Consider the following 115343-nt stretch of genomic DNA (forward strand, 5'->3'; position numbering starts at 1 on the left):
TAAGAGACAGCGCCGAACCCGACCAATGCCCCCGCCCATTCCGAGCAGCCGGCACCCACCACCGCGGCGCCGGCCCCTCAGACTCCGGGGGAGAACTGCAGGAAGGCGGACTGATGTCCGCACCGGCACCGCCGTCCGCTGGAGCGTTCCCCAGTCCACCGGGCGGGTTCGCTCCCGCGCCGCCGCCCTCGACCCGCCGCAACGTCGAACTGCTGCTGCTGGGTTTCGCGGTGGTCATCACCACGGTTGCGCTGGTGCTGGTGGAGGCCAGTCAGGATCAGGAAATAACCTGGGATCTGGCCAAATTGGGTTTCGCCTATCTGGCGCTGTTCGGTGTCGCCCATCTGGCGGTGCGGCGGTTCACCCCGTTCGCCGACCCGCTGCTGTTACCGATCGCAGCGCTGCTCAACGGACTCGGGCTGGTGTTGATCCATCGCCTCGATCTCGCCGACGAGCAGACCGCGATCCACAATTCGTGGTCGATCCCCTCCCCCGACGCCAATCAACAGGTGCTGTGGACAGCGCTGGGGATCACGCTGTTCATCGCGGTGCTGGTGCTGCTGCGCGACTACCGCACCCTGGCCCGCTACGGCTATACGCTCGGCCTGCTCGGCCTGGTGGCGCTGATGATTCCCGCGTTGCTGCCCGGGAAGTTCTCCGAGACCAACGGCGCCAAGATCTGGATCCGCTTGCCGGGTTTCAGCGTGCAGCCCGGTGAGTTCGCGAAAATTCTGCTGATCATCTTCTTCGCCTCGGTACTGGTCGCCAAGCGGGATCTGTTCACCGCGGCCGGGCGCCACGTCCTCGGGATGGAGTTGCCGCGACCGCGCGACCTGGGCCCGATTCTGCTGGTGTGGGCCGCCTGCCTGGTCGTGCTGTTCTTCGAGAAGGACCTCGGCACCTCGCTGCTGATCTTCGCGACCGTGCTGGCCATGCTCTACATCGCGACCGAACGGGTGGGCTGGCTGATCGTCGGCGCCGGACTGCTCGCGCTCGGATTCTTCCTCGCCTACAACGCCTTCGGCCACGTGCGGGTGCGGGTGTCGACGTGGCTGCACCCGTTCGACGACTACAACAACACCGGGTACCAGATCTCGCAATCGCTGTTCGGGCTCGCGACCGGCGGCCTGGCCGGAACCGGACTCGGCAGCGGACGGCCCTCGCAGGTGCCGTTCGCCAAGACCGACTTCATCGTCGCCACCATCGGTGAGGAGCTGGGCCTGATCGGGCTCACCGCGATGCTGATGCTGTTCGCCGTCTTCGTGGTGCGCGGTTTGCGCACGGCACTGGCGGTGCGCGACAGTTTCGGCAAGCTGCTCGCCGCCGGATTGGCGTTCACCATCGCCATTCAGGTATTCGTGGTGGTGGGTGGAGTCACCAAACTGATTCCCCTGACCGGACTCACCACCCCCTTCGTGTCCTACGGCGGCTCGTCGCTGCTCGCGAACTACGCCCTGCTGGCATTGCTGGTCAAGATCTCCGACGCCGCTCGCGCGCCGGCGCCGGCTCGCCGCCGGGAAGCCGCGCCGATCGCCGAAGCACAGACCGAGATGATCCGCGCCGAGACGCCCCGACCCGAGAAGGGAGAGCCGGCATGAACACCCCGCTCCGCCGGGTCGCGATGGCCGTCATGGTGATGATCGTCGCGCTGCTGGTCAACGCGACCTACGTCCAGGTGATCAAGGCCGACAGCCTGCGCAACGATCCGCGCAACTCCCGGGTCCTGCTCGACGAGTACAGCCGCCAGCGCGGTCAGATCTCGGCCGGCGGCACGGTGCTCGCCAGTTCGGTGGCCACCGACGACCGCTACAAGTATCTGCGCACCTATCCGACCGATCCTTCCGCCTACGCCCCGGTGACCGGCTTCTATTCGATGCAGTATGGCAGCACCGGTTTGGAGCGTTCCGAGGATTCCGTGCTCAACGGGTCCGACAGCGCGCTGTTCGGCCGCCGCCTGATCGATATGATCTCCGGGCGCGATCCGCGGGGCGGCAATGTGGTGACCACCATCAATCCGATGATGCAGAAGGTCGCCTACGACCAGCTGACCAGCAAGGGTTACACCGGTTCGGTGGTGGCCATCGAACCGAGTACCGGCCGCATCCTGACCATGGTCTCGACACCGAGCTACGACCCCAACCAGCTGTCCACGCACGACGGCGCGCGTGCCACCCAGGCCTGGGAATCGCTGAGCGCGGATCCGAGTCAGCCGATGTTGAATCGTGCGGTGTCGCAGACGTATCCGCCCGGTTCGACATTCAAGGTCGTCGTCGCGGCGGCCGCGCTGTCGATGGGGATCAAGCCGGAGGACGCGTTCACCGCGGCGCCGAACATTACCCTGCCCGGTACGAACACCACGCTGGAGAATTACAACGGCACGCCGTGTGGCGGCGGTGCGACGGCGACCATGCACGATGCGTTCCGGCTCTCGTGCAACACCGCCTTCGCCGAGATCGGCATGAAGGTGGGTGCGGCCAAACTCAAGGACGAGGCCGCGGCCTTCGGCATCGGCCCGCATTCGGGCATCCCGATTCCGGTGGCCGACAGCACGGTCGGGCCGATTCCGGACAACGCGGCGCTCGCGCAGACCAGCATCGGACAACGAGACGTGGCTCTCACCCCGCTCGACGATGCGGTGATCGCGGCTACCGTAGCCAATGGCGGTGTGCGGATGGAACCGCATCTGGTCGACCGGACCCAGGGTCCCGACCTGCGTGATCTGTCCACCACCAAACCGGTGTCGGTCGGGCAGGCGATCAGCGCCCCGGTGGCCAGCCAGCTGACCGGGCTGATGATCGATTCGGAGAAGGCCACGGCCGGGGGCACCCAGCCGCGGCCGTACCAGATCGCTTCCAAGACGGGCACCGCCGAACACGGCAGCGACCCGCGCAACACCCCGCCGCACGCCTGGTACATCGCGTTCGCGCCGGCGCAGAACCCGAAGATCGCGATCGCGGTCATCGTGGAGAACGGTGGCGACCGTGCTCTGGCGGCGACCGGTGGGTCGGTGGCGGCGCCGGTGGCACGGGCGGTGCTGGATGCCGGATTGCAGGGGGGCTGAGGACAATGAGTAAGCGAGGACCAGGACCCCAGGTGGATATGCAACAACGTCGCGATCGGCGAACCTACCGACGGGGGCGGCCATGCTGAACAACGGTGCCCTGATCGCCGATCGGTATCGGCTGCAACGTCTGATCGCCACGGGCGGTATGGGCCAGGTGTGGGAGGCGTTGGACACCCGTCTGGACCGCCGGGTCGCGGTGAAGGTCCTCAAGGCCGAATTCTCCGCGGATCCGACCTTCCGGCATCGGTTCAAGACCGAGGCCAAGACCACCGCGCAGCTCAACCATCCCGGTATCGCAGGCGTTTACGACTACGGCGAGACCTACGACGCGCAGGGTGGTGAAACCGCCTATCTGGTGATGGAGTTGGTCCAGGGCGAACCGCTGAACGCGGTGCTGAACCGGCTCGGCCGGCTCTCGGTCGGCCAGGGTCTCGACATGCTGGAACAGACCAGCCGCGCCCTCGAGGTCGCGCATGCCGCGGGCGTCGTCCACCGCGACGTGAAACCCGGCAATATCCTGGTCACCCCCACCGGCCAGGTAAAGATCACCGACTTCGGCATCGCGAAGGCGGTCGACGCCTCACCGGTGACCAAGACCGGCATGGTGATGGGCACCGCCCAGTACATCGCTCCCGAGCAGGCCACGGGCGAGGATGCCACCTCGGCCAGCGATGTGTACTCGCTCGGCGTCGTCGGCTACGAGGCGTTGTCGGGCCATCGGCCGTTCACCGGCGACGGTGCCCTGACGGTGGCGATGAAGCATGTGCGCGAGGCGCCCCCGCCGATGCCGGCCGATCTGCCGCCGAACGTGCGCGAGCTGATCGACATCACGATGACCAAGGATCCGACGCGGCGCTACCACAGCGGCGGCGAGTTCGCCGATGCCGTGGCCGCGGTCCGGGCCGGTCGACGCCCACCGCCGCCGCGCGGAGGTGCGGTCCCGCAGACCGGTGCGACTCGCGTCCTCCCGCCCGGCCCGACCGCGGTGATCCCGCGCGGAGACTACGACGGCGCGACCGTCCGCTACCCGGCCGCCGAACCGGCCCGGGTGGGCGCGGCGGCGGGTTCGACGGCCATGATGCCGGGGCCCGGCGGCCCGGACGACAACGCCGAGAAGTCGGGATTCACCACCGGTCACAAGGTGATGGCCGGGCTCGGCGCCGGCGCGGTGCTGCTCGGCGGCCTGGCTGCCTGGGTGCTGCTCAGCGGTAAGGCGCCGGATTCGACGGTGTCGCCGGTGAAGTCGACCACCTCCGTCGTCGCACCCCCGCCGCCGACCACGGTGTGGACCACGACCGAGGAGCCGACGACCACCACCCAACCGGCCCCGCCGCCGGTGGTAACGACAACTCCCGAGCCAACCACCACGACGACCACACCCCCGCCGACCACGACCACCACGGCACCGCCGACGACCACCACCACCCGGGAGCGGCCGACCCGCACCACGCGCCCCACAACACGCCCGTCCTACCCCTCGCTCGACCTACCATTGCCGGGGGCCGGCGATTCACTACCGGGGGTCGGCGGTACGCACGAAGCCGACAGCAGTAGATACCCTGAAACCTCCTCACAAGGAATGCCATGACGACCCCGAAGAATCTGTCTTCTCGCTACGAACTGGGCGAGATCATCGGATTCGGTGGTATGTCGGAGGTACACAAGGCTCGTGACCTGCGGCTGGGTCGCGACGTGGCGATCAAGGTGCTGCGCGCCGACCTCGCTCGCGACCCCACGTTCTATCTGCGGTTCAAGCGCGAGGCGCAGAATGCGGCGGCGTTGAACCATCCGGCGATCGTCGCGGTGTACGACACCGGCGAGGCCGAGGTCGACGGCGGCCCGCTGCCCTACATCGTGATGGAGTACGTCGACGGCGAGACGCTGCGCGATATCGTGCGTGGCAAGGGTCCGCTGCCGCCGCGGCGGGCGATGGAGATCATCGCCGATGTCTGTGCCGCACTGGATTTCAGCCACAAGAACGGCATCGTGCATCGCGACATGAAGCCGGCCAACATCATGATCAACCGCCAGGGTGCGGTGAAGGTGATGGACTTCGGCATCGCGCGCGCCATCGCGGACAGCTCGAATCCGATGACCCAGACCGCCGCGGTGATCGGCACCGCGCAGTATCTGTCACCGGAACAGGCCCGCGGCGAGCAGGTCGACGCCCGGTCCGATGTGTACTCCGTCGGCTGTGTGCTGTACGAAATCCTCACGGGGCAGCCACCTTTCACGGGCGATTCGCCGGTCGCGGTCGCCTACCAGCATGTCCGCGAGGATCCGAAGCTGCCGTCGCTGGTTCATCCCGGCGTGCCGCGCGAACTCGATTCGGTCATCCTCAAGGCGATGAGCAAGAATCCGGCCAACCGGTATCAGTCCGCGGCCGAGATGCGCGCCGATCTGATCCGGGTGCTGGGCGGTCAGAAACCGCAGGCCCCGACGGTGATGACCGAGGAGGACCGCACCACCTTCCTCGGCAGTGTGGATCCCGAACCGCGCAGCTACCGCACGGTCGAACGCAACGACGGCGACGACGACCCGGAACCCGAATCCGACGGGTCCAGACGCAAGTTGTGGATCGGCATCGGCGCGGCCGCGATGGTCGCGGTGCTGGTCGCGCTGTTCTGGGTGTTGATCGGTCCGGGCAGCCGACCCGATCAGGTCGCGATCCCCGATCTGGCCAACAAACCCGCTCAGGAAGCCCAGAGCGATCTGGAGAAGCTGGGCTTCGACGTCGCCATCCAGCAAAAACCCGACGGCAAGGTCGCCAGCGGCAATGTGGTCGCGACGCAGCCGCTGGGCGGCGCCCGCGTGGACAAGGGGTCCACGGTGACCCTGCAGATTTCGACCGGACCGCAGCAGGTGCCGGTGCCACAACTGACGAAACTCACTCAGCAGCAGGCCGAGCAGAATTTGAACGCGGCCGGGCTGTTGCTGGATCCACAGATCCAGCGGGGCGCCTCCAGTCCGGAGGACAAGGACAAGGTGATCGCCGAATCCCCCGCCGCCGGCACCAAAATCGATGCCGGTTCCAAGGTGACGATCACCCTCGGCAAGGGTCCGGACCAGGTTCGCGTGCCCGATGTGGTGGGTCAGTCGATCGATGTGGCCGAACCGAATCTGGCCGACAGCGCGGGATTCAAGGTCGTGATCCAGAAGGTCAGCTCGTCGCGGCCCGCCGGTGAGGTGCTGTCCACCGATCCGGCCGGCGGTGCGATGGCCGACAAGGGTTCAACCATCACGGTCCAGGTGTCCAGCGACCAGATCACCATGCCGTCACTGACCGGCCTCACCCCCTCGCAAGCCGTGGACAAACTGCGTTCGGTGGGCTGGACCGGCGGTGTGGGCCAGATCAGCCAGAGCACCCAGGGCACATTCGACGCGAGCAATGTCGGCCGGGTGATCGATCAGCAGCCCCGGCCGGGCTCTTCGGTGGCGCGCAATGCGACCATCACGATCGTCACAGGAGTGCTCGGACCGCCCTGATCCCGGTCGGCGATCATAGTGCGAGGTGGCGGTTCATCGACATGGCTTCTTCGGCCAGATCGGGCAGTTCGACCACCTCGACGCCGTGGTCGCGCAGATTCTCCACGCCGACACAGTTCTCCACGAAGGTGCGCGGTTCCCGCCATGCGATGACGACGCGCGGAATTCCGGCGGCCAGGATGCGGTCGGCACACGGCGCGCGGCCGACCGAGGCCCGGGTGGAACACGGTTCGAGCGTGCTGTAGATGGTGGCCTGAGGGAGCCGGGGGTCGGCACCGAGTTTGTTCAGCGCCGATTCCTCGGCGTGCACTTTCGCGTCGGTCTCGCGGGAGTAGCCGTGCGCGAGTTCGACGCCGTCCGGGCCGACGATCACCGCGCCGACCGAAAAGGCGGTGGCACTGGGCGGGCACAGCCGGGCCAGGCCGATCGCGTGATGCATCCAGAACCGGTGCGCCCCCGGCCGGCCGGGGACACGGCTGGCCGACTCGACCGACTCCCACGCATCGGATTCGGTTGTCACTGGAGATGTTCCATCGTCGGCGAACTCCCATCGGACGGTGTCTGCTTCGGCAGATAACGCAGGACTGCGATATCTCCGAGACGAGTCATATCCACCAAAGCCATTCTGCGCCGAGAACCGCCGGGAAAGTCGGCAGGATGCAGAAATTTCGGGGCCCCGCTGTCACCGACCAGCACCGGGGCGACCGCCATCAGCAGTTCGTCGGCCAGATCCGCCGCGAGGAAGGCGGTGTGGATGCGGCCGCCGCCCTCGACCATCAGGCGGGCGATCCCGCGCTCGCCCAGATCGTCGAGCAACGCGCCGAAATCGACGGAGCTGCCGAGGGCGACGACCTCGGCGCGGCCGGCGAGCCGATCGCCCAGCCGCGCACTCCCGGCCGTGGTCGTATAGACCAGCCGCTCCCCGCCCTGTTTCCACAACCGCTGCCCGGGATCGAGCTCACCGCTCGCGGTGACGATGACGCGCACCGGGAATTCGGATTTTCCCGCCGCGATCCGAGCCTCGCGCCGCCGCTCACTGCTCAGCGACAGCCGGGGATCATCGCGCCGCAAGGTCTCGGCGCCGATCAGAATGGCGTCCGCCTCGGCACGCACCTGATCGACGCGATCGAAATCCTCCGTATTGGACAGCAGCAGTCGTTGCGGACCGGCGTCGTCGATATATCCGTCGACGCTCGTGGCCACCGACAGCACGACGTAGGGCCGGGCCATCAGCGCCGCCGGGGCACGACGACCGCACCGGGCTCATGCATACGCAAACTCCTTGTCACGGTACGGCTTTCGCTTGCGGCGCTACGACCCCCTCAGACCAGCGCGGCGACCTCGGCTTCGAGCGTCTCGACCAGGCCCTCGGCCGGCCGCTCGCCGCACACCTCGAGCCAGTTCGCCAGCATCCGGTGCCCGCCCTGGGTGAGCACCGATTCAGGATGGAATTGCACACCGTGAATGGGCAGGTCGCGATGCCGCATGGCCATCACGATGCCACTCTCGGTCCGCCCGATCACCTCGATATCGCCGGGCAAGGTGTCCTCGAGCACGGTGAGCGAGTGATAGCGGGTGGCGGTGAACGGGTCGGGCAGCCCGGCCAGCACTCCGGAACCGATGTGGAAGACCGAACTCGTCTTGCCGTGCAGCAGCTCGGGGGCGCGAGTCACGGTCGCGCCGAACGCCTCTCCGATCGCCTGATGTCCCAGGCACACCCCGAGCAGCGGAGTCCGGTTCCGGGCGCACGCGCGGACCAGTTCGATACTCGCGCCGGCCCGGTCCGGGGTGCCCGGGCCCGGGCTGATCAACAGGCCGTCGAAATCGGCGGCCACGGCATCGGTGTCCTGCAGCCGGGAGTCGTCGTTGCGCCAGACGGTCGCCTCGGCACCCAGTTGGCCCAGATATTGGACCAAGTTGAATACGAAGCTGTCGTAATTGTCGACGACCAGAACACGCATGGTTCGAGAGTACGTGGCGCCACCACCGATACGCAGCTGAGATAGCCTTTAGGCAGACCTGCACGCCGAATACGAGGACGTCATGCCCAAGTCGAAGGTCCGCAAGAAGACCGACTACACGATCAACCCGACCAGCCGCACCCCGGTGAAGGTGAAGGGCGGTCCGTCGCCGGTCTGGTATGTGGCGATCATGCTCGGCTTCATGCTGGCCGGTCTGGCATGGTTGCTGGTCTACTACCTGGGCGCCGATCACATCCAGTGGATGAGCGATCTGAACGCCTGGAACTTCCTCATCGGCTTCGGGCTGATGGTGATCGGCCTGATCATGACGATGCGGTGGCGTTGATCGTGCTGTCGCACGGGTGGCGTTGATCGTGCTGTCGCACGGGTGGCGTTGATCCTTATTACACACGTGTGATTCATGCACACCTGTGGATGAATCTGTGGACAACTCGAGGAGCAATTGGGGACCGTGAGCACACCGCCCGAACACCCCGAGTCCGACCGCTCCGGATCCACCCCGGAATTCGGCAGTTCCGAGCCGGCGCCCCGGCTCGAGTGGTCCACACCCGCGCCCGCTCTGGTCGCGGTCACTCTCGGCGGAGTGGCGCTGGCCGTGGCCGCCGCGTTCGCCTCCGACGCACCGAGTCGCCTGTTGATCGGATTGGGTGCGGTACTGCTGCTGTGCCTGGCCGGACTGGGCTTCCGTCAGCGCCCGCGCCTGACCGTCGTGCCCGGGAAACCGGCCCACCTGGTGGTTCGTGGCCTGTTCGGCCCGGTCAGCTACGGGCCCGAGCAGATTGTGCGGGCACGGGTGGTCGGTTTCCGGCGGCTGGGCCGGAGCATCCCCAATCTGGAACTCGATGTCGACCACAAGGGTGAGGAACGGCTGGTGATCTTCGGCCGCTGGGACCTCGGCACCCATCCTCAGGACGTCCTGGATGTGCTGACCGTGCACGGTCTCGTTCCCGTCGATCCCCGCAGCAGCTGACAACAGGACCGGCCGCGAACCGAATCAGGCGGAAACCGAATTCAGGCGAGAACCGCCGCACCCGCCCCGATCAGTGCGAGCGCCAGCACCGCGAGTCCGGCTACCGCACCCCATCCGATCCATCGGATCGAATCCCGCGTCCGCGCCCGCAGCCATTCCGGCAGGAAGAGAATTCCGGCGGCGGCGAGCGTGCCCGCGACCAATCCACCGAGATGGCCCCACAGCGAGATGCCAGGCAGGGACACGCTGATGAGCAGGTTGATCGCGATCAACACCAGCATCTGCACCGGACTCTGCCGCAGCCGCAGCAGAATCACGGTCGTCGCGCCGAACAGACCGTAGATGGCGCCGGAGGCACCGGCCGTGGCGGAATCGGTCGCCAGCCACATGACCGCCGCCGATCCGCCGAGCAATGAAACCAGATAGATCGCGAGGAAGCGCGAACGTCCCAGCACGAGTTCGGTATCGCGGCCGAGGATGTAGAGCGCGAACATGTTGACCACGAGATGCAGCGGCCCGTAGTGCAGAAATCCGGAACCGAGGACACGAATCCACTGCCCCTGGGCGACCCACTGCGGTGCGAGCACCCAGTCGTAGAACAACCGCGACACATGATTGTCGGTGACACTGTGCGCTTGGCTGGCGGTGACGGCGAAGACCGCGACGTTGATCGCGATCAGCGCATAGGTGACATACGGCGTGCGGCGAGCGGTGGCGAACGGACCGCCGACGGTCGGCTGTACGGGCCGAATATCGGTGCGGCCCTGCGCGACACACTCCGCACAATGCTGTCCGACCGCGGCCGGTTGCAGACATTGGGGGCACGCCGGCCGCCCGCACCGCGTACATGCCAGTCCGGTGGTTCGATCGGGATGGCGGTAGCAGGTCGGTGCGGGCGGGTGCGGATTCACGAAACTCCGATGGGTCAGTTCAGGGTGATGTTCGAGATGACGACCGGCTCCTTCGGCCGGTCGTTGCGGTCGGTCGCGGTGGTCGCGATGGCGTCGACGACCTTGCGCGAATCGGCGTCCACCACTTCGCCGAAGATGGTGTGGCGACGGTTCAGATGCGGCTGCGGACCGACGGTGATGAAGAACTGCGAACCGTTGGTGCCGGGTCCGGCGTTGGCCATGGCCAGCAGGTAGCCACGGTCGAAGCGCAGTTCGGGGTGGAATTCGTCGGCGAATTCGTATCCCGGCCCACCCCGGCCGGTACCCGTCGGGTCACCGCCCTGAATCATGAAGCCATCGATCACACGGTGGAATACGCTGCCGTCGTAGAACGGCCCGGAGGTGCCGCCGCCGGCGTTCTTCGTCGTGTAGGCCGCGCTGCCGTCGGCCAGGCCGACGAAGTTGCGCACCGTCTTCGGGGCGTGGTTACCGAAGAGCGAGATCTTGATGTCGCCGAGGTTGGTGTGCAGAACGGCCACGGCGGTCTGATTCGGTGAGGTCACGCCGAATATCGTGCCATGTCGGCTGTCCGTACTCGCAGGGCGCGCCTAGCCGGCGTGCGCCGCGTCGTTGGTGGAGGCCGCCGTCTCGGGTGCGGTGGCTCCGCCCGCATATCCCAGCCGCGGCGGTTCGGCGGCCGGCTCCGGAAGCTGCGGGCGACGCGAGGCGGCCATCCATGCGGCACCGCCCGCGGCGGCGGCAACGCCCGCCGCGATGAGCCGATTGCGCAACCGACCGGATTTCCGGGAACTCCCCAACTGCATGGCACCATGCTGTCACAGCCCCGAGCCGCTCGCAGTAGGGCCAGGTGAGAGGGCTCACCGGCTGACGGACCGCTTGAACTGATGCAGCGCCAACGGCACGAAGATCACCAGAATCGCCACCACCCAGATCAAGGTCGTCGCCACCGGATGCTGCAGGGACCACACATCCGGCGTCGGATTGGTCGGACTCGTGTTGCCGAACAGATCGCGCGTCGCCTGCGTCACCGCCGAGACCGGATTCCATTCCGCGACGACACGCAGCGGCGTCGGCAGCACCTCGCTGGGCACGAAAGTGTTGGCGATAAACGTCAGCGGGAAGATCACCATGAAACTGGCGTTGTTGAACACTTCCGGCGCACGCACGAGCAAACCGACCACGGCCATGATCCAGGAAATCGCATAGGCGAACAGCAACAGCAGGACATAGGCGAGCACGGCCTCGAGGAAGGATCCGTGAATGCGCCAGCCGACGAGCAGACCGGTCACCGACATGACGACCAGGCTCACCACGTTGATGGCGACGTCGGCCACGGTGCGTCCGATCAGCACCGCCGACGGTGCCATCGGCAGTGAGCGGAACCGGTCGATGATTCCGCGCTGCATGTCCTCGGCCAGGCTGGTGCCGGTGAACGTGGCGCCGAAGACCGAGGTCTGGGCGAAGATGCCGGCGATCAGGAATTCGCGGTACGAGGTGCCCTGCACGGTGATCGCCGATCCGAAGATGTAGGCGAACAACAGGACGAACATGATCGGCGACAGCGTCGAGAAGATCAGGACGTCGGGCACTCGTTTGATCTTGATGACATTGCGCTTGGCAATGGTCAGGCTGTCTCCGGCCACGATGGCCGCGCGTTCGGCCAGGGTCGGTCTGCGGGTGTCGGCCGCGGCGGTGATCATCTGCTCCGTCCTTCCGTGGCCTGTTCGAGGGTCTGCGCGGCATCGGCCGGATCGACGGAGTCGGCGGCCTCGTGCCCGGTCAGGCTGAGGAAGACATCGTCGAGCGAGGGCCGCCGTAGGCCGACGTCCTGGATGCGCACCCGGTGCGCGGACAGCCGCTCGATGGTGTCGACCAGCGCCTGCGAGCCGTCGTCGACGGGAATGGTGAGCCGCCGCAATCCCGGTTCGACGTGGATATCGCCGACGGCCAGACCGGCCAGGGCCTGCTGGGCGACGGCGAGGACGTCGGCATGTTCGACGGTCAGCTCGATCCGGTCGCCGCCGACCAGCGTCTTGAGCTCGTCGGCGGTGCCGCGTGCGATGACCGTGCCGTGATCGATCACCGCGATCGCGTCGGCCAGCCGGTCCGCTTCCTCCATGTACTGCGTGGTCAACAGCAGGGTGGTACCACCGGCGACGAGTTCCTCGATCACATCCCACAGATCCAGCCGGGCTCGCGGATCGAGCCCGGTGGTCGGCTCGTCGAGGAACAGCACCGGCGGATTTGCCACCAGGGCGCCCGCCAGATCCAGGCGGCGCCGCATCCCGCCGGAGTACCCCTTCACCGGCCGATCGGCCGCATCGCTGAGCCGGAATCGTTCGAGCAGTTCCCGGGCGCGCTGCTTACTGCGCTGAATGCCCAGGTGGTACAGCCGCCCCACCATCTCCAGATTCTCGAAGCCGGTGAGGTATTCGTCGACGGCCGCGTATTGCCCGGAGGCGCCGATGTGGGCGCGTAACCGCCGCGGTTCGCGCAGCACGTCGATACCCGCGACCGTTGCGCGTCCCGCATCGGGTGTGAGCAGCGTGGTCAGCACCCGGACCGTCGTGGTTTTCCCGGCGCCGTTGGGCCCGAGCAGTGCGGTCACCGTCCCCTCGGGAACCGTGAGGTCGAGTCCATCGAGAGCGACGAGCCGTCCGTACTTCTTGACCAAACCCTCGGCGATGATGGCGTCGGGCATGTTTTCCCCTGCCGTTCGATGTGGATGTGAGGTTCGCTACTGCCGTGCAGTATTGCTCACACCCCCGACAAGTTCATCCGAATAAGCCCTTAACGGACATCGACCGAGCGGGGCGCCTCGACTGGGCAGAGAGCAGAGGTGGTCGCATCCCGAGATCCGGCGGTGCTCGGGGGTGCCGGCGGGATGCGACCGATTCGATACTCCCGCGCCCGGACCCGAAGGTCGCGAGTAGCGGCTACTCGAATACGGCCCGCACGGCTACCTGCCGCGGTGCTGACGGGGCATCGCGGGTGTGAAAACGCCCACCGCTGTGCGCTGCCACACCCACACAGCTACCGAATTCGACGCTCGCGCCGACGCCTCGGCACGGTCGATCGTTTCACGTGGAACACGTTTATTCCTTTGCGTTACAACGTAATTCACGAATGCCTCCCTGCCGACCATCAGCCCTCCGGCAAACCGGACGACGCCCCCCGCAACACACCAGAGAAAAAAATTTCGAAACTAGCGGCCCTCATGCAGACACAAACGAGAATCGTCGCGTAGGATCAGTCACGTCGGCCCCTCCCCCCCGGGCCGACCCTACGCGGGCCTCGGCTAACTCCCCCCCTTCGCCGAGGCCCGCTTCCAATTCCAGGACTTTTCCGGGTGGTGCCTGTGCCGTCTCCACCCTTGTGCGACAGCGTTTTCGGATCAGATGACAGATGCGGTCAGCTACCGTTCCGCCGCAGCACGTGCGAACCCAAACGGTTGATTCCGCGCACCCGCACACTGCGCAGAGGCCGCAGCGTGAACTCGGGTTCGCCCGCCAATTGTGTTGCCGCGCCGTCATCCACCAGTACCGTGCCCGGCCGCGCGATCCGGTCAGCCGCGCCGCGGTATTCACCACCGAACCGTAGAGATCACCGAAACGTTGCAACACTTGCCCGTAGGCCAGTCCCATCCGCAGTTCAGGGGTGGTTCCGGCACTCGTCGTGGCCTCCTGGATCGCCAAGGCGATCCGGGCGGCCGTCACCGCCGAATCGGCCACGAACATCACCTCGTCGCCGACGTTCTTGATGGTCCAGCCGCCGTTCGCGGTGATCGCGCCCGTGGTGACGGATTCGAACGACTCCAACAGATCGTCCAGTTCGTCGGCCTCCAGATGCCGGGTCAGCCGGGTGTAGCCGACCATATCCGCGAATCCGACGGCCAACTCCCGCAACGTTTCTCCGGTGCCGTCACCGGCCAGCGACCGCGTCAGCGCCGCCGCGACAGATCGGCCGGTACGCCCGACAGTTCCGCGACCTCGACCCGGTTGTAGCGGCGAGGTCCCTCCAGCAGATAGGGCTCGACAACCGCCTGAACCAGGTTCGACAGCTCCGGGGAGGTCATAATTCCGACGATACGGATCCCGCCGCGGCCGGGCCGCCCGCTGATGATTCGTCACAGCCCGGCGAAGCGGGAGGGTCAGACGCGGTCCGGACCGGGCTGCCAGGTGGCGACCGCCCAGATGACCACGACATTCAACGCGATCACCAGGATCGACCATGCCGGGTAGTACGGCAGCCACAGGAAGTTCGCGAGAATGGACAACGCCGCCAACGTGATTGCCACGATCCGGCCCCACGTGGTGCCGGCCATCAGGCCGAGGGCGGCGATGACCAGCAGGATCCCCAGCACGATGTGGATCCATCCCCAGGTCGTGGTGTCGAACTGGTAGACGTAGTCAATGCCCACGACGAACAGCTTGTCGTTGGCCACCGCAGAAATTCCTTCCAGAATCGAGAGCACACCGACGGTGATCAGCAGGATCGCCGCGCCGATCGAGGTACCGGCGGCGATGCCCTGACGTACGGGATGCTCCTGCGGGGTTGTGCTCATGGCGGAACTCCTTCCCAGCCGAGGGTCTTCGCCTGACTGTGCCCATTGCGGCGCGCATCGGCTTCACCCGTGGCGGGTGAGTATCGGGCGCCGGCGCCCCCGCAGGACCGGTTCGCGGCCGGATCTCGAGCTCATCCGGGGCGGATGAGGCGACTCCCAGCGGTTGTGCCCGAGCCTGGAGACATGCGTGCATCCCGGCCGAGGAGGTGAGTTGGTCGTTGTCGATCCGCTATCAGTTCGTCATCGATGGTGAATTGTCCGAACGGGCGTTGGCCGCATTTCCGGAATTGAGCCGCAGTGACCATTCCTCGGCGGGGACGACCACACTGTTCGGCACGCTCCCCGACGCCACGGCCATGCGGGGCGTGCTGGCACGCATCGATTCGCTCGGCTTGACGCTGCTGGGAATGGCGCAACTGCCCGACTCCGCCGGCTGATTCTTCGGCTGAGGGCGGTTTGGGGAGTCGGCCGAGGTCACCGCCGCCTACGGTTCCTCGTCCGGATCGGGCGCCCGGTCCTGGATCAGCACGTTGACCCACCGTGTGGTCGGATCGATATCGAGCAGCAGCGCCTTCATCAGCAGCGTCAGCGGAATCGCCAGCAGCGCACCGAGCGCGCCCAGGACCCACGACCAGAACACCAGTGACAGGAACGTCACGGTGACGCTGAGGCCGACGGCATCCCCGACGAATTTGGGCTGAATGATCGATTGGATCACGAAATTGATCACGGAATAGACGACGATCACCCACACCATCAGCATCGGACCGCTGTCCAGCAGCGCCAGTAGCGCTGGCGGAATCAAGCCGATGACGAAGCCGATATTCGGAATGTAGTTGGTGATGAACGAGAGCAGCGCCCACAGCACCGGAAGCGGCACGCCCATCAACCACAGGGCACCGCCGTCGAAGATGGCGACGATCAAGCCGAAGACCGTGGAGACCACCATATATTTGCGGGTGCCGATGGCGAATACACCCAGCGCATAAGCGATTTCGGGCCGCGCCTTGGCCACCACCGCCAATTTTCGATCGATCATCATGCCGTCGATCGCCATGAACAGCAGCAGCGCCAGAACGAAGAACAGATTCGAGAAGATCCCGAGCGCATTGCTCAGTGCGACCGACAGCAGATCGACGACCTTGCCCACATCCAGACCGTTGAGGGCGTTGTGAATCTGCTCGGTGTCCACCCCCAGATCGGCGAGCGTATCCCGCACACCGTTGAGCATGTCGTCGAGTTTGTCGGAGTATTTCGGTAGCTCGGACGCCAATTGCGCGACCGAGAGCACCAGCGCGCCGAGCAGTACGAGCAGAATCAGTACGACCAAGAACAGGGCCGCCACCATCCCGATCCACGGCCGCCAACCGCGCCGCTGCACCCAGGTCTGCACCGGCTGAACGGCCATGGTCAGCATCAGCGCCAGAAAGGTGGGCCCGAGCACGCCGGCGAACGCCTTCATACCCATGACGGCCACCACGGCGCCGGCGACGGAAAGCATCACGATCAGACCGCGCGGTAGCGACCATGTCGCTCCGGAAGCGGGCGGCGGAGCTTGTCGCTCGGCCCGCGGGGGCCGATCTCGTCGCAATTGCATCGGAATTACCTCGCCGCAGCAGACCGGAGTGTCGATTCTCCGACCGACACTACGGCTACGACCGGCCCGTTACGTCTTGCGCCACGGTCGAATTCGAAGGCCCGAGACCGATTCGAAATCATGATGGGACGCATATTTTGACCGAATTCAGCAAATGATTAGTGTACGTTTCAGTTTGGAGAAAGCAGGCTTCACCGACACCGCCTTCGGCAAAGGCACAGCTCCGGGAGGCGAATTGGACGCTTCGCCCAGAACAACGCGATCGCTAGCCGGTAGCTCGAACATTGCTGCCATTCGCAGTGGCCTCCAACTCGGCGTGCCGGAACTCTCCTTCGTACCGCTGTCGCTTCCCGCTGCCCACGCCCGCATCGACGAGGCGGCGAGGACCGGCGCCGGCCAGACCGTATTGATCTGCGCCCCCGCGGGAACCGGCAAGACCGTCCTGGCCGCCGACTGGGTGACGCGACTGGCGACTCGGCAGTCCGCCTGCCGGGTGGGCTGGCTGACCTTCACCGGCCGCCGCGGTGAGTCGGCCGATCTGTGGCGTGCGATCACCGGAGTGCTCGACTTCCCCGTCGGATCACCCGACCGGGACCCCACCGGCCCCCTCGCCGAGCCGGCGACGCTGGTGGACCGGTTGACCGACCGAGCCGAACCGACCGTGCTCGTCCTCGACGACGCCCACCTGCTGACCGATCCCTTGGCCCTGGCGGGATTGGAGTACGTCGTCGACAACGCACCGCCCACACTGACGACCATCATCACCGGCCGGTTCGATCCGCCGCTGCGATGGCACGGCCTCGAGCTGAGTGGCCGGCTCACCCGGCTGACGGCGCGCGAACTCGCGCTCGACGACGAACGCACCGCGGCCCTGCTCGACCAGCACGACCTTCACCTGAACGCGGCCGATATCGCCGGCATTCAACAGCTGACCTGCGGCTGGGCCGCGCTGGTACGGATAGCCGCGATCTATCTGGCCGCGAATCCGCAGGACCGGCCCACCGCCTTGGCGGCGTTGGCTCGCGCACCCCATGCCATCAGCGACTTCCTCGTCGGCGAGCTGCTGGGGGCGTTGCCGGACGATGCGCTGCATTTCCTGCTCGCCACCGCGGTGCCCGAGGAGTTCAGTGCCGCGCTGGCCACGGAGTTGGTCGGCGAATCCGCCCCGGCCACTCTGGAATATCTGCTGCGCAACAATCTGCCGATCACCTGCGTCGCCCGCCACGGCGAACTGTGGCACAGCTACCACCCGATGCTGCGCGCCTACCTGCTCGCCGAAGCCACACGCTCGCTTCCGGACCGGCTGCCGCGCATTCACCGCAGCTGTTCGAAGTGGTTCATCGATGCCCGGATGCCCTCTGCCGCACTGCATCACGTCCTGGCCGTCCCGGGACATCCACAGCTGTCGCGGTTCATCCGCGAACACGGCCCGAGGTTGGTGTTCGGCGGGGACGGGCCTTCCTTCTTCGCCCGATTGGACGACGTCGGCGAACTCGCGGACGATCAATTCGTCCAACTGCTGCGCATCGCCGAGGCCGTGGGCCGCGGAGACGTGGCGGCCGCCACGGCCTACCTGGATCGCCTCGAAGCAGAACCCTGTTCGGCCTCCGCACTGGTGCCCGCGTCCTGGCTGACCGCACTGCGCCGCGCCGTGGTCGCCGATGTCGCGGTGCTGACGGGCGCCGAACCCGTCGCTTCCGATCCGGCGACGCCCACTCCGACCGGCCATGCCGAACTGGACTGCTACATCATCCTGCAGCTGGCGACCGCGCACCTGCACCGCGGCGATGTCGCGCGCGCCGAATCCGGGTTGTGGCAGGCGCTCGCGCTGGCCGAACATGCGGGACTGGGTCGCTTCGTCGTACCGGCGGCGACGCGACTGGCGTTGTGCGGCGATATCGGCGGCCATCTCACGGTGATGTGCAAACGGGCCGAACATGCCGTGGCGCTCGCCGAGAAATACGGACTGCGAACACATTCCGCGATGACGCACGCGCAGGCGATGATCGCGTACACACACTATCTGCGGGGCGATCCGATCGATGTCCACGGCCAGCTCGCGCCCGCCACGACAAGCGGCCTGTCCCCCGCGCCCGCCGCCGACCGGCAGGCGCAGGCGATTCTGCGGCTGATCGAATTCGATTCCGCCACAGATCGTTTCCTGGCCGCCGATACGCTGCGGATTCAGCTGCTCGACATGCTCGCCGATCCGACACCGGCGCGCTCCTCGCGTAATCTTGTCCTGCACACGGTTTCGGCACTGCTGCGGATCCAATCCCGCGTCGGCGCACAGACTCTGATCGAGCGAGCGGTAGCGGTACTGGGCCGTACGCCCGAGGTCGTGCTGGCGCAGGCATGCCTTTCGGAGTATGCGCAGACCTCGTCGACGACACTCGAGTTGCTCCAGCCATTGCTGCGCCGTACCGACGGGCTGCCCCCGCTCACCGCCGTCACGGCCTGGCTCCTGTATGCGTCCGCGTCCGCCCATCTGGACCGCCCGGTCAAGGCCTACGAGGCGATGGCGCAGGCTCTCGGCCACGCCGCCGACGACCGGATCGTGCGACCGTTCCTGGAGGTACCCGGAACCGTTGCGTTACTGGACGGTTCGGTCGGCCGGTTCGGTCACCACGACCGGCTCGTCGATCTGATCCGGTCTCATCCGTCGGCTCACGGCGCGGCGCACAATCCAGGACTGACCGAAACCGAGATGTCGGTGTTACGTCAGTTGCCGTCGGGGATGACGACGCTCACTATCGCCGAGGGCATGGGCGTTTCGATCAATACCGTCAAAACGCACCTGCGCGGAATCTATCACAAATTGGGCAGCGGCTCCCGCGCGGAGGCCATCGCGCGGGCGCGCGAGCTCGGTTTGATCTGACCGGGATTACCGCAGTCGCCGAGGAATTCGCCGATCGCGGGCACAACACGTTCGAACGGGCCGGTGGGAATCGCCCTCACCGGCCGAACCAGCGAGTCAGCGCGGTCGTCAAACCTTCGATGCCGTACGTGGCGGCCCAGGCGACATAGCCGTCCGGACGGACGAGTACGCCGGCCGCGTCGCGGGAGCCGGGCCCGTCCGAGGCGTCCAGCGGCTTCGCCGTGACGATCCGGATCCGGTCCTGCCACGGCGCCGCCGCGGCGCGCAGCTGCGCGGAGTCGGCGAAATCGAACAGCACACCGTGACCGGCGGTGAAGTGCTCGGCCACGCGAGTCCCGTCGGACAGATCGCGATCGGGAGCGATGGTGCCGATCAGCTCATGATCGCCGCCCAGGTGGTAGCGGTGCAGCACACCGGAGATCCGCTTGAACACGGTGGTCGCGCCGTCGCCGGTGGACAACAGTTCCGACATCACCGCCCGCAGCGCCTTGCTGCGCCGGTCCAGGCGCATGAGGGCCACCTGCGCCCGGGTCCATTCCAGCACCCAGGCGCCGATCGGATACCGCTCGGCGGTGTAGGTGTCCAGGAGGCGATCGTCCATCCTGCCGTCGACGACCGCGGCCAGCTTCCAGCCCAGGCAGACCGCATCGCCGATGCCGAGATTCAGGCCCTGCCCGCCGAACGGCGAATGCACATGCGCCGCATCACCGGCGAGCAGCACACGGCCCTTGCGGTAGTCCGGCACCTGACGGGTGTTGTCGGTGAATCGAGTGGCCGAATGCACCGCCGAGACCCGCACGGGCACCCCGGAAACCCGGCGCAGGCTCGCCTCCAGCTCGGCGGCCGTGATCGGCGCGTCACGATCGATCGGCGGTCCGTCGAGTTCGACCGTCAGGAAGCGGCCGGGAGTCGGCCCGTAGACATAGATGCCGTGCTCGGTGTCGCGCCAACCCGGCTGCAGCCCCTCGGTTTCCGACATCTCGACCACCGCCTGCCGGCCGGTGATCTCCGGCCCGATGCCCGGGAAGTCGAAGCCCGCGAGTTTACGGACGGTACTGCGTCCGCCATCGCAACCCACCAGCCACGAGGCGCGTATCTCGTCGCCACCGCAGCTCTCCTCGCCGCCACGGCCCCGGGCGGCCCGGCAGCGCACGGTCACGCCGTCGCCGTGGTCGGTCAAATCGGTCACTTCCACGCCCCGGCGCACCACTACACCGAGTTCCGCGGCGCGCACACCGAGAATCTCCTCGATGCCCTGCTGGCTCACCAGAACGGCCCGGCCCGCGGGCCCCACCCCGGCGAAGGCCGGGTCGTCCGCGTCGATCAGGTCGAACGACAACATGATTCCGGCGAAATGTCCCGCGATCGGTGGCCGGTTCGCGGCCGCCATCCGGATGTCGAACGCCTTCACGTGCTCGATCGCCGCCTGCTGCTGCGCCAGCAACTCGGGCAAGAGTCCGCGCCGATCGAAGGCCTGAGCCGTCGGCACATTGATCGCTCCGGCCTTGATGGTCCGATCGATCTCCGTCAGCCGCTCCACGACCAGCACCTCGACCCCGGCCAGCCGCAGTTCACAGGCCAGCATCAGTCCGACCGGGCCCGCACCGGCGACCACCACATCGAATGTCTCGCTCATGGCTTCGACACTGCCGCCGATCGCTTGCAGCGCCCTTGCACCGCGGATGCGCGGACCGCGCAAGTCTCAGGAGAGCGCCACCGATTCGTGCAAGGTGGTGCCGGTGCGGCGGACCGGTTCCGCACCGCCGAGTACGGTCAGTTCGAAGGTGGATTCGAATCGGAAATATCCCGGATGACCGATCAACCTGTGCGCCAGCGGTTTCAGCAGCCGGGTGCCCACCAGCGGAATATCGTCGAGGAGATCGTGGGCGTGAATCACCCGATCCACGGTCAGCCGCAACTCGACCCGACCGGGCACGCGCAATTCGATCCACTCCGGATAGCCGCGCCCGGCGGTCGCGTCGAAACGCGCCGGGCCCTCGCGCAAGGTCGTCTCGCCGGTCGAGAGAACGATGCGGTCGTGGTGGGCCAGCATGAGCGGCGCGATCTCGTGAGCGCCGCGTCGCTGCTGGGTCAGCACGTCGGCGAACAGCAGCGAATAGTCCTCGACATACAGCCGCCCCCAGTGCCAGCGCTCGATGATCTTGCGCATATCACCGACACCCCAGTTGTGGTCGGCGTACCCGCGACCGGTGACGGACCGCTCGACGCCGTCGATGGTCACGGTGCCACTCACCCGAGCTCGCGGCGCGCCGACGACCCAGCCGAAGGAATCCCCGCCGCCGAAGTGCGTCTCCCCCTTCCCAGGCATCCAGCTGGGCAGTTCGTTGTCGAAGCGCAGGTCGAAAACCACACCGTCCTCGGCCAGTCTCAGGTGGTGCGTCGGCAACCCGTCGGGCCGGAATTCGGTGTAGGCCCGGTTGTTTCCGATTCGCACATCACACGATCGCGCATCGAACGACGCCTGATTGCGGGGGTACTTCCGCGAGACCTGGCGACGCGTGCCGTCCGGGTCGTAGACCATCAACTCGACCCAGGGGCGCGCGTGCGGGAAATCCTCGGGGCGGCGTTTGGACGACGGTATGCCCGCTGTCGAGATGTGCGTCGAAATACCAGTGTTCGAAGGCGAGCGAACTCGCCGCCGGATGAAGTGCGTTGTGCCGTGGTTCGACCGTGGTGAGTTCGCCGTCCCGGCGACCGGGACCGTTCCATGCCTCCACAATGGCTGTATCGTTCATCGCCGCAACGCTCCGCTCGCATCGAATTCCGCTTCCCTGCCCTGCATTTGGGCCCGATACCAGTTCTCCCGGTGCCGGACCATCACCTTCTCGTGCAGCCGCCCGACCGGCGGTATCCGGCGCACGAATTCCATCGCGGTGATCAGCGGAAACCGCAGCACCGGAATCAGCAACCAGGGAAAGGCCGGAGGCATACGGTATTTGCGTCGCGTGCCGGGCGCCATGTACATCGCCGAATACACGGAGTTGATGCGGTAGTTGTAGGCGGCGCGCAGCCGGCTCGCGCCGCGGTGTTCGGGGCGGGGAGCGAAGGCGGCGGGATAGGACTCGATCAATTCCGCGCCGTGCGCACCGGCGTCGTAGGACCGCGAGGCGATGGTCATCGCCAGCACCCGCAACGAGTCGACCACGGTTTCCGGATGCCACTGCAACCGCACACCCAGCAGATAACCCATGTACTTCTGAAAGTGCAGCAGCGCACGGATTTCCGACGGCGTCGTCTGATAGCCCAGCGCCCACAGCCCGAGGCCGGGTGTCACACTGCCCGCGATCAGGGTCAGCAACTGGTAGGTCTGGCTGATCGGCAGTCCCCACTTGTCGATATCCCATTCGGGATGTCCGGCCACCCGCGCCCGCACCGACACGTGCATCACCCGGACCTTCAGCGCGGTGGCGCGCCCGGTCGACCCCGGGGTGAGCAGCGCATGCGGCTGCGAGACGTCCATCCAGAATCGGCAGGTCTCCAAATACCTGCGCAGCGCACTGTTTCCGGCATATCCGCCCGCCAGCGACAGCGGAGTGGCGACCGCCGACTCGGTGTACATCTCCAGTGTTTCCGCACCCGCGAAGCTGAACAGCATGGTGCCCCACCGCCGCCAGATGGCCGCACCCTGTTCGACCAATTCCGGTCGCACCCACTCGGGCACGGTGTCGAATTCGGCGAACAGTTCTCGCATCGAATCCGGTGCCTCCGGAACGGCATCGATTCCCTCGGCCAACGCCCGGTCCAGTAGGGCGCGGCTCTGTGCCGAACCACCGGGACCGTGCATCACCTCGGCGACGAATCGTTCGGCGACCGGATCACCGGCGAACAAATCCTCGGTGAGGGCCCGGGCCTGCTCGTCGGTGGGAAAGAGTTCGGCCCCGGTCATTTTCCGCACGATCGATTCCAAGCGCTGGACGGCGGGCCGTTGCTTCGCCTCCCAATACCGGAAAGCGCTGGGGCATTTCGTGGTTCGCATCCGTGTCGTCATTTCACCGCACCGTTCGGAATCGCAGCATCATGTCGTGGCGCCGTCGACTCGCACCACATCCTTGCGGCCGCTCTCCCACGGCGCCGGCGGCCGCGGCGGCCCCGCCGGGAAGTCTTCCGGATCGGGAGTCCAGCGGGTGCCGATCGCCGGTTGGGGATGAGCGAGTTGGTAATCCACAGTGCGCAGCGGTGTACGCGGTGCGGGATCGACCGTGGCTGTCACCACGCGCCCGGCCACCGCGGCCGGCCGACCTGCGCCGAAACCGCGCACCATCGCACGGCGGCCGATCGGTCGATACATCCCTCGCACCTTCCGAGGTGACTTCGATCGTCACCCGTCGCAGCGACCATACCATTGAGTACAGTGGACGGTACTCGTTTGAACGGTGCCAGTGGTGGGCCGTGCGCATGTCGAAACCGCAGCGGGCCGGCTCCCCTACGATCGGGTTATGGACCTGGGCAACTCGGGCGGTGAGTGGATGACGGCACCGAAGAAGGCCACGGTCACGTCCAAAAAGGCGGTGTCCAAGAAAGCGGTGTCCAAGAAAGCGGAGGCACAACATCGCAACCGCCGTCAGACGACGCGGCTGTCGTACGACGACTGGGTGAACGGCGCGCTGGATCTCCTCGCGCGCGAGGGTGTGACCGCGATCCGGATTCCCCGGCTGTGCGAGGAACTGGGCGTCACCAAGGGCAGTTTCTACTGGCATTTCGACGATCTCGAACAACTGGTGGCCGCGATGGCCGACCGGTGGGGCGACATGCAGAGCGAGGCGGTCCGGGCCCTCGCCGCCTTGGATTCGATTCCGGTCGAGTCCCGCATCGAACAGATGGCGGCCATGCTGGTCGATCCGAAGCACTGGATGGTCGAGGCCTCGGTGCGGGAGTGGTCACGCACCGACGACACCGTTGCGGCGGCGGTCCGGGCGTTGGATCAGCGCATCTTCCGGACCGTGCAGACAGCGATGCTCGATCTGGGTTTCGAGCCGGTACAGGCGCGGCTACGCGCGGGCGCGATGGTGTATCTGGGGATCGGTCTGATCCACGGCCGCGACAATCTGCCGACCCCGACGCCGGAGGAAGTGCAGGCGGTCATCGACCTGCTGGCCCGGCCGTGAGTTTTGTGGAGCTGTGCATTCGGTGGAGCTGTGATTTTTGTGGAGCTGTGATTTTTGTGGAGCCTAGGGGAATCGAACCCCTAACCCCTGCCTTGCAAAGGCAGTGCTCTGCCAATTGAGCTAAGGCCCCGGTGAGCGTGGCGGCTCAGCGCGCGGTCACCTCATGCCACAGATCCGCCTCGCTCCGCTTGCGAACCTTGGTGACGGCGAAAACAACTGCGGCAATGACACCGATCGTCAGAAGAAGTTTCATGCCGTCCACCCTACTGTGCCGCGACCGCCCCGGCAGCCGCGACTTCCGGCACCCGACGAACGCGGCGCCGACGGCGCTGTGTGATGTGGACCGGCCCGACAGGAAGCGGCGAGATATCGATCGGATCCCCCCCGGATCGTGCGAAGAAGAAGTGGAGCCTAGGGGAATCGAACCCCTAACCCCTGCCTTGCAAAGGCAGTGCTCTGCCAATTGAGCTAAGGCCCCCTCGGTCGTCGACGACGACCAGGTATGTGAATGTGGGCCTAGGAGGACTTGAACCTCCGACCTCTTCGTTATCAGCGAAGCGCTCTAACCGCCTGAGCTATAGGCCCGTAATGTTCGTCTCGACTCGAAGTGTTGTCGTGACTGACTCGGTAGAGACTACACAACGCCCCGATCGCTCTCCAAAACGCCTGGTCAAAGCGCCCGTAAAGCACGAACGGCCGGGCCGGTGGAGAACCGGACCGGCCGTTCGTCGCGGTCGTCAGTCCGGATCGGCCAGCGTCACCTGCACGCCGCCCACCAGATCGGTGCACTGGTTGTAGATGAAGACACCCACCGTCGAGAGCGCGGTGAACAGCACCACGTTGATCAGGCCGATGACGGCCGCGTATCCGAATACGCTGCCGGCGTCGATGATCGTTGTCGCCGAGGAGTTGTTGTCGTTCACCATGTCGGTGAAGGTGCTGTTCAGGCGGTCCCACACACCCATGCCGGAGAGCACGATGTAGAGGAATCCGACGGCCAGCATCCACACGAAGAACATGGCGACGCTGATCACCAGCGACACCTTCAACGTCGACCACGGGTCGATATGGCGCACCTGCACGGTCGCGCGCAACGGCTCACCGCTGGTCACCGCCTGGGCGACCGCCGCCTGCGCGGCCGGCGAGACGGTCGGCGCCGCGGTCTTCACCGCCATCGGAACCGACTGTGCCGCACCGGCGTCCGCCTGCGGCAGCGGATGACGCAGATCCGACAGATCGGGCAGATCCTTGATCAGTTCCGGCCGGGCGATGCTGCGGGTCGGTCCGTCGATGCCGACGGATTTCACCATCGCCGCTTCCTTGCGCGCGGCCTTGGCCGCGAGGTCGGTGGTGGTACGGGCGTTTTTCACCCCACCACCGAGTCCGGTCTGCGAGCTCGCCCGGCCCTGCACGGGAGCCTGGCCGGGGCGATTCAGATTCGACTGCGGCTCCCGCTGCGGCAGCTGCGACCAACCCTCCTCGAAGCGAGAACCACCACGACCCTCACCGGCCTCGGCGGCCTCCGGCGCCGAGGCGCCGGATTTCGCGGAATCGCCTTGCGACTCGGGGATTGCGGGCGAACTACCCGAGCCGTTGTCGGCCGACGACCCGGACCGCGGCGCCGGCCGCGGCGGAATCGGTGACGGTGCGATCCGCTCGGTCACACCGTTGGCGTGGTTTCGCTCGTCGTTCGGCTGATTCGGAGTGGTCAATGCAGAATCCTTCGATCCGTCGTGGCGCCGCTGCTTGTGGAGAAATTACCGCTTCCAGAACCTAACGCTAATCCGAGCCTCAGGCCTCTCCTTCACCGGAAACCTGGTCGGGCTCATCAGCGTTACGCGCGATCGCGAGCAAGGTATCGCCCTCGCCGAGGTTCATCAAACGCACGCCCTTGGTCTGCCGGCCCGCCTTGCGTACCTGATTCGCCGCTGTACGGATGACACCGCCGCCGGACGTGATGGCATAGAGCTCGTCATCGTTGTCGACGATGAGCGCTCCTACCAGACTGCCACGCTTCGGGTCGTACTGAATCGTCAATACACCTTTACCGCCGCGGCCCTGCGCGGTGTACTCCTCGATCGCGGTGCGCTTGGAGTATCCGCCCGCGGTCGCCACCAGCAGATAGGTGCCGTCCCGAACCACGTTGAGCGACAACAGCTCATCGTCGGCGTTGAAGCGCATCCCCTGCACGCCCGAGGTCGCGCGTCCCATGGGACGCAGCACCTCGTCGTTGGCGGTGAACCGGATCGACTGTCCGTGCGCGGACACCAGCAGCAGATCGTCGTCGGCCGAACACAGTGCGGCGCCGACCAATTCGTCACCATCGCGCAGATTCACCGCGACGATGCCACCGGTGCGGTTGGAGTCGAAGTCGGTCAGTTTCGACTTCTTCACCAGGCCGTTGCGGGTGGCCAGCACCAGATACGGGGCGTCCTCGTAGGTCTTGATCCGGATGACCTGGGCGATCTTCTCCTCCGGCTGGAACGCCAGGAGGTTGGCCACGTGCTGGCCGCGCGCGGTGCGGTTGGCCTCGGGCAACTCGTAGGCCTTGGCCCGGTAGACCCGGCCGAGGTTGGTGAAGAACAGCAGCCAGTCGTGGGTCGAGGTCACGAAGAAGTGCTTGACCAGATCGTCCTGCTTGAGCCCGGCGCCCTGCACGCCCTTGCCGCCGCGCTTCTGGCTGCGGTACAGATCGGTCTTGGTGCGCTTGGCGTAGCCGGTCGCCGTGATGGTGACCACGACGTCCTCGCGAGCGATCAGATCCTCGTCGGCGACGTCACCGTCGGCCGCGACGATCTTGGTGCGGCGGTCGTCGCCGTACTTCTCGACGATCTCGGCCAGTTCGTCGCGCACGATGGCACGCTGACGTTCGGGCTTGTCCAGAATGTCCTTCAAATCGGCGATCTCGGCCTCGATGCGGGCCAATTCGTCGATGATCTTCTGCCGCTCCAGGGCCGACAGCCGCCGCAGCTGCATATCGAGGATGGCGGTCGCCTGGATCTCGTCGATCTCGAGCAGTTCCATCAGGCCGGTGCGCGCGGTGTCGGTGTTGGCCGAACGCCGGATCAGGGCGATGACCTCGTCGAGCATGTCCAGCGCCTTGACCAGGCCACGCAGGATGTGAGCCCGTTCCTCGGCTTTGCGCAGCAGGTAGCGGGTGCGCCGGACGATGACGTCCAACTGGTGATCGACGTAGAGCCGGATCATCTGGTCCAGCCGCAGCGTGCGCGGCACACCGTCGACGATCGACAGCATGTTGGCGCCGAAGCTGGTCTGCAGCTGGGTGTGCTTGTAGAGGTTGTTCAGCACCACCTTCGCCACGGCATCGCGCTTGACCGTGACCACGATCCGCATCCCCGCGCGGTCGGAGGACTCGTCGTGGATATCGGAGATACCCGCGATCTTGCCGTCCTTGACCTGCTCGGCGATCGAGTTGATGAAGTTGTCGGTGTTGACCTGGTACGGCAGCTCGGTGATGACGATCGTGGTGCGACCGCGATTGTCCTCTTCGATCTCGACCACACCGCGCATCCGGATGGAACCGCGACCGGTGGTGTAGGCGTCGTGGATGCCCTGGCTTCCGACGATCAGGCCGTAGGTTGGAAAGTCCGGTCCCTTGACGCGCTCCATGCACGCGGCGAGGGTGGTCTCCTCGTCGGCATCGTAGTTGTCCAGCGCCCAGTAGATGGCTTCGGCCAGCTCGTTCAGGTTGTGCGGCGGGATATTGGTCGCCATACCGACCGCGATGCCGTTGGATCCGTTCATCAACAGGTTCGGCACCCGGCTGGGGAGAACCACGGGCTCCTGGGAGCGGCCATCGTAGTTCGGCGTGAAATCGACCGTTTCGTGGTCGATCTCACGGAGCAGTTCCATCGCCAGCGGGGTGAGCCGGCACTCGGTGTACCGCATGGCGGCCGCACCGTCGTTACCGCGGGAACCGAAGTTGCCCTGGCCGTCGACCAGCGGATACCGCAGCGACCACGGCTGGGCCATGCGCACCAGGGTGTCGTAGATCGAGGCGTCGCCGTGCGGGTGGTAGTTACCCATGGTCTCGGCGACCGGGCGCGCGGATTTCACATAGCCGCGGTCGGGCCGGTAGCCGTTGTCGTACATCGCGTAGAGCACGCGCCGGTGCACCGGCTTGAGGCCGTCGCGCACATCCGGCAGCGCGCGGCCCACGATCACGCTCATCGCGTAGTCGATGTAGCTGCTCTGCATTTCGTTCTGAATGTCGACCGGCTCGATCCGGTCGCCCGCACCACCGTTGGGCGGCAGCGTGGTCTCGGTCATGAAGTCTCCTTAGAGGGCCTGTGCATAGGACTCGGCGTGCGGACGGGCGCGCAGTGCGCTGCGCAGCGCCGGCTACACGTCGAGGAAGCGAACGTCCTTGGCATTGCGGGTGATGAAGCTGCGACGTGCTTCGACGTCCTCACCCATCAGCACGGAGAACAACTCGTCGGCCGCGGCCGCGTCGTCCAACGTCACCTGACGAAGCACCCGCACCGAAGGATCCATGGTGGTCTCCCACAGTTCCTTGGCGTTCATCTCGCCGAGACCCTTGTAGCGCTGGACACCGTCGTCCTTGTTGATCTTCTTGCCGGCGGCCAGACCGGCCTCCAGCAGACCGTCGCGCTCGCGGTCCGAGTAGGCGAATTCGGGATCGGAGCGCTGCCACTTCAGCTTGTACAGCGGCGGCTGGGCGAGGTACACGTGACCGTGTTCGACCAGCGGGCGCATGAAGCGGAACAGCAGGGTGAGCAGCAGCGTCGAGATGTGCTGGCCGTCGACGTCGGCGTCGGCCATCAGCACGATCTTGTGATACCGCAGCTTCGAGATGTCGAACTCGTCGTGGATACCGGTGCCGAAGGCGGTGATGATCGACTGGACCTCGTTGTTCTTGAGGACCTTGTCGATGCGCGCCTTCTCGACGTTGATGATCTTTCCGCGCAGCGGCAGGATCGCCTGATACATCGAGTCGCGACCGGATTTCGCCGAGCCACCGGCGGAGTCACCCTCGACGATGTAGATCTCGGACTTGCTCGGATCCTTGGACCGGCAGTCGGCCAGCTTGCCCGGCAATCCGCCCAGGTCGGTCGCGCTCTTGCGCCGGACCAGCTCACGAGCTTTGCGGGCGGCGACACGGGCCTGCGCCGAGGACACCGCCTTCTGCACGATTGTCTTGGCGTCGGCCGGGTTCGCCTCGAACCAGTGCGCCAGATGTTCGTTGCAGGTGCGCTGGACGAACGACTTCACCTCGGTATTGCCGAGCTTGGTCTTGGTCTGCCCCTCGAACTGCGGCTCGCTGACCTTGACGCTCACGATGGCGGCCAGACCCTCGCGGATGTCGTCACCGGTGAGGTTGCCGTCCTTGTCCTTGATCAGCTTCTTGTCTTTGGCGTACTTGTTGACGACCGTGGTCAGTGCCGCGCGGAAGCCCTCTTCGTGCGTACCGCCCTCATGGGTGTTGATGGTGTTGGCGAAGGTGTGGACGGATTCGGAGTAACCCGAATTCCACTGCATCGCGACCTCGAGTTCGTGGCCGGTGCCCTTGCTGGTGAACGACACGACCGTGTTGTGGATCGGCTGCTTGGTGCGGTTGATGTGCTTGACGAAGTCCTCGAGGCCGCCCGGGTAGTGATAGGTCCGGGTCTTGACCTTGTGCTCGGGCGCGGCCGTGCCTTCGTCGTGTTTGGGCGCCTCGGCGGTCTCACTGACCACCTCGTCGGTGACCTCGGCCTCGCTGACCCGCTCGTCGGTGAGGGTGATGGTCAGGCCCTTGTTCAGGAAGGCCATCTCCTGCAGCCGGCGCGAGATCGTCTCGAAGTTGTAGGTCGTGGTCTCGAAGACGTCCGGATCCGCCCAGAAGCGCTGCGTGGTGCCGGTCCGGTCGGTGGGCTCACCCTTGACCAGCTTGCCGGGCTTGGCGTCCTTGTACTCCTGGCTCCAGTGGAAGCCGTCGCGGTCGATCTCGGTCACCATCCGGCTGGACAGCGCGTTCACCACCGAGATACCGACACCGTGCAGACCACCGGATACGGCGTAGGCGTCCGAGTCGAACTTGCCGCCGGCGTGCAGCTGGGTCATGACGACCTCGATGGTGGGCACGCCCGTGGCGTGCATCGCCACCGGGATACCGCGGCCGTCGTCGACGACCTCGACGCCGCCGTCGGCCAGCAGGGTCACGTCGACTCGGCTGGCGTAGCCGGCCATTGCCTCGTCGACGGAGTTGTCCACAACCTCCCAGATCAGGTGGTGCAGACCGCGCTCACCGGTGGAACCGATGTACATACCGGGGCGTTTGCGGACCGCCTCGAGTCCCTCGAGAACGGTGATGTTGGAGGCACCGTAGTCCTTGTTGCCCGCTTTCGCCTTGGACGAGCCGCTTGCGTTGGAGTCGTTGGCAGCCACTGCTCGGTAGCTCTCCTTACTTGCTGATCCCTCGATGCGACGTCGGACAACACACACAGACCGAGCCCCGTATGGCCTCTGCTCGAGATTTCGAACTGCTCGAGAATTACGGGTCCTCGCGCGTGCTGCACGGAACGCGCCGAAGGTATCGCCGCTAGTTACTCTTCCATCCTACTGGTACCCCCGGCACAGGATGCACCTATGACACCCCTGAGAGCGTCGTGAGTGGGTGAAATCGCTCGCCGCCGGGTCCGGTTATGGGCGAACCCGCTCCCGCCAGCCTCAGCGAAAGCGACGGGCACTCGGATCCCGCGCCGGAAAGTTACGCCGATGTGGTTCGGCCGGCGCCGGCCAACGCACCGGTTCCACGTGAAACTCGCCGCCTGCGGATCAGCCGTAGGTGTCGCGCGGTCCCCGCCCCTTGATATGGCGCTCACCCTTGCGCCAACTCGGTGCGGCGGGACCGCTGATCTTCAGCGAGGTGACCACGCCCTGACCGACCGCGGCATTGATCTTCGCCAGTAACTGCGACTGCAGCATTCGCAACTGAGTGGCCCAGGCGGTGGATTCGGCCTGGATACTCAGCACGCCGTCGGTGAGCGATACCGGGTCGGCGTGTGCCGCGATGTCGTCGCCGACCACGACCGACCACCGGCCGAAAACCATTCCCTCGGCGACCTTTCCGGACCACCCGCGACTCTTGGCGAGCGATCCGGCCACTGCGGACAGCAGTTGCGGATCCCGATCGTCGGGCCGCGCACCGGACCAGCCGGAGCGCCGGCGCAGTGCTCGCACCCCGCCCTTACGCGGTGAGGCTCGCCCCTGGCCGACCGCCTTACCGCTGGCACGAGCCGCGGCGCGCGCCTCCTCCAGGGCACGACGAGCGAGGTCCACACCACGCAGTTCCGGTTCGGGGCCGGTGGACGGCGGGGAGCCGTCTTCGCGCCCGGGGTCTGCGGCCACCTTCGACTCCTTCCCGTCCGGTCACTGCATTGCGGCAAGGCTAGCCGCTGGGTCCGACAACTCGCGCCCCTTGCGCACGGGGCGGTTCGGTACGGGTGCGCCGATCGGCTTCACTCGATGTGCCAGCCTTCGGTGGTCTCCTCCGCGGTGGTCGGCGGCTCGACGACACGTGAGGTCCGCCCGTCCGCGCCGCCGTCGGTTTCGACCCGGACCGAGTTGGCCTCGAGTTCCGGCGGCACATCCTCGGGCACCGCGGCCGTGATGAGCACTTGTTCGGCCCCGGCGGCCACCGCGGCCAACGCGGTGCGACGACGCCGATCCAATTCCGCGAACACATCGTCGAGCAGCAGCACCGGATCGGTACCGGCACTGCGCAGCAGCTCGAAGGCGCCCAATCGCAGGGCCAACGCGAACGACCACGATTCCCCATGGCTGGCAAAGCCTTTCGCGGGCGACGAACCGAGCATCAGATCCAGATCGTCGCGATGCGGGCCGACCAGGCAGACCCCGCGCTCGAGTTCCTTGCCGCGCGCGGATGCCAACTCGCTCAACATATTCGCCTCCAGCGCCTCGACATCGTCGGGCTGTGGAGAACGCTGTGGATCGAGGAACTCCTCGGGCAGCGCGGAACTGCGGTACCGGATGGCCGCGGTCCGGGATTCCGGGGCGATGGCCCGGTAGGCCTGCTCGAGATAGGGATGCAGTTCGTGCACCAGCCGCAACCGCTGCGCCAGCAGTTCGGCGCCGTGCGCGGCCAGATGCCCGTCCCAGACGTCGAGGGTGCTCAATTCGGCCGGCGCGCCCGAGCGCGAACGAGCGTGCCGCCCCGCTGTTTTCAACAGTGCGGAGCGCTGCCGCAGCACACGGTCGTAATCCGAGCGCACCGCCGCCAGCCGCGGCAGCCGGGCGGTGGCCAGTTCATCGAGGAAACGGCGGCGTTCGGACGGGTCGCCGCGGACCAGCGCCAGATCCTCCGGCGCGAACAGCACGGTCTGGAGGATCCCGAGGATCTCGCGGGTGCGGCGGACCGGTGACCGATTGATCTGAGCGCGATTGGCGGCGCTCTGATTCAACTCCACATCGATGCGCAGTTCGCGGCCACCGTTGACGACGGTGGCGCCGATCCGAGATCGCTGCTGCCCCAACCTGATCAGCGGAGCATCGCCGGCAACCCGGTGGGAACCGAGTGTGGACAGATAACCGACGGCCTCGATGAGATTGGTCTTACCGTTGCCGTTCGACCCCAGGAAAACGGTTCTGCCTGTGGGTAATTCGAGGTCGGCATGCTCCCAGGAGCGGAAATCGCGCAGCGTGAGCGTTCGAATGTGCATGGATGAACCCGCCGTCACCAGGCACTTTGTGACGGACCGGTCGAAATGCACACGCGCCCGGGGTTTTTCACAGGTTTATCAACATCTCCACAGGTCGGGTTGAACGAGTGCCGCCTCGCCGGTCGTGTCGTGGCCGGCGAGGCGGGGAGGATCGGAACCGAATCAATCAGCCGGGCAAACGAACCGGCATCAGCAGGTAGATGTAATTGCTCGACAGCGCCGCGAACGCACCGGACTCCGAAAGCTCCGGCTCCTCGTCGGTGGTCGGGCACATCACCGCGGGGCGGCTGGGTGTGGTGAAACCGAAGGTCACCCGGTCCGAATGCAGCGCCGACAGACCGTCGTTGAGGTAACCGGGGTTGAACGCGATGGTCAGCGGCTCACCGCGGAACTCGGCCTCCAGCCACTCCTCGGCGCGACCGGCATCGTCACCCCCGGCAGACAGCTGTAGGCCCTGGTCGGAGAATTCGAGCCGCACCTGGGCGCCGCGCTCGGCGACCAGGGCCACACGTTTGATGGCCTCGATCAGTGCGCTCACCTGCAGGGTCGCGATCGAGGTGTGCTCCTTGGGGAGCAACTGGCGGAACTTGGGGAATTCCGCGTCGAGCAGTCGTGTGGTGGTCCGGCGGCCGCCGTTGACGATCCCCAGCAGTCCGTCGGTCCCGGTGCCGAAGGCCAGCTGGACGGGCGCGTCGGAGGCTCCGAGCGTCTTCGCCGATTCCGACAGCGTGCGGGCCGGGACCAGGACCGCGGTCTCCACATCCGGGCGACCGGGCTGCCACTCCAGATGCCGCACCGCCAGGCGGAAGCGGTCGGTGGCTGCCAGAACCACCTGGGAGCCCTCGATTTCGACGCGGATGCCGGTCAGCATCGGCAGCGTGTCGTCGCGGCCGGCGGCGACGGCCACCTGGCCCACTGCCTCGGAGAACAGATCCACACCCAGTTCGCCGGTCTGCGGTGGCAGTTCGGGCAACTGGGGATAATCCTCGACCGGCATGGTCGGCAGCGAGAACTTGGCGCTGCCACACGCGATCAGCACACGGGTGCCGTCGACCGAGACGTCGACCGGCTTGTTGGACAGCGCCTTGGTGATGTCGGCCAGCAGGCGGCCGGAGACCAGCACCTGTCCCGGGCCGGCCACCTCGGCGGCGACGCGCATCTGCGCGGAGACCTCGTAGTCGAATCCGGAGACCGTGAGGCCGTCCTCGTCGGCCACGAGCAGCACACCGCCCAGGACGGGCACGGGCGGGCGAGACGGCAGGCTACGGGCCACCCAGGCGACGGATTCCGCGAAATCCTCGCGAGCGACCCGAAACTTCATACTTGCAAGCTCCATCGCTCGGTATGTCCTCTCCCAGTCTCGATCGGTCGTGATCTGTTCGACGCCGTGGTGATCAGCGTGGTTCATACAACAGCGTGGTTCGCGCGGCAATGCGGTCGAAACGACTCGCCCGTACGTACCGCAGTGTGGCACAGGCGACCGACATCAAACCGTACCCGCGCAGGCGGGCGATGACTACGTCACCCCCTCGCCCGGTGCGTCGTCCGCCGGATGGGCCGGACCCGTTCCGCTCCTTGCTTCGTTCGGATGTGGAGTGCCACGAATCGATCCGTCGACATCCGAGCCGAGTTTCCACACAGCCTGTTTTCAAGAAGAAATCTAAAGAAGAAGAACTGAAGTAGTAGTAGGCACTGTGGATTCTGTGGACGCGGCCCGTCCGCCCAGCTCAGGTGGCGTGGCGGCGTGGGGATGTCCGGCGGGTGACTCGAGGATGAACAGTGGGCCACTGTGGAGTCCTCGAAACTGTTCAACTTCCATCCTCGAGCCATCCTCGAGTTCTTCCATGGCCCGAGACCTGTTGTGCACACCTGTGTGCCGATCGGTGCACTACCGGGGGATTCCTCGAGGACCTGACAGGGAGTCCTCGAGGAATCCACATGCCGATTCGACCGTCTTCGCAGTTCGGACCCCGTGGACGAATTCGGCTGTGGGAACTGTGGACCGAGGGCTGTGAACGAATGCGTGCACAGCCCCGTGCATCGACTGTGCGCAACCTCGAGGACAAACCTGGGATTCCTCGAGGACTCCACAAGGACTCCTCGAGGAATCCACAACACGAAAAAGCCGATCCACCCAGGTCAACCGGGTGGATCGGCTTGTGTAGCGATTCAGCGTGAGCGCTGTTTGATTCGGGCTGTGAGTTCTTGGACCTGGTCGTAGACCCGGCGGCGCTCGGTCATCTCCTTGCGCACTTTCTTCTCCGCGTACATGACCGTCGTATGGTCGCGACCGAAGGCCTGGCCGATCTTCGGCAGCGAAAGGTCGGTCAGTTCCCGGCACAGGTACATCGCGATCTGGCGAGCCTGCGCCAGCGGCCGGGCCTTACCGGGACCGGTCAGCTCCTCCAGCGTGGTGTTGAAGTATTCCGCGGTCACGGCCATGATCGTCGACGCCGTGATCTCGATGGTGGTGGTGTCCGGCATCAGATCGCGCAGTACGACCTCGGCCAGCGACAGATCCAGCGGCTGCCCGTTGAGGGAGGCGAAGGCCGTCACCCGGATCAACGCGCCCTCGAGTTCACGGATATTGCGCTCGACCCGGCTGGCGATCAGTTCCAGCACGTCGTGCGGCACATCGAGGCGATCCATCCGCGCCTTCTTGCGCAAAATCGCGATCCGGGTCTCCAGCTCCGGCGGCTGCACGTCGGTGATCAGGCCCCATTCGAACCGGGTGCGCAGTCGCTCCTCGAGCGTCGCCAGTTGCTTCGGTGGCCGATCGGAGGACACCACGATCTGCTTGTTCGCGTTGTGCAGGGTGTTGAAGGTGTGGAAAAACTCCTCCTGGATGCCTTCTTTACCCTCGATGAACTGGATGTCGTCCACCAGCAGGATGTCGGTCTCGCGATAGCGCCGCTTGAACGCCACTTTCCGGTCGTCGCGCAGACTGTTGATGAAGTCGTTGGTGAATTCCTCGGTCGAGACGTACTTGACGCGCATCCCGGGGAACAGCCGCTGGGCATAATGCCCAGCCGCGTGCAGCAGATGCGTCTTTCCCAGACCGGAAGCCCCCCAGACGAACAGCGGGTTGTACGCACGGGCCGGCGCCTCGGCGATCGCGACCGCCGCCGCGTGGGCGAATCGGTTCGAGGCGCCGATGACGAAGGTCTCGAATGTGTATTTGGCGTTCAGGCTGGCCGAGGAGTTCGCGGGGGCGGGCGTCGGCGGTTCCGGCGACTTCGTGAAATACGTCGGCCAGGAATTGCGCGCGCTCACCACCGGTTCGTCGGCTTCTTCGGCCGCGCCCGGACGCTGACCGGCCTCCGGCTCCGGTGCGAACAGCGCCTCCTGTCCGGGATGTCCGCCCGGCCGGGGCAGCTCCTGATCGTGACGCAGTGGTTCGGTCTCCCGGCGCAGTGCCTCCTGGGGATGCGGTTCGTGGTCTCGGCGCAGGGTGTCCGCCTCGCGCCGCAGCGAATCCGGACCGTGCAGGCCGTGCAGGCTGTCCGGGTCCCGCCGCAGGCCGTCGGCTTCGCGGCGGAGTACGTCCGGGTCGCGGCGGAGTACGTCCGGGTCGTGGCGGAAGGCCTCGGCGTCGCGGAATGCCTCGGCGTCGCGGAAGGCCTCGGCGTCGCGGCGCAGATCGTCGGGATCGCGACGCAGGCTTTCCGGATGCCGGACCAGCGCTTCGTCGTGCAGATGTGCTTCCGGGTCCCGGCGCAGCGGGGAGGACGGTCCGAGGTTGTCCGGCAATTCCCCGGCCATCGGTGCGGACGGATATTCACCCTGGGGATAGGCGGTCCGGGCCTGGTAGTCGGCTGGGGAAAGATAGCGTGGCGTGGGGAAATCGTCGGCGTCGGGATACTGCGCCGGCGCCGGGAAACCGACCGGTTCGCGGGGCTTGTCGCGCATCCGCTCCGGGCGTGATGTCAGGCGAGCATGGCGGGCACCGGCGCCGGGACGGTCCGGCGGCGGGTTGGCCGGCGCGGCGATCCGGACGCCCAGACCCTCGACCTGCGGGCCCAGCCGGCGGGCCAGCGACCGCAGAATCGGTTCGCGTAGATCGCGTTCTATGGCCTCCTGGGCCAGGGAGGAAGGCACCGAGAGCAGGGCAAAGCCTTGTGCGACCGTCAGCGGCTTGACCAGGCCGAGCCACGCCTTCTGGGCGTTGGTCACCGGCGGGATGGCTCCGTCGGTGGAGCCGGCAGTGAGCTCGGCGACCACTTCGGGCCAGACCGCGGTCAACACGTTCTGCTCGTCGTCCACGTATTATTTCCTCCCCGGAGCAAGTCGACAGGAGCTCCAACGGTCGGCGACCACTGACAAGCCTGGCCGTCAGCCATACGAATATGCCACTCCAGGGGTCTTTCCACACAATTATCCACAGATGTGGAGAACTCGGATGATTCGTGGCTTGCTGCGACAACCCCCCGGTCAGCGCCTGGACCTGCGCTTCTACAGCTATCTTCTAGCTATGAATCGTAGTGGGTCCGCGGTGGCTGTGACAAGGGCGGTTCACGACCGCGCCGTCCACACGGCGCGTCGCGGCAGCTCGGTGCGTCGCGTGGCGCGAACGGATATCGCCGACCCGGGAAGCAGTGGCGGGCGTCTCATGAGGGACCCCGAGTTTGACCCTCTCCTGGCTGATCAGTACCCTCGTACAGTCACCCGTTGACGCGGTGTTGGCTGCCTGCTGCCCGGTCGAATCGTCGATCCAGCGGGACTACCACGCAATGGGCGTTGTGCCGATGAAGACCAGTTTTCATCGCGACCACATACGTTTCACCGAACAGCTTCGGGCGCCGCCTGGTGCCCACCAACTCGAGGAGTGTTGACCGTGGCCAAGGGCAAGCGGACGTTCCAGCCGAACAACCGTCGTCGTGCGCGGGTCCACGGCTTCCGCCTCCGGATGCGCACCCGTGCCGGGCGCGCGATCGTGTCGGCGCGCCGTCGCAAGGGCCGCGCCTCTCTGACGGCCTGATCGCACGGCATCGGCATCGCCGCCATGCCTGACTCGTCGATCGTCTCGCTGCTTCCGTTCACCCGCTACGTGCTCGGACACTCGGGTGTTGCCTGAGCCGTACCGGCTGCATCATCGTGCCGACTTCTCCCGGACGGTGCGACGTGGCCGACGAGTCGGGAGACGGGACATCGTCGTGCATGTGGTGGTGCCGTCGGCGTCGGCGGAGATGAGATCCGACGATGCCGTGAGCTCCGACGACGCGGCGGCTCCGTCGCTCGCACGCTTCGGTGGTCCTCGTTTCGGATTGATCGTCAGCAAGGCGGTGGGCACCGCGGTGGTTCGACACCGCGTCGCCCGCCGCCTGCGTCATATCTGCGCCGGTGTCGTCGCAGGTCTACCGGTAGAGGCCGATGTCGTGATCCGCGCCCTCCCGGGTGCCGCGGTGGCGACCTCGGCGGAGCTGGACCAGCAATTACGGTCCGCGCTGCGGAAATTGTCGTTCGATCTCTCCGCCGCGCGGGTGGCTTCGAGTGATGCGCCATGAACCGCCTGCGCGTGGTGACGCGGCTTCCGGCGAATCTCTTGATCTTTCTGATCGAGCTGTATCGGACGTACGTCTCCCCCACCCGCATGCCGGTGTGCCGATTCACCCCGACCTGTAGCGAGTACGCGGTGACGGCTCTGCGTACTCGCGGGCTGTTCGTCGGTCTCGGATTGACGGCCGTGCGTCTGGCCAAATGCGCGCCCTGGCACCCTGGTGGGTGGGACCCGGTTCCGGAACGGAAACGGGCTGCCGCCGAAGCGGCTCACGAGACGAGGCGGGCCCACGACGAGGCGGCCGAACACAAGTCTTGTAAAGGGTCGCCGCGTGCGGTGACCGGCGACACGACCGACGGGAGTACATAGAGCCGTGCTCGACTTCATCTATTACCCGGTGTCCTGGATCCTTTGGTTCTGGCACCGGATCTTCGGGTACGTCTTCGGACTCGGAGATTTCGACAAGGGCGCCAGCAACGGGTTCGCCTGGGCGCTGGCAGTGGTGTTCCTGGTGTTCACCCTGCGCCTGGTGCTGTACAAGCCCTTCGTCAAACAGGTGCGCACCACGCGGCAGATGCAGGAACTGCAGCCGCAGATCAAGGAACTGCAGCGCAAATACAAGAACGACCGCCAGAAGATGGCCGTCGAGATGCAGAAGCTGCAGAAGGAGCATGGCTTCAACCCGCTGATGGGCTGTCTGCCGGTGCTGGCTCAGGTGCCGGCGTTCATCGGTCTGTACCACGTGCTGCGGTCGTTCAACCGCACCGGTAGTGGTATCGGCCAGCTGCACATGACGCCCGAGCAGAACGCGATGACGCCGAACTACGTCTTCAGCGCGCACGATGTGCAGTCGTTCCTGAGTGCCCGTATCTTCGGTGCGCCGATCTCCGCCGCGATCACCTCGCCCAAGGCGACTCTGGATGCGTACGCCGATTACGGCGGCATCCCGCAAGTGTGGAATATGGTCGTCGTCGCGGTGCCGCTCATGGTCATCGCCGGCCTCGCGACCCACTTCAACGCGCGCGCCTCGGTGGCACGCCAGAGTGCGGAGGCGGCGGCGAATCCTCAAGCCGCGCTGATGAACAAGCTGGCGCTGTGGGTGTTCCCGCTCGGTGTCGTCGTCGGTGGCCCCTTCCTGCCCATCGCGATCCTGCTCTACTGGGTGTCCAACAACGTCTGGACCTATGGGCAGCAGCATCTGGTCTTCGGTCGCATCGACAAGGAAGAGCAGAAGAAGAAGGAAGAGGCGATCGAGCGGAAGGCGCAGAACGCGCCGAAGCCCGGTGCCAAGCCGACTGCCAAGAAGAAGTCCGGTGCCGCCGAGGTGCCGACGGCCGACGGGGACAAGCCCGCGGCGGCGGCGAACGGCACCTCCGCCTCCACGGAATCCACGACTTCGGAATCCACCACTTCGAGTTCTTCGGCCAAGACCGGTTCGGCCTCCGGCAAGTCGGGCTCGTCAGGTAAGTCGGCCGGGCCCGGTAATCGCAAGCGGTCCGGCAACAGAGGTCGGGCGAATCAGAAGCGACGTCGCTAGCGGATCCGGATACGACGGATGATTCAGATTGAAGGAAACGACATATGACTGTTGAGACCGATGGAGGGGACGCCACTGTGGCCCTCGGTGTGCAGGATGATGCGTCGGCGGTGGACGATCGCGACGAGGCGACCGAACCGGATCCGACCGATGCCGAAGAGGCGTTGATCGAGGAGGGCGAGATCGCGGGCGACTATCTGGAGCAACTGCTGGACGTTCTCGACTTCGACGGCGATATCGATCTGGATGTCGAGGGCGACCGGGCGGTCGTCAGCATCGACGGCGGGCGGGACCTGTCGAAGCTCGTCGGTCGGCGTGGCGAGGTTCTGGACGCGCTGCAGGAGTTGACCCGACTGGCCGTGCAACAGGCGACCGGTGTGCGCAGCCGCCTGATGCTCGATGTGGCCGGCTGGCGGGCGAAGCGTCGCGAGGAACTCAGCGCGCTCGGCACCGATGCGGCGCGGCGGGTGGCGGAATCGGGCAAGCCCGAGTCGCTGGCCGCGATGACTCCGTTCGAGCGCAAGATCGTCCACGACGCGGTGGCGGCCGTGGACGGTGCCGCCAGTGAGAGTGAAGGTGTCGAACCCAACCGGCACGTGGTCGTGATCCCGGCCTGAGAAATTCGCTGGGTAAGGTAGGGCCCCCGGTTCATCGAACCGGGGGCCCTACTCTTTGTGATGAGTTGCGTTGTGATGGATTTCGACGGTCCGGAAGGATGTTTCACGTGGAACGAGGCGCGGGTGCCACTCCTCAGCACTCCCCCGGCGGTGACTCTGTCGATCTGACGCCGCCCGCGGTGGCGGCCGAGGTATTCGGTGATCGCCTTCCGCTGGCCGAGCAGTACTGCGCCGCGCTGGCGACCGCGGGCGTCGAACGCGGTCTGATCGGACCGCGGGAAGTGCCACGGCTCTGGGACCGCCACATCCTCAACTGTGCGGTGTTGGGTGAGTTGATTCCTCTCGGAGCCTCCGTTGTCGATATCGGCAGCGGCGCCGGACTTCCGGGAATTCCACTCGCCATCGCGCGTCCGGATCTGCGCATCACACTCGTCGAGCCACTGCTGCGCCGCACCAAGTTCCTGGCGGAGTTCGTCGAAGCTGCGGGACTCGAGATCACCGTGGTTCGCGGTCGCGCCGAGCAGCCGGACGTCCGGAAAGAAGCGGGCGGTGCGGATTACGTGACTTCTCGTGCGGTCGCTCCCCTCGGGAAGTTGGCCAAGTGGTCCCTGCCGCTCGTTCGCGAGCACGGCCATATGTTGGCGCTCAAGGGATCCAGCGTCGCCGAGGAACTCGAACGCGATCAGGTGGAGTTGGCGCGCGCGGGTGCGGGCCACGCGAAGATCCTCGAATGCGGTGCGGGCGTCGTGTCGCCGCCGACCGTCGTGCTCAGTGTGGAGCGGGTGCCGCGCGCGGAGAAGCGGGCGAACAAGGAAGCGAGTCGACGCGCCCGACGCGCACAGTAACTTCCGTTGTTTCACATGAAACAACGGCCCGCAAGGCCGCTCGCGACGGTCGCGGCGAGTCATTCCGTGCGTGTCGGATAGTGATTGCCGCGGTTCAACTTCCGTATTCTGGCCGGTGCTGGCAAGCTAGTTGTCGTCGAGCGTGAGCGCGCGGTTTCGCGGTTCCCGGCAGCTCCGCGTTCTGCTTGTTCGAGCCATGCGGCGCCGGTGCTGCCTGGGCACGTGTCTGAAGTTCTCGGGGTTAGGAGCCTGTATGTCGAACCGTCCGGCGAATGTTTCACGGGAAACAACCTCCCGGGTGCCCGGAATGCTGGACAGCGGCGGCCTCGAGGGAGATGAATTCGCCAAGACCGCATTCGGAAATATCTCCGCCGCCGAAACTCCCATCGCGGCTGAGGCGCATCGCGCCAGCCAGGTCCTGCACCCTGGCTCGCTCAGTATCCCCAAGCCGCGCGAACAACGCATCATCACCATCGCCAATCAGAAGGGCGGGGTCGGTAAGACGACGACGGCCGTGAATCTCGCTGCCGCGCTGGCACTGCAGGGAATGACGGTGCTCGTCATCGACCTCGACCCCCAGGGCAATGCCAGCACCGCGCTCGGTGTGGAGCACCACTCCGGCGTGCCGTCGAGCTACGAACTGCTGATCGGTGAGATCTCGGTGCAGGACGCGATCCAGCGCAGCCCGCATAACGAACGCCTGCTGTGCATTCCGGCGACGATCGATCTCGCCGGCGCCGAAATCGAATTGGTCTCCATGGTCGCCCGTGAGGGCCGATTGAAAGCGGCCATTCAAGAGGCCAACCTGGCGGGCTACGACATCGACTACGTCATGATCGACTGCCCGCCTTCTCTCGGCCTGCTGACCGTCAACGCGTTGGTGGCGGCCAAGGAGGTGATGATCCCGATCCAGTGCGAGTACTACGCCCTGGAGGGCGTCGGCCAGCTGCTGCGCAATATCGGTCTGGTGCAGTCGCATCTGAATCCGGAGCTGCACGTCTCGACAGTCGTCCTCACCATGTACGACGGCCGGACCAAACTCGCGGACCAGGTTGCCGAAGAGGTCCGCGGCCACTTCGGTGACGCGGTGCTGCGCTCGGTGATTCCGCGCAGCGTCAAGGTTTCCGAGGCGCCGGGCTACGGCATGACCGTGCTCGATTACGATCCTGGTTCCCGCGGCGCGATGAGTTATCTCGACGCGGGGCGGGAGATCGCGGCCCGCTCGGCCATCGTCCAGAGCCGAGTGTCGCCGGGCCAGGAAGGCGCTCCGGTCGGTACGGCCGGTGCAGCACAGGAAAGGGGTCGGTAGGCCGATGAGTCAGGCGAAGAAGGGTGGTTTGGGGCGCGGGTTAGCCGCGTTGATTCCGACCGGCCCTGCCGATGTGCAGGGGCTCGGAAGTGCGGCAGCCAATGCGGTGATCGGACTCGATCCGATCGGCCCGCATCCCGCGTCGGCCTATCTGCATCGGGTGCCCGATGCGGCCGACGAGTCGAGCGCCGGTGCGGTGTACCGGGAGATTCCGCCGGATCAGATCGAGCGCAATCCGAAGCAGCCGCGGCAGGTCTTCGAAGAGGATGCGCTCGCCGAACTCGTCCATTCGGTGCGGGAGTTCGGTCTTATGCAGCCGATCGTGGTGCGGGTGCTGGAGTCCTCCCCCACTCCGCGCTATCAGCTGGTGATGGGTGAACGGCGATGGCGAGCCTGCCAGGAAGCCGGCCTGGAGACCATCCCGGCGATCGTGCGGGAGACCACCGACGACGCCATGCTGCGCGATGCGCTGCTGGAGAACATCCACCGGGTGCAGCTGAATCCGCTCGAAGAGGCGGCGGCCTATCAGCAGCTGCTGGAGGAATTCGACGTCACCCACGAGGAACTGGCGAACCGAATCGGCCGATCCCGGCCGGTCGTCACGAATATGATTCGCCTGTTGAAGTTGCCGATTCCGGTGCAGCGACGAGTCGCGGCCGGCGTGCTCTCCGCTGGACATGCTCGCGCGCTGCTCGGGTTGGAAGCGGGCGCCGAGGCGCAGGAGCGGTTGGCCGAACGCATCGTCGCCGAGGGGTTGTCGGTTCGTGCGACCGAGGAGGCTGTCACTCTCGCGAACCGCTACCCCGAGGAAGAAGTGAAGCCGACCCCCAAGCGGCGGCAAATTTACGCGCCGGGGTTGGACAAGGTTGCCGAGCGATTGGCCAATTCGTTCGACACCAGGGTCACGGTGAGTATGGGCAAGAAGAAGGGCAAGATCGTCGTCGAGTTCGGTTCGGTCGATGATTTGGAGCGCATTGTCGGGCTGATGGAGCAACAACAGCTCTGACGAGACAGACCCCTAGGGTTCGGCGAGAAACGTCACTGTGACACCGCTCTTTTTCGCGCCGATCCGAATGTGCCGCGATCGATAAGGAATGGGAAATGAGGCGTTCGCTTTGATCGCATATTCTTGCTGGCGAGAAGATGTTGATGCGGCGTGAGCATAGATGAATCGGAAAGCTGGAGGCTGAGCAGAGCGGTGTCGACCAGCGTGACCGCACTAACCCTCGGCGGACTGGACAAACTTCCCGCACATGCGCGTCGATGTGTGTTCTGGGAGATCGACCCGGCCGTGGCGGCAGACTCTCGTGAATTCAGCGATCCCGTCTTCGAAAAAGAGGCATGGTTGTCGACGGTGATGCTCGAATGGGGATCCTGCGGGCAGATCGCGTTGGTCGATGGCCAGCCGGCTGGATGTGCGCTGTATTCGCCGCCGAGTGCGGTACCGCGCGCGGCGTTGTTCCCCACCTCCCCCGTGAGCCCGGATGCGGTCCTGCTGACCACGCTGCGGGCCGAACCGCCGCACAATGATGGAGATATTGCCCATCGGCTGATTCAGGCCGTAGTCGGCGATCTGATGCGCCGAGGGGTGCGAGCGATCGAGGCTTTCGGAATTCGCACCGATCCGGCCGCGACCGCGCTGCCGGCGCGCGGAGTGCGATCCATGTTCTTGATGGAGCGCATCGACTCACCGGGTCACGGTATCGCCTCCGCCCCGCGGCCGAAGGCCAACAGCGGCTGCTCTCCCGAAAGCTGCATGATCGACGCGGACTTCCTCGAGGACGTCGGATTCTCGGTGGTGGCGCAGCACCATCGTTTCCCGCGACTGCGGTTGGAACTCGACAGCGATCATCTGTGGAAGGAAGACGTCGAGCGCGCTCTCGACCAGCTGCTGGCCGCCGCCGCGATGCAGGCCCAGCCGAGCGTTCCCTGCCACTGACCGAAAAGAAGGCGCCCCGGGATCCAAATTTCCGGGGGGCGCCTTCTGCGGTATGCGAGGGAACTACGTCCGGTCGGCCGCAGCCAATTCCTCCGCCAACAGCTCGGCGAATGTGTAAGTGCCGGTGGGCTGATCGTCCTGGCCGAGCAGATACAACCGCTTGACCGAGATCAGAATGGCCTCCGCGATCACATCGCGCATCCGGGGATTGGTCAACACCGAGGCGTCGTATTCGTTTGTCAGGTAGCCGATATCGACCTGCACGGTCGGCATTTTCGTCAGGCGCAGCAGGTCCCAGGTACGGGCGTGGGTGCGGCAGTCCTGCAACGAGGTTCGCGCCACGATTTCGCGCTGGATGAATCCCGCCAGCACCTGCCCGATCATCGATACCGAACCGTGTGAATTCCCGAAGTGGAAACTGGCCACGCCGCCCGCGGACGAACTGAGATTCGCCGCACAGCGCAGCGAGATCATCAGATCCGCGTCGAAGGTGTTGGAGGTCTCGGCGCGTTCGGCGTCGGTCGGGTTGGCGCCCCACGGGCGAGACAGGAACGTCTCCATGCCGGTGGCGGCCATCCGGCCCTCGAGGCGGCTCGCCAGATCCCAGAGGATCTCCGACTCGTACACGTCGCCGAACTCCGTCGGCACGGCCAAACCCTTGTCCTCGCCGCCCATTCCGGGGTCGATGACGATGCGCTTCCCGGTCAGCTGCGGACCGGCCCGGTGGACGACCTCTTCCTCGGCGATGCGATGCGGGTTGCCACCGGTGACCCGAGCTCCGAGCAGTTCCAGCGAGCGCAGGGTGTCCGGACCACAGATGCCGTCCGCGGACAGGCCGATCTCGCGCTGGAAGGCCGTGAGCGCATCGTGGGTATGCGGGCCGAAGTAGCCGTCGATGCGATGGACGTAGAAGCCTAGATCCTGCAGGCGCCGTTGCAGCGTAGCGACATCGTCGCCGTACAGCGGCGCCGAGAGCTGATAGATCAGGGTGCGGGCGCCGAGGCGATAGGACGCCTCCTTCAGCGCGCGATAGGTAGCGGGCCCGACGACACCGTCGACCAGCAGACCTCGCTGCTGCTGGAAAGCGCGTACGGCCGAATCGAGTTCACGATCGAAGACGGCGTCGGAGTCCTTCCAGTACTCCCCCTGCCCGCCGGACCGGTCGATCCCGCGCGGGTGTGGATGGAATCCGAGACTTGCCAGGGTGCTCCGGACCTCAGCGACGGCTGGACCAGTATCGCCGTGACGAAGTCGGTGCATGCGTGAGAGCCCTTTCCTTCCGCCAACCCGGGTACCCACTTATGCGATGGCACACACCCTCGCACGACCGGAGCGTCGGTCGATTGTCTCAGACCCGAGCCGTATTTCGGCAATTCTCCGGGTGCCGAAATAGTACACAGCCATCGGGTCCCGGAGTGCCCCCTGGTGAAACCGGATCGGGGCCCCGGGCCGGGCACGCTCGCGACGTGCCATAACCCGGGGCCTCGAACGAGACGTCTCAGATGATGCCCTCGAGTTCGCGCAGCAGCGCGGCCTTACCCTTGGCACCCACGATGCGCTTGGCCTCCTTACCACCGGAGAACAGGATCATCGTCGGCAATGCCATCACACCGTAGTCACGAGAGCTGGTGGGGTTGGCGTCGGCATCGACCTTCGCGACGGTCAGCTTGTCGCCGTGCGCCGCGGCGATCTCCTCCAGCACCGGGGCGACCATCTTGCACGGACCGCACCAGGAGGCCCAGAAGTCGACGAGCACCGGCTTGTCGCTGCCGAGCACATCCTGTTCGAAGGTGGCGTCGGTGACGGTCTTGGTGGCTGTTTCGGACATGGCGGAACTCCTTGCGGTGTGCGATGACGCGATATTCGAAAGGCTTCGGGGACTGATCAGCCGGCGGGCACTTCCACCGGGTTGCCGGCGTGATCGAGGGTGTTGCTGGTGATGTCGCCCTTCTCGGCGAGCCAGCGTTCGGCGTCGATCGCCGAACGGCAGCCGGTGCCGGCGGCGGTAATGGCCTGGCGGTAGGTGTGATCGACCAGATCGCCGGCCGCGAAGACGCCGTTCACCGAGGTCGCGGTGCCGGGCTCGCGTACCTTCACGTAGCCCTCGGCATCGAGATCGACCTGGCCGCGGACCAATTCGCTGCGCGGGTCGTGGCCGATCGCTACGAACAGGCCGGTGGCCGCCAGCTCGGAGGTTTCGCCGGTCTTGGTGTCGCGCAGGGTGAGACTGGTCACGGCGGTGTCGCCGTGCACCTCGACCACCTCGGAGTTGAGGCGGAAGCGGATCTTCTCGTTCGCCTTCGCGCGCTCGAGCATGATGCGGGAGGCACGGAATTCCTCACGGCGATGCACGATGGTCACGCTGGAGGCGAATTTGGTGAGGAACGTAGCCTCCTCCATCGCGGAATCGCCACCGCCGACCACGACGATGTCCTGGCCCTTGAAGAAGAAGCCGTCACAGGTCGCGCAGGCGCTGACCCCGCGGCCCAGCAGCTCCTGCTCCCCCGGCACGCCCAGGTAGCGGGCCGCCGAGCCCATGGCCAGGATGATCGCGTAGGACCGGTAGGCCTCGCCGCCGACCGTGACCGACTTGATCGGGCCGGAGAGATCGATCGCCTCGACATCCTCGGTACGGATATCCGCGCCGAAGCGCTTGGCCTGCTCACGCATCTCTTCCATGAGATCGGGGCCCATGATGCCGTCGCGGAAGCCGGGGAAGTTCTCCACCTCGGTCGTCGTCATCAGCGCGCCACCGAACTGGGTGCCCTCGAACAGCAACGGTTCGAGCTCGGCCCGAGCAGCGTAGACCGCGGCGGTGTAGCCGGCGGGGCCGGAGCCGACAATGATCAGATCGCGTACAGGCGTGCTCATGATGCCCTTCCGAAGTGTGTTCAACAGGCGTGTCGGTCAACAACAGGGTAAACGTAGATGTTCCCGCCGCCGACCGGCTGTGCTCGAGGCCGGGCCCGGGAACGCTCGAGGCCGGGCCCGGGAACATCGCGGCGGATACGACACTCGCGCACTCCGGGCGCTGTCAGCCGATATCACGCATCTCGAGGATCTGCGGATCCGCTGGGCTGCAACCGGTCCGCACCACCAGTGCGGTGATCTTGGGCGGCCGCGGGCCGGTGAGCAGAATCAACACGGCCGATTCACCGCGATATGTGACATTCGTCGAGCCGAGCACCGTGCGGTCCGGGACCGCGGCCTTCACGCAGCCGGCCATCGCGCCGGGGCCCGACAGCGGGCCGGTGACGTCGTTGCGGCCCATGGCACTGAGTACGACCGCGGAGGACAGCTCGTCGTCGAGGGCGACGGTGGTGCTGTGTTCGGCGGGCAGTGCATTCGGCCGCACCGTGCGATCGGTCACCGCGTCGACGGCGACCAGGCTTCCGGCGATGACGGCCACCGCCGCCGCGGCCGCGGTGAACCAGCGCAATCGCTTCGCGCGGTGCCCGTCCAGAGAGATCGGCTCCTCCGTGGGAGCCGCGCCCGGGACGTCGGCGTCCTGCGGCAGCGGCTCCTCGGGAATCGGTTCTTGGGGAACCGCGTCGAGAGCCGGCATCGGGCGGGTCGAGGGCGGCTCACCGCCCGCGCCGTCACGGTAGAGCTGGTGGACGGTCGCGACCGGTTGCGGCTGCTCGCCGCGGGACAACTCGTCCAGCAGCGCGTCCAGCCGGGCCGCGACCTGGGTCGGTATCGGGTGCAGGATGCGGTCGTCCAGGCTCAGCGCGCGTAATTCGGCGCTCACGCCGTCGAGTGAGTGCAGAAAACGGACGGCGTCGGGATCCCGGCGAACTTGTGGCCACAGCAGCTCGGCCTGCTCCGCAGGGACGTTGTCGGCGTGCAAATCGGCCAGCAGATCGGTGGAGAACGGAGGGCGCGGAACTGAACGGGCTGCCATCACACCTCCTGTGTCCGCTTCGTCGCCCCACACCCCGGAACGGCCTCGCCGCGCGGCGAATTCGCCCTTGTCGTCCATCGCCTCTCCGGGTCCGGCCTCATGATCTAGCGTCTGTCATCGCAGCGATGCGGCGGCAGGCACAACGAATATTTGTCCGTCTGTTAGTAACGACGCTTCTCGACTACGTCCGGTTCCCCGGATTTCGCAGGAATTCCAATTCCTGCTCCAGCCGTTTACGGCCACGGGCGCAGCGACTTTTGATCGTCCCCTCGGCGACGCCCAGCAACTGCGCCGCTTCCGCTACGGTATACCCTTCCATGTCGATCGCAACCAGCGCTGCTCGCTGATCGGGCGGCAGCGTGAACAGGGCCGCGGCGACGACCATTTTCACCTCGCGCTGCGCGATGTCGTCGCGTTCCACTGCGGGTTCGGCCACCGATTCGTCCGACAGGGACGTCGCGGGACGGGATTTGTTGCGCCGCATACGATCCAGGCATGCGTTGACCACGATGCGATGCAGCCAGCTGCGCACCTCCGCATCCCCACGGAAGGTGGCGGCATTGCGATGGGCGGACAGCAGCGCGTCCTGCAGCGAATCGGCGGCATCCTCCGGAGTGCGGCAGGTGCGCAGCGCCAATTGCCAGAGCCTGCTGTAATGGCGGCGGAACAGAATGCCGAAAGCGTCGCGATCTCCCGCTACATGGGCGGAAAGCAATTCGAAATCGGTGGTTTCGTCCGGATCGATCGAGCGACGACGAACAGCAGACGACTCCGGTGTCCCCCCACTGGCGATCGCTTCGAACGACACACAAACCCCTTGGACAGCGCTCACGGCGGCACGAAGTCCTACACCGGACAGGCCGCAAATTCCGCATCATCCAGGACCGAGACTCCAGATCCCAGGAAGCTCCCCTGCTGAGAGCGCGCTGTGAATCATAACGTTTATTACGAATCGGTAGCAACCAGAGCGAGGCGATATCACGGGCCGGAACAACGGGCGGCCGCGACAGCACGAATCAGGGAGCTGCCTCGAAGTGAATGTCGCCGATCGAGGACTGGAACTGGCCGCCGTTGTTGGCAAGCTGGGTGATCCAGATCAGGACGTAGCGGGCTGGCTGGTCGGACTGCACCGGGATCGTGGTGGTGCCGTCGGCCAGGGTGGCCTGGCCGACGAGCTGGGTCTGATCGAGGGTGGGAACCGCGGTGGGTGAGGTTCGCACCTCGACCACTGTGCCCGGCGACGCGGAATCGATGACGACCTTGCTCACCTTGCTGGGGCCAGGCAGCGTCGCGAGTACCCCGATCCCCTTCTTCAAGGCCGGGAACTGCTGGAAGTACTGATCGGTGTGCCAGGTGGTGGTCGGATTGCCGTCCAGCAGGGCCGACACGTTGCCGGGACTGTCCGGGGTTCCTTCCGGGGAGTACACCGACACGCCCGTCGCCTGCAGCGGAAGTCCGGGCGCCGTAGTCGGCGCGGGTCCCGCGGACTGCGCGGCCGGCGTCGTCGGTGCGACGCTGGCCGTGGTCAGGCCCAATTTGCGCTGTTCGTTGAGCGGTTCGTCGGCGGAGCCCGGCGCGAAGATGCTCAGCAGCCACCAGATGATCACGCCGACCACCAGCGCCGCGAGCACACCCAGACCGACCAGGATCCACAGCATGCGCTGCGACCGCTCGCGCTCGGCGGCGAGCAGTTCCGGATCGGCGAGGGTTTCGTCCGGGTTCGCGACGGCGCGCTGGCCCAGGCGCAGGACCGGGATGAAGTCGGTCTTCTGGTCGACGACCGAGGCCTGCTCGAGCACGTGCTGCACGGTCGCCGCCGTCCGCACGCCCTTGTCGGCCTCGAGCGAGCGGACCGCCACCGCGGAGATCTCGAACGGCACCTCGGGACGAATCTGGCGCGGTTCCACCGGAGAGCTGTCGCTTCCGAAATCGGCCAGCTTCAGCCCACCGACGGTCGCCGCGGAACCGGTGATACTCCCGGTGCGGATCGGCCAGCGGGCGGTGATCAACGCGTACAGCATCGCGCCGAGGCCGCGTACATCGGATTGGGCGTCGGAATCGGCCAAGGTGCCCGGGAAGGCCAGCACCGCATCGCCGGACGCGCTGATCCGCACCCGGTCCGGATGGTCGATCGACAGCGAACCGCCGCCGCGATGGGCCAGTTCGGCTGCCGCGGCCAGGGCGCGGATGGCCCGCGCCGCGCCGATCGGCGAGGGCTTGGTCTCGGCCATCTCCCGCAGCGAGCGGCCGGGAGTCCACTCCGCGACCACGATGCCGCCGGAACTACCGCGCACCACATCGAGCACGCGGGCCAGGCCGGAGGAGTTGATCCGGCCCAGCCGCAGGGTGCGCGAGAGGATGGCCTGCGGGCCGTCGTGGCCGGGATTGTCGGCGGCCTTCTGATCGGCATCGACGAAGGTGAGCGCGACCTCGCGGTCCAGTTTCACATCCAAGGCCTGCCAGAACCGCAGTCCGCGCGCGCCGCCGTGGTCGGCGAGCAGCCGATAGCGGCCACCCGCCACGGAGGCGCCCGGAATCAGTTTGGGCCCGCGCGGCACCCGCCGGGCCGGCGGTTCCACCCGCATCGGGGGCATCTCCGGCGAACCGACCGGCAGCATGCCGGTGTCATAGGCCGGATCCCGCGGCGGCAACGCTCCGGGCGCAGGCGCGGCTTCCGCGCCGTTGCCGCTCGCGGCCGCACCCGCGGCGTTCGGTGCGTCGGGGGCATCCCCGTCCACACCGGCCTCGGCGTCGGGCGCCGCAGCGGCGTTCGACGCTTCCGTATGGTCGAATGCGGAGTCCCGAGTGCGGTCGGCCGGCGGAACACTCCCGGGCGGGACGTCGTCGGTGCGCACTGCGCCTGCCAGGTCGGCAGCCTCGGCGGAAGGCTGACCCTCCGCCGCGTCGTCGCTCACCCTCGTTCCTCCTTCGCCCTGATTTGTCGAAGTCCGTTGCGCCGGTGCAGCACCGGCATTTGCGTTTCTCTGCCGAACAGGGTACGGGAACTCGCCCTGACCGGTGCGGTCAACCGCACCAGGACGGATTACCGGCAACACCATGGTCTGGGCGTCGGTATACGGGTCGTAGCGGTAGTAATACGGAGCTGCGAGATCCGGGCGCGGCAGCACCATCGTGTCGTGCATATCGGCGCCGGTGTCGTCCAGGCCGAGGTCGGGCGCCGGCGGCGTGAAGCCGAGGCGGCGCGACACCGCGACCGTGAGTGCGACGATCTCCGGCACACCGGCGAGGCGCATCAGACCGAATGCCACGCCGAACATGACGATCGCGTCCAGGCCGACCCGCAGGACCGAGGCGAGGCCGCCGTCGAGCCGGGACAGGCCCAGCACCTGATCCATGATCAGCGTCACCGCCGCGCCGGCCACCGAGGCCAGCACGACCCGGGTGACGGTGCGGCCGACGTTGGCCATGCGCAGATCGCCGAGACTGCGGTGCAACAGCCAGCCGCCGATCACCGCGCCGGTCACGAAGCCCAGGCCGTTGGCCACGCCCAGGGCGATGACGACGTGGTCGTCGTTGAAGAACACCGGCGTGAGCAGCGACAACACGATCTTGACGCCGGTGATGCCGAGGATGATCCAGGTCGGTGTCCAGGCCTGTTCCCGCGCGTAGAACACCCGCAGATGAATCAGGACCAGCGCGTACGGAATCAGCGTGAACGCCGACCAGGAGACCGCCTCGCCCAGGCGACCGGCATCGGAACTGCCGAAATGGCCGTACCCATAGAGCGCCTGGCCGATCTGCGGACCCGCGATGGTGAGGAAGGTGACCACCGGAATCAGCGAGATCATGGTCAGGCGGGTGGCATCACCGAGGTCGTCGACCACCGCGGGATTGTCGTCGGCGGCGGCATTACGGCTCAGCCGCGGCATGATCGCGGTCAGTAGCGTCACGCCGAGTACGCCGTACGGCAGCTGCAGCAGCAGCCACGCGTTCTGGTAGATCGTCGGGCCCGCGACATCGGCGTGCGAGGACACTCGGGTGGCCACGGTCCAGCCGATCTGGCTGATGAGCACGTACAGGATGATCGCCGCGCCCATCCCGGCGAACTGCTTCAGGCGCGCGTCCACACCCCACAGCGGGCGTAGATCGATACCGAGGCGCCGGATGGCGGGCAGCAGGCTGACCATCTGCACGATCACACCGACGGTCACGCCGACGCCCAGCACCAGCAGCTTCGGATCGCCCATCCGCACCGGATCGAGGCTGATCTCGCCAGGCGTGACGGCGTAGAGAATCAGCACCGCCAACACCACCAGGTTGTTCAGCACCGGCGCCCATGCGCCCGGTTTGAACACCTGATGGGTGTTGAGGATGGCCATGAGCAGCGCCGACATACCGTAGAAGAGGATGGCCGGCAGCAGCAGGAAGGCCAGGGCCGTGGTCAGCGCGGTATTCACCTTGCCGTCGTCGGACAGGAAGATGTGGGTGGTCATCACCGGGGCCGCCGCCACGGCCAGCACCGTTCCCGTGGCCAGGACGGTGAAGGCGGCGGTGACCAGGCGGCGGACGAAGGCAGCGCCGCCGTCGGGGTCTTCCTTCTCGGCCCGCACCAGGGTCGGAACCACGATGGCGGTCAGTACCGCGCCGAGCAGCAGCTCGGAGATCATGGTCGGAATCGTGCTGGCGACGGTGAACGCACTGGCGATGGCCGGCCCCAGAACGGTGACCAGCAGCAGCTGCTTACCGAAGCCGGTGATTCGGCTGACCAGGGTGGCGACCGCGATGGATCCCGAATCGCGAACCAGTCGCGAATTCGGCGACTCGTCCGGTTCCCGCTCGAGTACGGCCTGCTGGGCGGTGCGAGGACCCGGCGAATCGCTCCGCGCGCGTGTCGGCCGCAGTGAATCGGGGCGCAGTGAATCGGGGCGGGGCGAATCGGGGCGGGGCGCAGCCGGGCGCTCCCCCGGCGGCCGGCGACGCGGCTCGGCGGACTCGGACGGCGCGATGTGACGCGGCATCGCCCGCTCCGGGCGGGGCGCGCGAGGTACCTCGTCGACCGGGCCGCTGGGCGGGCCCGGCGGGTAGGACCGCTGCGGATCCGGGCGTTGCGCACCCCGGCGCCGCGGCTCCCGGCTCTGCGGCTCCCGGCTCTGGGGCTCCTGGCTCTGCGGATCCCGGGGCTGGGGCGGCCGGGGTTGGGGATCGACCAGCGGACGGTGACCCTGCTGCGGTGGCCGCGGCCGCCCCGGCGGTGGGACATCCGGCAGCGGGCGAGCACCTCGATGATCCGTCGAGGGGACCTGACGGAACGGCTCACTCGGCGGGGCGTTCGGCGGTAGCGGCTGCCGCGACGCATTCGGGGTCTGGCGGATGGGCGCGCTCGGCGGGCTCTGTCGGCGCGGTGGATTCTGCGGGCCCGGATACCGCGCCTCGTCGGGCGGATTCGGCGGTCCCGGAAGCGGCGACGCCCCCGGCGGAACCTGGCGCGGGCCGGCACCCGGTGTCCGGCGCATGGGTGCGCTGGGCGGCGTTTGCCGGCGCGGCGGCGGTGCGGGCCGGGCCCCGTTCGGGCCGGGCATCCGGCTGGCCGGGGGGACCTGCGGAATCGGACCGCTGAGCGGTCGCCGCGGATCGGCCGGAGCGGGGCGGGCCTCGTTCGGCAAGTGATGCGGCGGCGCGTTGTTGGGCACGACACCGTTGGCGCCCGAGGGCGGCATCGAGGGATCGGGACTCAGCCGACGCGGTCCACGCTCCCACGGCGCGGCGGGTGCGCGTCGCGGGAACTGCTCGTCGTCGCCCTGATCGGGCACGACGGGGCCGTCGTACTCGGTCACCGGACCTCCGGTCTGCTCGGCATTCGCTCCGGCCCGTGAACCACCCGGTCGGCACAGCGAGCCGCTGCGCGATTGTCGCTCACTGTGCCCGGTGATGTGCGGGACACCCGCACCCGGTCGGCACAGCGAGCCGCTGCGCGATTGTCGCTCACTGTGCCTCCTCTTCCAGCAGTACTCGTTTGCGGGCGCGCAGGTATCGGTTGAGCCTGCGTCGTTTTCCGGGGTCCAAACCCTTGTCGGCCGGATCCGGCTGTCCCCGGAAGCGGCGCCACAAGCGGCGACCGGCGAGCAGGAACAGCAGTGCACCGGCACATGCGGTAATTATCGCCAACGCTTGACCGTAAGCGTTCGAACGTACCGAAACCGAGGTGGCATTGCCGAGAGGCACTCCGGCCGGTGTGGTAAGGGATATCGGAATCACCAGGTTACGGCTGTCGCTCACCTTGGTCGGAATCTGGAACGACCGAGTACCCTCCGCCGGAAGCTGCTGCTCACCGATATCGGTGATATTCGTCTCGGCGGGCGCCCCGATCTTGAACCGGATCCGGATCGCGACCGGCAGATCGTTGCGCGCGACCAGCAGCAACGGGCTCTGCTCCGAGGCCAGCGTGTAGACCCCGCCCGGCGGCAGCACACTCACCGAGGAGAACAACCCGTCCATGGTCCGGGTGGTCTGTTCGAGTCGTCGTTGCGCGGCGGTATCGGCTTGCGAATCGGTGCCGGTGCGATCCGAGAGCGTCAGCACCCGGATCAGATCGTCGCGCAGCGGCGTGAGGAACGTCCGCGGCGTCGGCTCCTGCTGAGGGATCTCCACCAGGGCGCTCATCAGATCGTCGATCCGATGCTCCTGCTGCCCGACCGGCGCGATGAACTGATCGGGCACCGCCTGCGCCACCGCATCACCGGAGTAGTCCAGGTCGTACGGGCGCGGATCGACCGGCTGAGCCAGCAGATCGGTGAACGAACGCGGTGTCGCCAAACCGCTGCGGAACATCAGCTCCAAATGCGAGAGCAATGCTCCGGCCTCGTCACGGTCGGCGCCCCACTGTTGCGGCGGCATCAGCAGAGTCGCCCGGGGGCGGGTCTCGGTTGTATTCAGTACCGGCCAGGTCAGCGCGCCCAGTGCGTCCTGCAGTCGTGCGGTGCGGGAGTCGTTGGTGACCGCGTAACGGACCCGTTCGGGAGTGAACGCCGGAGTCGGCGGGTTCGACCCGACCGCGGCCAGCGCAGTCGCCGACCACATGTCGAAGGTGGCGACCTTCAACCCGGAATCGGGCGTCGGCGGCGTGGGTTCGGGTTTGGCCGGCGCGGCGGCCGGCAGGCGAACCATCTCCGGCACCACCGGTGCGATATCCGCGGCGACGGAGGCGGTACTGCGCACCGTCGCCTCGCCGCGCCCGGAACCCGTTGCGGCGCTGACGGAACCGCCCTCGGCCACGGCATTGCCGGAGAGGACGGCGGTGGTGAAACCCCGTTCGGTCAGCATGGTCGCGGCATCGGCTCCGATGGCTCCGGAGGCGGGCAAGCTCACCCCGCGCACGGATTTGACCGACAGCAGCGAATCGACGATATCCGCGGGTGCGGTGATCGCGCGGGCGACCAGATCGGCATCGTGTACGCCGGCCAAGGCGGTCGGGTCGACCTGCGCGAACGGCAGCGCCACTGTGCACATCGTCGGCGCCAGCGCACGCAGCCGGTCGAGCCAGGTCCGCGCGGCCTGCGGTCCGGCACCGTCGCGCGTCGGCCCGTCCGGATCCGACGGCGAGGCCAGTACTCGGTATCCCTCGGTCATCCTCGACACGGTGAGCAGCAGATCCGGGTCCACGGCCAGGCACAGCGATCCGCCCAGCCCGGCGCCCGAGCGGCCGGAATCGTGCGAGGGGTCGGGTCGCAGCGCCGCCTCCAGCGCCGAGAGCAGCTGATCCAAGCGGCCACCCGCGGCGAGTTCCCCGGCCAGTTCGTCGTCGGTGAGCAGCGCCTTGCCGTCCACTGAACCGGGGATGCCGGCGACCATGCGGGGCCGATCGGCCAGGGGCCACAGCATGGTGGTGGCCACCGGCGGCTGCGGTGCGGCCGGAACCGGCTGTGCGCCTTCCCCGGCGGCCTCGGAGCCGTTCGGCAGGGCCGGCAGGCCGAGCACCGGCAGTAGGAACCGCGCATCGTCGAGATGTGCCTGATCGCCGTAGGCCGGTTCGCCGTTCACATTCAGCAGCAGCGGATATACGCCCGGTTCGGTGATGCCGAGCGAGTCCGTGACCGGCGGATTGGCGGCCGCGTTGGACATGCCCTCGCGCACCCCGATCCGCAGGGTGAACTGTTTGCGCTGCCCGGGCCCCAACCGGTCGGCGACGTCCTGAAACTGCGCGCTGACCGGGAAGTTCGATTGATCCTGACGCAGCGTGGACCGCAATTCGCTGGGTTCGGTGATGGCCGCCCCGCGCTGCACCCGCACGCTGACGTCGTCCACCACGCGATCGCCGATGTTGGTCACCGTGCCGGTCAGCGCGAGGACGGAATCGCTGGTGGTGGTGATCGTGCTCGGCGACACCGAATCGAGCGTGAGTTTGAGGAATTTCGGCGCGGCGGTCGAACCTCCCGACCCGGAGGGCTGCGCATGGCTCGACCCGGCCGACGGCACGCTCAATACGGCGAGCGCCAGCGAGACGAGCAGTAGCACCCAGCGGTGCCCACTGCGACTCGCACGCGTCATTGTCTGCCGCTCTCCATCCGATCTATCAGCCGATTCGCGACCTCGGCCAGACGCCGCTCGTCGGCGTAGGCGAGCCGGGAATCGAGTTCGCTCAACGGCACCCAGGCCACCTTGGTGACCTCGACGTCGGCATCGGAGAGCTCACCCCCCAACGACCGCATCAGGTAATGGTGCACGGTCTTGTGTACCCGACGGCCCTCGGTGACGAACCAGTAGTCGATGCTTCCCAGTTCCGCGACCACCCGGCCGTTGATGCCGGTTTCCTCCGCGACCTCCCGGACGGCGGTCTGTTCGGCCGTCTCCCCCTCCTCGATATGGCCCTTGGGCAGCGACCACAGCAGCCGGCCGCGGCGGTCGGTGCGCCCGATGAGCGCGGCGCAGCGTTGTTCGGCGGGGCCGTCGAGTCCGTCGACGACCAATCCGCCGGCGGAGGTTTCCCGGACAGTGCGCATGCGAGGTTTCGCCGCATTACCGGCCGAACCGCGGCGCCGGGGCTGGCGGCGTCGACTGTTCGCGCGATCGGCCGGAGACACCGGGTCAGTCTAGCCGCGCCGGATCGATGCACTGAACGTGTTCGATGCCGAGTGTCATGCCGCACCGCGGTGGTGTCGTCCGGTCGGTCCGGGCGGGTGCCGGCGGGTGCGTACCAACTAAGCTGCGTTTCCGTGGTTTCGCCGAAGTCCGTTGACGCAGAAGTGGAGGACGGCACACAAGTGAAAGGAAGGGCCGTGTCCGACCCCGACCATGATCGCCGGACGCGATTGCTTGCCGCGGCGGCGATCACCCTGGGCCGGCTCTCGGATGTGCTGACTCCGCTGGGCGGCCTGTTCGCCGCGCGCGGCCACGAGCTGTACCTGGTCGGCGGTAGCGTGCGTGATGCGGTGCTGGGCCGGCTCGGCACCGATCTGGATTTCACCACCGACGCCCGGCCCGAGGTCGTGCAGGAGATCGTGCGCGGCTGGGCCGACAACCTATGGGACACCGGCGGATTGGCGTTCGGCACGGTGAGCGCGTCGAAATCGGGCTGGCAGCTGGAGATCACCACCTTCCGCAGCGACAACTACGACCGCATCTCCCGCAATCCGGAGGTGACCTTCGGCGACAGCCTCGAGGGCGATCTGATCCGCCGCGACTTCACGGTCAACGCGATGGCGGTGCGCATCGGCGGGGTCGGTGAACTGGAATTCGTCGATCCGCTCGACGGCATGGACGCACTGCTGGCCGGAGCGCTGGATACACCTGCGGCCCCGGAGGATTCGTTCAACGACGATCCGCTGCGCATGTTGCGCGCGGCCCGCTTCGTCTCTCAGCTCGGCTTCGAGGTGGCGCCGCGGGTGCGCGTGGCGATCGCGCTGATGGCCGACGAGATCCGCCGCATCTCCGCCGAGCGGGTCCGTACCGAACTGGACAAGCTGATCGCCGGTGAACATCCCACCGAAGGTATCGACATCATGTGCGAGACCGGGCTGGCCGAACGGGTGCTGCCCGAGGTTCCGGCGATGAAACTGGAGATCGACGAACACCATCAGCACAAGGACGTCTATCAGCATTCGCTGACCGTGCTGCGCCAGGCCATCGACCAGGAGCAGGGCGACCCGGATCTGGTGCTGCGCTGGGCCGCGCTGTTGCACGACATCGGCAAACCGCCGACCAAGCGCAACGAGCCCGGCGGCGGCGTGAGTTTCCACCACCACGAGGTCGTCGGCGCGAAGATGGTGCGAAAACGCATGCGCGCCTTGAAATATCCGAAGCAGTTCACCGAGGACGTGGCGCGCCTGGTGTATCTGCACCTGCGTTTCCACGGCTACGGCAAGGGCCAGTGGACCGACTCGGCGGTGCGCCGCTACGTCACCGATGCGGACGACCTGCTGCCGCGGCTGCACAAGTTGGTGCGCGCGGACTGCACCACCCGCAACAAGCGCCGCGCCGCACTGCTGCGCTCGACCTACGACGATCTGGAGGCTCGGATCGAACGCCTGCAGCAGGAGGAGGATCTGCAGCGGGTGCGTCCGGACCTGGACGGTAACGCGATCATGGAACTGCTCGGCCTGGAGCCGGGGCCGCAGGTCGGCCGTGCCTGGCGTTACCTGAAGGAACTGCGGCTGGATCGCGGTCCGCTGACTCGCGACGAGGCCGAGGCCGCGCTGCTCGAATGGTGGAACGCCGGAGGACAGTAGCGTCCGGGTTCGGCGGACCGAAACGCCTCAGAACACGATCAGCGTCGTGCCGGCGACGATCGCCGCCCGCATCTGCCCGAGGTCGAACGAGCCGGTGATCTGCGGCAGTTCGAGCCGGAAATGCACCCGGTCGCCCTGCCGGTCGGCCCGCGCAATGCGCACGTCGTTGGGCAGGTCCGCGAGGGTGACCGGTGCCACCGACACCCAGCGCCGCGGGACCCGGACGCCCGACCAGGCGGCCTGATGGACCGCGATCGTGACGAGGTTGTCGCTGATGGCGGCGTCGACCAGCGCCTGGAATTTCCGGGTGCGATGACGCGCGCTGATCAACCCGCTCGGATGCACCTCGAACCGCCAGTCCAGCCGCTTCTCGTTGAGCCACTCGACCAGGGCCACGGTGGTCACGGTGCCGGTGACGTCGAGTCCGGCGGTGCGCACCTTCGTCGGGACGCCGGGGATCAGCCGTACCCCGTGCGCGATCACCGTCATCTCCTCGATCGGATGTCCGTTCCAGCGCAGCTCGGTCAGCACCGTTTTGGTCTGGAAATGGGCGCCGCGGCGGCGCACCTTGAGGGTTTGCAGGATCGCGGTCAGATCGTGGCCGAGCAGGGTCGCGGTGACCTCCCGGCCGCCGAAACGACTCAGAATCCCCTCGCTGAGCAGGGTCATCAGCACATCCGGCAGGAGCGCGGTGACCGTACCCGCGCCGAGATCCGCCACCGGGTCGAGCCACGCGGTGGTGAAAGCCGTCCACTGATCCAGCAACTCCGGGTCGAACAGCCGCCGGCCGAGGTCCACTGCCCGCAACGGCGACCAGGACTTGGGATCGAAATAGGTGGCCATGATTGATTCGAGAGTACTGGCCGCCGGTGAATACGCCAGGGTCTGTGGATGACGTTTCCCGCGTGGGTGCGGCGCGGAGCTATGGATCGGCGGGTTGCGGGTCGTTCAGCGTCGCGTGCATCAGGTAGACGTTGTAACTGTCCCAGGCCGACATCGTGAAGTAGAGGTCCTTACCCGTCGACCAGGGGTGGATGAATCCGCCATAGGCCTTCGGGTAGTCGTTCGTATCGGCCAGCAGGGTGCCGTCGGTCCACGCGCCCTGCGGTTCGGTCGCGGTACGAAGCACGATCGCCTGCCGAGCCGGGTCCAGGTACACCATCTGCCACTGCCTGCTCGAGTCGTCGAAGCGCACCGACAACTCGCCCGCGATGCCGGGTACCAACGGCGTGGCACGGTTCTCCTGCGCAGGCGCCCAGGTCCCGTCGACCCAGTACTGATACGCGGACTTGTTCAGTACTTCCTTCTTCGGCACCCGCGCCAGGCCGATCATGCCGATGCGGCCGTTGGGCGTGCCGAACATATAGACGTAGTCGCCGCGCGGCACCATCGTCGTGACCTGGAAGCGATCGATGCCGAACATGTTGTCCCACTTGGCGTACTGATCCTTGACCCAGGTGCTGCCGCCGTCGTCGGAGTAGGCCAGACCACCGTTGTTGGTCCACCACATCCCCGGAATCTTGCTCCAGTGATTGACCGACATGTAGCTCATGTACTGCCGGTCACCGAGGGCGAACCCGGAGGTGGGGATCACGGTGGTCTCGAAGTTCTTGATCTTGCGGCTGTTCAGCAGTTCGGCGGCGTGGCAGCGGCTGTCCTGCACCATGTCGTCGATGATCAGGCCCTTGGACAGATCCCGTTCGGAGCTGAAACCGAGCACATTGGACCGCCAGTCCGGTCCGCCGACCTGGCCGTACTCCCAGCCTTTGCCGAAGGTGTCGCCGAACAGCACCGCGACCTGGCCGGGCTTGGTCTCCCACATGATGCCGAGATCGGTCCCGTCGACCTGCCAGCGCATATCGGTGCGGTTGACCGAGCCGTGGCCGGTCACCTGATTGACCAGCTTCACGTTCTCGACCGTCCGCGGCGCGGGTGCCGCGGCGACCGCGCCCGGGTCGGTCGACGGGTGCACCGGATGCGGCGGGGTCTCCGGTGCGGGCGGCTCGCCCCCGGGAATCGGGATCGGAATCGGTTCGGGTTCCGGGTTGATATTGATGTTCGGCAGATTGAACGGACCCGAATTCGACCCCGAGCCCGTGCCGGAGCCGGACCCGGTGGCCGAGCCATTGTTCGAGCCATTGTTCGAGCCATTGCCCGAGCCACTGTTCGAGCCGGATGCCGAACCGGAGCCGGGTGCGGGCTCGTCCGGCGCGGAAGGGTCCTCGGCCGGCGGTGGTTTCGGTGTATCGCGAATATCCGGGCACGGGTTGCGGCACGGGTCCACGGGCAGAGGCTGCGGCACGATACGGGTGTTGTCCGGTCGCGGGCCCGGCACCGGCACGGGCACGATCTCCGGCACCGGCACCGGGATGTCGATTCGCGGCGGAAGGATCGGCGGCGCAGGCGCATTCGGATCGGGCTGGCGAGCCAGCGGATCGAATCCCGTTTCGCCGCAAGCGTTTTTCGGCGGTGGCGCCCACGGCGCGAGTTCTGCCGAGGCCGGGACGGGTGCGACCGTGCCGAACAACAGCAGTCCGGTGACGGCGGGCGTGAAAATCGCCGAGGCGCAGCGCTTTCCGGTGCGGGTGGAGCCGCGCGCCGCCGCCGGTCGACCGGCAGCCGCTCTCCCCGTCGCGTTGTTCCCGAACACCGCACTCCTCGACTACCACTCGCACCGCTGGTGACACGCACTGTCAGTCACCGCATCAGCTGGGACCGAGCACAGCGGCTAACAATCTAACCGATCACTCGGGATGCGTCTGCGAACGCCCGGAACCGCGTGGCGCACGCCGACGGCTGTTGATCGCGATCGCCGCGATACCCAGCGCATACAGCCCGGCGCCGGCCGCCACCACCCCGAGGGAACGGCCGTCGGCGGGAATGATCAGGGCGGTCACCGCCACGGCGACTACGAACGTGATGTTGAAAATCGTGTCCTGCAGGGCGAATACCTGTCCGCGCCGGGCGTCGTCGACATCGATCTGCAGGGTGGCGTCGCCGGTCAGTTTCACCATCTGTCCCGCCAGGCCGAGCAGGAACGCGCCCACCAGCAACAGTTGATGGGCGCTTTGCTCGGCCGAACCGGTCGCGACGGTGATCGGCGGGACCAGTGTCGCCTGCACCAGCAGCGCCGCCGACAGACCGGCGACCACCGTGCGCGGGCGCCCGAGCCGCGGAATCAGCAGCGGCGTCAATACCGCGGCGGCCAGCATGCCCGCGGCGACCGCGGTGATCGCGACGCCGAAACCGACCAGTCCCGAACCGGCCGACATCCCGGACTCGTTGGGGCGTCGCAAAACCAGCACCATGAGCAGGGTGTTCGCGCCGAAGACGATGCGGTGGGTGCCGACGCCGATCATCGCGGTGGTGCAATCCCGTGATTCCGCGACCGCCCGGGCGCCGGTGCGCAGACCGGTCAGCACGGCCCGCACGGACTCGGCGGCCGCACTGCGCCCGGGTGCTTCTGTGCGATGTTCGGGTCCGAGTCGATGTCGCGCGAAACCGATCGCCGCCACGGCCGAGATCACCGATCCGCAGGCACTGGCGGCCACCGCCACCGCGCTCGCTACATCGCCCGCTCCCACCGCGCCGATGATCGCCACCGCGGCCGCGGCTCCCGCTCCGGCGCATCCCGATGCCACCGTGGCCAGGACCGAATTCATCGGCACCAGCCAGCGCTGTTCCAGCACCCGTGGCAGCGACGCCGAGATCCCGGCCAGGACGAAGCGGCTGATCCCGACCACCGCCAGCGCCAGCAGCAACAGCGGCGTATCCCGGATTCCGGCCCAGAGTCCGACGGCGGTCACCGCGATCAACACCGCGCGCAGCGCGTTGGCGACCAGCAGCACCATCCGGCGGTCCCAGCGGTCCAGCATCGCTCCGGCATACGGCCCGATCACTGAATACGGCAGCAGCAGTACCGCGAACCCGCCCGCGATCGCCAGCGGATCGGTGGCACGTTCGGGATTGAACAGAATCGCTCCCGACAGTGCGGCTTGAAACATTCCGTCGCCGAACTGTCCGGAGAACCGGATCAGCGCCAGCCGCGGCATTCCGGGCCGGCGGACGGCGGCGGCCACCGCGGCCCGCCGCGCAGCGTCGGGTCGCATTTCGGTTCACCTCCGGATCAATGTGCGGGGCCGGTGCACAGCCACGGTAGAATCTACCCGGCGGCCTCGACAGCAGCTCGAGAGGAGGACCTCCGTTGTCCACACTCACGACACCACACATCGATGTTCATCGCGCTGGCGATCGCATGAAAACCCGTGTGGCATGGCTGGATTCGAAGCATTCGTTCTCCTTCGGCGAGCATTACGATCCGGAGAACACCCATCACGGGCTGCTGCTGGTGAACAACGAGGACATCGTGTTGCCGGGCGAGGGATTCGAAACTCATCCGCACCGCGATATGGAAATTGTCACCTGGGTTCTGAACGGTTCTCTGGTGCATCAGGATTCGCTCGGACATGCCGGTGTCATCTATCCCGGATTGGCGCAGCGAATGAGTGCGGGAACCGGAATTCTGCATTCGGAAAAGAATGATTCGTGGCGGCTCCCGCCCGAACAGGGCGGCACGTCGCCGCATTCCGAACCGGTTCATTTCGTGCAGATGTGGGTAGTACCGGACGAGCCGGGAATTACTCCGGGATATCAGCAACTGGAAATCGACGACGAACTGGACCGCGGCGGCCTGATCACCGTCGCCACGGGGATGCCGCGCTACCGCGATCGAACAGCGATCGCGATCAGCAGCACTCATTCTGCCCTGCACGTCGGGCGGATGCCCGGCGCGGCGGGAACCGGTGCGGGGCAGGTGATCACCCTGCCCGAGGCGCCCTACCTGCATGTCTTCGTCGCCCGCGGCGAGGTGGAGATGGAGGGGGTCGGAACCCTCTACGAGGGCGACGCGGTGCGGATGTCCCGCAGTGGCGGGCAGCGCATCGTCGCCGAAGTTCCGGCGGAAGTCCTGGTGTGGGAAATGCACGCACGTCTCGGCGGCCAATAGAGTCGGCAGACGCGGCCGTCGAGGGCCTGTGCGTCCGAGGAGAGGACAGCGATGACCGAGAATCCACCGCCCGGGAACTATCCCCCGCCGGAACCGTATCCGCAGCCGGGCGGCGAACAACCCGGACGCTCGGGCGAGTACCCCGGCCACTCCGGCGAGTATCCCCAGCAACCGGGGCAGTACGCACAACAACCAGGCCAGTACGCCCAGCAACCCGGCCAGTACGGCCAGCAGCCGGGACAGTATCCGGGCGGATATCCCCCGCCGCCGCCGGGCGGCTATCCCGGCCCGCCGGGACAGGGCGCGTGGGAGCAGCCCAAGGGCAAGGGGCTGGCCATCACGGCGCTGGTTCTCGGCATCATCGCCCTGCTGACCTGCTGGACGGTGCTGGGTGGAATCCTGTTCGGTCTGGTCGCCCTGATCCTCGGCATCATCGCGACGGTCAAGGCGCGGCGCGGGACCGCGGCCGGGGGCGGTATGGCAATGGCCGGTCTGGTCCTGGGCCTGCTGGGGCTGATCGCGGGAATCGTGATCGCCGCGATCGGGGTCAATTTCTTCGTCAACAACGGCGGCAAGGATTTCGTCGACTGCGTGAACAAGGCCAACGGCGATAAGTCGAAGATCGACCAGTGCCAACGTGATTGGAATCAGACGCTGGAGAACAAGTACAGCGTGACCCTGAGCCCGCGGCCGACCTCCTGATCGGACCGGGTCAGTACGGGTCCGGCCGGCACTGGCGGGTTGCGGTGAGCACCTCGGCCAGTTCCGGCCGGTAGTCGCTGTGCGGCGAATCGATCCACACCCGGTATCCGGTGCGTTCGTCGGCGGGTGAGGGCAGCACGATAGTGGTGCCCGGGGCCACCAATGCGGCGCAGCGATGGAACATATCGGAAGCGATCGCGGCGTCGGTTGCCGATTCGTCGACGTGTCCGGTGAGGAACGTCCAGCGTGCCGATCGCGGATGTCCGATGATCGGCCCGCGATGTCCACGCACGGTGAGGTATTCGCGAATGGGGGCTCCGAGGGCGGCCGGCACGGTGATCGCGCCGACCGGGCCTATTTCCAACAGGATGCGACCTCGTACCGGTTCGACGATGCCGTAGAGCCCGTTCTCTTTGCGGTAGCGCCGACAGCGGACCAGCGCTTCTTGGGTGACAGCGCGCGGCGCGGTGGTGATGGTGGTGATATTCGGTTCGATCGCGCCGGCCATCGGGTCGCGCGTGCTCATGGCGAACCTCGTCTCGTCGTCGAGTGCAGTGCCACCGATACGTAAATCGTATAACGCTGTTCACGAATTTCTAGAGGGCCGCCGGGGATCGTGTCGTTCAGCCGGGTATGCCAAGCCAGCCCTCGCCGCGAGGCAGGGAATTTCGTGGCTTTGCCGCCGCGGATGAGGTCAAAATAGTCACGGGCGTGCGGCGGCGCGACGCCGCCGTCGGCATACTGGAGGTCGTGACTTTCGACGTGACGACTCCCTCGGGCATCGATCTGACCTATCGCGACGACGCTGTGCGGGTGCAGGACGACCTGTTCGCGCACGTCAATGGCAAATGGCTGGATACTTACGACATTCCCGCCGACCGCGCGGTCGACGGAGCGTTCCGTACCCTCTACGACCAGGCCGAACTGGACGTCAAGAAGATCATCCAGGATCTGGCGGCCGGAACCGCGGCGTCGGTGCCGGACGAGGAAGAGGCGCACAAGATCGCCGATCTCTACAACAGCTTCATGGACGAGGAGGCGGTGGAGGCCGCCGCGCTTACGCCGATCGCCGCGGAATTGGCGGCGGTGCGCGAGGTGAGTGATCGCGCCGAGTTCGCCACACTGCTGGGCCGGCTGCAACGCACCGGTGTGGGCGGGGCGGTCGGCGCCTACGTCGATACCGACGACAAGAATTCGCAGCGCTATCTGATCAACCTGACCCAGTCCGGGATCGGGCTGCCGGACGAGTCGTATTACCGCAACGACGATTACGCCGAGATCCGCACCAAATACGTCGAGCACATTCGGCGCATGTTCCAGCTGGCCGCGATCGAGTACGACCCGCAGCGCGTCTTCGAACTGGAACGCAAACTGGCCGCGGGACATTGGGACGTGGTGCGCCGCCGCGACGCCGAATTGAGTTACAACCTCACCACTTTCGCCGAACTCGCCGCCGCGAATCCCGAATTCGACTGGACCGCGTGGACCGAGGCACTGGCCGAGGGCGTCTCGGCCTCGGGACCCGAGTTGTTCGCCGAAGTGATTGTGCGCCAGCCCGATTACGCGCGTACCTTCGCGCGGGTGTGGGCCGCGGAGTCGCTCGCGGACTGGCAGGCGTGGGCGAGCTGGCGGGTGCTGCGGGCACGAGCGCCGTATCTGACCGCCGCGGTGGTCGAGGAGAGCTTCGACTTCTACGGTCGCACCCTCACCGGCGCCCGGGAGAATCGCGAGCGCTGGAAGCGCGGCGTGTCGCTGGTGCAGGATCTGCTCGGCGAAGCGGTGGCGAAAATCTATGTCGCCGAACACTTCCCGCCCGAGGCCAAGCAGCGCATGCAGGAGCTGGTGGCGAATCTGATCGAGGCCTACCGCCGCAACATCAGCGAACTGGAGTGGATGAGCCCGCAGACCCGCGAGGCCGCGTTGGCCAAGCTGGAGCGCTTCACCCCCAAGATCGGCTACCCCGACACCTGGCGCGACTATTCCGCCGTTCGTGTCGATCCCGCCGATCCGGTGGGGAACTACCGCAGCGGTTATGCCGCCGACCACGACCGCGATCTGAACAAGCTCGGCGGTCCGGTCGATCGTGGCGAGTGGTTCATGACACCGCAGACGGTGAACGCCTACTACAACCCGGGCATGAACGAGATCGTGTTCCCCGCGGCGATTCTGCAACCGCCGTTCTTCGACATGAACGCCGACGACGCCGCCAACTACGGCGGCATCGGTGCGGTGATCGGACACGAGATCGGCCACGGCTTCGACGATCAGGGCAGTAAATACGATGGCGACGGCAATATGGTCGATTGGTGGACCGAAACCGATCGCGCCGAATTCGGTAAGCGCACGAAGGCGTTGATCGATCAGTACAACCAGTTCGAACCGAAGGCGCTGCCCGGTCACACCGTCAACGGCGAATTCACCATCGGCGAGAACATCGGCGACCTGGGTGGGCTCTCGATCGCGTTGGAGGCCTACAAGATCGCCCTCGACGGCGCCGAGGCGCCGGTGATCGACGGCCTGACGGGCCTGCAGCGAGTCTTCTTCGGCTGGGCACAGGTGTGGCGGACGAAGGCGCGCGACGAGGAGGCGATCCGCCGGCTGGCCGTCGACCCGCATTCTCCGCCGGAGTTCCGGTGCAACGGTGTGGTCCGCAATCTGGACGGTTTCCACGAGGCGTTCGGTGTCGAACCGGGTGACGCGTTGTATCTGGAACCCACCGAGCGCGTGCGGATCTGGTAGCTACCGCGGCAACTTCGGTTCGATCTGCCGGTCGTAGATGGTCTGCAGGCGATCGGTGATATCGGCGAAGGCCGACTTCACTTCCCGGTTCTGCAGTCCGATCTGTTCCAGCCCGGTGCCGATGATCTGATCGGCGCCGGGCAGGAATACCCGGGCGTAGTCCTGTGAGCGGGTCAGCGGCAGCTGATCGACGGCGGTCGCGAAATTGCGGTTGGCGGCGAGGAATTGCTGTTCGGACGGATCGTGGACCGCCGACTTGCGCACCGGGATGTAGCCGGTGGCCTGCGAAAAGTAGGCGGTGTTCACCGGATTCGTGATGAACTCGACGAAACGCAGGGCATTGGCCTTGCGCTGGTCGGAGATGCGCGACGGAATCGCCAGCCCCGCACCGCCGGTGGTACATCCGGGCCCGGTCGGATGCGGCAGGAAGGCGGTCGCGAAGTCGAGCTTGCCCGCAGCATTGGCGACGATGCCCTTGATGTCGCCGGTGGAGGTGATGGCCGACCCCACCACTCCGGTGCCGAAATCCACGGCCAGCTGTGGGCGGATGGCGGCGTAGCGTTTGCGATTGATCATGTCGCGCAAAAAGTTTCCCGCGTCGGCCGTGCCGGGATCGGAGAACTTCAGTGCCCACCGCTGCGAGTAGGCGCCACCGAAGGTCCAGTTCGGTCCCTGGAATGTCCAGGCCAGGTAGTTCTTGGCATCACCCCATCCGTGCGCCCACTTCCCCGCGCCGATGGCGCGCTGCAGTTCAGGCCCCCATTCGTCGAATTCCTGCCAGCTCCGCGGGCCACGGTCGGGCAGTCCGGCGCGGGCCCACAGGCCGCGGTTGTAGCAGAAGATCTGCGTCGAACGCGCATACGGCAGCGCCCAGAGTTTGTCGGCGAACCGGTAGTCGTCGACGAAACTGTCGACGTAGTCCGCCAGCGGCACTGCGGCGGCGGCGATGTGTTCGTCGAGCGGTTCGATGGCCTTGTTCAGTGCGTAGTTGAACCACCAGACGTCCGAGAGCACCACGACATCCGGCAGCGCGCCGCCGGTCAGCGCGGCATTGAACTTCTGCGCGACCTCTTCGTAGTTGCGTCCGGCGTCCACCAGCTTCACCGTCAGATCGGGGTGCTGGGCCTGGAACCGGTTGATCAACTCGGTTTCCTGATTCTTCGAGGTGCCCGGATGGTTCGACCAGAAGATGATCGTGTTCGGGTCGCCGCCGGCTCCGGTGCTGCCGCCCATCCCCGCACACGCCGACAGGGCCAGGCCGGCGGCCGCCGAGGTGGCGGTGAGAAATCCGCGGCGGGTCAGGGTGCGCGGTCGGGTCACGGCACTCTCCTCGAGCGAATCAGCCTTTGACGGCACCGGTGGTGAGGCCCTTGATCATGTGCCGCTGCAGCAGCACGAACACCACCAGAATCGGCAGCATGGTCAGCAGGGTTCCGGCCATCACCGGCCCCCAGTTGGTGACACTCGGGTTTTCGGTGTTCTGTAGCAGCGTCAATCCGACGGGCAGGGTCGCGACGCCGGCGTCGTCGGCCATCAGGAACGGCCACAGGTATTCGTTCCATTCGTTGACAAGCGTGACCACCGCGAACGCCACCATCGTCGGGCCGGACATCGGCAGCACCACCCGGACCAGCAGTTGCCACCAGTTCGCGCCGTCGATGCGGGCCGCCTCGATCACCGAAACCGGCAGGGAGAGAAAATGGTTGCGCATCAGGAAGGTGCCGAATGCTACGCCGCACAGCGGCACGATGATGCCCAGCAAGGTGTTGCGCCACCCCGCCTGGGCGATCAGGGCGTAGTTGGAGATCACGGTGATCTGGTTGGGCACCATCAGCGCGGCGATGATGGCGAGAAAGATCAACGTCTTACCCGGAAAGCGCAGGAAGACGAGTCCGTAGGCGCTGAATAGGCCCAGCGCGAATTTGACCGCCGAGACGACGGCGGTGACGATCAGCGAGTTGCGGAGGAAGGTCCAGAACGGCAGCGTGGTCGTGGCTTCGCGATAGTTCTCCGGATGCCAACTGCGCGGCCACCACACCGCCGGCTGGGTGTAGATATCGGGCCGCGCCTTGAACGAGGTGATCAGAATCCAGAACAGCGGCACCCCGACGATGATCAGCACGCACACCATCGCCGCGTACCCGAAAATCGTTGCCGACAGCCTTTTCCGATCGCGGCCGCGGGTGGCCGGCGCTGCCGTCGCCATCGTGCTCGTCATTCGTCTCGATCCATCACTCGCACCTGGATCAGCGTGATGACCAGCAGCACGACGAACATGATCGTCGCGACCGTGGCACCGTATCCGGCGCGGAAATTGCGGAAGCTCTCCTGGTAGACCTGATAGACCATGGTGGTCGTGCCGGTGCCCAGTGGTCCGCCGCGCGTCATCACGTTGATGATGTCGAATACCTGCAGCGAATTCAGCATGACCGTGATCGACAGGAAGTACGTCGTCGGCCGCAGCTGCGGCAGCAGTACCCGGGTGAAGGTGGTCCAGCGGCCGGCGCCGTCGATCGCGGCCGCCTCCAGCAGTTCTCGCTGCACACCCTGCAGTGCGGCGAGATAGATGACGAAGGTGTAGCCCAGGTTCTTCCAGATGTAGGTCACCGTCACCATGAACAGCGCCCAGTGCGGATCCTGATAGAAATCCGGCACATTCGTGATTCCGATGCGGTGCAGCAGATCCTGCACCAGACCGAAGCCAGGATCGAAGATGAACTGGAACGCCACCCCGACCGCCGCGCCGGAAATCACGAACGGGGCGAAGATCACCGAGCGAACCACATTGCGGCCGAACAGTTTCCGATCGAGCAGCAGCGCCAGCGCGAGGCCCAGCACCATACTGCCGCCGACCGCGAAAACGGTGAAGATCACGGTATTGCCGACGATCTGCCAGGTGTCCGCCCGGGTCCACCACTCGCGGTAGTTGCGGACTCCGATGACGTGCGCGTACGGTTCGGCGAGATTCCAGTCGGTGAACGACAGCCGGATGTTGTCGACCAGCGGCCGGTAGACGAACAGCCCGAGCAGTACCAGGTTCGGCACCACCAACACCAGAAACAGCCCGTAGTCGCCCCACGGCCGCCGCCGAAGTCCGCGCTGCCGATTCTGGGGCAACACCCGTTCCGGCCGACTCCGCACCGCCGCAGTGTCCCCGCCGCGAGCGAACACGCGGAAAACGGCCCGTACCGAACCCTTGAACTCTGGCTCGAAGCCCGAACGTACCTCCCCTTCGGATACCCCGGTCATGGCCGAATCCTAGAACCATGCCCACGCTGGAGCCGAGAATTCCGTGAAAGCGGCGACCCCGCATCACCACGAACAGCGACGTCCGGCGAGCTACCTCGAAACTGTCGACGCAACAACAGATTTCGCACGGACATGGGTAACTTGCCGGGTACGCCCGAAAACCGCCCCAGCTACGGTCCGCCGCCCCGACGAGCGAATCTCACGGCACTCACGACACGCAAAGACCCGGAAAGGCGGAGGGGACTCGCTCAGCTCCAGTCGCCCATACCGTCGCCGGCGCTGAAGTTTCCGGTGGAGTTCGTCACCACCACGGGGTCACCCTTCTGCGCGTTCTCGAAGAACCACTGGGCATCCTCGGTGCTGACGTTCAGGCAGCCGTGGCTGGAGTCGGACACACCCTGCTGGGCGAGCGACCACGGGGCGGCGTGCACGAAGATGCCGCTGTTGGACAGCCGGGTCGCGTACTCGACCTCGAGCTTGTAGCCCTGCGGATCGGTGATCGGAACTCCGTAGGTCGAGGAGTCCATGATCATCTTCCGGTTCTTCTCCCCGACGTAGTAGGTGCCGTTGGGGGTTTCGTGGTCCTTCTTGCCCATCGAGGTGGGCATGGTCTTGATGACCTCGCCGTTGCGGGTGACGGTGATCATGTGGGTTGCGTCGTCGGCGGTGGCGACGACCGCATCGCCCACCTTGTAGGCGACCTTGGTGCCGCCGGCCTCGACGGTGATGTCGGAGTTGGCGGGCCAGAACTCCTCCGGCCGCCAGCGCACCTGCTTGTCACCGCGCCAGTAGAAGTGGCCGTGCGTGGCATTGCTGGAGGTGATCCGGATGGCCTTCTCCGCCGCGGCGTGGTCGCCGACCGGATCCTTGAAGTTGATGATGATGGGCTGCGCGACGCCAACCACGTCGCCGTCACCGGGGCTGATGCTCGGCGCGGCGAAATTCGCCTGCGGCAGCGGCGGCGGGTTCTTCACCGGCGCGGCACCGGGCTCGGGCTGCGGCGCCTGCACGACGGCCGGAGCGCCGGGAACATCGGGTCCACCGGGCCACAGCGGCGCTGCCGAGGCGGGCGCCATGGCGATGGCACCGGCGGCGGTCACCGCCAGGGAGGTCGCCGCGAGGGCTAACAGGCCGGTCCGCTTGGACAGGCTGGTCTCGTCCCGAACGGGCTTCCGACAGGTTGTGGTGCGCACAGCCGTTTCGTCCTCTCCAACCTAGATCGCGCGCCACGGCGCACAGGAATATTCGCGCGCGGGTGCGCGAATGGTCTATCAGGCCCCGGCCCGGCATCCATTACTACATCTCCCGCGGGCATCGGCCAATTGTGTTCCGCCAGTTATGAAGTCCGCATCGCACGTGTGTGATGCGTCACCATGGGCTGCCGGCGTCGTGGTGACAGGGTGAAAGTCCCGTTCGCATCGGCGAGTCGGGTGCGAGGTCCGGACGGGCGAACGAGAGCCGGATCGATACCCAGCAAACCTCATTGTGAGGCAAATCACTTCACGAGTGGCGGATTCCCTCCACGGTGAAGCGGATTCCGCGGTGTGGACCGGTCGCGATGTTGTGCGGCACCGAGCGCGGAATTCGGCCATGACGATAGCGTGGGAGCAGCGCCAAGTCGACTCGGGAAACGATGGTGGCGAGCGCGATCCGCAACTCGTAGTCGGCCAGGGTGGCGCCGAGACAGCGGCGATGGCCGCCGCCATAGGGCAGGTATTCGAACGGCCCGTACCGGCGGTCCAGGAACCGCTCCGGCCGGAACCGCTCGGGCTCGTCCCACGTACCGGGATCCGAGTGCACGAGCGGAATCGCGACCCCCATCGTGTCCCCTTCGGCCAATTCCACTCCGCACACCGTGTGCGGTCCGGTCAGCCGCCGCAGCACGATCGGCACCGGCGGATGCAGTCGCAGCGTCTCCTGACAGACGGCGTTCAGATACGGCAGACCGGCCAGATCCTCGGGATCGGCGTCGGGCCCCGCGGCACTCAATTCGGCGCGCAGCCGGGCCAGCACGCCGCGGTCGCGGTGCAACCGGAACAGCGCCCACACCAGACTCGTGGCGGTGGTCTCGTGACCGGCCACCAGCAGGGTGCGCAGTTGTTCGCGCAGATCGGCGTCGCTCACCCCGCTGCCGTCCTCGTAGCGGGCGGTCGACAGCACGCCCAGCGCGCCGTCACCGGGCGTACCGGCGGCCCGCCGCGCGGCGATGTCGGCGTCGAGCAGCGCGTCCAGCCGGGTGCGCGCCCGGGCGAATCTGTCCCACGGTGCCAGGCCGAATGCGCTGTGCCGCAGGGCCGGAACGAGCATCAGCGGTCCGGTGAAGGCGGTGAGGAATCGGCCGACCGCCGCGGTGTAGGTGTCGCGCCGGTGCGGGTCGTCGGCGCCGAAGATCAGCGTGAGTATCACCCGCAGCGTCAGCGCTCGCGCCGCCGCCCGCGCATCGATCACCGTCCCCGGCAGCCACGCTGGACCGGTGCCGGCGCCGGAGAGCTCGTCGCGGGTGCTGTCTCGAATTACCGTGCCGTACTGCGCAATTCGGGCGCGATGAAATGCGGGCGCCAGCACCGTGCGATCGCTGCGATGGCGCTGATCACGAGCGAGTATCAATGAGGCCGAACCGATAAGCGGTTCAATGGGATTCGGTTGCGGCGGATGCAGAATTCCGATCGGCGACCGGAGTAATTCCTTTGTGCCACCGGGCGTCCCCGTGAACAAAACCGCGCCGAATCCCGGAAAGCGGACCAGAAACGGGTCGCCGTCGTGCGCGCGACGCAGCCGGAAGTACCGATCGAAATCGATTCCGGCCGCCAGCGCGTGCGCCGCGACCCACCGCGGCTGCCGGGGCGCGGCCCGTTCGCCGGAAATCTGCGGTGTGCGGTGCGGGCCTGTTGTTGCTGCGCGCATACCCAGCACACGAGACACCCCGGCCCCAGGTTCGACGCGGTACGCGGTCCCGCGCCGCCGTCAGCCGAGTGCCGCGCGGGCCGCCGCGGCCAATCGGGCCAGGCGCCCGTCGCCGATCGTATTCAGCGAATTGCCCAGCCGATTGGTGACGAAGGCGACCGACATACCCGATTCCGGATCGGCGAACGCACCGGAACCACCCACGCCGTAGTGACCGAACGCCCGGCGCAGCGGGCGCCGGGAAGCGATCGGCGGCCGGTGGTATCCCAGTGTGAACGGTACGGGTACGCCGATGACGTAGTCGCGATGTTCGCTGCGTTGCACATGGTTGATGTTCTCGATGGTTTCCGGGCGCAGCAGCGGTTCGCTCCAGGTCCGGTCCGGCAGCAGCACCCGGCCCTCGTTCGCCAGGGCGCCGTACATCCGGGCCAGGGCGCGAGCGGAGAACACCCCGTTGAAGCCGGGCATCACCGCGTCGTGGACGCGCGGATCGCCGACCAGCACATCGAAGCCGGCCGGCATCCCGGCCTCCGCGATCGCACCGACCGTGCGGCTGCGTGCGATGACCTTCGAGGCGGTATCCCAGCGCAGCCCGGGAATCCGCAGCCGCGGGAAGGTGCGGGCGATGCGGTGCCGCTCGGATTCGGGCACCCGGTACCAGAACTCCTCGGTCTGCAGCGGTTCGGCTATCTCGTGCCGCAAGACCTCCGTGAACGGCTCGCCGGTCGCGCGCTGCACGATTTCGGCGACCAGCCAGCCGAAGGTGACAGCGTGATATCCCGACCCCTGCAACCGGCGCGGATCCGGTTCGGCGGCCGCCAGCGCCGCGATCATCGCGTCGTAGTCGAGAATGCCGTCGGCGTCGGCGGCCAGGCCGCGCACATTGTGCAGTCCCGCGCGATGGGAGAGCACCTCGCGCACGGTGATGTCCTGTTTGCCGTTCGCGGCGAATTCCGGCCAGTATTCGGCCACCGGGGCGTCGTAATCGACCAGCCCGCGTTCGGCGATCCGGTGCAGCACCGTGGTGACCACACCCTTGCCGGTGGAGAAGCTCAAAGCCACCGTGTCGGACTGCCAGCGTTGATCCGGCGCCGACCATCCGGCCCACACATCGACGACGGGCCGCCCGTGCAGGAAGATCGCGAAGGCGCCCCCGCCCCGGTTGGGTCGCGGGAACAGCCGGAAGAAATGGTGCACGACCGGCACGAATCGCGGGTCGATGACCATCTGCGGTGCGTCGTCGGTCTCGGCGCCCTGTGCCACCCGCGCCGCTTCCGCCTCGGCTGCCTGCTCCGATCGTGCCGGATCCACCGTGTCTCGACCTCCTGCCGCCGCATACGGCGGCGTCGTTACCCCTACCCGTTAGGGTAGGTCAGCCCGGGAATCGTGCTCAGTGTGCGGCCGGAACCTGCCACAGCCCGATCGGCGTCGCGAGACAGAGCGCGCCCGTTCGGGAATCCCATGCCAGCGCCGCCGAGCCGAGACAGACCGTGCCGCGCTCACCCGAGACCACCTGCGCCTGCGAGCCGTTCATCGCGAAGGAGAGTCCGATCCGGCCGGGAACGTCCTCCGGGGCCAGGGAGGTGAAGGCGAAGGCGCCGGGGCCCATACCGACCGCGACCGGCAGTCCGGCAGCGCCCTCACTGGCCCCGATCCCGCCGCCGGCACCCAGCCCGAGGGCGAGCGCACCAGCGGTTGCCTTGGCATAGCCGACGCCATCGATTCCCGCCGACCGAGCGTGCCCGGAATCGTCGCCCACCGCCCGGCACGCCGTGTTACCGGCGACGATCGTGATATCGCGGTTGCGGTCGGTATCGCAGTGCACGGCGGTTGCCGAGGCGGTGCCGGTGGCCCAGCACACCGCGGCCCCGGCCGCGACGGCCCAACCTGTGATCGCGCTCATCACCTTCACGGTGTGCTCCTTTCGGGCCGGCAGCCCTCACCATAACCGCACCGCGCGGCGGCCGACTCGCTCCGCGCCGCGCGGCCGGCCCGCTCCGCTCACGGAAAACGGGCGGCGACTCCGGTGTGATACCCGAATCGCCGCCCGTTACAAGGGTTGTCGTGCCGCCGATCAGATCGGCGCGAAGCCCGCCCCGGCGCCACCGTGCGCATTCATGTCATTGACGATCGCCGACATGTTGGTGCCGACCTCCGGCCCGAAGCAGGCCACCGCCAGGTAGGCGTTCACCATGCCGACCAGGGTGGTGCCGATCACGACGGGGGCGCCGGAGTCGCCCTCGACCACACACATCTCGGTCCACGTCTCGTCGGTCTGGAAGACGTCGCCGAAGGCCAGGCCGCAGGTGTTACCGGTGGTCCGGCCCTCCTTGCAGACGATGTTGGGGAACTGGGCCGGTGCCCCGATCCCGGTGATCGTCACGTTGCCGATGTGATTGACCGGAGTGACGTGGCCCGGATCGAACTGGATGACCGCATAGTCCAGGTCGTGGTTGGAATAGACGAAATGTCCGATCACGCCCGCGCCGCGGTCCTGTTCGGACCACACCTCGGAACCCGCCTCGCCGCAGTGACCGGCGGTCAGGCCGACCAGGCGACCACCGGCGTCGTGGCCGATGGTCGTGACGGTGCACTCGAACTGGTTGTCGATGATGATGCCGGAGCCGCCGCCGACCACCGGCGATCCGGGACCGGCTTGCGCGACCCCCGCGCCCGTCCCGAGCAGCGCCGCGCCCAGAGCTACGGCGAAGGCGGCATGAGCCGCCCTGACGAGTTTGTTGAACATTTCCCTCCAGACGTCGGAAGTCCGCACGATTATCAGCCTTGTCGTACTACAAGCCTTGTCGTACTACATCCTTGCAGTTGTCGGGCCCGAGCGCGCCCGGTATGCGCATGCAGTTTGCTGGATCGATGCCGTGGCCGCGCGACGACACGTACGAGGCCGACGAGATGCGACACCTGCTCACGACGACCGCTGTTTCGCGGGTACTCGCTATAGGCTTTCGTCAGTATTCGGGGCAAATCTTAATAACGAGAAATTCATTCCGATAAAACAGGCATCGGATCTAGAGTTGGACATTCGATCAGTAAACTAGAACGTGTTCTAGTTAATGGTCTAGTTCTTTGTGATCGATACCAGTCGGGTGCGTCCGATCACAGGCCCGGAACGGGCGTGATCTGGGTCTATGACCACAGCCACACATTGTGATGTGCTTTTCCTAACTCCGTAGTAAGGTGCCTCAAGCGAAAACAGTCGTCGGGGCGGGTAACCGGCGTCGAGAGGGGTAGCCAGTGCAAGTCACCAACGGTCCGGACGGGTCGGGGGCAATTAGTTCACCATCGAGAACGAGTGCCGCGGCGGACTGGACGAAGGCGTACTGGCAGGATCACCCCAAGCGGTCCCTCGAGACCTTCGGTCGACAGATCACGATGGGCTTCTCGGCGGTCGCGGAACTGTTCGTCGCTATCTTCCGTCGTCGCTTCCCGTTCGGTGAATTTGTGCGGCAGTGCGCATTCATGGCCAGCGTCGCGGCGGCCCCCACCTTGCTTGTCGCAATTCCGATCGGCGTCATCGTATCCATTCAGGTCGGTTCGGTCGCGCAGCAGGTCGGGGCCACCTCCTTTATCGGCGCAGCCAACGGGCTGGGCATCATTCAGCAGGGTGCGCCGTTGGTCACCTCGCTCATGATCGCCGGCGCCGTCGGCTCGGCCATCTGTGCCGACCTCGGCTCCCGCACCATTCGCGAGGAGATCGACGCCATGAAGGTCATGGGTGTCGACCCGATGCGCCGGCTGGTGGCCCCCCGGCTCGGCGCCGCCATGTTGGTGTCGGTGCTGCTGTGTGGCTTCGTCATCTTCGTCGGCTTCCTGACCGGCTACATCTTCAACATCTTCGCCCAGAACGGCACCCCCGGCTCCTATATCGGCACATTCGCGTCGTTCGCGGTGACCAGCGATTTGCTGGTGGCGTTGATCAAATCGCTGATCTTCGGCTTGCTGGCCGCGATCATCGCGTGTGATTCGGGCTTGAACACCCGCGGCGGCCCGGGCGGTGTCGCGAACTCGGTCAACACCGCCGTGGTGCTGTCCGCGCTGATGCTGTTCGGCACGAATCTGATCATCACGCAGATCTACAACGCCCTGTTCCCCCCACAGATGGTTTGAGCCGGTGTCGTCGACTTATGTTCCGCCGCTACTGCGGCCTCTGCAGCGGATCCGCAGCTCCGCCGGCGCCCCGCGAGACTGGCTCGCGCGGGTCGGTCACCAGGTCTTCTTCTTCCTGCGCTCGATCGGCTCGATGCCGTTGGCGCTCAAGCACTATCCCAAGGAAGTCTGGCGGCTGCTCTCGGACGTCACCTGGGGTAACGGTAGCCTGATCGTCGGCGGCGGCACTATCGGCGTGGTTCTGATCCTGAGTGCCTTCGGCGGTATGACCGTCGCCATCCAGGGCTACACCTCGCTGAATCTGCTCGGCTTGAGCCCGCTGACCGGTGCGATCTCCGCCTTCGCGACCACCCGTGAGCTCGGGCCCATGCTCGCCACCCTCGCATTCGCCGCACAGGCGGGCTGCCGCTTCACCGCCCAGCTGGGTTCGATGCGCATCGCCGAGGAGATCGACGCGCTGGAGTCGCAGGCGATCCGGCCGCTGCCCTATCTGGTCAGCACCCGGATGATCGCGGCGATGATCGCGATCGTGCCGCTGTACTGCCTGGCGCTGCCGGTCGCCTACCTGGCGTGTTCCATTACGGTGGGGTTCATCGGCGGTACGGCGTCGGGCACCTTCCAGCATTACTTCTATCAATTCCTGGTACCGCACGACGTGCTGTGGTTGTTGCTGAAAGCCATTCTCTTCGTGGCGATCACGACCTTCATCCAGTGCTATTACGGCTTCTTCGCCTCCGGTGGTCCCGAGGGCGTCGGTGTGGCCGCGGGCCGTGCGATCAAGCTCTGCATCATCGCGGTCGTCTTCGCCGACCTGTTCATGACGCTGGCCATCTGGGGCGTGAACCCGGGCATCAGGATCTCGGGATAGGAGGCGCGGTGAGTGGCAATGCGAAGCCCGCTCGCCGGGCCGACCGGGTGCGGGCGTCCCACATGAGCACAGGGGTCTGAATATGATCATCGATCCGAGTGGCCGCGGACCGACGATGCGGCAACTGCTCATCGCGGGCATCTGCGGAATCGTCGTCATCGCCGCGGCGCTGACGCTGCTGATGGCCCGCTACAAGGGCTACATTCTCAACCCGAAGGTGGAGGTCACCGCCAACCTGACCACCACCGGCGACGGCCTGCCCGCGCAGGCCGACGTGAAATTCCGCGGCGTGCTGGTCGGCGCGGTGAAGGACGTGTCGGTGGCCGCCAAGGGTGAGCTGCAGCAGGTGCACATCAATATGAAGCCGGATTACATCTCCGATATCCCGGCCAATGTCACCGCCCGCGTCGTGCCCAGCAACCTGTTCGCCGTCACCTCGGTGGAACTGGTCTACAACGGTCCCGGCAACGCCTCGCTGAAGGCCGGTTCGCAGATCGCCGAGGATCACAGTCAGGGCACCATCGCCCTGCAGGACACGCTCACCACGGTTCGCACGATCCTGAACAAGATCGACCCGATGCAGCTGGGCCGAGTGCTGAGCACCCTGTCCTATGCGCTGGACGGCAGCGGCCGGGTACCCGGTTCCACCGTCGAGCGGCTGAACAACTGGTTCACCCAGGTCCGCGCCGCGGTGCCGGATCCGGAAGGGACACTGAACAACTTCTCCGCCTCGTTCCACGCGCTCAACCAGTCCGCGCCGGATCTGATGACGACGCTGTCGGAATCGGTGAAGACCGCGCAGACCATCGCCGACAAGCGCAGCGAGTTGGCCGGCCTCATCACCGGCACCTCCGCGACCATCGACAAGGTCAACAACCTGTTCGCTCGTAACCCCGACGTCGGCAAGCAGCTGACCTCGGGCACCGGCGACATGTTCGGTGCGCTCACCGACGACCCCAACGCGATCCCGCAGGCCATCGCGAACCTGAACGCGTCGGTCCGCAAGCTGAGCACCACCTTCCACTGGGGTCCGCAGCAGCAGATGATCTGGAACGCGGGCCTGACCTTCACGCCGTACAAGCCCTACGACCGGTCCGACTGCCCGCGCTACGGCGACCTCGCGGCGCCGAGCTGTAGCACCGCCCCTGCGGTCTCCGATATCGGCCCGCCGACACCGGCTCTGAAACCGCGCACGCTGGACGCGTCGCAGGGACTGCCCAAGTTGCCGCCGATGCCGGGCCTGCCCGCCATCCCGGGCGTCACGACCGGTGACACCGCGCAGACGGCCGCTCCGCAGCAGGCGCCCAAACCGGGCAACCCGTTCGCCGGAACTCCGTTGGAGGGTCTGTTCCCGCAGCTGCCGGGCCTGCCGGGCGCGCCCGCGGCCCCCGCGCCGCAGCCGGCGCCGGCCGCTGCACCGGCGGCGGACGGCCAGCAGCCGAATGCGGGGCCGATCGCCTACTACACCGGACATGACGCGATGAGCGCGCTGCTCGGCCGGGATCCGACGACTGCCGAATATCTGCTGCTGAGCTCGATCCTGAGGGGTGGAACCTTGCAAGTATCCGAAAGCGGTGCCAGCTGATGAGAGGGATTCGCAAACCGCTGATCGGGTTCGGTATCTTCGCCATCGTCTCGGTCCTGGTGACCGTGGTCATCTGGAATACGCTGGCGCGCACCGTGAACGGTTCCACCCACAGCTATTCGGCGATCTTCACCGATGTGCTGGGCCTACGGGAGGGCGACGACGTCCGGATGGCCGGCGTGCGCGTCGGCAAGGTCACCAAGATCGAGGTCGAAGGGCAGCACCAGGCCAAGGTGTCGTTCATCGTGCAGAGCGATCAGACCGTGTACGGCAACACCAAAGCCCTTGTCCGGTACCAGAATCTGATCGGCCAGCGCTATGTGGCGCTGGCGCCGGGCAACAAGGGTGACAATTCGGCGCTGCGCAACAACGCGACCATCCCGGTCGAGCGCACCGAGCCCTCGTTCGATATCTCGGGTCTGCTCAACGGTTTTCAGCCGCTGTTCGAAACCTTGCAGCCCCAGCAGGTCAACGACCTGACCAACACCTTCATCCAAGCGTTGCAGGGCGACGGTGTTTCGCTGAGTTCGTTCATCACCCAGGCCGCCGCGCTGGCCGGTGACTTCCAGCGACGCGACGTCATCCTGGCCGACGTGATCACCAAACTGTCGGGCGTGATGTCGGGACTGGCGAAACGAGGTGATGAATTGGAGACACTGGTGACCCAGACCCGTGCGCTGATCGGCGGGCTCTACGAGCAGGGGCAATCCCTGCAGGCTTCGACCGTCCAGATCGCGAATGCCACGTCCTCCCTGGTGAATATGGTCGATCAGGTACAGCCGAAGATCGCTGCCGCGCAGAACTCGTCCACCGACGCGCTGACCATGCTGATCAACAACGGCGCCAAACTGGATCAGGCCGCGATCGACCTGCCGGGCATCCTCGCGACCGTCGGCAAGTTCACCTCCGACGGCGCCTACGCCAGCGCTTACCTGTGCACGCTGGACGTCTCGCTGTACGGGGTGCTGTTGCCGCGAGGTCTCGTCAGCCAGATCGGCGGACCCAACCATTCGGCGGTGTGCCGCCCATGACGACCTTCGGTACGCGAATCAGGAATCGTTTCCAGAGCAACCGCTTCTTCTGGCTCGGCGTCATCGGCGCCGTCCTCATCGTGGTGCTGCTCGTGGTGTCCAGCAGTTACAAGAAACTGGGCGTCGGCACCAAGGACGTGCAGGCGGAATTCGTGCAGACCGCCGGCGTCCAGACCGGTGACAAGGTGAACGTCGCCGGTGTGCCGGTGGGCACGGTCGCCGGGGCGAAACTCGAGGGTGACCACGTGCTGATCACCTTGCACGTGAACAACGACGTGAAGCTCGGCCCCGATGCCCGCGCGTCCATCAAGATGGCCACCCTGCTGGGTGCGCGCTACGTCGATCTCGACCCGGGCGACGGTAAGGGCTTGCCGGGCAACCGGATTCACAAGTCCAACACCAAGGTTCCCTATGACCTGGCCGACGTGGTGCAGATCGGCACCCCGAAGTTCGAGGCACTCGACACCGAGAAGCTGGCCGAATCGCTGAAGGTGCTCGGTGACCAGATCGACGGTTCGCCGCAGCTGACCGCGCAGGCGCTCGACAGCGTCGGCGCGCTCGCCAAGACCATCAACGATCGGCGCGACCAGGTCGACGGTCTGCTCAAGGATCTGGACAAGGTCACCAAGATCCTCGGCGACAACCGCAACAGCGTGCTGCTGGTGATCACCCAGGGCGAGGCCATCGCCAGCCGGGTGATGGAACGCCAGGAGCTGCTCGAGAAACTGCTGAACAACACCGCGACCCTGACCAAGCAGCTGCAGCAGATCGGCGCGGAGAACAACAACCAGCTCGGCCCGACCATCGAACAGCTGAACACGATGGCCCAGGGTCTGCAGAAGAACAAGGACAACCTGGACAAACTGTTGCAGATCATGCCCGCGTCGCTGCGGCAGTTCAACAACGTCTTCGGCAACGGCCCCTACGGTGAGGTCGGGGTGCCGTGGCTGTTCCCGGACAACTGGTTGTGCTTCGCGCGAGTGATCGAGGGGTGCCAGGGATGATGCTGAACAAATGGCTGGCCCGCGCCACCAAGACGGTCGCGATCGGTGCGGCCATGCTGGTGGTCGGCAGCTGCGGTTCGGTGCAGAACGCGGTGGGCGGGTCGATCCACATCACCGCCGACTTCCGCAATATCGCCGGCGTCTTCGAGGGCAACCCGATCACCGTGCTCGGCCTCGAGGTCGGCAAGGTCGACAAGATCATCCCCAAGGGTGAGTACGTCGAGGTGCACATGACGGTGAACCACGATGTGGACATCCCGAAGAATGTGACGGCGGCGATCGTGTCGCCCTCGATCGTGACCAATCGGCATATCGAGCTCACGCCGCGCTACACCGGCGGGCCCACACTGCCGGACAACACCCACCTCACCGTGCAGCAGACCCGCACCCCGGTCGAACTGGACACGATGATCAAGACCATCGACCAGTTCACCGCCGCACTGAAACCGGCGCCCGGCCAGAGTCAGGGACCGCTGTCGGGCACGCTGCTCTACGACATGGTCAACGGCCAGGGTGAGCGGATTCGCGACACGCTCAACGCGCTGTCGGGCGCGTTGAAGGTCGGCGTCGACAACAAGGACGCTATCTCGACCATCATCATCAAGCTCAACGAGCTGACCTCGATGCTGGCCGACAACGACCAGTCGGTGCGCGAGTTCAGCAACAAGGTCACCCAGATGTCGTCGCTGCTGGCCGAGCAGGCGCCCGGTCTGCAGGCCACGCTGGATCAGCTCAACGACTTCCTGGCCAACACCAGCGGCGTGTTCAGCCAGTACCAGAGCCAGTTGTCGGAGAGCCTGACCGGGCTCACCAAGGTCACCGACCAGCTGCGGCAGAACGCGGCCGGTGTGGTCGAGACCGTCGATGTGGCGCCGCTGCTGCTGCAGAACCTGGACCGTTCGATGGACCGCAACCGCGGCTTCGTCCGCCTGCACGCGGTGCTCGGCACCGCGCTGTCCGGCGAGGTCGTCAGTCTGTTCTGTGAACGCATTCAGATGAAGGCCGACGGCTGCCGGACCGGCAAGATCGAGGATTTCGGACCCGACCTCGGGTTGTCCGCCGCACTGTTGGGACTGACGAAATGACGGTATCGAGGCGCCTGCGGCGCACCTGGCTCGCCCTCGGCGTCTCGGCGACTGTGGCGGCCTCCGGCTGTGGTCTGACCGTGGAGAGTCTGCCGCTGCCCAAACCGGGGCAGTCCGGAGAGACCTATACCCTGCACGCGATTTTCGCCAACGCGCTCAACCTGCCCGATCAGGCCAAGGTCAAGATCGGTGGTTCCGATGTCGGTGTGGTCACCCACATCTCGACCAAGAACTACCAGGCCATCGTCGATATGAACGTCCGCAAGGACATCACGCTGCCGCGCGATTCCACCGCCGAACTGCGCCAGGCCACTCCGCTGGGCGATGTGTTCGTGGCGCTGTCGAAGCCGAAGTCGGACGAGACCACGCCGATGCTGAAGGACGGCGACACCATCGGCATCGACCACACCTCGGCCGGTGCCACCGTCGAGGAGTTGCTGCTCTCGGTCTCGATGCTGTTCAACGGCGGCGGCGTGTCCGCGCTGACCAAGCTGACCTCGGAACTGGATTCGATGGTCGGCGGCCGGCCCGATCAGCTCGCGAGCCTGATCAAGCAGATGACGAGTGTGGTCACCACCCTGCACGCCAACAGTGAGCGCATCGACAGCACGCTCAACGGCTTCGACGCGCTGACCAACACCATCGAGGCCAACCACGACCAGTTGGGTCAGGTGGCGGATTCGCTGCCGCAGATGATCGGCGCCATCGCGGAGAACAACAAGCAGATCGGTGATCTGCTCGGCAAGATCTCCACCACCAGCGCGGCGCTCGGCGATTACGCCGATACCAGCCACGATCAGCTGGCGAGCCTGCTCGAGAACGTGCACAAGTTGATGGACGCGCTGTCGCGGGCCGGTAACGACCTCGGTCCGGCGCTGGACGCACTGCACGAGATCCGGCCGAAGGTCGACGCGTCGTTCAAGGGCAACACCCTCGCCGTGGCCGCGACCTTGACCCAGCTCGACATCGGCTTGCTCACCGATCCGCCGCACAGCAAGTTCTGGGATCTGCGCGATCTGCAGGACATGGCGGGCAGTTTGATCCAGGTGCTGCAGATCGTCTACGGCCGAGTGACAGGGGGCCACCGATGAGCTGGCTGCTGCGACACAAACTGCTGCTGTCCACGATCGGACTGGTGATCGCGTTCGTCGTGGGCGCGACGTATCTGGCGGTGGACGTCATGCGCATCAACCCGCTGCGCAGTACCTATACGGTCACGGTCGCGCTCGACCGCTCCGGCGGTCTGCAGCCGGGCAACGACGTCACGCTGCGTGGATTCCGCATCGGCAAGGTGAATTCGATCAAGCTGGCGGACCGGGGCGCCTCGATCGCGGCCGCGGCCCAGATCGACACCAGGTACAAGATTCCGAAGGCCACGCAGGTCGTTGTGCACGCCCTCTCGGCCGCCGGCGAGCAGTACATCGACTTTCAGCCCGACACCGACAAGGGTCCGTACCTCACCGACGGTTCGGTGATCCCGTTCGACCCGCAGAAGGTGCAGACCCCGACTCCGGTGTCGGCGGTGCTGGAAAACGCCAGCGGGTTCTTCGACCAGATCGACCCGGATCGGTTCAGCACCATCCTCACCGAATTCGACACCGCGCTCAGCGGCGGACCGGATCAGTTGCGTGACATGGTCGATGCGCTGAGCCTGGTGACGGCCGGTCTGGACAATCTGCTGCCGCAGACCACCAACCTGCTCACCAACCTGCGCACCATCGCGTCCACCACGTCGAACGCGCAGCCCGATCTGAGCACCCTGACGCAGAACTCGTCGACATTGTTCACCCAGTTCAACAACGCCAACGACGAACTCCGCAAGGTGCTGGACCAAGCCCCGGCGCAGATGAAGGCGCTGGGTGCGACGCTGGACAAGACCACCGATCCGATCACCAGCCTGGCGACCAACTTCGTGGCCGTCACCAAGGCGGCGCAGCTGCGGCTGCCGGCGCTGCGGGCGCTGTTCCCGTCGCTGGTCGTCGGCAGTTCGGCGATGGGGGTGCCGGCCCACGACGGAGAGTTCTATACGATCCTCGATATCTGGCCTCGCCCGTTCTGCCAGTACTCGCACGCGCCGGTCGCGCCGTATGTCGTGACCGACGGCTCGTTCCCGAAGTGGAACTATTGCACCAACGCACCTCCGGACCAGCAGATTCGTGGTTCGGCGAACGCGCCGCGGCCCGACGTTCCGAACAACGGAGCGCAGATGCCGTCGGGTGCCGATCCGAACGCTCGGACCCCGAAACCGGTGCGGTAAATAGAGTGGCCCGAAACATACGGCATGGTTTCCACATGCCGGGAAGGTGACAGATCGATTCATGTCCGATGACGACACCGCCAAGGACAAGGCGAACAACGATGCCGAGTCGACCGAGAAGGTCGACGCGGCGCAAGACAGCACCGCCGCGGACGCAACGGTCAAGTTCGAGTCGGACTCGTCGGCTGCTGCCGCCAAGGGTGCCGATGCTGCGAAGGCCGCCGATGCCGACCGGACGGTGAAGCTCGAGACCGCGGGCCCGACCTCGGCCGAGGCGGCGACCACCAAGGTGCCGACCCCGGTCGCGGCGCCCGCGAGCGCGTCGTCCCCCGGGACGAGCACTCCGTGGGTGCCGATCGTCGCGGCCTTCGCCGCGGGCGTGCTGCTGGTGGCCGCGATCACCGCGGTGGTGGTCTTCTATCTGAAGGCCGACAACCGCGAGGATCAGCTCGCCGCGCGCGATGATTCGACCAAGGCGGCGTGCGATTTCGGCAAGGCCGTGGCCAGCTACGACGCTGATCACCTGGACGACTACTTCAAGCAGGTCGCTGACGTGTCGACGGGTGAATGGGGCAAGTTCTGGAGCGGGGCATCCGGGACGCTGAAGGACGCGATGGTCAGCGTGCATGCCAAATCGAAACTCGACGAGATTCACTGTGCGTGGGAGTCGGGCAACGACAGCGAGGCCAATGTCGTTCTCGTGATTACCCAGGAGCAAAGCAACCAGGCGGTGCCACAACCGGACAAGTTGACGATCCCCGGCGTAGCCCACATGGAGAAGCACGACGGCAAATGGCTGATCTCGAAGTTCGACTCGCCGGTCACCAAGGGAATGGGCCCGTCCGGTCCGGCGCCGGGTGCGCCGCAGGCCGTCCCGGGTACCAGCCCGCAGGCCAACGGTGGGCCGCAGCCCGCACCGGCTCCGCCGCCGGGTAACTGAATCCGGTTACAGGACAACACTTTCCGGCCCCGTGACGGTTTCCGTCGCGGGGCCGGAATGCGTTCGACGAGGTGATCCGGCTGTGAACACGCGACCGAGGCGGCGGCAACCGGGCGCCTCCGGCGGTGGGCCGACCCACCACCGCCGGAAGCCATTCAGTTGGTCTGACGCGTGCCCGGTCAGAAAAGGGTGAGGGCGTCCGCGGTTTCGGCTGTCGCGCGGCCGCGTTTCGGGCGGGACGCCGGCTTGTCGGTGACGACGACCGTCAGCGGCGTTGTCGCGGAGGTATCGGAGGTGTCGGACATCGTCTCGGCGGCTGCGGCGGTGGGGCGAACCGCGCTCGGCAACGGCGGTAGATCGTCGATACCGTTCGGTGTCGCATCGGCCCGGCCCGCGGCGGCGCGGGCGGCCTCACCGGCGAGCTTGTCGGCCTGTTCGTTGTAGTAATTGCCGACGTGCCCGCGCACCCAGCGGAACCGCACCGGCCCCGGGCGGGTGGCGATCGCGTGATCGATCCACCGGACGAGCTCCACATTCTTCACCGCGCTGCCGGTGGCGGTGCGCCAGCCGTTGAGCCGCCAGCTCGGTAGCCATTCCGACGCACATTTGATCGCGTACAGCGAATCGCTCTCGATGAACAGCGGTTCGGAACCCGGATGCGCCCGAATCGCCTCCAGAACCGCGCGTAGCTCGGCTACCTGGTTGGTGCCGGAGGCCGCACCGGCGCTGGCCGAACTGCCCTGATGATTGACCCACGCCCAGCCGATGGCGCCGCCAGGATTGCGCAGGCAGGATCCGTCGGTGCTCACGATGATCATGACCGGTACCCTACGCAATCCTGCCGACAAGATCCGTGCCGTGGAATTCTTCGATTTCCCTGCGCAATTGCGTCTCGCTGCGCCGCACCGCCGCCTGGGCCAGCGCATCGATGGCCTTGGCGGCCGGACGGGCCAGCCAGCCGTGCGCCGGCGGGTAGTCCGCCTCCGAGGTCAGCACCGACCGGCCGTGACCGAGTGGATCGAACCGCAGCGTCAGTGTGGCGAGCGCGGGTGCGGGTTCGGGGTCCTGCAACGACGGGGCGGGGTCCTGCGCAGGCGCCACCTTCCCCGGCCGGCGCCTGCGCAGGGTGTACCCGATGACCGCGTTGCGGCGGTATTCGGTGATCTCACAGTCGACCGTGGGATGCCACAGCCCGAGCCGAAACGTCGCCGCAAAGACCGCACCCGGTCCGTGGCCGGCCGCGCCGACCGGTTCGAACGCTGCGATACCGAACATCCAATCCGGGACGAACCGATGGTTGTCGGTGTACGTGAATGCGACCTCCACCGGAGCCCCAACGTCGCTCGCGTACCTGATGTGGCCCATAGGCCCTCCCTGTTCCACGCTTGCCACAAAAATACTACAGAATTCCTCTTTATTAAACGGTTACCGGGGAATAACGTGCGCTCCGCACGTCGAGCGGCGGATAACCGCTGACGAGGACAAATGTGGTAAACGACCAGTACGTCCCAAGTGTGCTCGACGACAGCGGGCACAGAAGGCAACCGGCCAGGCACCTTGACGGTACCCGGCCGGAAGGGTGTCGAAACGTTATGCCGACGTGGAATCCGGTGCCGCTGTGGTCAACCCGGCTGCCGCGGTGGTCGAAGCGGCTGCCGCGGTGGTCGCCTGACCCACCGCCTGCTCCGGCGAATCGGTGCCGGGCGGGTTGCCGGCCTGGTCCGTGGGAATCTGCTGCGGATGGTGCGACGGCACCGGAGCCGGCCGTGCGTGCCGCTGGACCTGTACGTCGTGCCGGCCCAGGAGTGGATCGCTCATCGCGACGCTGAACTCACCGCTGTGCACGTCGACGTCGGTACGGAATTCGGTCACCGTATTCGGCGCGGCGCCCGGCTGATGATCCGGGGAGCCGTTCGCGCCCAGTACCGACGGCACATTCGTGTCGACGGTGACGGCGAACGAATGCTGTTGTGTCCTGGATAGATTCGCCCCGACGTAGGTTTCGCCGGTGAGGTTCAGGCGGCCCCCGACGCCGCCGGGACCAGTTGTCGCCGAGGGTGTTTCGGTGTTCGGTGAGCGGTCCGCCGGTTCGGGCACGAGACGCGCCGGCGTGGCCGCGAAGGCAGGCAGGCGGCGGGACGCCGCGGCCACGCCCCACAAACCGGTGCCGGCCGGGGCGGTGGTCGATGACGTGTCGGACCGGTGGGTGTCGGGCGCTGGGACGATCGTGTCGCCCCGCTCGCCGGAGCCGATCGCGGCCGGCAGGCCGCCGCCGCCGATCTGGTTGACGACATAGGTTCCGGCGGCGACGGTCAGGCCGATACTCGCCATTCCGGCGAGCACGACAGCGGTGTGTTGCAGAATTTGGCCGGTGGACCGGGACTGCGCGGACTGAGCCATAACGGTGCGTCCTTCCCTCCCCCTGGTTCCTCTCGTGGCCGACCCGCACCGTTGAAAGTCGTACGCACGTCCAGGCTACTTCCTGGCACACGGGATTCCGAGGCCTGCGGTCAAGATCACAACAGCGAGCGTAGCGGCGTGAAAACCGCTGTTCACCCCCCTCCGATCGGCGCCGGTACGCCGCCGACCCCCGAGCGGTGCGAAGGTTTGCGCCGGATCGACGCCGGGTAAAAACAGAAAGCTGGCGAGCGTCAACTTCGAGCTGCGATCTCGAAGTCCTCCGGCCAACGGCGTCCGGTCGGCCACAAGCACGTCGCACCTGAGTCGGCGCTCGCCCGCTCGAACCGGAACTTTCAGGCGAATTGGCCGGCTTCGCGCCCCGATCCCGGGGGCCCGGCGAAGGCCTGCGCGATCGTCAACCACTCCGCGGCGTCGGTTCCCGTCGCCACCAGCGGCAGATCGTCATGATGCCGGCGCTGCGTCACCAGCAGGCAGAAGTCCAGCGCCGAACCACTCACTCGCTGCGCGGCATCCTCTGGCCCCCAGCTCCAGACCGACCCGTCCGGTGCCGTGAGTTCGACTCGGAACGGTTCCGCGGGGGCCTGGCGACCGTGCACGGTGTAGGCGAAATCGCGGGTCCGCACGCCGATATGCGCGATACTGCGCAGACGCACCGTCGGCGTCCGCACCGCGCTCAGCGCATCGGCGACGTCCTGACCGTGAGCCCAGGTCTCCATCAACCGCGCGCTCACCATCGACATCGGGCTCATCGGCGGTCCGAACCAGGGCAGCCTCGTGCCCGCCGGCACCGCTCGCAGCGCCTGCGCCAGACCGGCCCGGCCCCGGCGCCACCGCTCGAGCAGTGCGGGCGCCGGTGTGGTCGCCACCTCGGCGGCCGCGTCGTCGACGAAGGTCGCGATCTTCGTGGTCGCCTCACGCAGCAGCTCGGCGAACGCCGCAGCATCGGTCGCCGCGATCGTCGATACCTCGTCGGTCCAGGTCAGATGGGCGATCTGATGGGCGATGGTCCATCCCGGGGCGGGTGTCTCCCGCGCCCAGCCGGCCGGACCCAGCGGCGCGACCAGACGGTCCAGGTCCGCGCATTCGGCCTCGAAGTCGTCGAGCAGCGCCGCTAGGTCAGCCATGACCGAAAGCATGACAATGCCCCGAAAAAAATGCAAGCATGCGTGCTTGTATTTGTCACCAGCCGAAGATCAGCAGGTGCACGCCGCCTACGACCAAACCCAATGCCGCGCCGTGCAGATACAGCAGCCAGGCGTCCTGTTCGACCGAGGCGTAGAACATCTCCATGAACTCACCGGGTGTGAGCTGCTTGAGTTTCCGTGCCGCGAATTCGTCGATCTTCTTGGCCTGGTCCAAGGCGAAGGCCTCGTCCTGCACCAGGCTCGGCGCCAGGCTCACCGCGGCCCCGGCCGCGCCGACCTGCAAGTTGTCGAACTGCCGCGCACCGAAGGCAGCGCGCACCACCGAGCGCGTGGGGCCCAGTTGGGTGCGGATCTCGTCGGCGATCAGATGCTCCACGAGCTGACGGGTCTTGTCCCCGTTGGGCCCGTCCAGCAGTTCCGCCGCCAGATTCGGCAGGGTCAGCACCTGATAGGCCAGAATCTGGGCGAGGTCGTCGGCGGCCTGCGGTTGCCGCTTGGCCAGCAGTGCCTGCCGCCAGAGGTATTTGTAGCGCGGCTGCGGATCGCCGGGCTCGAACACCATCTTGATGGCGATCATGTTCACCAGCACGCCGATGGTGGCGGCCGCGGCCAGTACCACCAGCCATCCCGGGAGCCAGCCGATCACCGGAATGTCGTGGTGGACATGCATGTACAGCGCCAGCAGGACGCCGAACGGGGCGCCGAGCAACCCGATCCGCACCATGAACCGCAGCTCCGGCGCGGCGACCGTGGTGGTCAGGTCCTTCAGGATCTCCGGATTTGTCCGCAGATAGCGGATGACGAAACTCTTGATGTCGATGAGCTGGTCGACATTGTCACCGAGTTGCTCGAAACCGCGCCGGCACAGTTTCGGCAGTTCGCGGTCGACGCGCTGATAGAGAATCTGTTTCGCGGGGCGCGGTACCGCTCGCCACAGTTCCGGATTCTCGCGGTACATCACATCGTCGACGATCTGCTGCAACTGTTCGTGCGCGCGGTCGGCGATGTAGTCGGCGATACCTTCCAGATCGAGTTCATGGATGAAATCGCGCGGACTGCCGATCCGCATGATCGCCATATCCACGCAGATGCTGGCCATCTTCTCCGCGCGAGCGGGGATGAAGCCCTGGAAGCCGAGTCGTTTACCGTCGCCGGAAAACGTCGGCAACACCTGCACCCGGCGTGGGAAATAGGGATACAGCACCTGCAGTCCCGGAATCCGAACGCCGCGAAATTGCAACGGCCAGAACAACATCAGCACGCCGGTCCAGTTGGTGAGCCAGCCCGCCAGCGCGCTGAAGATCGGGAAGGTGATCAGATCCACGACGAATTTGGACTGCCCGGTCAGCTGTTCCCAGTCGATGAACACACCGCCGGCGACTACCGCCATCGTAGATCCCCCTTGCGCCGTGCGGACTTGCGAGTTGACTGGGTCCCCACATTCTCACCGGGGCCAGAGCGTGTCAATGCGGCGGGGCAGCACTTGCCCTGGTCGGCGGGGGTAAACGCACCCCGTTCAGGGGCGCAGGACGAGTCGAATCGGATTGCCCTGTTTGGTTTCCAGCGCCCGCACCGCCTCCGGGGCTTCCGAAAGTGGCAGCACCGCGCTGACCGAGCGGGCGAGATCGAGACGATGCAGCCGCCGCAGCTTCACCAGTTCGGTGACGTGTTCGGGCTGCGAGCCGTAGTGTCCGCGCAATTGCTGCTGGAAGAAGCTGAAACCGATACCCCCGGTGATCGTGATCGGCTTGTCGGTCAGGCCGACCAGAACCAGTCGCCCACCCGGTCCCAGACAGGTGACTGCCTGTTCGCGCACCGCCGCCACTCCGGCGAAATCGAAGGCGGCCGCCAACCCGGCGCCCCCGGTGGCGGCGAAGATCTGTGCTCGCAGTTCGGGATCGGCCGGATCGAAGGCCAGATCCGCACCGAAACTCAGCGCCCGTTCCCGCGCCGCCGGCAGCGGATCCACCGCCACGATCGGCGCCGCACCGACCATGCGCAGCAATTGCACCCCGTGGGCGCCGAGGCCGCCCACACCCCAGACGCCGACCGGTTCGGCGGGCCGTACCTGGGCGGTCGCCGTGATCGCGGCCCAGGGTGTGGAGACCGCGTCGGGGATGAAGCAGGCCTGCTCGAAGGGCAGATCGTCGGGAATGGGAACGAGGGTGTCGACCCGGGCCAGGGTGAACTCCGCCCATCCGCCGTCGTAGTCGACTCCGCGGGTGAACACCGCGCCGCCGCGAAGTTCGCCGGCCTGCAGCAGCACCCGATCTCCCACCTTCGCGCCGGTCACCTCCGGTCCGAGTGCGTGGACGGTGCCCGCGACCTCGTGGCCGAGCGTCACCACGTCGCCGGAGAGCATCACCGGGGTCAGCGTGCCGTCGATGAGATGGACATCGGACAGGCAGACCCCCGCCGCTTCGACCTTCACCAGGACATGATCGGGACCCGGCTCCGGCGTCGGCACGTCATCCAGTTCCAGTCGGCGCTGTGGTCCCAGGTGAAGGCGTGCGGCCAGCATGTCGGGCTACTCCTCTGGATCGGGCGGGCGGTCCCGCGGGCCCGGTCGAGTATCGCACCGTCATCGCGGTTTCGGCCGGAGTTGCGTACGGCACGGCTGCGGGCGACTCACCAGGCTTCGGAGATTGTGTGGGACTGTGAGTCCCATATATCCTTGGAGGGCCACACCTGCTGGGTGTCGACCGCCGCCGGGGCCGCGCCTCGGGGGATGGGAGCTAGGAGGCCCGATGAGCCACACTGCGAAGCCCGCTCGCCGGGCCGAACGGGGGCGGGGTCCCGGAGAGCACAGGAGACATCGATGACGCTGTCGAAATCCGTTCGTACCGACCTATTCGGCCCGGACTACCGAGAAATGCTGGCGATCCTGTCCGAGGGATCGGTCCATCGCAATTTCGACCCCTATCTCGATATCGAGTGGGATTCACCGGAGTTGGCTATCGATCCCGACGATCCGAGATGGGTGCTGTCGCCGGAGCTCGACCCGCTCGGCGGAACCGACTGGTACAAGTCGTTGCCGCTGGAGCGCAGGATCGAGATCGGAAAGTGGCGGACCGCCAACGTGATCAAGGTCGGCGCCGCCTTCGAGAGCATTCTCATCCGCGGCATGATGCAGTACATCATGAAGCTCCCCAACGGATCTCCGGAGTTTCGCTACTGCCTGCACGAGATGACCGAAGAGTGCAATCACATCCAGATGTTCCAGGAGCTGATCAACCGGATCGGCGTGGACGTCCCGGGGATGCGACCGCTGTTCCGCGTGCTGTCGCCCTTCATCGGCGTGGCCGGCGGCTACGCGCACGCCATCCTGTTCATCGGCATTCTCGGTGGTGAGGAGCCGATCGACCACTATCAGAAGGCGATCATCCGGGAGGGCGAGTCGATGCCCCCCGCGGTGCTGCGCACCATGCAGATCCACATCGCCGAGGAGGCCCGCCACATCTCCTTCGCCGGCGAGTTCTTGAAGGCGCATATCGAGCGGATGAGTCCGTTCGGTAAAGCCATGTGCGCGTTGGCGTTTCCGATCACGATGCGCTGGCTGGCCGGTGAGATCATGGCGCCCCCGCGCTCGTTCGCGAAGGAATTCGACATTCCGCGCGACGTCATCCGGGAGGCGTTCTGGGATGCCCCGCATGCACGGCAGATCCTGTCCGGCTACTTCGGCGATATGCGCAAACTCGCCGATGAGCTGGGGTTGATGAATCCGGTGACCCGCAAGCTGTGGCAGCTGCTGCACGTCGACGGTGAACCGTCGCGATATCGCGGTGAGCCCGAGCGGCGGAGCGCGGCGGCCGCGGTGGCGGACCGGTTGCCCGTGGTCGGCTCCCTCGTCGGCTGGTTGGCGGCCTGACTCGCCGGGACCCGGCGGCGCCTGCTCACGGGGTGTCGCCGGCTCCCTCGGCCAGCGCGTTGATCAGTTCGATCAGCGGCAGTTCGGGATCCAGGGCCAATCCGTGGGCGCGCGCCGCGCCGTCGAGCACGCTCCAGGCGTAGCCGGCGACCTCGGATATCAGCTGTTCGCGACTCAGCAGCGGGTTGGGATCGCGGGCCCACCGGCTGACGGTCGCCTCGGTCATCGACACGATGGCGAAGGTCATCGTGTCGGCGGTGGCCTCGTCGACCACGCCGATCACCCCCGCCAGGCTCGACACCAGCAGCCGGGTCCGAGCGGCGATGGTGGCCTTGATACTGCTGAGCGCGTCCACATCGTCGGGATCCCCCATCGCCGGCCCGCTGCGCGCGAAGTCGTACAGCCGCGCGTGCTCGGTGAGCCAGTCCGCGACCGCGGCGATCGTGCGGTGCAGGATTCGGTGAATGGATCCGTCCCGGATATCCAGCGCCGCGTCGACGGTATCGATGAACTGCTCACCGATCGCGGTCCGAGCCCGCCGATCGAGTTCGTCCCGCCCCGAAAACTGCCGGTACACCACCGATTTGGCGAGCCCCGCCCGCGCGGCGATCTGCTGCATCGAGATCTCGGCGCCCCCGCCGGACTCCTCCAGCAGCTCGATCAACGCCCCGACGATCCGACTCCGCCGCCGGTCGTTGTGTGTCTGCCACCGCGCCTGCCGCCCCCCGAGCGGGGCCGGTTCGGACGGGGAGGGAATCGCCACGCGGTCGAGTTTAAATCACCGGCCACGTCACTCGGACCTGCTCGCCGCGCGGGCGTGATCGGCGTATGGACGACGCAATCGGCGTCCAGGGCGAGGATTTCGTCCATCGAGGTCCTCGCCGCGACTCCCACTGGCGCCGGCCCGGCCAGTTCGCCGACATCCCGGCCGTGCTTGTGCGGACTGAACACCTTGACCTCCGACCACCTCGACGTCCCGCGATTCGTGCGCGGTCCGCAGCGCCCGCCCACCCATATCCCCGGCCCCCGGATCGCGAGCCGATACGGATGCTCCACAACCGCCTCCTTGCCTTAGGTGACCTGTCTAACACGGTGAGACACTTCTCGCATCACTTTCTTACGAGTCGCGTAGCCGCCGGTCATACCGCGTTCGCTGCCGGTGAACAGGGGGGTTGGAACAACGCGGCACACCCTGTAGTTGAGTAGGTAACGCTCAACCCTGGAGGCGAAGAAACACAGGATCCGGGGCATGCTTTGGAAGGGGCTGAATCTGTGAGTACTCCACAGCGTCTGCCTGTGCTGTTTCTGACCGATCCGGTCGTGTTGCCGGGCATGGTCGTCCCCATCGAGCTCGACGAATCGGCACAGGCCGCCATCGACGCCGCACGGGCCGCGAAGTCGGATTCCGTGTTGCTCGCACCGCGTCTGGACGAGGGCTATGCCGTCTACGGTGTGATCGCGACCATCGAGCAGGTCGGCCGCATGCGCGGCGGCGCCGCTGCCGCGGTGTTGAAGGCCGAGCAGCGCGCGAAGATCGGGCACGGCGTCACCGGTCCGGGCGCCGCACTGTGGGTGGAGGCCGAACCGGTCGACACACCCGCACCCGATGCGCACACGAAGGAGCTGGCCGCCGAATACAAGCAGCTGGTCGTCTCGGTCCTGCAGCGTCGTGAGGCCTGGCAGGTCATCGATGTGGTCAACCAGCTGACCGACCCGTCGGCCCTGGCCGATACCGCCGGCTACGCGCCGTATCTGACCGCGGAGCAGAAGCGCGAACTGCTCGGCACTCCCGACGTCGCTGAGCGCCTGACCCGGTTGATCGGGTGGACCAAGGACCACATCGCCGAGGTCGAGGTCACCGAGAAGATCAGTGAGGATGTGCGCGAGGGCGTCGAGAAGTCGCAGCGGGAATTCCTGCTGCGCCAGCAGCTCAACGCGATCCGCAAGGAACTGGGCGAGGGCGAGCCCGACGGCGCGGACGACTACCGCACCCGGGTGGAGACCGCCGAACTGCCCGACAACGTCCGCGAGGCCGCGCTGCGCGAGGTCGACCGGCTCGAGCGCAGCAGCGATCAGAGTCCGGAATCGGGCTGGATCCGCACCTGGCTGGATACCGTTCTGGACCTGCCGTGGTCGGTGAAAACCACCGACAGCACCGATGTTTCGGCTGCTCGCGCAGTGCTGGACGCCGATCACCACGGGCTGGAAGAGGTGAAGGACCGCATGGTCGAATACCTCGCCGTGCGCGCCCGCCGGGCCGCGCGTGGTCTGGAGGTCGTCGGCGGTCGCGGCTCCGGCGCCGTGATGGTGCTGGCCGGACCTCCCGGTGTCGGTAAGACCTCGCTCGGCGAGAGCGTGGCGCGGGCTCTGGGCCGCAAGTTCGTACGCGTCGCCCTGGGCGGTGTGCGCGACGAGGCCGAGATCCGTGGTCACCGGCGGACCTACGTCGGTGCCCTGCCCGGCCGGATCGTGCGTGCCATCAAGGAGGCGGGTTCGATGAATCCCGTCGTCCTGCTGGACGAGATCGACAAGGTCGGCTCGGACTTCCGGGGCGATCCGGCGGCCGCGCTGCTCGAGGTGCTGGATCCGGCGCAGAACCACACCTTCCGCGACCACTACCTGGATCTGGACCTGGATCTGTCCGATGTGCTGTTCATCGCGACCGCGAATGTTATGGAGACCATTCCCGGCCCGCTGCTGGACCGCATGGAACTGATCACCGTCGACGGGTACACCGAGGACGACAAGGTGGCCATCGCCCGCGACTTCCTGGTGCCGCGGCAGCTGGAACGGAATGCGCTGACCCCTGAGGAGGTGTCGTTCACCGACGAGGCGCTGCGGGAGATCGCCGCCAACTACACCCGGGAAGCCGGTGTGCGTCAGCTGGAGCGACTGCTCGCGAAGGCGTTGCGCAAGGCGGCGACTCGGCTGTCACAGGACGCGTTCGGTGCGGAGACGGTTGCGGCGGACGGTGATTCGGATGCCACGGTGATCGATCTGGGCTACGACCCTGCGCTCGGTTACGGTGAAAAGCCCGATGTGGCAGCAGGTTCCGAGCCGTTGGTGATCGGTCTGGGCGATCTGAAGGATTACCTGGGCCGTCCGCGCTTCACCCCCGATTCGGTGGAACGCACCTCGGTCCCCGGTGTGGCGACCGGCCTGGCCGTCACGGGTGCCGGTGGCGACGTCCTCTACATCGAGGCCAATGCCGCCGAGGGCGAACGCTCACTGACCCTGACCGGCCAGCTGGGTGATGTCATGAAGGAATCCGCGCAGATCGCACTGACCTATGTGCGCTCGCACCTGGAAGAGATCGGCATCGAGCCGAAGGTGCTGGATCGCAATATCCACATCCACTTCCCGGCGGGTGCGGTGCCCAAGGACGGTCCGTCGGCGGGCGTCACCATGGTCACCGCCCTGGTGTCGCTGGCCCTGGGCCGGCAGGTCCGCGCGGACGTCGGCATGACCGGCGAGGTCACGCTGAACGGCCGGGTCCTGCCGATCGGCGGCGTGAAGCAGAAGCTGCTGGCTGCCCAGCGTGCCGGTTTGAAGACGGTCTTCATCCCGGCCCGCAACGAGCCGGACCTGGACGAAGTCCCGGCCGAGGTGCTCGCCGCACTGGATGTCCGCCCCGTCGCCGACGTGGCCGACATCCTGGCCTACGCCATCGAACCGGTCGCCGAGCCGGCCTACGAGGCGTTCGCGGCCAGCGCCTGATCCGGACGACCGGTTGTCATGAGTCGAGAGGCCGTTCACCCGTCGGGGTGAAGGGCCTCTCGCCGTATTTCGGCCTGCCTCTTGCTGGGCCCGGTCACCGGCGCGGGCGGCGCAGCAACCAGGCCCAGAAGGAGCGGCGAGGCGGTTTCGGGTAGTGGGCGCGTATCGAGCCGGAGGTGATCGAGCCGTCGACGCGCAGGGTCGGACAGCCGGGCAGCGACGGGTCGGTCACCCGGTTCTTCGCGCTCCCGCTGACGAAGGACAACCGGTCCAGATCCACCTGCCAGCCGTGTGGCACCGTCAATCGCAGGCTGCCGGAGGCGATTCCGACGTGCAGGTCCACGACGGCGTGCGGGCAGATCGCCTGCGTGAAGTCCAGGCGCACCGATCCGGAGGTGGCGGAGACGGTGATCTCGGCGGGCACGATCCACTGACCGTCCTTGCGCAGCGAACCACTGACGGTGCTCAACATCAGGGGTTCGCGCGCGGCGGCCACCGGCAGATCGGCGGTGACCGCGACGAGCTCCTCGCGGGTGTTCGCCGCGTAGGCCACGGCCAGGCGCCGGTCGAGTTCGGCGAGATCGAGTGAACCGTCGTTCAAAGCCAGTCGCAGCAGTCGCTCCACCTGTGCGCGTTCGTGATCGGTGATGCGGACCGCGGGCGCCGGGTCGTGGCGGGCGATGTCCGGGCTGCGGTCCTGGGGTTCGGTCATCGGCACATCCTCTTGGTCGTGATGCCGAAATCCTACGGTCGATCCGTCGATCGGAACATCCGCCCGGCGCGGCCGAGATCCGGCGCAACGCCCTCTGCCCGCGAGTGTGTCCCTACTGCCCCGGTGAGTTGCTGCCGTGCTTACGCACTACCGTCCTCGGCCCCCGAACCGTTGCCGGGCAACGCGCGTTCCACCACCCGCACGGTGCCCTGCGCCACCGCGCACAGCGTGCTGGAATCATCGCTGTCGCAATAGATCTCGCAGCGAGTGACGGCTTGGCGGCGCGTGGCGTCGGTGACCGTGGCCCGGGCACGGAGCCGGCCACAGCGGGCGGGCCGCAGATAGGTGACGGTGAAGCCGCCGGTCAGCACATTCGGGCCGAGGGCGGATCCGGCGGCGAAGGTGAGCGCGTTGTCGGCCAGATAGGCGAGCACGCCGCCGTGCACGAAACCGAACTGCTGTGCGTGCTCGGGAGCCACCTCGACCACCAATGTGGCTGCCCCGCCCGCGAATTCGGTGATCTCGGTACCGACGTGCTGCGCGAACGGCTGCGCGGCCAGCACCGCGCGAGCCTGTTCGAACGTGAGTTTTTCCGACGATTGACCAGCGTCTCCATCGCCGCCGGAGCGTCCCGCATCGGTCGCCGTGTCGGTTGCGGTCGAAGTGGCCGCTTCGCCGCCGAGGTCGCCGTGCGGACGCGCGGTCAGGCCGTCGGTCCGGGTCGCAGGTTTCATGGTCACGTCCTTTGCTGTCGAAGCCGTGGTCATCCGTCGCCGCGCAGCGACTTCCAGGCCGCCGCTGCCAGTTCCGGCGCGACATCGGTCGGCGCGGTCCGGATGCCGCCCCCGAGCCACTGTCGGGAATACTCCTGCGCCGGCCCCAGCCACAGCGCGTACAGCACGTCGAATTCCAGTTCGCGCACCGCGCCGTAGCGGGCATGGGTGCGCCACCAGCGCGCGACCGACGTGAGGAATTCGCGGTTGCTGTCGCTGTCGCGTACTCCCGGTGGCCTAGGTGAGATGAGAATCGTTGCGCGGTATCGGTTGTCGGTCACCCACCGCAGATGCTCGACGACTCCAGCGGTCACGCCCTGCTCGGCATCGGCGCTGTCGGCGATGCTCGTCCAGAAATGCCGCTGGTAGTCGGCCAGCGCGTTGGCCCACACCTGCCGGTACAGATCGGCCTTGTCCGGGAAGTGGTGGTAGAGCGCACCGACGCTGGCACCGGCGTCGGCCCTGATCCGGCTCAGCGTCGCGTCGAGCGCCCCGTGCTCGGCGAACTGCCGCTCGGCCGCGAACAGCAACCGATCCCGAATCTTCATGACCAGAATTTAGTTCTGTTCTCGAGCGAGCGCAAGGACGCTACCTGCGAAGTCCCCCCGGCTGTCGGTGCCGTGCGGTAAGAACGGACTCGTGGCCAGGTGGCTGTTGCACGTCGACCTCGACCAATTCCAGGCGGCGGTGGAGTTCCGCCGCCATCCCGAGCTGCGTGGGCAGCCGGTGATCGTCGGCGGCAACGGCGACCCGAACGAACCGCGCAAGGTGGTTACGTGTGCGTCGTATCCGGCGCGGGCCTTCGGCGTGCGGGCCGGAATGCCGCTGCGCACCGCCGTCCGCAAATGTCCGGACGGAGTATTCCTGCCCTTGGACATGACCACCTACGAGGAGGCCTCCGACGAGGTCATGGAGGTGCTGCGGAGCTTCCCGGTGCGGGTCGAAGTACTGGGCTGGGACGAGGCCTTCCTCGCCGCCGACACCGACGATCCCGAACAGCTCGCTCGCGAAATCCGCAGTGCGATAGTGGAATTGAACCTAACCTGTTCGATAGGTATCGGCGACAACAAATTGCGAGCGAAACTGGCGACCGGATTCGCGAAGAGCGTCGGCAAAGGCACGGCCGCGAAGGGCCCGAACAGCACGGCCGCGAAAGAAATTGTGGGGCAGGAGCACTCGCATGTCGAGGCAGCGATGGCCCCCCGGATCGCCGACCCCGGTATGGGAATATTCCGGCTCACCGCCGAGAACTGGAACGAGCTCATGGCGCACCGCCCGACCAGCGCACTGTGGGGTATCGGCAATCGCATCGCGCAGCGAATGTCGGCCCTCGGCATAGACACCGTCGCCCAGCTCGCGGCCGCCGACCGGAATGTCCTGGCCGCCGAATTCGGTCCCACCACCGGTCCCTACCTCTGGGTTCTCGGCCACGGCGCCGGTGACACCGATGTGGTGACCGAGCCGCGAATCCCGGTGGGCCGCAGCAAATCCGAAACCTTCCCGCACGATCTCACCGAGCGCGAGGAGATTCGTGCGCAGGTGGCGCGGCTGGCCCGCGAGGTCGCCGAGGAGATGGCCGCGGCCGGCCGGATCGGCACGCGGGTGGGGGTTACCGTGCGTACCAACACCTTCTACACGCGCACCAAGCAGAAGAAGTTGCCCGAACCGACGATCGACGCGGAGGCGATCATCGCGGTCGCACTCGAGATCATCGACCGTTTCGAACTCGATCGGCCGGTCCGGCTGCTCGGGGTACGACTCGAACTCGTCCCGCGATAGCCGAGTCCCCGCGTTTCCGTGCCGGGATGTCGGATATGCCTCGTCGGATATGCCTCGTCGGATATGCCTCGGTGGTGGCGGCGTCGCGCGCAGTGCGGCCGTTTGTCATGCTGGGCCGGCAGACACGACCGAAAGGCAGCCCATGAGCGAGTACGAGACGATCACCTTCGAGCGGACCGGCGCGGTCGCCAGGATCACCCTGAACCGGCCGAAGGCCGCCAACGGTATCGACCACGTCCTCGGCCGGGAACTGGCCGATATCGCGGGACAGTGCGTGGACGATCCAGCGCTGAAGGTGGTCGTGCTGACCGGTGCGGGCAGGTTCTTCTCCGCCGGCGGCGACCTCAAGGCGATGGCTGCCCAGGACGGCGGCGCCGGCCACTATGTGAAGGGCCTCGCCGACGACCTGCACGAGGCCCTCTCCTCGTTCGCTCGGATGGACGCCCTGCTCGTCGTGGCGGTCAACGGTGTGGCCGCGGGCGCCGGCTTCAGCCTGGCGATGGCCGGTGATCTGGTCCTCGCGGGCGAATCGGCGGCGTTCACCATGGCCTACACCCGTGCCGGACTGAGTCCCGACGGCGGCGCCTCCTATTATCTGCCCCGTCTGATCGGCCTGCGCCGCACGCAGGAACTCATGTTCACCAACCGCACCCTGACCGCGGCCGAGGCGCTGGAGTGGAGTCTCGTGCATCGCGTGGTGCCGGATGCCGAACTCGCCTCCGCCGTGGACGAAGTGGTCGCGGAATTCGCGGCGGGGCCCCGGCATTCGAATGCCAGCGTCAAGAAGCTCCTGCTGGTGAGCTCCTCGCACACGCTCGAGGAACAGACCGCACGCGAGGCCGCGTTCATCTCCGCCTGCGCCGATTCGCCCGACGGCACCGAGGGCATCGCGGCATTCCTCGGCAAGCGCGCCCCCGTCTTCGAGTGAGGGCCTGACCCGTCGCCGCGAGCGAGCCCGGTCGTGGGCCACTAGGGTGGGGTGCCATGTTCTCCGCGCCCGGCTTCGCACGCGGGTGGGTTCCGGCGCGGTCTGCTCATCGGCCTGCCGAGGGGAACGAAGACCGCGGCGACGGAGGCCCGGACCGCTGCGGCCGTGGGAATGCTCCGCTCGGCGCCGTGGCGCAGGTCGCCTCGTCCGGCACCCGATACCGGTCGAGGGAGGTTGGCCCGGTCGGCTCGTCGGCCGCCGCGGACCACCCTGGACCGGGGCGCGCCGCGCGGCGCGGCGGATTCGTTCGCACCGGTCTGCGCGCGGTGATCCGTCGTCCCGTAATCCTGGTGGCGGTACTGCTGATCCTCGCGCAGCTCGGGCTGCGCGGCTGGGTGGCCGGGCGCGGCTATTTCTACTGGGACGACCTCATTCTGGTGGGCCGCGCCGACCGCTATCCGCTCTGGTCCGCCGACCTGCTGCTCTACGACCACGACGGCCACTTCATGCCGCTGGCCTTCGCGACCGCGTGGGTGGTGACCCGCATCGCGCCGCTGCGGTGGGACGGGCCGGTGGTGACCATGGTGCTGCTGCAGCTCGCGGCCTCGGTCGCGGTGCTGCGCATGCTGCTGGTGCTCGTTCCGCGGCGAGCCGGTGCAATCCGCTGGGCTGTGCTGATTCCGATGATCGGCTATCTGTTCTGCCCGCTGACCCTTCCGGCCTTCGCCTGGTGGGCGGCCTCGCTCAACGCGCTGCCGCTGCAGTTCGCGCTGGCCTGGGTGATAGCGGACGCGGTGCTGTTGGTGCGCACCGGACGCGGGCGCTATGCGATCTCCGGTCTGCTGGTGCTGATCGTGGGACTGTTGTTCTTCGAAAAGGCAGTGGTGGTGCCGTTCGTCGCCTTGGCCGTCGCGGTGCTGGAGCGCTACATCGCCGGCGCCCGCACCGTGGATGCGGAGTCGGATCCCGGCGAATGTCCGTCGTCCCCGCAGCCGGGTGGGCCGGCCGATTCGGGTGAGGCCGGGAGGTCCGACGGTGTCGCGCATACCGATGAGGCCGAGCCGACGGGTGATCATGCCGAACCGAGCGCTTGGGCGGCGGTTTCCGACGTGGTACGCGCGGGCGCGGCGCTGTGGGCCGGTTCGGCGTTGATCCTCGCGGGCTGGGGCGCGGCCTATCTCACCGTCGCCGACCACATCGCGGCGGACACCAGCCTGGCCGGGGCGCGGCGACTTCTCCACAGCGCCACCTCGTTGGGGATCGTCCCGACCCTGCTCGGCGGGCCGTGGGTGTGGGCGCGCTGGCTGCCGTCGACACCGTGGGCCACGCCGCCGGGGTGGACCGTCGTGCCCGCCTGGCTGATCGTCGCCGCGGTGGTACTGGTGACACTGCGGCTGCGCCGCCGCGTGTTACCGGTGTGGGTCCTGGTCGCGGGATACGTTCTGGCCGTTCAGCTTCCGATCGTGCTGATCCGCGGCGGGCCGAACACCGCCGCCGAACTCATGCAGTCGCTGCGCTATCTGGCCGATGTCGCCGTGGTGCTGGCGGCGGCGATCGGGTTGCTGCTTGCCGCCCGGCCACGGTCGGCAGGGCGGGCGCGTCGTGTGCTCGAACCGCATGCGCGCGCCGGGGGGCGACCCGAGCCGGCCGCCGCGTACACGACCGACGCGCAACCCGCCGATGCGACGGGATCGCGGGACTCGGCGACGGCGACGTCGCCTCGGCCGGTGCGGGTCGCGGTGATCGTGCTGACCGCGGCTTTCGTGGTCAGCAGCGTGTGCACGACCGTAGCGTTCGCGCGGTCGTGGGAGATATCGCCGACGCGTACCTACCTCACGAATGCCCGTGCCGCACTGGCGGATCGCCACGGTGCCCCGCTGCTGGACCAGGAGGTGCCGTGGGGAGTGCTGACGCCGATGACCTATCCGCAGAACCTCATCGCGCAGGTGCTCGGCCCGATCGCCGGCCCCGAGGCGTTCGGTGTCGCCACGCCGCAGCTGCGGATGCTCACCGACGACGGGACGCTGGTGGATGCGTCGGTGTGGTGGAACCGCCGGATTCTCGCGGGCCCCGAACCCGGCTGTGGATATCGCATCGACGGCGCCGAGCCGGTGGCGCTGTGGCTCGACGGGCCGATGCTGGACCACGGCTGGACCGCGCAGATCAACTATTTCGCCAACCGCGACGGCCGGATCACCGTGGGGCTCGAGCACGGCGACGTCGTGGTGGCGCCGGTGCGAGCAGGCGTGCACACCGTCTTCGTCCATCTCGTCGGCGGCGGTGAGATCGTGCGAATCGGCTCGCGCACACCGGGTTTGGATATGTGCGTCGGGGTAGGACCGGTGGGCGTGGCAGCATTCGGCCGCTGACTGCCATAGCCGTGGAGCATCGGTCCCCCTATGCTCGGACGCATGCAGTTCCAGGCGATGGTTGCGCATGAGACCGACGACGGCGTGGTACTGGTCCGCGAGGAGGTGGGCGAGGATTTCCTCGGGCCGGGCACGGTGACGATCAAGGTGCACTATTCGAGTGCGAACTTCAAGGACGGGCTGGCCATCACCCCGCGCGGCGGCGTGGTGCGCAATTATCCGATCATCCCCGGTATCGACTTGACCGGCGAGGTGGTCGCCTCCGAGGACGGCGACTTCACGGTGGGTGATCTCGTGATCGCGCACGGTTACGAGATCGGCGTCGCGCACCACGGCGGTTTCGCCGAGTACGCACGCGTGCCCGCCGAATGGGTGGTCAAGCTGGAGGGGCTGAGCCCGCGCGAGGCAGCGGCCCTCGGCACCGCGGGATTCACTGCGGCCATGAGTGTGCAGGCACTGCTCGACCGCGGCCTGAACCCCGGTGACGGGCCGGTGCTGGTGACCGGCGCGACCGGCGGGGTCGGCAGCGTCGCGGTGGACATCCTGTCCGGCCTCGGCTACGAGGTCACCGCCTCCACCGGGAAGACCGATGCCGACGAGCTGCTGTCCACGCTCGGTGCGGCCGCGGTGATCGGCCGTCTGCCCGAGGATCCGGATGCCAAGCCTCGTCCGCTGGGTAAGGCGCAGTGGGCCGGCGCGGTCGACAGCGTCGGCGGTAAATCGCTCGCCCACATCCTCAGCACCGTCCACTACGGCGGGTCGGTGGCGGTCAGCGGGCTGACCGGTGGGACCGAACTGCCCACCACCGTCATGCCCTTCATCCTGCGTGGGGTCAGCCTTCTCGGCATCGATTCGGTGAACTTCCCGATCGGGCAGCGGCGTGCGCTGTGGGCCCGGCTCGGTGAAGACCTGAAACCCCGGCATCTGTCGACGCTGGAGCATGTCGCGCCGATCACCGAGGCCGAGGCGGTACTGCGTGCCATCCGCGGCGGTCACCACTCCGGCCGCACCGTTCTCGCGGTGGCCGGCGAATTCTGACCGAGCGGCGGGCGCCGGACTCGGACGCCCGCTACCCGCTCGCCTCGGTTTTGGACTGATCTTTCCAAAATGTGCTAGCGCGGGTGGGACGCGTCCGGGTACGACGGAGCGCTTCGATACGGCGGAAATCGCGGGATCGTCGGCCGCCGGCGCCTCGCGGAGATCCACGGCTGCCGACGACAGTGCGGCGGTCGTTCCCGGGCAGTTGTAGGGACGGAGCCGGCGCGGAGGTGCGAACCACACCTCCGCGCTGATCCCTCAGGCTGCGGCGACTTCCGTATCGTCGGCGAACTGGGTGCGGTAGAGCTCCGCGTATCGCCCCTGTTCGGCCAGTAGCTGCGCATGGCTGCCCCGCTCGACGATGCGCCCGTCCTCGATCACCAGGATCTCGTCCGCATTCCGGATGGTCGACAGCCGGTGCGCGATGACCAGGGCGGTTCGCCCTTCCAGTGCTTCGGTCAGGGCCTCTTGCACCGCGGCCTCGGAGGTGGAATCCAGGGAGGCGGTGGCCTCGTCGAGGATGACGACCCGCGGCTGTTTGAGCAGCAGCCGGGCGATGGTCAATCGTTGGCGTTCGCCGCCGGACAGCCGGTATCCGCGTTCGCCGACCACGGTGTCCAAACCGTCGGGCAGCGCGTCGATCACCGTGCGCAACCGTGCCCGCTCCAGTGCATCCCACAGCTCCGCCTCGCTCGCCTCGGGCCGGGCGAGCAAGAGATTGGCGCGGATGCTGTCGTGGAACAGGTGGCCGTCCTGGGTGACGAGTCCGACCGTGTCCTGAATCGAGCGCGTGCTCAGCTCCCGCACGTCGACACCGTTGAGCCGGACCGCGCCCTCGTCCACGTCGTAGAGCCGCGAAACCAGTTGCGCGATGGTCGATTTGCCCGCGCCCGAGGATCCGACCAGGGCGATCATCCGCCCCGGCTCGGCATGCAGCGAAATACCGTGCAGCACCTCGCTACCGCCGCGATGGTCGAGCGTCGACACATCCTCCAGCGACGCCAGCGAGACCTTGTCGGCCGACGGATAACCGAAACTCACGCGGTCGAATTCGACCGACACCGGTCCCGCCGGAACCGCCACCGCATCCGGCGCATCCTGGATCAGCGGCTTCAGATCGAGAATTTCGAAGACCCGCTCGAAGCTCACCAGCGCCGACATGATGTCCACCCGAGCGCTGGCTAGCGCTGTCAGCGGGGTGTAGAGCCGGGTCAGCAGCAGCGAGAGCGCGACCACGGCACCGGCATCGAGTTGTCCGCGCAGGGCGTACCAGCCGCCGAGACCGTAGACCAATGCCACGGCGAGCGCGGATACCAGCGTCAACGCGGTGACGAACACCGTCTGCAGCATCGCGGTCCGCACGCCGATATCGCGTACCCGCCCGGCGCGCACCGCGAATTCCGCGGATTCCTGATCCGGGCGGCCGAACAGTTTCACCAGCGTGGCGCCGGGAGCCGAGAACCGCTCGGTCATCTGGGTGCTCATCGAGGCGTTGAGCTGAGCGGCCTCGCGCTGGATGCTCGCGATCCGGGTGCCCATCTTGCGGGCGGGAAACATGAACAGCGGCAACAGGATCAGTGCCAGCAGGGTGATCTGCCAGGACAGCCGCACCATCACCGCCACGGTCAACAGCAGGGTCACGATATTGGTGACCACGCCGGACAAGGTCGTGCTGAACGCGCGCTGGGCGCCGATCACGTCGTTGTTGAGCCGGCTGACCAGCGCCCCGGTGCGGGTGCGGGTGAAGAAGGCGACGGGCATCTTCTGTACGTGGTCGAATACCGCGGTGCGCAGATCGAGAATCAACCCCTCCCCGATCCGCGCGGACAGCCACCTGATCACGATGCCCAGGCCGGCGTCCAGCACGGCCACGAGTGCGATCACCGCCGCGAGGGTGAGGACCGAGCGTGGCGCGGCATGACCCACGATGTCGTTGACCACCCGCCCGGCCAGCACCGGATTGGCCACCGTGAGCAATGCCGACGCGATGCTGAAGACCAGGAAGCCGATGAGCTGAGCCCGATGCGGGCGCGCGAATCGCAGAATGCGCGCGGCCGTCTCCCGGCGCAGACCACGCCGCTGCTGGGGTGCGTGCGCCTGCCGGTACAGCTGACTCCACGCGACCGATTCGATGCTCATCCGCATCTCCTTCCGCTGCCGGAGTCATTCAACTCCGGGCCACCGACATTAAGACCTCAACAAAGGTTGAGAGCAAGTAGTCCCGGTTCGCCACGGGCGAAACGCGCCGGGCGACGGGCGATGTGGCGCCGCGCCCCGCCACGGTCCGTCAGCCTCCTAAGGTCGACGTCATGTCGTCGAACCACAGCATGCGAGCGGTCCAGTACCAGCGAGTGGGTGGACCCGAGGTGTTGACGCAGGTGGAGGTGCCGATTCCGGACCCCGCCGGAGAGCAGGTGCGGGTGGCGATCCGGGCCGCCGGCGTCAATCCGGCCGATTGGAAGATGCGCGCCGGTCTGATGCCCGGTCCGCCCGGATTCCCGCGTCGTCCCGGATTCGAGATCGCGGGCGTGGTCGACGCCGCCGGACCCGAGGCCCGATTCCGGCCGGGTGACGAAGTGCTGGGTTGGGCTCAGGGTGGCGGCTACGCGGAATACGCGCTGGGCACTCAACTCGTCGCCAAACCGGCCGAGCTGTCCTTCCCCGAGGCTGCGGCCGTCCCGGTCGCCGCCAATACGGCCGGTACCGGACTGGACGAACTGGCCGTGAAGTCGGGCGAGACGGTGGTGGTGAACGGCGCCTCCGGCGCGGTCGGCGCGTTCGTGGTGCAGCTGGCCCGGGCGCGCGGGGCCACGGTCGTCGGCACCGCATCGGCCGCCAACCAGGACGTCGTGCGCAGGCTGGGTGCGGTGCCGACCACTTACGGACCCGGTGTCGCCGACCGCGTGCGCGAGCTGGCGCCGCACGGCGTCGATGCGGTCTACGACTGTGCCGGTCACGGATTCCTGGACGCCGCAATCGAATTGCGGGGCGGAACCGATCGGATCATCACCATCGCCGACGGCGCCGCCGCCGACAAGGGTGTCACCTTCTTCGCCCGCACCGGCCGCCCCGCCCTCGATATCGTGGCACGCGTCGCGCAACTCGTCGCCGCGGGAGAATTCCGCCTGCCCGGTGTCGCACGTACCTACCCGCTGTCCGAGGCCGCCGCCGCGCAGCGCGACAGCGAAACCGGTCACGGACTCGGCAAAATAGTCCTGCTCCCCTAGCCGCTCCGGCGGCACGCGCCGACCGCGGCCGGGCAACGGCACAGGACCGCTCTCGGCGACCGTCGCGATCCGCATGCGATGAGCCGGAGAAGTTCGCGTTCTACGCTGGCGGTATGACCGACTCCTGGGTGCGGGCCTTGCGCGACCGGATCGACGGCGAGGTCGACGACGACGCCCGACGCCGCGCGGAGTATTCCTCGGACGCCTCGAACTACCGCGTCCTCCCGGCGGCGGTGATCTACCCGCGCGGGGATGAGGATGTGGCCACGGCCGTGCGGTTCGCCCGCGAGGAAGGCAGGCCGATCACCGCGCGCGGTGGCGGAACATCCGTGGCGGGCAATGCGATCGGGCCCGGACTGGTCCTCGACTTCAGCCGGCACATGAACGCCGTACTGTCGATCGACGCCGACCGTCGCTGCGCCCGGGTGCAGCCGGGGGTCGTGCTGTCCGGCCTGCAACAGGCCGCCGGCCAGCACGGCCTGCGACTGGGTCCCGACCCGTCGACGCAGAACCGCTGCACGCTCGGCGGCATGATCGGTAACAATGCCTGCGGCCCCCGCGCGGTGTCCTGGGGTCGCACCTCCGATACCGTGCGTGAGCTGCGCATCCTCGATGGCACCGGCGCCGAGCGCGGCCTGGGCGCCGACCTGTCGGTGGTGGCGGGGCTGGCCGAGTTCACCCGGCGCAATCTGGCGACGCTGCGCACCGAGCTGGGCCGGTTCGACCGGCAGGCCTCGGGGTACGGACTGCAGTATCTGACCCCCGAACGCGGTGCGTCGATCGCCAAGGCATTCGTCGGCTCCGAGGGCACCTGCGGCCTCGTTCTCGACGCGACCGTGGACCTGGTCCCGCTGCCGAGCGCGACCGCGGTCGCGGTCCTCGGATATCCCGATATGCCCGCGGCGGCCGACGACGTGAAAGCGGTCATGGCGGGCCGACCGATCGCGGTGGAGGGCTTGGACGCCCGCCTGGTGGATGTCGTGCGCGCACACGGACGCCCGGTACCCGAACTACCCGCCGGCGGCGCGTGGCTGTTCGTCGAATTCGCCGGGGACACCGCGGAATCCGCCTACGAGAGTGCGGTCGCGGTCACCGCCGCCTGTGCCGCACTCGACACCCGGATCGTCACCGACGATCGCGCGGCGGCTCGGCTGTGGCGGATTCGCGCCGACGGCGCCGGCCTCGCCGGGCGCACACCCGCGGGCGAACCGGCCTGGCCGGGCTGGGAGGACGCCGCCGTCCCGCCCGAACGTCTCGGTGATTACCTTCGCGATTTCGGCCGGCTGATGCGTGATCACCATGTGGACGGCCTGCTGTACGGCCACATCGGCGACGGGTGCATCCACGTCCGCCTGGATCTCCCGATCGCCCGTGCGCCGCAACGGTTCCGCGACTTCCTGTTCGACGCCACCGACCTGGTGGTGCGCTACGGCGGATCGGCCTCCGGTGAACACGGCGACGGCCGCGCCCGTTCGGAACTGCTGTCGCGCATGTACTCACCGGAGGCCTTGCGCGTATTCGCCGGATTCAAAGGGCTTTTCGATCCGGACGCGATCCTGAACCCCGGGGTCCTGGTCCGCCCCGAACCGGTCGATACCGATCTGCGTCTGCCCGGGCTGCGGCCGGTTCCGCATGCGGGCGGTTTCGCGTTCACCGCGGACGGCGATATCGGCACGGCGGTGCACCGCTGCGTCGGGGTCGGAAAATGTCGCGCCGACAGCCGCGCGACCGGCGGTTTCATGTGCCCGTCCTACCTGGCCACCGCGGACGAGAAGGACAGCACCAGGGGCCGGGCCCGCGTGCTGCAAGAGGTGGTCCGAGGCGCGCTCGACTGGCGCGACGAGGCGGTCGCACAGTCGCTGGACTTGTGCCTGTCGTGCCGGGCCTGCTCCTCCGACTGTCCCGCCGGTGTCGATATGGCGACCTACAAATCCGAGACGTTGTACCGCGCGTACCGGGGACGGCCGCGGCCGATCGACCATTATGTGCTCGGCCGGTTGCCGCAGTGGCTGGCGGTGGGCACGACGGTGCCCCGAACCGTGAACGCGCTCACCGGCATTCGGTGGTTGCGGCGGACTGGTATGCGCCTGGCCGGAATGGATCCGCGACGCCCGGCGCCGCGACTGGCGCCGCGCTCGTTCCGCAGTCGGTGGGCGGACCGCGGCACCGACCGGCATAGGGACGGCCCGGTGGCGATGCTGTGGATCGACAGCTTCACCGATGCCTTCGCCCCGGAAATCGGCTGGGCCGCGGTAGAACTCGTGGAATCGGCCGGATACCGGGTCCGCATCCCGGAGCGCCGGGTGTGCTGTGGCCTCACCTGGATCAGCACCGGCCAACTCGACGGGGCGCGAAAGCGATTGCGAGCCGCGCTGGACGCGCTCGACGACCACGTTCGACAGGGCGGCCCGGTGATCGGCCTGGAGCCCTCGTGCACCGCGGCGCTGCGAGCGGATCTACCGCACTTGCTACCCGACGATCCGCGTGCGGTGAGTACCGCCCGGGCGGTGCGCACCCTCGCCGAATTCCTGACAGAGCAACCGGATTGGCAGCCACCGGACCGATCGGGCGAGTCGGTGGTGCTGCAGCCGCATTGTCATCAGCATGCCGTGACGGGCTTCGACGCCGATCGGCTGCTTGTGCGGCGAACAGGGGCCGACATCACCGAAATCAGTGGGTGCTGTGGACTTGCTGGAAACTTCGGAATGCAATCCGGGCATTACGAGATTTCAGTTGCGGTAGCGGAGGGCGGATTACTCCCGGCATTACGTGCGGCCGATCCGGAGACGACCTTCCTGGCGGATGGATTCTCGTGCCGCACCCAGGCCGCTCACCTGGCCGGGCGCCGGGGCCGTCACCTCGCGCAATATCTGACTGATCGATGATTCAGATGGTGAGAGGTCGCGCCGGTGATTCACCGCGCACGCCCGCCGCGCCGAACGGCGGCGGGCGAGGGCGGTGTCTGGATCAGCTGCCGAACGGCAGGGTGCCCGGAGGGATCTGGTAGCCCGAGCTACCGGCGGATACTCCGCCCCACGCGTTGAGCAGCCAATTCAGAATGTTGGTAAGCATGGACACCTCCGTTGTGGCGTTGCCGAATGATTGCTGTTGGAACCATTCTTCAGTGAAATCGGCGTGCGTGATCGTATCGTTACATCTCGCTCGAATTCGTGATCTGCGCCATAGGAATACCTGGGAGTTTCCTCGAGATGCGGCTGCCCGGCGGCCGGCTCGCCCCCGCCCGGCGGGTCCCGCCCGGTCGGCCCCGGGCACGGCGCACAATGAGTCGGTGCGCGGACGAAGCAGGCCGATGATCGACTCTCCCCGATCCGGGGTGATCGCCGCACGGCACAGTCCCTCCCGCACGACCCACGACCTCCCTCGCGCCGACCGCGACGGGGCGGCCCGCACCCTCACCACGTCGCGGCCGATAGCCCTCGCGCATACTCTCGCCCCGCTGCGCCGGGGTCAGGGCGACCCGTGCCACCGCGTCACTCCCGACGGCGCCCACTGGCGAGCGTCGCGCATGGCCAGCGGCCCGGTGACCTATCGCCTCGTCCAGGCCGGATCGAATGTCGTGGCGGCGCGGGCCTGGGGTCCGGGTGCGGCGGAATTCCTCGAGCATTTGCCCCGCATGCTGTGTGTCGACGAGGAGCTCGACGACTTCGCCCCCGAACATCCCCGCATCGCCGAGGCACACCGGCGTCATCCGGGCCTGCGCATGCTCCGCACCGGACTCGTCTTCGAGGCCTTGGTGCCGGCCGTGCTCGAGCAGCGGGTGCACACCGTCACCGCTCGCGGGTCGTATCGAAAGCTGGTGTGGCAGTATGGCGAACCGGCGCCCGGACCCACGCCCGCGCCGATGCGGGTGCCGCCGTCGGCGCAGACCTGGCGCTACATCCCCTCCTGGGTCTATCACCGCGCCAATGTCGATCCGCGGCGTTCGCGCACGATCGTCACCGCCGCCCGGATGGCCGAGAAGCTGCAGGCCGCCGCGACGATGGCGCCGGAGCGGGCCGCCGAGCGACTGTGCACCGTGCCGGGAATCGGAGTGTGGACGGCCGCGGAGATCGCGCAGCGAGCCCTGGGCGACGCCGATGCGCTGTCGGTCGGTGATTTCCATCTGGCCGCGATCGTCGGCTGGACGCTGCTGGGCCGCCCGCTCGACGACGAGGGCATGGTCGACTACCTCGAACCGCTACGCCCGCACCGCTATCGGGCGATCCGGCTGCTCGAGATATCGGGGCAGGCGCGCAAGCCGGCGTTCGGCCCGCGGACTCCGCTGGTCGACCACAGCCGGATCTGAGCGGATCAGCGCTGCGCCGTGGCCCGCGCGGCGGTCTGGGCGCGACGCAATGCCTCGGGTACCGGAATGCGGCCGAGAAACATCTCGTCGAGGATCGGGTCGGTCGCCTGCAGTGCGGCCGCGAAACCCGGTCCGCCACCCGATGCGATCCGCGTCCCGCGCAGCACATCGAAGAACGGCGACACGTCGATGCCCCGGATCGCCCAATAGTCTCGATACAGCTGCTGATCGGCCACCACGGCCGGAATGGTCTGCCCACCGGCGGCCAGATAGCGGTTGCCGGCGGGGCTGCCCAGCCAGGCCAGCACGCGCCGCACCGCCTCGGGGTGGGCGGTGTGAGCATCGGCAGCGATGCCGATCGCGTTGTCGGTACTCACCCGCCCCACCGGCCCGGCCGGAATCATCGCGATCCCCCAGCCGAAGCGAGTCTGCTGCGTGATCTGCGCCAGATTGAAACTTCCCGATTGGAACAACGCCAGCTTCCCTTGCAGGAAGGCGTTTTTCGCGAAATCACTGCCGCTGCTGGTATCCGCGGCCGCAGGGGTGAGCCCCGCCCGCACCAGCCCGACGAGATATCCGAAGGCATCCACACCCTGTGGGCTGTCGAAGGCGTACCGATCCCCGTCCTGGAACTGCCCGCCCGCCGATCCCAGATACGGCAGCAAGAGCGACTGGAAATCGTTGGCGGCGTTGTAAGCCCAGGGCGCCGTCGCGGAGATCCGGCGCAACAGCGGCTCGAAGGAATCCGGCCCGTGTGGGTTCCACGTCGCGCGTGCCAATTCCGCGGGGTCGACTCCGGCCACGCTCAACAGATCGCGGTTGTAATAGACCGCCGTACCGCCGTCCACGAATTGCGGCACCGCCCATAGCTTTCCGTTGCGCGTGTACTGCTCCACCGCACCCGGATCCCACTGCCGCACCGCCTCGGGGCCCAGCATCGCGCCGATATCGGCAAGTCGGCCGGCATCGGCGTAATCGGTGTACAGATTCGTCCAGAACAGGTCGTCCACCGTTGCGCCCGCCACGTCGAGACGCAACTTCTGCTGATAGGACGCCCAGGGCACCACCGTGATCCGCACCTCGACATCCGGTTCGGCGCGCTGGAATTCGTCGAGTGCGGCGCGATAGGCGGGTACGAAGCTCGCGTCCCAGATCCGCAGCCGGATCACCGTGCGACCCGACCCGCCCGCATCGTCGTGGCCCAGCCACAGCGCCGCGGTCACCAACAGGACCACGCCGAGCGCGACGGCGAGCACACTCAGCGTCGAGGTCTTCACGGCTCTCATTTGAGGCCCGTCCACGCGATGGAACGCAGCACCTGCCGCTGGAAGATCACGAACAGCGCCAGCAGCGGCACGATCGCCAGTGTCGTCGCCGCCATGACCAGTGTCCACTGCTCGTTGTAGCGAGTCTGTAGAGCCGCGGTCGCCACCGTGAGCACCTGCCAGCGGCCCGAGCCGGCGACCAGCGGCCACAGGAAGCTGTTCCACTGCGTCACCACGGTGATCACCGCGAGCGTCGCCAGGACGGGACGGCTCATCGGCACCACGACGTGCACGATCACATCGAGGGTGTTCGCGCCGTCCAGCCGCGCCGCGCCGATCAACTCGCGCGGGATGCCCCGGAAGTACTGGCGCAGCAGAAAGATCGCATACGGCGAGCCGAAGACGAACGGCAGCACCAGTGCCCAGAACGTGTTCAGCCACCCCAGGTGCGCGAACATCAGATACAGCGGAGTCAAGGTGACGATCGGCGGCACCATCATGGTCGCGAGGTAGATCCAGAACAACAGGTCGCGACCGCGAAACTCCGTGCAGCCGAACGCGTATGCGGCGGCGATCGAGGTGATCAGCTGTCCGGAGGTGATGAACGCGGTCATCAACACCGTCACCAGCACCGCGCGGCCGAACCCCTCGCCGAACGCGGCGCGGAAGTTGTCCCACGTCATCGGAACCG

Annotated in this window: 96 protein-coding genes, 3 tRNA genes and 1 pseudogene (1 of these 100 running past the window's edge); 40 read left to right on the forward strand and 60 right to left on the reverse strand. The window is 67.0% G+C overall.

Annotation, left to right across the window (positions count from 1 at the left end; all coding sequences use genetic code 11):
- Positions 1-113: 113 nt before the first annotated feature.
- The 4 genes from C5E41_RS04310 to pknB all read left to right on the forward strand — a co-directional run bounded on the left by C5E41_RS04310 (position 114) and on the right by pknB (position 6550).
- Positions 114-1598 carry an FtsW/RodA/SpoVE family cell cycle protein gene (locus tag C5E41_RS04310; protein ID WP_104374560.1) on the forward strand — a complete coding sequence of 495 codons (1485 nt, stop codon included), beginning with the start codon at positions 114-116 and terminating at the stop codon, positions 1596-1598.
- A complete protein-coding gene (locus tag C5E41_RS04315; protein WP_104374561.1) occupies positions 1595-3061 on the forward strand; it encodes a peptidoglycan D,D-transpeptidase FtsI family protein in 1467 nt (488 codons plus the stop codon). The genes C5E41_RS04310 and C5E41_RS04315 overlap by 4 nt, the downstream gene beginning before the upstream one ends.
- A gap of 82 nt (positions 3062-3143) precedes the next feature.
- Complete coding sequence (locus C5E41_RS04320; RefSeq protein WP_104374562.1) at positions 3144-4652, forward strand: protein kinase domain-containing protein; 1509 nt, start codon at positions 3144-3146, stop codon at positions 4650-4652.
- Positions 4649-6550 (forward strand): Stk1 family PASTA domain-containing Ser/Thr kinase, encoded by a 1902-nt coding sequence (pknB, locus tag C5E41_RS04325; RefSeq protein ID WP_104374563.1) that lies wholly within the window; start codon positions 4649-4651, stop codon positions 6548-6550. Before C5E41_RS04320 ends, pknB begins: the two co-directional genes overlap by 4 nt.
- Before the next feature lie 13 nt (positions 6551-6563).
- Here pknB and C5E41_RS04330 read toward each other — a convergent pair whose 3' ends face one another.
- From C5E41_RS04330 to C5E41_RS04340, 3 genes are all read right to left on the reverse strand, one after another.
- The gene (locus tag C5E41_RS04330; RefSeq protein WP_258080733.1) at positions 6564-7070 is read right to left on the reverse strand and encodes a deaminase; all 507 of its coding nucleotides are present in this window, start codon (positions 7068-7070) and stop codon (positions 6564-6566) included.
- Positions 7067-7780: a RibD family protein gene (locus C5E41_RS04335; protein WP_104374564.1), complete on the reverse strand. Its 714-nt coding sequence runs from the start codon at positions 7778-7780 to the stop codon at positions 7067-7069. Before C5E41_RS04335 ends, C5E41_RS04330 begins: the two co-directional genes overlap by 4 nt.
- Before the next feature lie 92 nt (positions 7781-7872).
- Positions 7873-8511 (reverse strand): aminodeoxychorismate/anthranilate synthase component II, encoded by a 639-nt coding sequence (locus tag C5E41_RS04340; RefSeq protein ID WP_030516703.1) that lies wholly within the window; start codon positions 8509-8511, stop codon positions 7873-7875.
- A gap of 82 nt (positions 8512-8593) precedes the next feature.
- On the opposite strand from C5E41_RS04340, the gene crgA reads away from it, so the two are divergent.
- Positions 8594-8857 carry a cell division protein CrgA gene (crgA, locus tag C5E41_RS04345; protein ID WP_030516702.1) on the forward strand — a complete coding sequence of 88 codons (264 nt, stop codon included), beginning with the start codon at positions 8594-8596 and terminating at the stop codon, positions 8855-8857.
- A 126-nt stretch (positions 8858-8983) separates the two neighbouring features.
- Positions 8984-9502 (forward strand): PH domain-containing protein, encoded by a 519-nt coding sequence (locus C5E41_RS04350; RefSeq protein WP_104374565.1) that lies wholly within the window; start codon positions 8984-8986, stop codon positions 9500-9502.
- 41 nt (positions 9503-9543) lie between these two features.
- Here the strand turns inward: C5E41_RS04350 and C5E41_RS04355 are convergent, their stop codons facing one another.
- The 8 genes and pseudogenes from C5E41_RS04355 to C5E41_RS04385 all read right to left on the reverse strand — a co-directional run bounded on the left by C5E41_RS04355 (position 9544) and on the right by C5E41_RS04385 (position 14977).
- A complete protein-coding gene (locus tag C5E41_RS04355; RefSeq protein WP_258080734.1) occupies positions 9544-10413 on the reverse strand; it encodes a rhomboid family intramembrane serine protease in 870 nt (289 codons plus the stop codon).
- Between the two features lie 14 nt (positions 10414-10427).
- Positions 10428-10955 (reverse strand): peptidylprolyl isomerase, encoded by a 528-nt coding sequence (locus C5E41_RS04360; protein ID WP_104374567.1) that lies wholly within the window; start codon positions 10953-10955, stop codon positions 10428-10430.
- Between the two features lie 45 nt (positions 10956-11000).
- Entirely contained in the window at positions 11001-11216 is a 216-nt protein-coding gene (locus C5E41_RS04365) for a hypothetical protein (RefSeq protein ID WP_104374568.1), read from the reverse strand.
- A gap of 54 nt (positions 11217-11270) precedes the next feature.
- Positions 11271-12113 carry an ABC transporter permease gene (locus tag C5E41_RS04370; protein WP_104374569.1) on the reverse strand — a complete coding sequence of 281 codons (843 nt, stop codon included), beginning with the start codon at positions 12111-12113 and terminating at the stop codon, positions 11271-11273.
- Entirely contained in the window at positions 12110-13114 is a 1005-nt protein-coding gene (locus C5E41_RS04375) for an ATP-binding cassette domain-containing protein (RefSeq protein WP_104374570.1), read from the reverse strand. The genes C5E41_RS04370 and C5E41_RS04375 overlap by 4 nt, the downstream gene beginning before the upstream one ends.
- Before the next feature lie 710 nt (positions 13115-13824).
- Positions 13825-14375 (reverse strand): annotated as a pseudogene (locus tag C5E41_RS04380) (adenylate/guanylate cyclase domain-containing protein); the annotation flags it as partial.
- Positions 14354-14488, reverse strand: coding sequence for a hypothetical protein (locus C5E41_RS34780; protein WP_258080783.1), 135 nt, complete (start codon positions 14486-14488; stop codon positions 14354-14356). The gene C5E41_RS34780 and the pseudogene C5E41_RS04380, both read right to left, overlap by 22 nt.
- A 75-nt stretch (positions 14489-14563) precedes the next feature.
- Positions 14564-14977, reverse strand: a complete 414-nt coding sequence (locus C5E41_RS04385; RefSeq protein ID WP_104374571.1) for a DUF7144 family membrane protein — start codon at positions 14975-14977, stop codon at positions 14564-14566.
- 206 nt (positions 14978-15183) lie between these two features.
- Between C5E41_RS04385 and C5E41_RS04390 the strand changes: the two genes are divergently transcribed.
- Complete coding sequence (locus C5E41_RS04390) at positions 15184-15414, forward strand: hypothetical protein (protein WP_181063098.1); 231 nt, start codon at positions 15184-15186, stop codon at positions 15412-15414.
- A 47-nt stretch (positions 15415-15461) separates the two neighbouring features.
- On the opposite strand, the gene C5E41_RS04395 is transcribed toward C5E41_RS04390, so the two are convergent.
- On the reverse strand, positions 15462-16478 hold the full coding sequence (locus C5E41_RS04395) for an AI-2E family transporter (protein WP_258080767.1): 1017 nt from the start codon (positions 16476-16478) through the stop codon (positions 15462-15464).
- 412 nt (positions 16479-16890) lie between these two features.
- Between C5E41_RS04395 and C5E41_RS04400 the strand changes: the two genes are divergently transcribed.
- Positions 16891-19452 carry a LuxR C-terminal-related transcriptional regulator gene (locus C5E41_RS04400; protein ID WP_104374574.1) on the forward strand — a complete coding sequence of 854 codons (2562 nt, stop codon included), beginning with the start codon at positions 16891-16893 and terminating at the stop codon, positions 19450-19452.
- 76 nt (positions 19453-19528) lie between these two features.
- On the opposite strand, the gene C5E41_RS04405 is transcribed toward C5E41_RS04400, so the two are convergent.
- The 4 genes from C5E41_RS04405 to C5E41_RS04420 all read right to left on the reverse strand — a co-directional run bounded on the left by C5E41_RS04405 (position 19529) and on the right by C5E41_RS04420 (position 23761).
- Complete coding sequence (locus C5E41_RS04405) at positions 19529-21088, reverse strand: FAD-dependent monooxygenase (RefSeq protein ID WP_104374824.1); 1560 nt, start codon at positions 21086-21088, stop codon at positions 19529-19531.
- 66 nt (positions 21089-21154) lie between these two features.
- Positions 21155-21994, reverse strand: a complete 840-nt coding sequence (locus C5E41_RS04410; protein ID WP_258080735.1) for a lipocalin-like domain-containing protein — start codon at positions 21992-21994, stop codon at positions 21155-21157.
- Positions 21995-22204: 210 nt separating this feature from the next.
- Positions 22205-23461: an oxygenase MpaB family protein gene (locus C5E41_RS04415; protein WP_104374575.1), complete on the reverse strand. Its 1257-nt coding sequence runs from the start codon at positions 23459-23461 to the stop codon at positions 22205-22207.
- A 27-nt stretch (positions 23462-23488) separates the two neighbouring features.
- Complete coding sequence (locus C5E41_RS04420) at positions 23489-23761, reverse strand: hypothetical protein (protein ID WP_104374576.1); 273 nt, start codon at positions 23759-23761, stop codon at positions 23489-23491.
- Positions 23762-23909: 148 nt separating this feature from the next.
- On the opposite strand from C5E41_RS04420, the gene C5E41_RS04425 reads away from it, so the two are divergent.
- Positions 23910-24578, forward strand: coding sequence for a TetR/AcrR family transcriptional regulator (locus C5E41_RS04425; protein WP_258080736.1), 669 nt, complete (start codon positions 23910-23912; stop codon positions 24576-24578).
- 57 nt (positions 24579-24635) lie between these two features.
- Here the strand turns inward: C5E41_RS04425 and C5E41_RS04430 are convergent.
- From C5E41_RS04430 to dnaA, 11 genes are all read right to left on the reverse strand, one after another.
- Positions 24636-24708 (reverse strand) — tRNA-Ala (locus tag C5E41_RS04430).
- Between the two features lie 15 nt (positions 24709-24723).
- Positions 24724-24831 carry a DLW-39 family protein gene (locus C5E41_RS34360; RefSeq protein WP_210743954.1) on the reverse strand — a complete coding sequence of 36 codons (108 nt, stop codon included), beginning with the start codon at positions 24829-24831 and terminating at the stop codon, positions 24724-24726.
- Between the two features lie 152 nt (positions 24832-24983).
- Positions 24984-25056 (reverse strand) — tRNA-Ala (locus C5E41_RS04435).
- A 33-nt stretch (positions 25057-25089) separates the two neighbouring features.
- Positions 25090-25163: transfer RNA gene (locus C5E41_RS04440), tRNA-Ile, on the reverse strand.
- A 152-nt stretch (positions 25164-25315) separates the two neighbouring features.
- On the reverse strand, positions 25316-26290 hold the full coding sequence (locus C5E41_RS04445) for a DUF3566 domain-containing protein (protein WP_104374577.1): 975 nt from the start codon (positions 26288-26290) through the stop codon (positions 25316-25318).
- Between the two features lie 79 nt (positions 26291-26369).
- Entirely contained in the window at positions 26370-28868 is a 2499-nt protein-coding gene (gene gyrA / locus C5E41_RS04450; protein ID WP_104374578.1) for a DNA gyrase subunit A, read from the reverse strand.
- Positions 28869-28940: 72 nt separating this feature from the next.
- Positions 28941-30986, reverse strand: coding sequence for a DNA topoisomerase (ATP-hydrolyzing) subunit B (gyrB, locus tag C5E41_RS04455; RefSeq protein WP_104374579.1), 2046 nt, complete (start codon positions 30984-30986; stop codon positions 28941-28943).
- A gap of 390 nt (positions 30987-31376) precedes the next feature.
- Positions 31377-31949, reverse strand: a complete 573-nt coding sequence (locus C5E41_RS04460) for a DUF721 family protein (protein WP_104374580.1) — start codon at positions 31947-31949, stop codon at positions 31377-31379.
- 110 nt (positions 31950-32059) lie between these two features.
- The gene (gene recF / locus C5E41_RS04465) at positions 32060-33280 is read right to left on the reverse strand and encodes a DNA replication/repair protein RecF (RefSeq protein WP_104374826.1); all 1221 of its coding nucleotides are present in this window, start codon (positions 33278-33280) and stop codon (positions 32060-32062) included.
- A gap of 166 nt (positions 33281-33446) precedes the next feature.
- Positions 33447-34616, reverse strand: a complete 1170-nt coding sequence (gene dnaN / locus C5E41_RS04470) for a DNA polymerase III subunit beta (protein WP_104374827.1) — start codon at positions 34614-34616, stop codon at positions 33447-33449.
- Positions 34617-35449: 833 nt separating this feature from the next.
- The gene (dnaA, locus tag C5E41_RS04475; protein WP_104374581.1) at positions 35450-37543 is read right to left on the reverse strand and encodes a chromosomal replication initiator protein DnaA; all 2094 of its coding nucleotides are present in this window, start codon (positions 37541-37543) and stop codon (positions 35450-35452) included.
- A 571-nt stretch (positions 37544-38114) separates the two neighbouring features.
- Between dnaA and rpmH the strand changes: the two genes are divergently transcribed.
- From rpmH to C5E41_RS04520, 9 genes are all read left to right on the forward strand, one after another.
- Positions 38115-38258, forward strand: coding sequence for a 50S ribosomal protein L34 (gene rpmH, locus C5E41_RS04480; RefSeq protein WP_006550910.1), 144 nt, complete (start codon positions 38115-38117; stop codon positions 38256-38258).
- A gap of 85 nt (positions 38259-38343) precedes the next feature.
- Positions 38344-38784, forward strand: a complete 441-nt coding sequence (gene rnpA / locus C5E41_RS04485) for a ribonuclease P protein component (protein WP_104374582.1) — start codon at positions 38344-38346, stop codon at positions 38782-38784.
- The gene (gene yidD / locus C5E41_RS04490) at positions 38781-39146 is read left to right on the forward strand and encodes a membrane protein insertion efficiency factor YidD (protein WP_104374583.1); all 366 of its coding nucleotides are present in this window, start codon (positions 38781-38783) and stop codon (positions 39144-39146) included. Before rnpA ends, yidD begins: the two co-directional genes overlap by 4 nt.
- A 4-nt stretch (positions 39147-39150) precedes the next feature.
- Positions 39151-40314 carry a membrane protein insertase YidC gene (yidC, locus tag C5E41_RS04495; protein WP_104374584.1) on the forward strand — a complete coding sequence of 388 codons (1164 nt, stop codon included), beginning with the start codon at positions 39151-39153 and terminating at the stop codon, positions 40312-40314.
- Between the two features lie 44 nt (positions 40315-40358).
- A complete protein-coding gene (locus tag C5E41_RS04500) occupies positions 40359-40931 on the forward strand; it encodes a Jag family protein (RefSeq protein ID WP_258080737.1) in 573 nt (190 codons plus the stop codon).
- A gap of 98 nt (positions 40932-41029) precedes the next feature.
- On the forward strand, positions 41030-41776 hold the full coding sequence (gene rsmG / locus C5E41_RS04505) for a 16S rRNA (guanine(527)-N(7))-methyltransferase RsmG (protein ID WP_104374585.1): 747 nt from the start codon (positions 41030-41032) through the stop codon (positions 41774-41776).
- 307 nt (positions 41777-42083) lie between these two features.
- Entirely contained in the window at positions 42084-43085 is a 1002-nt protein-coding gene (locus C5E41_RS04510) for a ParA family protein (RefSeq protein ID WP_258080768.1), read from the forward strand.
- 4 nt (positions 43086-43089) lie between these two features.
- Positions 43090-44091, forward strand: coding sequence for a ParB/RepB/Spo0J family partition protein (locus tag C5E41_RS04515; protein WP_104374587.1), 1002 nt, complete (start codon positions 43090-43092; stop codon positions 44089-44091).
- A gap of 192 nt (positions 44092-44283) precedes the next feature.
- Positions 44284-45024, forward strand: a complete 741-nt coding sequence (locus C5E41_RS04520; RefSeq protein WP_104374588.1) for a hypothetical protein — start codon at positions 44284-44286, stop codon at positions 45022-45024.
- A gap of 63 nt (positions 45025-45087) precedes the next feature.
- Here the strand turns inward: C5E41_RS04520 and C5E41_RS04525 are convergent, their stop codons facing one another.
- The 8 genes from C5E41_RS04525 to C5E41_RS04560 all read right to left on the reverse strand — a co-directional run bounded on the left by C5E41_RS04525 (position 45088) and on the right by C5E41_RS04560 (position 57966).
- Positions 45088-46284 carry an N-acetylmuramoyl-L-alanine amidase gene (locus tag C5E41_RS04525; protein WP_104374589.1) on the reverse strand — a complete coding sequence of 399 codons (1197 nt, stop codon included), beginning with the start codon at positions 46282-46284 and terminating at the stop codon, positions 45088-45090.
- A 238-nt stretch (positions 46285-46522) separates the two neighbouring features.
- Entirely contained in the window at positions 46523-46852 is a 330-nt protein-coding gene (gene trxA / locus C5E41_RS04530) for a thioredoxin (protein WP_030514055.1), read from the reverse strand.
- 56 nt (positions 46853-46908) lie between these two features.
- Positions 46909-47895, reverse strand: a complete 987-nt coding sequence (trxB, locus tag C5E41_RS04535; protein WP_104374590.1) for a thioredoxin-disulfide reductase — start codon at positions 47893-47895, stop codon at positions 46909-46911.
- Positions 47896-48058: 163 nt separating this feature from the next.
- Complete coding sequence (locus C5E41_RS04540) at positions 48059-48928, reverse strand: hypothetical protein (protein WP_146097461.1); 870 nt, start codon at positions 48926-48928, stop codon at positions 48059-48061.
- A 181-nt stretch (positions 48929-49109) separates the two neighbouring features.
- Positions 49110-49673 (reverse strand): RNA polymerase sigma factor SigM, encoded by a 564-nt coding sequence (gene sigM / locus C5E41_RS04545; RefSeq protein WP_258080769.1) that lies wholly within the window; start codon positions 49671-49673, stop codon positions 49110-49112.
- A 271-nt stretch (positions 49674-49944) separates the two neighbouring features.
- Complete coding sequence (gene murJ / locus C5E41_RS04550; protein ID WP_258080770.1) at positions 49945-53907, reverse strand: murein biosynthesis integral membrane protein MurJ; 3963 nt, start codon at positions 53905-53907, stop codon at positions 49945-49947.
- A 964-nt stretch (positions 53908-54871) separates the two neighbouring features.
- Positions 54872-57433 (reverse strand): DUF6049 family protein, encoded by a 2562-nt coding sequence (locus C5E41_RS04555; protein WP_104374592.1) that lies wholly within the window; start codon positions 57431-57433, stop codon positions 54872-54874.
- A complete protein-coding gene (locus C5E41_RS04560) occupies positions 57430-57966 on the reverse strand; it encodes an NUDIX hydrolase (RefSeq protein WP_064923396.1) in 537 nt (178 codons plus the stop codon). Before C5E41_RS04560 ends, C5E41_RS04555 begins: the two co-directional genes overlap by 4 nt.
- 195 nt (positions 57967-58161) lie before the next feature.
- On the opposite strand from C5E41_RS04560, the gene C5E41_RS04565 reads away from it, so the two are divergent.
- Complete coding sequence (locus tag C5E41_RS04565) at positions 58162-59610, forward strand: CCA tRNA nucleotidyltransferase (RefSeq protein ID WP_104374831.1); 1449 nt, start codon at positions 58162-58164, stop codon at positions 59608-59610.
- A gap of 27 nt (positions 59611-59637) precedes the next feature.
- On the opposite strand, the gene C5E41_RS04570 is transcribed toward C5E41_RS04565, so the two are convergent.
- From C5E41_RS04570 to C5E41_RS04580, 3 genes are all read right to left on the reverse strand, one after another.
- A complete protein-coding gene (locus tag C5E41_RS04570) occupies positions 59638-60453 on the reverse strand; it encodes a hypothetical protein (RefSeq protein ID WP_104374593.1) in 816 nt (271 codons plus the stop codon).
- A 79-nt stretch (positions 60454-60532) separates the two neighbouring features.
- Complete coding sequence (locus tag C5E41_RS04575) at positions 60533-62143, reverse strand: DUF4185 domain-containing protein (RefSeq protein ID WP_439956360.1); 1611 nt, start codon at positions 62141-62143, stop codon at positions 60533-60535.
- A 211-nt stretch (positions 62144-62354) separates the two neighbouring features.
- Entirely contained in the window at positions 62355-63719 is a 1365-nt protein-coding gene (locus C5E41_RS04580) for a hypothetical protein (RefSeq protein WP_104374594.1), read from the reverse strand.
- A gap of 95 nt (positions 63720-63814) precedes the next feature.
- On the opposite strand from C5E41_RS04580, the gene C5E41_RS04585 reads away from it, so the two are divergent.
- Both C5E41_RS04585 and C5E41_RS04590 read left to right on the forward strand, forming a co-directional pair.
- On the forward strand, positions 63815-64615 hold the full coding sequence (locus C5E41_RS04585; RefSeq protein ID WP_104374595.1) for a pirin family protein: 801 nt from the start codon (positions 63815-63817) through the stop codon (positions 64613-64615).
- Between the two features lie 51 nt (positions 64616-64666).
- Complete coding sequence (locus C5E41_RS04590; protein WP_104374596.1) at positions 64667-65317, forward strand: DUF4190 domain-containing protein; 651 nt, start codon at positions 64667-64669, stop codon at positions 65315-65317.
- A gap of 10 nt (positions 65318-65327) precedes the next feature.
- Here the strand turns inward: C5E41_RS04590 and C5E41_RS04595 are convergent, their stop codons facing one another.
- The gene (locus tag C5E41_RS04595; protein ID WP_036507404.1) at positions 65328-65843 is read right to left on the reverse strand and encodes a hypothetical protein; all 516 of its coding nucleotides are present in this window, start codon (positions 65841-65843) and stop codon (positions 65328-65330) included.
- A 236-nt stretch (positions 65844-66079) separates the two neighbouring features.
- On the opposite strand from C5E41_RS04595, the gene C5E41_RS04600 reads away from it, so the two are divergent.
- Entirely contained in the window at positions 66080-68056 is a 1977-nt protein-coding gene (locus tag C5E41_RS04600) for a M13 family metallopeptidase (protein ID WP_104374833.1), read from the forward strand.
- Here C5E41_RS04600 and C5E41_RS04605 read toward each other — a convergent pair whose 3' ends face one another.
- The 8 genes from C5E41_RS04605 to C5E41_RS04640 form a co-directional block, all read right to left on the reverse strand.
- On the reverse strand, positions 68057-69376 hold the full coding sequence (locus C5E41_RS04605; protein ID WP_258080738.1) for an ABC transporter substrate-binding protein: 1320 nt from the start codon (positions 69374-69376) through the stop codon (positions 68057-68059).
- 19 nt (positions 69377-69395) lie between these two features.
- Positions 69396-70262, reverse strand: a complete 867-nt coding sequence (locus C5E41_RS04610) for a carbohydrate ABC transporter permease (RefSeq protein WP_104374835.1) — start codon at positions 70260-70262, stop codon at positions 69396-69398.
- 8 nt (positions 70263-70270) lie between these two features.
- On the reverse strand, positions 70271-71197 hold the full coding sequence (locus C5E41_RS04615; RefSeq protein ID WP_181063111.1) for a carbohydrate ABC transporter permease: 927 nt from the start codon (positions 71195-71197) through the stop codon (positions 70271-70273).
- Between the two features lie 356 nt (positions 71198-71553).
- Entirely contained in the window at positions 71554-72453 is a 900-nt protein-coding gene (locus C5E41_RS04620) for a L,D-transpeptidase (RefSeq protein WP_439956359.1), read from the reverse strand.
- Positions 72454-72805: 352 nt separating this feature from the next.
- The gene (locus tag C5E41_RS04625) at positions 72806-74209 is read right to left on the reverse strand and encodes a cytochrome P450 (protein WP_104374836.1); all 1404 of its coding nucleotides are present in this window, start codon (positions 74207-74209) and stop codon (positions 72806-72808) included.
- Positions 74210-74269: 60 nt separating this feature from the next.
- Positions 74270-75436, reverse strand: a complete 1167-nt coding sequence (locus tag C5E41_RS04630) for a serine hydrolase domain-containing protein (RefSeq protein ID WP_104374837.1) — start codon at positions 75434-75436, stop codon at positions 74270-74272.
- A 163-nt stretch (positions 75437-75599) separates the two neighbouring features.
- Positions 75600-76112 carry a DUF6764 family protein gene (locus C5E41_RS04635; protein ID WP_258080739.1) on the reverse strand — a complete coding sequence of 171 codons (513 nt, stop codon included), beginning with the start codon at positions 76110-76112 and terminating at the stop codon, positions 75600-75602.
- A 171-nt stretch (positions 76113-76283) separates the two neighbouring features.
- Complete coding sequence (locus tag C5E41_RS04640; RefSeq protein WP_104374599.1) at positions 76284-76955, reverse strand: S1 family peptidase; 672 nt, start codon at positions 76953-76955, stop codon at positions 76284-76286.
- 542 nt (positions 76956-77497) lie between these two features.
- On the opposite strand from C5E41_RS04640, the gene C5E41_RS04645 reads away from it, so the two are divergent.
- The 9 genes from C5E41_RS04645 (at position 77498) to C5E41_RS04685 (ending at position 87104) form a co-directional block, all read left to right on the forward strand.
- Positions 77498-78334 carry an MlaE family ABC transporter permease gene (locus tag C5E41_RS04645; RefSeq protein ID WP_062966608.1) on the forward strand — a complete coding sequence of 279 codons (837 nt, stop codon included), beginning with the start codon at positions 77498-77500 and terminating at the stop codon, positions 78332-78334.
- A gap of 4 nt (positions 78335-78338) precedes the next feature.
- Positions 78339-79202: an ABC transporter permease gene (locus C5E41_RS04650; RefSeq protein WP_104374600.1), complete on the forward strand. Its 864-nt coding sequence runs from the start codon at positions 78339-78341 to the stop codon at positions 79200-79202.
- A gap of 82 nt (positions 79203-79284) precedes the next feature.
- Positions 79285-80787 carry an MlaD family protein gene (locus tag C5E41_RS04655; RefSeq protein ID WP_104374601.1) on the forward strand — a complete coding sequence of 501 codons (1503 nt, stop codon included), beginning with the start codon at positions 79285-79287 and terminating at the stop codon, positions 80785-80787.
- Entirely contained in the window at positions 80787-81818 is a 1032-nt protein-coding gene (locus C5E41_RS04660; RefSeq protein WP_104374602.1) for an MCE family protein, read from the forward strand. Before C5E41_RS04655 ends, C5E41_RS04660 begins: the two co-directional genes overlap by 1 nt.
- A complete protein-coding gene (locus C5E41_RS04665; protein ID WP_104374603.1) occupies positions 81815-82822 on the forward strand; it encodes an MCE family protein in 1008 nt (335 codons plus the stop codon). The genes C5E41_RS04660 and C5E41_RS04665 overlap by 4 nt, the downstream gene beginning before the upstream one ends.
- Positions 82819-83907, forward strand: coding sequence for an MCE family protein (locus tag C5E41_RS04670; protein ID WP_258080740.1), 1089 nt, complete (start codon positions 82819-82821; stop codon positions 83905-83907). Before C5E41_RS04665 ends, C5E41_RS04670 begins: the two co-directional genes overlap by 4 nt.
- Entirely contained in the window at positions 83904-84998 is a 1095-nt protein-coding gene (locus C5E41_RS04675; protein ID WP_104374604.1) for an MCE family protein, read from the forward strand. Before C5E41_RS04670 ends, C5E41_RS04675 begins: the two co-directional genes overlap by 4 nt.
- Complete coding sequence (locus tag C5E41_RS04680; protein ID WP_104374605.1) at positions 84995-86164, forward strand: MlaD family protein; 1170 nt, start codon at positions 84995-84997, stop codon at positions 86162-86164. Before C5E41_RS04675 ends, C5E41_RS04680 begins: the two co-directional genes overlap by 4 nt.
- Positions 86165-86225: 61 nt before the next feature.
- Entirely contained in the window at positions 86226-87104 is an 879-nt protein-coding gene (locus tag C5E41_RS04685) for a hypothetical protein (protein ID WP_104374606.1), read from the forward strand.
- Between the two features lie 179 nt (positions 87105-87283).
- Here the strand turns inward: C5E41_RS04685 and C5E41_RS04690 are convergent, their stop codons facing one another.
- The 6 genes from C5E41_RS04690 to C5E41_RS04715 all read right to left on the reverse strand — a co-directional run bounded on the left by C5E41_RS04690 (position 87284) and on the right by C5E41_RS04715 (position 93191).
- Entirely contained in the window at positions 87284-87922 is a 639-nt protein-coding gene (locus C5E41_RS04690; RefSeq protein ID WP_104374607.1) for a ribonuclease H family protein, read from the reverse strand.
- A gap of 10 nt (positions 87923-87932) precedes the next feature.
- On the reverse strand, positions 87933-88469 hold the full coding sequence (locus C5E41_RS04695) for an SRPBCC family protein (protein WP_104374608.1): 537 nt from the start codon (positions 88467-88469) through the stop codon (positions 87933-87935).
- A gap of 225 nt (positions 88470-88694) precedes the next feature.
- On the reverse strand, positions 88695-89504 hold the full coding sequence (locus tag C5E41_RS04700) for a hypothetical protein (RefSeq protein WP_104374609.1): 810 nt from the start codon (positions 89502-89504) through the stop codon (positions 88695-88697).
- A 353-nt stretch (positions 89505-89857) separates the two neighbouring features.
- Entirely contained in the window at positions 89858-90649 is a 792-nt protein-coding gene (locus C5E41_RS04705; RefSeq protein ID WP_104374610.1) for a TIGR03084 family metal-binding protein, read from the reverse strand.
- Positions 90650-90704: 55 nt separating this feature from the next.
- Entirely contained in the window at positions 90705-92060 is a 1356-nt protein-coding gene (locus C5E41_RS04710; protein ID WP_104374611.1) for a hypothetical protein, read from the reverse strand.
- 126 nt (positions 92061-92186) lie between these two features.
- On the reverse strand, positions 92187-93191 hold the full coding sequence (locus C5E41_RS04715) for a zinc-binding dehydrogenase (protein WP_104374612.1): 1005 nt from the start codon (positions 93189-93191) through the stop codon (positions 92187-92189).
- A gap of 297 nt (positions 93192-93488) precedes the next feature.
- On the opposite strand from C5E41_RS04715, the gene C5E41_RS04720 reads away from it, so the two are divergent.
- Positions 93489-94538 (forward strand): AurF N-oxygenase family protein, encoded by a 1050-nt coding sequence (locus tag C5E41_RS04720; RefSeq protein ID WP_104374613.1) that lies wholly within the window; start codon positions 93489-93491, stop codon positions 94536-94538.
- Between the two features lie 25 nt (positions 94539-94563).
- Here the strand turns inward: C5E41_RS04720 and C5E41_RS04725 are convergent, their stop codons facing one another.
- Positions 94564-95301 (reverse strand): TetR/AcrR family transcriptional regulator, encoded by a 738-nt coding sequence (locus C5E41_RS04725; RefSeq protein WP_104374614.1) that lies wholly within the window; start codon positions 95299-95301, stop codon positions 94564-94566.
- A gap of 569 nt (positions 95302-95870) precedes the next feature.
- On the opposite strand from C5E41_RS04725, the gene lon reads away from it, so the two are divergent.
- Positions 95871-98255, forward strand: a complete 2385-nt coding sequence (gene lon / locus C5E41_RS04730; protein WP_439956358.1) for an endopeptidase La — start codon at positions 95871-95873, stop codon at positions 98253-98255.
- Positions 98256-98349: 94 nt separating this feature from the next.
- Here the strand turns inward: lon and C5E41_RS04735 are convergent, their stop codons facing one another.
- The 3 genes from C5E41_RS04735 to C5E41_RS04745 form a co-directional block, all read right to left on the reverse strand.
- Positions 98350-98967: a DUF1707 SHOCT-like domain-containing protein gene (locus C5E41_RS04735; RefSeq protein ID WP_146097462.1), complete on the reverse strand. Its 618-nt coding sequence runs from the start codon at positions 98965-98967 to the stop codon at positions 98350-98352.
- Between the two features lie 140 nt (positions 98968-99107).
- The gene (locus tag C5E41_RS04740; protein WP_258080772.1) at positions 99108-99530 is read right to left on the reverse strand and encodes a PaaI family thioesterase; all 423 of its coding nucleotides are present in this window, start codon (positions 99528-99530) and stop codon (positions 99108-99110) included.
- A gap of 200 nt (positions 99531-99730) precedes the next feature.
- On the reverse strand, positions 99731-100288 hold the full coding sequence (locus C5E41_RS04745) for a TetR/AcrR family transcriptional regulator (RefSeq protein WP_104374618.1): 558 nt from the start codon (positions 100286-100288) through the stop codon (positions 99731-99733).
- 91 nt (positions 100289-100379) lie between these two features.
- Here C5E41_RS04745 and C5E41_RS04750 point away from each other — a divergent pair, with 91 nt between their 5' ends.
- The 4 genes from C5E41_RS04750 to C5E41_RS04765 all read left to right on the forward strand — a co-directional run bounded on the left by C5E41_RS04750 (position 100380) and on the right by C5E41_RS04765 (position 105854).
- A complete protein-coding gene (locus C5E41_RS04750) occupies positions 100380-101519 on the forward strand; it encodes a DNA polymerase IV (RefSeq protein WP_104374619.1) in 1140 nt (379 codons plus the stop codon).
- Between the two features lie 142 nt (positions 101520-101661).
- Positions 101662-102447, forward strand: coding sequence for an enoyl-CoA hydratase/isomerase family protein (locus C5E41_RS04755; RefSeq protein WP_104374620.1), 786 nt, complete (start codon positions 101662-101664; stop codon positions 102445-102447).
- A gap of 188 nt (positions 102448-102635) precedes the next feature.
- Positions 102636-104816 carry a hypothetical protein gene (locus tag C5E41_RS33670; RefSeq protein ID WP_181063100.1) on the forward strand — a complete coding sequence of 727 codons (2181 nt, stop codon included), beginning with the start codon at positions 102636-102638 and terminating at the stop codon, positions 104814-104816.
- Between the two features lie 42 nt (positions 104817-104858).
- Positions 104859-105854, forward strand: coding sequence for an oxidoreductase (locus C5E41_RS04765; protein WP_104374839.1), 996 nt, complete (start codon positions 104859-104861; stop codon positions 105852-105854).
- Positions 105855-106112: 258 nt separating this feature from the next.
- On the opposite strand, the gene C5E41_RS04770 is transcribed toward C5E41_RS04765, so the two are convergent.
- A complete protein-coding gene (locus C5E41_RS04770) occupies positions 106113-107993 on the reverse strand; it encodes an ABC transporter ATP-binding protein (protein ID WP_104374840.1) in 1881 nt (626 codons plus the stop codon).
- Between the two features lie 188 nt (positions 107994-108181).
- Between C5E41_RS04770 and C5E41_RS04775 the strand changes: the two genes are divergently transcribed.
- The 3 genes from C5E41_RS04775 (at position 108182) to C5E41_RS04785 (ending at position 113387) form a co-directional block, all read left to right on the forward strand.
- Entirely contained in the window at positions 108182-109081 is a 900-nt protein-coding gene (locus C5E41_RS04775) for an NADP-dependent oxidoreductase (protein ID WP_104374841.1), read from the forward strand.
- 113 nt (positions 109082-109194) lie between these two features.
- Positions 109195-111966 carry an FAD-binding and (Fe-S)-binding domain-containing protein gene (locus C5E41_RS04780; RefSeq protein WP_104374621.1) on the forward strand — a complete coding sequence of 924 codons (2772 nt, stop codon included), beginning with the start codon at positions 109195-109197 and terminating at the stop codon, positions 111964-111966.
- 425 nt (positions 111967-112391) lie between these two features.
- Positions 112392-113387, forward strand: coding sequence for a DNA-3-methyladenine glycosylase family protein (locus C5E41_RS04785; protein WP_258080742.1), 996 nt, complete (start codon positions 112392-112394; stop codon positions 113385-113387).
- A 5-nt stretch (positions 113388-113392) separates the two neighbouring features.
- On the opposite strand, the gene C5E41_RS04790 is transcribed toward C5E41_RS04785, so the two are convergent.
- Positions 113393-114673, reverse strand: coding sequence for an ABC transporter substrate-binding protein (locus tag C5E41_RS04790; RefSeq protein WP_104374622.1), 1281 nt, complete (start codon positions 114671-114673; stop codon positions 113393-113395).
- Positions 114670-115343 carry the 3' portion of a carbohydrate ABC transporter permease gene (locus C5E41_RS04795; RefSeq protein WP_104374623.1) on the reverse strand. The gene runs 166 nt beyond the window's last position, so only the last 674 of its 840 coding nucleotides appear in the window; the start codon falls outside the window, past its right edge; the stop codon is at positions 114670-114672. Before C5E41_RS04795 ends, C5E41_RS04790 begins: the two co-directional genes overlap by 4 nt.

Source organism: Nocardia nova (assembly GCF_002933465.1).
GTDB classification, from domain to species: Bacteria; Actinomycetota; Actinomycetes; order Mycobacteriales; family Mycobacteriaceae; genus Nocardia; species Nocardia nova_B.

Coding starts and splice junctions, on each gene's coding strand:
- C5E41_RS04310 (WP_104374560.1), top strand. CDS start 114: ATGTCCGCACCGGCACCGCCGTCCGCTGGAGCGTTCCCCAGTCCACCG.
- C5E41_RS04315 (WP_104374561.1), top strand. CDS start 1,595: ATGAACACCCCGCTCCGCCGGGTCGCGATGGCCGTCATGGTGATGATC.
- C5E41_RS04320 (WP_104374562.1), top strand. CDS start 3,144: ATGCTGAACAACGGTGCCCTGATCGCCGATCGGTATCGGCTGCAACGT.
- pknB (WP_104374563.1), top strand. CDS start 4,649: ATGACGACCCCGAAGAATCTGTCTTCTCGCTACGAACTGGGCGAGATC.
- C5E41_RS04335 (WP_104374564.1), bottom strand. CDS start 7,780: ATGGCCCGGCCCTACGTCGTGCTGTCGGTGGCCACGAGCGTCGACGGA.
- C5E41_RS04340 (WP_030516703.1), bottom strand. CDS start 8,511: ATGCGTGTTCTGGTCGTCGACAATTACGACAGCTTCGTATTCAACTTG.
- crgA (WP_030516702.1), top strand. CDS start 8,594: ATGCCCAAGTCGAAGGTCCGCAAGAAGACCGACTACACGATCAACCCG.
- C5E41_RS04365 (WP_104374568.1), bottom strand. CDS start 11,216: ATGCAGTTGGGGAGTTCCCGGAAATCCGGTCGGTTGCGCAATCGGCTC.
- C5E41_RS04370 (WP_104374569.1), bottom strand. CDS start 12,113: ATGATCACCGCCGCGGCCGACACCCGCAGACCGACCCTGGCCGAACGC.
- C5E41_RS04375 (WP_104374570.1), bottom strand. CDS start 13,114: ATGCCCGACGCCATCATCGCCGAGGGTTTGGTCAAGAAGTACGGACGG.
- C5E41_RS34780 (WP_258080783.1), bottom strand. CDS start 14,488: ATGACCTCCCCGGAGCTGTCGAACCTGGTTCAGGCGGTTGTCGAGCCC.
- C5E41_RS04385 (WP_104374571.1), bottom strand. CDS start 14,977: ATGAGCACAACCCCGCAGGAGCATCCCGTACGTCAGGGCATCGCCGCC.
- C5E41_RS04395 (WP_258080767.1), bottom strand. CDS start 16,478: ATGCTTTCCGTCGCCGGCGCCGTGGTGGCCGTCATGGGTATGAAGGCG.
- C5E41_RS04405 (WP_104374824.1), bottom strand. CDS start 21,088: ATGAGCGAGACATTCGATGTGGTGGTCGCCGGTGCGGGCCCGGTCGGA.
- C5E41_RS04410 (WP_258080735.1), bottom strand. CDS start 21,994: ATGGTCTACGACCCGGACGGCACGCGTCGCCAGGTCTCGCGGAAGTAC.
- C5E41_RS04415 (WP_104374575.1), bottom strand. CDS start 23,461: ATGACGACACGGATGCGAACCACGAAATGCCCCAGCGCTTTCCGGTAT.
- C5E41_RS04420 (WP_104374576.1), bottom strand. CDS start 23,761: ATGTATCGACCGATCGGCCGCCGTGCGATGGTGCGCGGTTTCGGCGCA.
- C5E41_RS04425 (WP_258080736.1), top strand. CDS start 23,910: ATGGACCTGGGCAACTCGGGCGGTGAGTGGATGACGGCACCGAAGAAG.
- C5E41_RS34360 (WP_210743954.1), bottom strand. CDS start 24,831: ATGAAACTTCTTCTGACGATCGGTGTCATTGCCGCAGTTGTTTTCGCC.
- gyrA (WP_104374578.1), bottom strand. CDS start 28,868: ATGACCGAGACCACGCTGCCGCCCAACGGTGGTGCGGGCGACCGGATC.
- recF (WP_104374826.1), bottom strand. CDS start 33,280: ATGCACATTCGAACGCTCACGCTGCGCGATTTCCGCTCCTGGGAGCAT.
- dnaN (WP_104374827.1), bottom strand. CDS start 34,616: ATGGAGCTTGCAAGTATGAAGTTTCGGGTCGCTCGCGAGGATTTCGCG.
- yidD (WP_104374583.1), top strand. CDS start 38,781: ATGAACCGCCTGCGCGTGGTGACGCGGCTTCCGGCGAATCTCTTGATC.
- C5E41_RS04500 (WP_258080737.1), top strand. CDS start 40,359: ATGACTGTTGAGACCGATGGAGGGGACGCCACTGTGGCCCTCGGTGTG.
- rsmG (WP_104374585.1), top strand. CDS start 41,030: ATGTTTCACGTGGAACGAGGCGCGGGTGCCACTCCTCAGCACTCCCCC.
- C5E41_RS04510 (WP_258080768.1), top strand. CDS start 42,084: ATGCTGGACAGCGGCGGCCTCGAGGGAGATGAATTCGCCAAGACCGCA.
- C5E41_RS04515 (WP_104374587.1), top strand. CDS start 43,090: ATGAGTCAGGCGAAGAAGGGTGGTTTGGGGCGCGGGTTAGCCGCGTTG.
- C5E41_RS04525 (WP_104374589.1), bottom strand. CDS start 46,284: ATGCACCGACTTCGTCACGGCGATACTGGTCCAGCCGTCGCTGAGGTC.
- trxA (WP_030514055.1), bottom strand. CDS start 46,852: ATGTCCGAAACAGCCACCAAGACCGTCACCGACGCCACCTTCGAACAG.
- trxB (WP_104374590.1), bottom strand. CDS start 47,895: ATGAGCACGCCTGTACGCGATCTGATCATTGTCGGCTCCGGCCCCGCC.
- C5E41_RS04540 (WP_146097461.1), bottom strand. CDS start 48,928: ATGGCAGCCCGTTCAGTTCCGCGCCCTCCGTTCTCCACCGATCTGCTG.
- murJ (WP_258080770.1), bottom strand. CDS start 53,907: ATGCCGCGTCACATCGCGCCGTCCGAGTCCGCCGAGCCGCGTCGCCGG.
- C5E41_RS04555 (WP_104374592.1), bottom strand. CDS start 57,433: ATGACGCGTGCGAGTCGCAGTGGGCACCGCTGGGTGCTACTGCTCGTC.
- C5E41_RS04570 (WP_104374593.1), bottom strand. CDS start 60,453: ATGGCCACCTATTTCGATCCCAAGTCCTGGTCGCCGTTGCGGGCAGTG.
- C5E41_RS04580 (WP_104374594.1), bottom strand. CDS start 63,719: ATGCGACCCGACGCTGCGCGGCGGGCCGCGGTGGCCGCCGCCGTCCGC.
- C5E41_RS04590 (WP_104374596.1), top strand. CDS start 64,667: ATGACCGAGAATCCACCGCCCGGGAACTATCCCCCGCCGGAACCGTAT.
- C5E41_RS04595 (WP_036507404.1), bottom strand. CDS start 65,843: ATGAGCACGCGCGACCCGATGGCCGGCGCGATCGAACCGAATATCACC.
- C5E41_RS04610 (WP_104374835.1), bottom strand. CDS start 70,262: ATGGCGACGGCAGCGCCGGCCACCCGCGGCCGCGATCGGAAAAGGCTG.
- C5E41_RS04625 (WP_104374836.1), bottom strand. CDS start 74,209: ATGCGCGCAGCAACAACAGGCCCGCACCGCACACCGCAGATTTCCGGC.
- C5E41_RS04630 (WP_104374837.1), bottom strand. CDS start 75,436: ATGGTCATCGACCCGCGATTCGTGCCGGTCGTGCACCATTTCTTCCGG.
- C5E41_RS04635 (WP_258080739.1), bottom strand. CDS start 76,112: ATGAGCGCGATCACAGGTTGGGCCGTCGCGGCCGGGGCCGCGGTGTGC.
- C5E41_RS04640 (WP_104374599.1), bottom strand. CDS start 76,955: ATGTTCAACAAACTCGTCAGGGCGGCTCATGCCGCCTTCGCCGTAGCT.
- C5E41_RS04655 (WP_104374601.1), top strand. CDS start 79,285: ATGATCATCGATCCGAGTGGCCGCGGACCGACGATGCGGCAACTGCTC.
- C5E41_RS04660 (WP_104374602.1), top strand. CDS start 80,787: ATGAGAGGGATTCGCAAACCGCTGATCGGGTTCGGTATCTTCGCCATC.
- C5E41_RS04665 (WP_104374603.1), top strand. CDS start 81,815: ATGACGACCTTCGGTACGCGAATCAGGAATCGTTTCCAGAGCAACCGC.
- C5E41_RS04670 (WP_258080740.1), top strand. CDS start 82,819: ATGATGCTGAACAAATGGCTGGCCCGCGCCACCAAGACGGTCGCGATC.
- C5E41_RS04675 (WP_104374604.1), top strand. CDS start 83,904: ATGACGGTATCGAGGCGCCTGCGGCGCACCTGGCTCGCCCTCGGCGTC.
- C5E41_RS04680 (WP_104374605.1), top strand. CDS start 84,995: ATGAGCTGGCTGCTGCGACACAAACTGCTGCTGTCCACGATCGGACTG.
- C5E41_RS04685 (WP_104374606.1), top strand. CDS start 86,226: ATGTCCGATGACGACACCGCCAAGGACAAGGCGAACAACGATGCCGAG.
- C5E41_RS04690 (WP_104374607.1), bottom strand. CDS start 87,922: ATGATCATCGTGAGCACCGACGGATCCTGCCTGCGCAATCCTGGCGGC.
- C5E41_RS04695 (WP_104374608.1), bottom strand. CDS start 88,469: ATGGGCCACATCAGGTACGCGAGCGACGTTGGGGCTCCGGTGGAGGTC.
- C5E41_RS04700 (WP_104374609.1), bottom strand. CDS start 89,504: ATGGCTCAGTCCGCGCAGTCCCGGTCCACCGGCCAAATTCTGCAACAC.
- C5E41_RS04705 (WP_104374610.1), bottom strand. CDS start 90,649: ATGGCTGACCTAGCGGCGCTGCTCGACGACTTCGAGGCCGAATGCGCG.
- C5E41_RS04710 (WP_104374611.1), bottom strand. CDS start 92,060: ATGGCGGTAGTCGCCGGCGGTGTGTTCATCGACTGGGAACAGCTGACC.
- C5E41_RS04715 (WP_104374612.1), bottom strand. CDS start 93,191: ATGCTGGCCGCACGCCTTCACCTGGGACCACAGCGCCGACTGGAACTG.
- C5E41_RS04720 (WP_104374613.1), top strand. CDS start 93,489: ATGACGCTGTCGAAATCCGTTCGTACCGACCTATTCGGCCCGGACTAC.
- lon (WP_439956358.1), top strand. CDS start 95,871: ATGGTCGTCCCCATCGAGCTCGACGAATCGGCACAGGCCGCCATCGAC.
- C5E41_RS04735 (WP_146097462.1), bottom strand. CDS start 98,967: ATGACCGAACCCCAGGACCGCAGCCCGGACATCGCCCGCCACGACCCG.
- C5E41_RS04745 (WP_104374618.1), bottom strand. CDS start 100,288: ATGAAGATTCGGGATCGGTTGCTGTTCGCGGCCGAGCGGCAGTTCGCC.
- C5E41_RS04755 (WP_104374620.1), top strand. CDS start 101,662: ATGAGCGAGTACGAGACGATCACCTTCGAGCGGACCGGCGCGGTCGCC.
- C5E41_RS04765 (WP_104374839.1), top strand. CDS start 104,859: ATGCAGTTCCAGGCGATGGTTGCGCATGAGACCGACGACGGCGTGGTA.
- C5E41_RS04770 (WP_104374840.1), bottom strand. CDS start 107,993: ATGAGCATCGAATCGGTCGCGTGGAGTCAGCTGTACCGGCAGGCGCAC.
- C5E41_RS04775 (WP_104374841.1), top strand. CDS start 108,182: ATGCGAGCGGTCCAGTACCAGCGAGTGGGTGGACCCGAGGTGTTGACG.
- C5E41_RS04780 (WP_104374621.1), top strand. CDS start 109,195: ATGACCGACTCCTGGGTGCGGGCCTTGCGCGACCGGATCGACGGCGAG.
- C5E41_RS04785 (WP_258080742.1), top strand. CDS start 112,392: ATGATCGACTCTCCCCGATCCGGGGTGATCGCCGCACGGCACAGTCCC.
- C5E41_RS04790 (WP_104374622.1), bottom strand. CDS start 114,673: ATGAGAGCCGTGAAGACCTCGACGCTGAGTGTGCTCGCCGTCGCGCTC.